The sequence below is a fragment of the Hymenobacter sp. UV11 genome (assembly GCF_004684095.1).
GTDB lineage: Bacteria > Bacteroidota > Bacteroidia > Cytophagales > Hymenobacteraceae > Hymenobacter.
This window is the reverse complement of record NZ_SRII01000006.1, coordinates 224,796-337,976: the sequence shown is the minus strand read 5'-3', so window position 1 is coordinate 337,976 and position 113,181 is coordinate 224,796. Positions and strand designations below refer to the sequence as shown.

102 protein-coding genes, 2 tRNA genes and 1 riboswitch (2 of these 105 running past the window's edge) are annotated in these 113,181 nt (G+C 61.0%); of the genes, 52 read left to right on the top strand and 52 right to left on the bottom strand.

Translation table 11 applies throughout. The annotated features are described in order from the left end of the window. From E4631_RS13440 to E4631_RS13415, 6 genes are all read left to right on the top strand, one after another. Positions 1 to 534, top strand: partial view of a hypothetical protein gene (locus tag E4631_RS13440; protein ID WP_133659219.1) — the final stretch only. The gene continues 1,239 nt to the left of window position 1, outside the view; only the last 534 of its 1,773 coding nucleotides appear in the window; its start codon lies beyond the left edge, outside the window; it ends in the stop codon at positions 532 to 534. A 594-nt stretch (positions 535 to 1,128) separates the two neighbouring features. Continuing rightward, positions 1,129 to 1,563, top strand: coding sequence for a response regulator (locus E4631_RS13435; RefSeq protein WP_133659218.1), 435 nt, complete (start codon positions 1,129 to 1,131; stop codon positions 1,561 to 1,563). Positions 1,564 to 1,614: 51 nt separating this feature from the next. Continuing rightward, positions 1,615 to 3,129: a PAS domain-containing sensor histidine kinase gene (locus E4631_RS13430; RefSeq protein WP_133659217.1), complete on the top strand. Its 1,515-nt coding sequence runs from the start codon at positions 1,615 to 1,617 to the stop codon at positions 3,127 to 3,129. Next, complete coding sequence (locus tag E4631_RS13425; RefSeq protein ID WP_133659216.1) at positions 3,116 to 3,526, top strand: response regulator; 411 nt, start codon at positions 3,116 to 3,118, stop codon at positions 3,524 to 3,526. Before E4631_RS13430 ends, E4631_RS13425 begins: the two co-directional genes overlap by 14 nt. Positions 3,527 to 3,691: 165 nt before the next feature. After that, positions 3,692 to 4,636, top strand: a complete 945-nt coding sequence (locus E4631_RS13420; protein WP_166648214.1) for a Brp/Blh family beta-carotene 15,15'-dioxygenase — start codon at positions 3,692 to 3,694, stop codon at positions 4,634 to 4,636. A gap of 198 nt (positions 4,637 to 4,834) precedes the next feature. Continuing rightward, positions 4,835 to 5,713, top strand: a complete 879-nt coding sequence (locus tag E4631_RS13415; RefSeq protein WP_133659214.1) for a BLUF domain-containing protein — start codon at positions 4,835 to 4,837, stop codon at positions 5,711 to 5,713. A 157-nt stretch (positions 5,714 to 5,870) separates the two neighbouring features. Here the strand turns inward: E4631_RS13415 and E4631_RS25915 are convergent, their stop codons facing one another. The 5 genes from E4631_RS25915 to E4631_RS13395 form a co-directional block, all read right to left on the bottom strand. Continuing rightward, on the bottom strand, positions 5,871 to 6,023 hold the full coding sequence (locus tag E4631_RS25915; protein WP_166648213.1) for a hypothetical protein: 153 nt from the start codon (positions 6,021 to 6,023) through the stop codon (positions 5,871 to 5,873). 166 nt (positions 6,024 to 6,189) lie between these two features. Next, a complete protein-coding gene (locus tag E4631_RS13410) occupies positions 6,190 to 6,726 on the bottom strand; it encodes a carbohydrate binding domain-containing protein (RefSeq protein WP_133659213.1) in 537 nt (178 codons plus the stop codon). 71 nt (positions 6,727 to 6,797) lie between these two features. Next, entirely contained in the window at positions 6,798 to 8,384 is a 1,587-nt protein-coding gene (locus E4631_RS13405) for a glycosyltransferase family 39 protein (RefSeq protein WP_133659212.1), read from the bottom strand. Between the two features lie 65 nt (positions 8,385 to 8,449). Next, positions 8,450 to 9,895: a hypothetical protein gene (locus E4631_RS13400; RefSeq protein WP_135318610.1), complete on the bottom strand. Its 1,446-nt coding sequence runs from the start codon at positions 9,893 to 9,895 to the stop codon at positions 8,450 to 8,452. Positions 9,896 to 9,958: 63 nt separating this feature from the next. After that, positions 9,959 to 10,273, bottom strand: coding sequence for a hypothetical protein (locus tag E4631_RS13395; protein ID WP_135318609.1), 315 nt, complete (start codon positions 10,271 to 10,273; stop codon positions 9,959 to 9,961). 388 nt (positions 10,274 to 10,661) lie between these two features. Here E4631_RS13395 and E4631_RS13390 point away from each other — a divergent pair, with 388 nt between their 5' ends. The 5 genes from E4631_RS13390 (at position 10,662) to E4631_RS13370 (ending at position 17,085) form a co-directional block, all read left to right on the top strand. Beyond that, the gene (locus E4631_RS13390; RefSeq protein ID WP_133659209.1) at positions 10,662 to 11,420 is read left to right on the top strand and encodes a bifunctional 2-polyprenyl-6-hydroxyphenol methylase/3-demethylubiquinol 3-O-methyltransferase UbiG; all 759 of its coding nucleotides are present in this window, start codon (positions 10,662 to 10,664) and stop codon (positions 11,418 to 11,420) included. Further along, the gene (locus E4631_RS13385) at positions 11,395 to 12,411 is read left to right on the top strand and encodes a glycosyltransferase family 2 protein (protein ID WP_240734891.1); all 1,017 of its coding nucleotides are present in this window, start codon (positions 11,395 to 11,397) and stop codon (positions 12,409 to 12,411) included. The genes E4631_RS13390 and E4631_RS13385 overlap by 26 nt, the downstream gene beginning before the upstream one ends. Positions 12,412 to 12,458: 47 nt before the next feature. Continuing rightward, positions 12,459 to 13,844, top strand: coding sequence for a hypothetical protein (locus tag E4631_RS13380; RefSeq protein WP_133659208.1), 1,386 nt, complete (start codon positions 12,459 to 12,461; stop codon positions 13,842 to 13,844). Between the two features lie 70 nt (positions 13,845 to 13,914). Continuing rightward, complete coding sequence (locus tag E4631_RS13375) at positions 13,915 to 15,429, top strand: glycosyltransferase family 39 protein (RefSeq protein ID WP_133659207.1); 1,515 nt, start codon at positions 13,915 to 13,917, stop codon at positions 15,427 to 15,429. A gap of 78 nt (positions 15,430 to 15,507) precedes the next feature. Then, the gene (locus tag E4631_RS13370; protein ID WP_166648212.1) at positions 15,508 to 17,085 is read left to right on the top strand and encodes a DUF2079 domain-containing protein; all 1,578 of its coding nucleotides are present in this window, start codon (positions 15,508 to 15,510) and stop codon (positions 17,083 to 17,085) included. A gap of 11 nt (positions 17,086 to 17,096) precedes the next feature. On the opposite strand, the gene E4631_RS13365 is transcribed toward E4631_RS13370, so the two are convergent. Beyond that, complete coding sequence (locus E4631_RS13365) at positions 17,097 to 17,696, bottom strand: Uma2 family endonuclease (RefSeq protein WP_133659205.1); 600 nt, start codon at positions 17,694 to 17,696, stop codon at positions 17,097 to 17,099. A 111-nt stretch (positions 17,697 to 17,807) separates the two neighbouring features. On the opposite strand from E4631_RS13365, the gene E4631_RS13360 reads away from it, so the two are divergent. The 6 genes from E4631_RS13360 (at position 17,808) to rfbA (ending at position 24,197) form a co-directional block, all read left to right on the top strand. Next, positions 17,808 to 18,437, top strand: a complete 630-nt coding sequence (locus E4631_RS13360; RefSeq protein ID WP_240734889.1) for an acyltransferase — start codon at positions 17,808 to 17,810, stop codon at positions 18,435 to 18,437. Positions 18,438 to 18,469: 32 nt separating this feature from the next. Then, positions 18,470 to 19,771 carry a nucleotide sugar dehydrogenase gene (locus E4631_RS13355; RefSeq protein ID WP_133659203.1) on the top strand — a complete coding sequence of 434 codons (1,302 nt, stop codon included), beginning with the start codon at positions 18,470 to 18,472 and terminating at the stop codon, positions 19,769 to 19,771. An 81-nt stretch (positions 19,772 to 19,852) separates the two neighbouring features. Beyond that, positions 19,853 to 20,875, top strand: coding sequence for a UDP-glucose 4-epimerase GalE (gene galE / locus E4631_RS13350; protein WP_133659202.1), 1,023 nt, complete (start codon positions 19,853 to 19,855; stop codon positions 20,873 to 20,875). Positions 20,876 to 20,967: 92 nt separating this feature from the next. Then, positions 20,968 to 22,023 carry a dTDP-glucose 4,6-dehydratase gene (gene rfbB, locus E4631_RS13345; protein ID WP_133659201.1) on the top strand — a complete coding sequence of 352 codons (1,056 nt, stop codon included), beginning with the start codon at positions 20,968 to 20,970 and terminating at the stop codon, positions 22,021 to 22,023. A gap of 150 nt (positions 22,024 to 22,173) precedes the next feature. Next, positions 22,174 to 23,181: an SDR family oxidoreductase gene (locus E4631_RS13340; protein ID WP_133659200.1), complete on the top strand. Its 1,008-nt coding sequence runs from the start codon at positions 22,174 to 22,176 to the stop codon at positions 23,179 to 23,181. A 131-nt stretch (positions 23,182 to 23,312) separates the two neighbouring features. After that, positions 23,313 to 24,197 carry a glucose-1-phosphate thymidylyltransferase RfbA gene (rfbA, locus tag E4631_RS13335; RefSeq protein ID WP_133659199.1) on the top strand — a complete coding sequence of 295 codons (885 nt, stop codon included), beginning with the start codon at positions 23,313 to 23,315 and terminating at the stop codon, positions 24,195 to 24,197. A 60-nt stretch (positions 24,198 to 24,257) separates the two neighbouring features. Here rfbA and E4631_RS13330 read toward each other — a convergent pair whose 3' ends face one another. Next, positions 24,258 to 25,466, bottom strand: a complete 1,209-nt coding sequence (locus E4631_RS13330; protein WP_133659198.1) for an ATP-binding protein — start codon at positions 25,464 to 25,466, stop codon at positions 24,258 to 24,260. Between the two features lie 175 nt (positions 25,467 to 25,641). Between E4631_RS13330 and hemA the strand changes: the two genes are divergently transcribed. Beyond that, positions 25,642 to 26,922, top strand: a complete 1,281-nt coding sequence (gene hemA, locus E4631_RS13325) for a glutamyl-tRNA reductase (RefSeq protein ID WP_133659197.1) — start codon at positions 25,642 to 25,644, stop codon at positions 26,920 to 26,922. A gap of 216 nt (positions 26,923 to 27,138) precedes the next feature. Here hemA and E4631_RS13320 read toward each other — a convergent pair whose 3' ends face one another. Then, positions 27,139 to 27,462, bottom strand: a complete 324-nt coding sequence (locus tag E4631_RS13320; RefSeq protein ID WP_133659196.1) for a helix-turn-helix transcriptional regulator — start codon at positions 27,460 to 27,462, stop codon at positions 27,139 to 27,141. Positions 27,463 to 28,095: 633 nt separating this feature from the next. On the opposite strand from E4631_RS13320, the gene E4631_RS13315 reads away from it, so the two are divergent. The 3 genes from E4631_RS13315 to E4631_RS13305 are packed head-to-tail and all read left to right on the top strand — an operon-like array spanning position 28,096 to position 31,202. Continuing rightward, a complete protein-coding gene (locus E4631_RS13315) occupies positions 28,096 to 29,208 on the top strand; it encodes a mechanosensitive ion channel family protein (protein ID WP_133659195.1) in 1,113 nt (370 codons plus the stop codon). Between the two features lie 51 nt (positions 29,209 to 29,259). Next, entirely contained in the window at positions 29,260 to 29,742 is a 483-nt protein-coding gene (locus E4631_RS13310; RefSeq protein ID WP_133659194.1) for a GAF domain-containing protein, read from the top strand. Between the two features lie 59 nt (positions 29,743 to 29,801). Next, complete coding sequence (locus tag E4631_RS13305) at positions 29,802 to 31,202, top strand: NAD(P)/FAD-dependent oxidoreductase (RefSeq protein WP_133659193.1); 1,401 nt, start codon at positions 29,802 to 29,804, stop codon at positions 31,200 to 31,202. A gap of 137 nt (positions 31,203 to 31,339) precedes the next feature. Here E4631_RS13305 and E4631_RS13300 read toward each other — a convergent pair whose 3' ends face one another. Continuing rightward, entirely contained in the window at positions 31,340 to 32,206 is an 867-nt protein-coding gene (locus E4631_RS13300) for a hypothetical protein (protein WP_133659192.1), read from the bottom strand. A gap of 205 nt (positions 32,207 to 32,411) precedes the next feature. On the opposite strand from E4631_RS13300, the gene E4631_RS13295 reads away from it, so the two are divergent. The 3 genes from E4631_RS13295 (at position 32,412) to E4631_RS13285 (ending at position 35,391) form a co-directional block, all read left to right on the top strand. Then, positions 32,412 to 33,389: an isopenicillin N synthase family oxygenase gene (locus tag E4631_RS13295; RefSeq protein WP_133659191.1), complete on the top strand. Its 978-nt coding sequence runs from the start codon at positions 32,412 to 32,414 to the stop codon at positions 33,387 to 33,389. Positions 33,390 to 33,603: 214 nt separating this feature from the next. Beyond that, positions 33,604 to 34,854, top strand: coding sequence for a chromate efflux transporter (gene chrA / locus E4631_RS13290; RefSeq protein ID WP_133659343.1), 1,251 nt, complete (start codon positions 33,604 to 33,606; stop codon positions 34,852 to 34,854). Positions 34,855 to 34,932: 78 nt separating this feature from the next. Continuing rightward, positions 34,933 to 35,391, top strand: a complete 459-nt coding sequence (locus E4631_RS13285) for a hypothetical protein (RefSeq protein ID WP_133659190.1) — start codon at positions 34,933 to 34,935, stop codon at positions 35,389 to 35,391. An 8-nt stretch (positions 35,392 to 35,399) separates the two neighbouring features. Here E4631_RS13285 and E4631_RS13280 read toward each other — a convergent pair whose 3' ends face one another. Continuing rightward, entirely contained in the window at positions 35,400 to 36,494 is a 1,095-nt protein-coding gene (locus tag E4631_RS13280) for a lipocalin-like domain-containing protein (protein ID WP_133659189.1), read from the bottom strand. A 49-nt stretch (positions 36,495 to 36,543) separates the two neighbouring features. Beyond that, entirely contained in the window at positions 36,544 to 37,341 is a 798-nt protein-coding gene (locus E4631_RS13275) for a carboxypeptidase-like regulatory domain-containing protein (RefSeq protein ID WP_166648211.1), read from the bottom strand. Positions 37,342 to 37,456: 115 nt separating this feature from the next. Between E4631_RS13275 and E4631_RS13270 the strand changes: the two genes are divergently transcribed. Next, positions 37,457 to 39,226 (top strand): amino acid permease, encoded by a 1,770-nt coding sequence (locus E4631_RS13270; RefSeq protein ID WP_133659187.1) that lies wholly within the window; start codon positions 37,457 to 37,459, stop codon positions 39,224 to 39,226. An 11-nt stretch (positions 39,227 to 39,237) separates the two neighbouring features. Here the strand turns inward: E4631_RS13270 and E4631_RS13265 are convergent, their stop codons facing one another. After that, positions 39,238 to 40,248 carry an endonuclease/exonuclease/phosphatase family protein gene (locus tag E4631_RS13265; RefSeq protein WP_133659186.1) on the bottom strand — a complete coding sequence of 337 codons (1,011 nt, stop codon included), beginning with the start codon at positions 40,246 to 40,248 and terminating at the stop codon, positions 39,238 to 39,240. 280 nt (positions 40,249 to 40,528) lie between these two features. Here E4631_RS13265 and E4631_RS13260 point away from each other — a divergent pair, with 280 nt between their 5' ends. Beyond that, entirely contained in the window at positions 40,529 to 41,083 is a 555-nt protein-coding gene (locus E4631_RS13260) for a transposase (RefSeq protein WP_133659185.1), read from the top strand. An 81-nt stretch (positions 41,084 to 41,164) separates the two neighbouring features. Here E4631_RS13260 and E4631_RS13255 read toward each other — a convergent pair whose 3' ends face one another. After that, a complete protein-coding gene (locus tag E4631_RS13255; RefSeq protein ID WP_133659184.1) occupies positions 41,165 to 42,148 on the bottom strand; it encodes a DMT family transporter in 984 nt (327 codons plus the stop codon). Between the two features lie 103 nt (positions 42,149 to 42,251). Here E4631_RS13255 and rpiA point away from each other — a divergent pair, with 103 nt between their 5' ends. Continuing rightward, entirely contained in the window at positions 42,252 to 43,004 is a 753-nt protein-coding gene (rpiA, locus tag E4631_RS13250) for a ribose-5-phosphate isomerase RpiA (protein WP_133659183.1), read from the top strand. Positions 43,005 to 43,032: 28 nt separating this feature from the next. On the opposite strand, the gene E4631_RS13245 is transcribed toward rpiA, so the two are convergent. The 5 genes from E4631_RS13245 to E4631_RS13225 all read right to left on the bottom strand — a co-directional run bounded on the left by E4631_RS13245 (position 43,033) and on the right by E4631_RS13225 (position 50,574). Further along, a complete protein-coding gene (locus E4631_RS13245) occupies positions 43,033 to 45,618 on the bottom strand; it encodes a DUF5686 and carboxypeptidase-like regulatory domain-containing protein (RefSeq protein ID WP_133659182.1) in 2,586 nt (861 codons plus the stop codon). 220 nt (positions 45,619 to 45,838) lie between these two features. Next, the gene (locus tag E4631_RS13240; RefSeq protein WP_133659181.1) at positions 45,839 to 47,173 is read right to left on the bottom strand and encodes a family 1 glycosylhydrolase; all 1,335 of its coding nucleotides are present in this window, start codon (positions 47,171 to 47,173) and stop codon (positions 45,839 to 45,841) included. A 74-nt stretch (positions 47,174 to 47,247) separates the two neighbouring features. Beyond that, complete coding sequence (locus E4631_RS13235) at positions 47,248 to 48,921, bottom strand: GMC family oxidoreductase (RefSeq protein WP_133659180.1); 1,674 nt, start codon at positions 48,919 to 48,921, stop codon at positions 47,248 to 47,250. A 94-nt stretch (positions 48,922 to 49,015) separates the two neighbouring features. Beyond that, positions 49,016 to 49,585 (bottom strand): gluconate 2-dehydrogenase subunit 3 family protein, encoded by a 570-nt coding sequence (locus E4631_RS13230; RefSeq protein WP_133659179.1) that lies wholly within the window; start codon positions 49,583 to 49,585, stop codon positions 49,016 to 49,018. 83 nt (positions 49,586 to 49,668) lie between these two features. Beyond that, positions 49,669 to 50,574, bottom strand: a complete 906-nt coding sequence (locus E4631_RS13225; RefSeq protein ID WP_133659178.1) for an SDR family oxidoreductase — start codon at positions 50,572 to 50,574, stop codon at positions 49,669 to 49,671. A 421-nt stretch (positions 50,575 to 50,995) separates the two neighbouring features. On the opposite strand from E4631_RS13225, the gene E4631_RS13220 reads away from it, so the two are divergent. Next, positions 50,996 to 52,390: a S9 family peptidase gene (locus tag E4631_RS13220; protein ID WP_166648210.1), complete on the top strand. Its 1,395-nt coding sequence runs from the start codon at positions 50,996 to 50,998 to the stop codon at positions 52,388 to 52,390. 21 nt (positions 52,391 to 52,411) lie between these two features. Here E4631_RS13220 and E4631_RS13215 read toward each other — a convergent pair whose 3' ends face one another. From E4631_RS13215 to E4631_RS13190, 6 genes are all read right to left on the bottom strand, one after another. Further along, positions 52,412 to 53,584 carry a PA14 domain-containing protein gene (locus E4631_RS13215; protein WP_133659176.1) on the bottom strand — a complete coding sequence of 391 codons (1,173 nt, stop codon included), beginning with the start codon at positions 53,582 to 53,584 and terminating at the stop codon, positions 52,412 to 52,414. Positions 53,585 to 53,650: 66 nt separating this feature from the next. Next, positions 53,651 to 54,367 carry an SDR family oxidoreductase gene (locus E4631_RS13210; RefSeq protein WP_133659175.1) on the bottom strand — a complete coding sequence of 239 codons (717 nt, stop codon included), beginning with the start codon at positions 54,365 to 54,367 and terminating at the stop codon, positions 53,651 to 53,653. A gap of 47 nt (positions 54,368 to 54,414) precedes the next feature. After that, positions 54,415 to 54,849: a DUF2007 domain-containing protein gene (locus E4631_RS13205; protein WP_133659174.1), complete on the bottom strand. Its 435-nt coding sequence runs from the start codon at positions 54,847 to 54,849 to the stop codon at positions 54,415 to 54,417. Between the two features lie 109 nt (positions 54,850 to 54,958). Beyond that, positions 54,959 to 55,492 carry a hypothetical protein gene (locus E4631_RS13200; RefSeq protein WP_133659173.1) on the bottom strand — a complete coding sequence of 178 codons (534 nt, stop codon included), beginning with the start codon at positions 55,490 to 55,492 and terminating at the stop codon, positions 54,959 to 54,961. Between the two features lie 137 nt (positions 55,493 to 55,629). Further along, on the bottom strand, positions 55,630 to 56,085 hold the full coding sequence (locus E4631_RS13195) for an energy transducer TonB (RefSeq protein WP_133659172.1): 456 nt from the start codon (positions 56,083 to 56,085) through the stop codon (positions 55,630 to 55,632). 164 nt (positions 56,086 to 56,249) lie between these two features. Next, complete coding sequence (locus tag E4631_RS13190; RefSeq protein ID WP_133659171.1) at positions 56,250 to 56,810, bottom strand: fasciclin domain-containing protein; 561 nt, start codon at positions 56,808 to 56,810, stop codon at positions 56,250 to 56,252. Positions 56,811 to 57,174: 364 nt separating this feature from the next. Here E4631_RS13190 and E4631_RS13185 point away from each other — a divergent pair. From E4631_RS13185 to E4631_RS13175, 3 genes are all read left to right on the top strand, one after another. Further along, positions 57,175 to 57,250 (top strand) — tRNA-Gly (locus E4631_RS13185). Positions 57,251 to 57,291: 41 nt separating this feature from the next. Further along, positions 57,292 to 57,789 (top strand): HNH endonuclease signature motif containing protein, encoded by a 498-nt coding sequence (locus E4631_RS13180; RefSeq protein ID WP_133659170.1) that lies wholly within the window; start codon positions 57,292 to 57,294, stop codon positions 57,787 to 57,789. Next, a tRNA-Leu gene (locus tag E4631_RS13175) sits at positions 57,772 to 57,855 on the top strand. Before E4631_RS13180 ends, E4631_RS13175 begins: the two co-directional genes overlap by 18 nt. A gap of 51 nt (positions 57,856 to 57,906) precedes the next feature. On the opposite strand, the gene E4631_RS13170 is transcribed toward E4631_RS13175, so the two are convergent. The 3 genes from E4631_RS13170 to crtD all read right to left on the bottom strand — a co-directional run bounded on the left by E4631_RS13170 (position 57,907) and on the right by crtD (position 60,858). Then, positions 57,907 to 58,500, bottom strand: coding sequence for an arylesterase (locus tag E4631_RS13170; RefSeq protein ID WP_133659169.1), 594 nt, complete (start codon positions 58,498 to 58,500; stop codon positions 57,907 to 57,909). A gap of 84 nt (positions 58,501 to 58,584) precedes the next feature. Next, positions 58,585 to 59,253 (bottom strand): carotenoid biosynthesis protein, encoded by a 669-nt coding sequence (locus E4631_RS13165; RefSeq protein ID WP_133659168.1) that lies wholly within the window; start codon positions 59,251 to 59,253, stop codon positions 58,585 to 58,587. Positions 59,254 to 59,346: 93 nt separating this feature from the next. Then, the gene (gene crtD, locus E4631_RS13160) at positions 59,347 to 60,858 is read right to left on the bottom strand and encodes a 1-hydroxycarotenoid 3,4-desaturase CrtD (RefSeq protein ID WP_240734887.1); all 1,512 of its coding nucleotides are present in this window, start codon (positions 60,856 to 60,858) and stop codon (positions 59,347 to 59,349) included. An 80-nt stretch (positions 60,859 to 60,938) separates the two neighbouring features. Beyond that, positions 60,939 to 61,150, top strand: a riboswitch (cobalamin riboswitch). A gap of 170 nt (positions 61,151 to 61,320) precedes the next feature. Here crtD and E4631_RS13155 point away from each other — a divergent pair. After that, a complete protein-coding gene (locus E4631_RS13155) occupies positions 61,321 to 61,713 on the top strand; it encodes an acyl-CoA thioesterase (RefSeq protein WP_133659167.1) in 393 nt (130 codons plus the stop codon). Between the two features lie 81 nt (positions 61,714 to 61,794). Here E4631_RS13155 and E4631_RS13150 read toward each other — a convergent pair whose 3' ends face one another. From E4631_RS13150 to E4631_RS13090, 13 genes are all read right to left on the bottom strand, one after another. After that, a complete protein-coding gene (locus E4631_RS13150) occupies positions 61,795 to 62,988 on the bottom strand; it encodes a class I SAM-dependent rRNA methyltransferase (RefSeq protein ID WP_133659166.1) in 1,194 nt (397 codons plus the stop codon). Positions 62,989 to 63,084: 96 nt separating this feature from the next. Then, entirely contained in the window at positions 63,085 to 63,528 is a 444-nt protein-coding gene (locus E4631_RS13145; protein ID WP_133659165.1) for a hypothetical protein, read from the bottom strand. Positions 63,529 to 63,541: 13 nt separating this feature from the next. After that, complete coding sequence (locus E4631_RS13140) at positions 63,542 to 64,222, bottom strand: hypothetical protein (RefSeq protein WP_133659164.1); 681 nt, start codon at positions 64,220 to 64,222, stop codon at positions 63,542 to 63,544. Between the two features lie 89 nt (positions 64,223 to 64,311). Beyond that, the gene (locus E4631_RS13135) at positions 64,312 to 65,805 is read right to left on the bottom strand and encodes a hypothetical protein (RefSeq protein ID WP_133659163.1); all 1,494 of its coding nucleotides are present in this window, start codon (positions 65,803 to 65,805) and stop codon (positions 64,312 to 64,314) included. 174 nt (positions 65,806 to 65,979) lie between these two features. Then, positions 65,980 to 67,332, bottom strand: coding sequence for a hypothetical protein (locus E4631_RS13130; protein ID WP_133659162.1), 1,353 nt, complete (start codon positions 67,330 to 67,332; stop codon positions 65,980 to 65,982). Between the two features lie 2 nt (positions 67,333 to 67,334). Beyond that, positions 67,335 to 70,796: a hypothetical protein gene (locus tag E4631_RS13125; protein WP_133659161.1), complete on the bottom strand. Its 3,462-nt coding sequence runs from the start codon at positions 70,794 to 70,796 to the stop codon at positions 67,335 to 67,337. Positions 70,797 to 71,026: 230 nt separating this feature from the next. Continuing rightward, the gene (locus tag E4631_RS13120; protein ID WP_133659160.1) at positions 71,027 to 72,511 is read right to left on the bottom strand and encodes a hypothetical protein; all 1,485 of its coding nucleotides are present in this window, start codon (positions 72,509 to 72,511) and stop codon (positions 71,027 to 71,029) included. Positions 72,512 to 72,660: 149 nt separating this feature from the next. Then, complete coding sequence (locus E4631_RS13115; protein ID WP_133659159.1) at positions 72,661 to 73,071, bottom strand: hypothetical protein; 411 nt, start codon at positions 73,069 to 73,071, stop codon at positions 72,661 to 72,663. Positions 73,072 to 73,083: 12 nt separating this feature from the next. Continuing rightward, positions 73,084 to 74,400: a hypothetical protein gene (locus E4631_RS13110; RefSeq protein ID WP_133659158.1), complete on the bottom strand. Its 1,317-nt coding sequence runs from the start codon at positions 74,398 to 74,400 to the stop codon at positions 73,084 to 73,086. A gap of 166 nt (positions 74,401 to 74,566) precedes the next feature. Then, positions 74,567 to 77,566: a DEAD/DEAH box helicase gene (locus E4631_RS13105; protein ID WP_133659157.1), complete on the bottom strand. Its 3,000-nt coding sequence runs from the start codon at positions 77,564 to 77,566 to the stop codon at positions 74,567 to 74,569. A 107-nt stretch (positions 77,567 to 77,673) separates the two neighbouring features. Continuing rightward, entirely contained in the window at positions 77,674 to 78,906 is a 1,233-nt protein-coding gene (locus tag E4631_RS13100) for an FtsX-like permease family protein (protein ID WP_133659156.1), read from the bottom strand. 181 nt (positions 78,907 to 79,087) lie between these two features. Further along, positions 79,088 to 79,897: a bifunctional 2-polyprenyl-6-hydroxyphenol methylase/3-demethylubiquinol 3-O-methyltransferase UbiG gene (locus E4631_RS13095; RefSeq protein ID WP_133659155.1), complete on the bottom strand. Its 810-nt coding sequence runs from the start codon at positions 79,895 to 79,897 to the stop codon at positions 79,088 to 79,090. A 266-nt stretch (positions 79,898 to 80,163) separates the two neighbouring features. Then, complete coding sequence (locus tag E4631_RS13090) at positions 80,164 to 80,577, bottom strand: ribosome-binding factor A (RefSeq protein WP_133656749.1); 414 nt, start codon at positions 80,575 to 80,577, stop codon at positions 80,164 to 80,166. 170 nt (positions 80,578 to 80,747) lie between these two features. On the opposite strand from E4631_RS13090, the gene E4631_RS13085 reads away from it, so the two are divergent. Further along, complete coding sequence (locus E4631_RS13085; RefSeq protein WP_133656750.1) at positions 80,748 to 82,178, top strand: hypothetical protein; 1,431 nt, start codon at positions 80,748 to 80,750, stop codon at positions 82,176 to 82,178. A 132-nt stretch (positions 82,179 to 82,310) separates the two neighbouring features. Here E4631_RS13085 and tatC read toward each other — a convergent pair whose 3' ends face one another. The 5 genes from tatC to E4631_RS13060 form a co-directional block, all read right to left on the bottom strand. Continuing rightward, complete coding sequence (gene tatC / locus E4631_RS13080) at positions 82,311 to 83,186, bottom strand: twin-arginine translocase subunit TatC (protein WP_240734885.1); 876 nt, start codon at positions 83,184 to 83,186, stop codon at positions 82,311 to 82,313. Between the two features lie 97 nt (positions 83,187 to 83,283). Then, positions 83,284 to 84,591, bottom strand: coding sequence for a serine hydroxymethyltransferase (gene glyA / locus E4631_RS13075; RefSeq protein WP_133656751.1), 1,308 nt, complete (start codon positions 84,589 to 84,591; stop codon positions 83,284 to 83,286). A gap of 150 nt (positions 84,592 to 84,741) precedes the next feature. Then, the gene (locus E4631_RS13070) at positions 84,742 to 85,446 is read right to left on the bottom strand and encodes a metallophosphoesterase (RefSeq protein ID WP_133656752.1); all 705 of its coding nucleotides are present in this window, start codon (positions 85,444 to 85,446) and stop codon (positions 84,742 to 84,744) included. A gap of 108 nt (positions 85,447 to 85,554) precedes the next feature. Then, on the bottom strand, positions 85,555 to 85,767 hold the full coding sequence (locus E4631_RS13065; RefSeq protein ID WP_133656753.1) for a hypothetical protein: 213 nt from the start codon (positions 85,765 to 85,767) through the stop codon (positions 85,555 to 85,557). A 93-nt stretch (positions 85,768 to 85,860) separates the two neighbouring features. After that, positions 85,861 to 86,376 carry a hypothetical protein gene (locus tag E4631_RS13060; protein WP_133656754.1) on the bottom strand — a complete coding sequence of 172 codons (516 nt, stop codon included), beginning with the start codon at positions 86,374 to 86,376 and terminating at the stop codon, positions 85,861 to 85,863. 370 nt (positions 86,377 to 86,746) lie between these two features. On the opposite strand from E4631_RS13060, the gene E4631_RS13055 reads away from it, so the two are divergent. The 8 genes from E4631_RS13055 (at position 86,747) to E4631_RS13020 (ending at position 92,668) form a co-directional block, all read left to right on the top strand. Continuing rightward, positions 86,747 to 87,022, top strand: coding sequence for a hypothetical protein (locus E4631_RS13055; RefSeq protein ID WP_133656755.1), 276 nt, complete (start codon positions 86,747 to 86,749; stop codon positions 87,020 to 87,022). A gap of 289 nt (positions 87,023 to 87,311) precedes the next feature. Then, positions 87,312 to 87,572, top strand: a complete 261-nt coding sequence (locus E4631_RS13050; protein ID WP_133656756.1) for a 4a-hydroxytetrahydrobiopterin dehydratase — start codon at positions 87,312 to 87,314, stop codon at positions 87,570 to 87,572. Positions 87,573 to 87,592: 20 nt separating this feature from the next. Next, positions 87,593 to 88,366, top strand: a complete 774-nt coding sequence (rsmI, locus tag E4631_RS13045) for a 16S rRNA (cytidine(1402)-2'-O)-methyltransferase (protein ID WP_133656757.1) — start codon at positions 87,593 to 87,595, stop codon at positions 88,364 to 88,366. After that, complete coding sequence (lnt, locus tag E4631_RS13040; RefSeq protein ID WP_133656758.1) at positions 88,350 to 90,026, top strand: apolipoprotein N-acyltransferase; 1,677 nt, start codon at positions 88,350 to 88,352, stop codon at positions 90,024 to 90,026. Before rsmI ends, lnt begins: the two co-directional genes overlap by 17 nt. A gap of 52 nt (positions 90,027 to 90,078) precedes the next feature. Then, a complete protein-coding gene (locus tag E4631_RS13035) occupies positions 90,079 to 90,897 on the top strand; it encodes an inositol monophosphatase family protein (protein ID WP_133656759.1) in 819 nt (272 codons plus the stop codon). A gap of 28 nt (positions 90,898 to 90,925) precedes the next feature. Continuing rightward, positions 90,926 to 91,972, top strand: coding sequence for a TlpA disulfide reductase family protein (locus E4631_RS13030; protein WP_133656760.1), 1,047 nt, complete (start codon positions 90,926 to 90,928; stop codon positions 91,970 to 91,972). Positions 91,973 to 92,027: 55 nt separating this feature from the next. Continuing rightward, entirely contained in the window at positions 92,028 to 92,219 is a 192-nt protein-coding gene (locus E4631_RS13025) for a FeoB-associated Cys-rich membrane protein (RefSeq protein WP_240734872.1), read from the top strand. Between the two features lie 107 nt (positions 92,220 to 92,326). After that, a complete protein-coding gene (locus E4631_RS13020; RefSeq protein WP_133656761.1) occupies positions 92,327 to 92,668 on the top strand; it encodes a hypothetical protein in 342 nt (113 codons plus the stop codon). Between the two features lie 181 nt (positions 92,669 to 92,849). On the opposite strand, the gene E4631_RS13015 is transcribed toward E4631_RS13020, so the two are convergent. The 3 genes from E4631_RS13015 to radA all read right to left on the bottom strand — a co-directional run bounded on the left by E4631_RS13015 (position 92,850) and on the right by radA (position 97,183). Next, complete coding sequence (locus E4631_RS13015; protein ID WP_133656762.1) at positions 92,850 to 93,872, bottom strand: SPASM domain-containing protein; 1,023 nt, start codon at positions 93,870 to 93,872, stop codon at positions 92,850 to 92,852. Between the two features lie 81 nt (positions 93,873 to 93,953). Next, on the bottom strand, positions 93,954 to 95,534 hold the full coding sequence (locus E4631_RS13010) for a redoxin domain-containing protein (protein ID WP_133656763.1): 1,581 nt from the start codon (positions 95,532 to 95,534) through the stop codon (positions 93,954 to 93,956). Between the two features lie 248 nt (positions 95,535 to 95,782). After that, the gene (radA, locus tag E4631_RS13005) at positions 95,783 to 97,183 is read right to left on the bottom strand and encodes a DNA repair protein RadA (protein WP_133656764.1); all 1,401 of its coding nucleotides are present in this window, start codon (positions 97,181 to 97,183) and stop codon (positions 95,783 to 95,785) included. Between the two features lie 477 nt (positions 97,184 to 97,660). On the opposite strand from radA, the gene E4631_RS13000 reads away from it, so the two are divergent. Next, complete coding sequence (locus tag E4631_RS13000; RefSeq protein WP_133656765.1) at positions 97,661 to 99,154, top strand: helix-turn-helix domain-containing protein; 1,494 nt, start codon at positions 97,661 to 97,663, stop codon at positions 99,152 to 99,154. A gap of 70 nt (positions 99,155 to 99,224) precedes the next feature. Here E4631_RS13000 and E4631_RS12995 read toward each other — a convergent pair whose 3' ends face one another. After that, complete coding sequence (locus E4631_RS12995) at positions 99,225 to 101,381, bottom strand: sigma-54-dependent Fis family transcriptional regulator (protein ID WP_133656766.1); 2,157 nt, start codon at positions 101,379 to 101,381, stop codon at positions 99,225 to 99,227. Positions 101,382 to 101,569: 188 nt separating this feature from the next. Here E4631_RS12995 and E4631_RS12990 point away from each other — a divergent pair, with 188 nt between their 5' ends. The 3 genes from E4631_RS12990 (at position 101,570) to E4631_RS12980 (ending at position 104,617) form a co-directional block, all read left to right on the top strand. Then, entirely contained in the window at positions 101,570 to 102,937 is a 1,368-nt protein-coding gene (locus E4631_RS12990; protein WP_166648013.1) for a TolC family protein, read from the top strand. A gap of 90 nt (positions 102,938 to 103,027) precedes the next feature. Next, entirely contained in the window at positions 103,028 to 103,417 is a 390-nt protein-coding gene (locus tag E4631_RS12985; RefSeq protein ID WP_133656768.1) for a universal stress protein, read from the top strand. A gap of 69 nt (positions 103,418 to 103,486) precedes the next feature. Continuing rightward, positions 103,487 to 104,617, top strand: a complete 1,131-nt coding sequence (locus tag E4631_RS12980; RefSeq protein WP_133656769.1) for an HlyD family secretion protein — start codon at positions 103,487 to 103,489, stop codon at positions 104,615 to 104,617. A gap of 38 nt (positions 104,618 to 104,655) precedes the next feature. Here the strand turns inward: E4631_RS12980 and E4631_RS12975 are convergent, their stop codons facing one another. Beyond that, a complete protein-coding gene (locus tag E4631_RS12975; protein WP_133656770.1) occupies positions 104,656 to 105,036 on the bottom strand; it encodes a four helix bundle protein in 381 nt (126 codons plus the stop codon). Positions 105,037 to 105,110: 74 nt separating this feature from the next. Here E4631_RS12975 and E4631_RS12970 point away from each other — a divergent pair, with 74 nt between their 5' ends. Beyond that, on the top strand, positions 105,111 to 106,682 hold the full coding sequence (locus tag E4631_RS12970; RefSeq protein WP_133656771.1) for a DHA2 family efflux MFS transporter permease subunit: 1,572 nt from the start codon (positions 105,111 to 105,113) through the stop codon (positions 106,680 to 106,682). 168 nt (positions 106,683 to 106,850) lie between these two features. On the opposite strand, the gene E4631_RS12965 is transcribed toward E4631_RS12970, so the two are convergent. Together E4631_RS12965 and E4631_RS12960 are read right to left on the bottom strand one after the other, a co-directional pair. Next, complete coding sequence (locus E4631_RS12965) at positions 106,851 to 107,879, bottom strand: hypothetical protein (RefSeq protein ID WP_240734869.1); 1,029 nt, start codon at positions 107,877 to 107,879, stop codon at positions 106,851 to 106,853. Positions 107,880 to 108,069: 190 nt separating this feature from the next. Continuing rightward, a complete protein-coding gene (locus E4631_RS12960; RefSeq protein WP_133656968.1) occupies positions 108,070 to 108,792 on the bottom strand; it encodes a pyridoxine 5'-phosphate synthase in 723 nt (240 codons plus the stop codon). Between the two features lie 139 nt (positions 108,793 to 108,931). Between E4631_RS12960 and E4631_RS12955 the strand changes: the two genes are divergently transcribed. From E4631_RS12955 to E4631_RS12930, 6 genes are all read left to right on the top strand, one after another. Then, entirely contained in the window at positions 108,932 to 109,963 is a 1,032-nt protein-coding gene (locus E4631_RS12955; RefSeq protein WP_133656772.1) for a hypothetical protein, read from the top strand. Between the two features lie 59 nt (positions 109,964 to 110,022). Beyond that, the gene (locus E4631_RS12950) at positions 110,023 to 110,487 is read left to right on the top strand and encodes a GatB/YqeY domain-containing protein (protein WP_133656773.1); all 465 of its coding nucleotides are present in this window, start codon (positions 110,023 to 110,025) and stop codon (positions 110,485 to 110,487) included. Between the two features lie 87 nt (positions 110,488 to 110,574). Continuing rightward, positions 110,575 to 111,096, top strand: a complete 522-nt coding sequence (locus E4631_RS12945; RefSeq protein ID WP_133656774.1) for a CvpA family protein — start codon at positions 110,575 to 110,577, stop codon at positions 111,094 to 111,096. A gap of 10 nt (positions 111,097 to 111,106) precedes the next feature. After that, positions 111,107 to 111,691: an aminodeoxychorismate/anthranilate synthase component II gene (locus tag E4631_RS12940; protein ID WP_133656775.1), complete on the top strand. Its 585-nt coding sequence runs from the start codon at positions 111,107 to 111,109 to the stop codon at positions 111,689 to 111,691. A 107-nt stretch (positions 111,692 to 111,798) separates the two neighbouring features. Next, positions 111,799 to 112,599, top strand: a complete 801-nt coding sequence (locus E4631_RS12935; RefSeq protein ID WP_133656776.1) for an alpha/beta fold hydrolase — start codon at positions 111,799 to 111,801, stop codon at positions 112,597 to 112,599. A gap of 212 nt (positions 112,600 to 112,811) precedes the next feature. Beyond that, positions 112,812 to 113,181, top strand: the 5' portion of a protein-coding gene (locus E4631_RS12930) for a CBS domain-containing protein (RefSeq protein WP_133656777.1). The gene runs 308 nt beyond the window's last position; 370 of the gene's 678 nt are visible here — the first part of the coding sequence; its start codon is at positions 112,812 to 112,814; the stop codon falls past the right edge of the window.

Genomic DNA, 113,181 nt, shown 5'->3' with positions numbered 1-113,181 from the left:
GGCCCGGCCGTGCGGGGCTGGGCCGTGGCGGCCGCGCTGCTGGCGGGCTTGTTTCTGGAGTTTCAGGTCGAGCCCTACCCCCTGGTGCGGGCCGCCGACGTGCCAGCCGCCTACCGCGTGGCGGCTGCCGCGCCGGGCGCCGTGCTCTTCCCCATTCCCTTCGGCGTGCAGGACGGCTACCACCAGCTCGGGCAGATGGACGCGGCTGATATGTTCTACCAAACGCAGCACCACAAGGCCCAGCCCGGTGGCTATCTGTCCAGGGTGCCGGCCGCCACCTTTGCCGCCTTCGCCCACGAGCCGGTGCTGCGCGCGCTGCTGCTGGCCCAGCAGCACCCCGATTCGCTGGCCTTGCTACCCCCCCTGGCGCCCGCGCAGGTGCAAGCTTTTCGGGCACGCTACCGCGGGGCGGTGTTTGTGGTGCACCCACCGTTTCGGGGGCAGCCGGTGCACCAGCTGCTGCGCACGCTGCTGCCCGCTGGCTACCGCGAGCAGGTGGTGCAGGGCTATGTAGTGCTGCAACCAGCAGAGTAGGCGCGCGCGCCCTGGCGTGCTTAGCTGCGATTCCCAGGTCTGGGTACGGGCGCCGGTCCGACGGCGGAGCCGGCCGGCCGGTTAACGGGTGCGCCGCTTGGCCAGCCGTGCAGTCCTCATTCCCCGTCAACCGGTCGGCTGTCTCCGCCATCGGACCGGCGCCCGTACCCGGCCTCCCAAATTTTGCTAGTTGAGTAGTCCCAGTGCGAAGTAGGTCGTAAAGGGCGCGCTTTCCGGCCTTGCGAACCCGTGGGCAAACTGTTTGCGCATGCTATGGAATAAATTTATATTTTAATTATTTGTATAAAGCGTTTGCTAACCATGCAAGGCTATTAAGCAAGTAAAAGCAATCATTCAGAAATTGGGTAGGTTAAAATATAATTTATGCTTATCTTTATTAGTGTTATGGGTGGATAGATGGCATGATTATGGTATCTTTCTAATAAAATTTTATAAATAAAGCTGCTAGTTTATCAGCTAGTTATCTCCAAAAAAGTGCCTTTCTCCAGCGCCACTAGTAATGGTCAGAGTTGGTGACTGCTAACAATTAATACGTTACTCCGTCGAACGCTCCAGGTCGTTATCCCATAAAAAATGTCGCACTTAGCCTACGTAATTGAGAATGACCACATCACTGCCGTCGTCACAGAACTGGTGCTGCGGAAAAACTTGCGGCGAGGTGAAGTGCAGCACTTTGCCAATGGCAAAGTAGCATTTAATCAGTTGCTGCTAAAGGCAAAAGAAAATGCAGGCATCCCCGATTTGATTTTGTTGGACCTGAATATGCCCGTAATGGACGGCTGGGAGTTCCTGGATGCGTTTATGAAACTCCCCATTGCCAAGCAGGTGTGCGTGTTTGTATTGACTTCTTCCATTCATCCCGATGACCGCGAAAAAGCCAAGCGCTACAACATTGTGAAAGGCTTTTTTTCTAAGCCGCTGGATGAAAATAGCGTGGCGTGGATGCAACAGTTCGTGCAGCTGGCGGGGGCCAGTACCAGGGCCAAGCGGCTTTATACAGCCCAGTAATCGTGGCGATTCGTATCCTCCTGTAAATAAAACTGTTACTTATATTTATTCGTGTTAAATCTCCTTGAACAGCATCCCGAGCTAGCCGCGTCAATCACCTGCAATCCAGTGGTGTATGACTTTCTGCAAAACTCGTTGACTGATGGACTCTGGTACTGGAACTTGCTGCAACCCGCCGAAGGCTGGGTGAATGCTGCATTCTGGCAAACGTTGGGCTACGCGCCGGACCAAGTGCCCGCCGACCCCGCCGCCTGGCGTGCTTGCATCGACCCCACCGATTTGGCCGCTGCCTGGCAAAGGGCAGAAGCATGCGCCCAAGACTCCTCCCAGGAGTTCGACCTTGTGCTGCGGTGCACGCACCACGAGGGCTCGTCGGCGTGGCTGCGCTGCCGGGGGGTAGTGCTACGCGGCAACGGTAGCAGTACGCCCTGGCTGATGGGAGCGCTATTCGATGTAACGAAGGAAAAGTATAAGGAAGCGTCTGCCCAGGAAGTGGCCACCCACTACAGCTCCATTCTGAGCAATCAGTCGGTCTACATTGTGAAGACTGACCCGCAGGGCAACTATACCTACGTTAATGACTTCTTCTACGAGCGTTTTGGCTGTGAGCGCGACATAATCGGCACCTCGTCGCTGCTTAGCATTGTGGAGGAAGACCGGCCAAAGTGCCTGGAAGTGGTGATACAGTGCTTTCAGGCGCCCGAGGTGCCGCACCAGGTGATTTTGCGCAAGCCTTACCGCGACGGCTCTGTCAAGTCCAATCACTGGGAGTTTAAAGGGATTCTGGGCGAAGGAGGAAAGCTGACGGAAATCCTGTGCGTTGGCTACGACGTGACCTTGCTGCTGGAAAACCTGCAGCGGGCGCAACACCTGCTCGACGTGACTAGCCAGCAGAATATACGGCTGCAAAACTTCGCCTACATTATCTCGCACAACATTCGCTCCCATTCCGCCAACCTGACGTCGCTCGTGCAGCTGCTGTCCGAAGCCAAGGGCAAAGAGCAGAAAACCATGTTTATGCAGATGCTGGCCACCAGCACCGAGCAGCTGGCTGATACCATCGTGAACCTCAACGATATCGTCACCATCAACAACAACGTCAGCAAGCCCAAAGCGTCACGCGCCCTGAAAGCGGAGATTGACAAAACCCTGGACGCGCTGAGCGTGCTCATTCGCCAGCACCACATTACGGTAGAAGTAGCCGTGCCCCCGGCCCTGACTGTGACCGTGGTTCCGGCGTACTTGGACAGCATTTTGCTCAACCTGATTAGCAACGCGGTTAAGTACCGCGCCCTAGACCGGCCCGCCTTCATTCGCCTGCAGGCGCAGGCCACGCCCGAGGGGGTAGTGCTGACTGTAGCGGATAATGGCCTTGGTATTGACACCGTCAGATACCGTGCAAAGCTTTTTGGCATGTACAAAACGTTTCACGACAACGAAGACGCGCGCGGCGTAGGTCTGTTTATTACGAAAAACCAGGTGGAAGCCATGCAAGGCACTATCTCGGTCGATAGCGAAGTCGGCGTTGGCTCCACCTTTACCATCCAATTCCATGAAAACCCCTAGCCTGGCCTACGTGGTTGAGGACGACCGTATTACGGCCGTTATCACGGAGTTCATCGTCAAGAAGGACCTGCGCTACCGCGCGGTCCAAACGTTTGGTAACGGGCAGCTGGCCTTCAACCAGCTGCAGGAAGTGGTGCGCACGGGGGGTAGCCTTCCAGATTTGATTCTGCTCGACCTGAACATGCCGCAAATGGATGGCTGGGAGTTTTTAGACGCTTGCGGGGCCCTACCCCTTGCTCAGGAAGAGGTGCGCGTGTTTATCCTCACGTCGTCCATTCAGCCCACAGACATAGAAAAATCTACGCAGTACAAAGAGGTAAAGGGCTACTTCTCCAAGCCGTTGGGCAAGGTGAACGTGCAGCGGATGCAGTCCTTGCTCTGGGACGCGGGCGAGTAGTAAGAAGTAGCCTTTCCTTTATAAAGCTCGTCCTTTTGAGCTGTTTTCCTAAGGGAAAGCGCCTGGGCGAGCGTGCTCTGTTTCTTTATCGTTGCCATGCCTGCTTCGTCAGTCGCAAACTCGTTTCCGCCCTATTTTTCTTATGCAGCCGTAGCGAGCGCTAGCGTGTTAGCACTGGTTTGGCCGGGGGGAGCGCCCGCCGTGCTGGGGCCGGTAGTGCTGGTGGGCCTAGTTGTGCTGGGCCTAGCGCACGGCGCTTGCGACCAGCTCGTGCTGCCGGCCACGGGGCAAGTACGCAGTGGCCAGCGGGCCTATTTGGGTAGGTTCGTGCTGGGCTACCTGAGCTTGGCGGCGGCGGCTGGGCTGGGCTGGTGGCACTGGCCAGGGGTAGCGGTGAGCTTGTTTTTTCTGGTAACGGTTTGGCACTGGGGCTCGGCCGATGCACCGGCCCAGCCCGGCCAGCTGGTGCTATGGCTGGCGCACAGCTTGTTGCGCGGCGCACTCTTGTTTGCCATCCCGGCCCGGTGGTGGCCAGCCGAGATTCAGCACAGCGTCAACGGCCTGCTGACGTTGGCCGGGGCCGCGCCGCTCGGCGCGGCTTGGTTTACGGGCCTGGCGCAGGGGCTCTGGCCCGTAGTAGGCGTTGGGCACCTGGTGCTGTGGGCGTGCTACGCCCGGCGCCGGCAATTCAAGCGCGCGTATACCGACGCCAGCGAGGTGCTGTTGCTAACCGTCCTTTTCCTGACAGTGCCACCGCTGCTGGCACTGGGGGTGTATTTCGTCTTCTGGCACAGCTTGCAGCACATGCTACGCCTCAATCGGGTGTTTGGCTACCCCGCTTTGGGCGGCCCCCGCAGGGCCTGGGTAGCGGTGGGCAAGGAGGTAGCTTTTTTTATGCGGCGGGCCCTACCCCTGTTATTGGTGAGCCTGGTCGTGCCCATGGGCTTGTATCTGCTCGTGCCAGCTAAGCTGGCTGCGCTCGACACGCTGTTGGGAATCGCGGTAATCACGGCCGCTATCTTAACCCTGCCGCACGCACTGCTGGTAAGCGTAGTCCTGGATTCGGGCAACTGGCGCGCTGCGAAAAATAAGCCGGGCGTGATTGGCTGAAGAAAGGCAACCTGAGCGCGCAGCCTGTTTAAGAGTTGCAGCTTACTTTTTCCCAGAAATAGTAAATTTTACAAAGCTGGTCTGCCAGCCACTATCTACTTCCACCACCTAGTTAATTAACCCTTTACGTTGGGCCAGGTTCAGGGGTCAGCTAACGCTAGCCTAGCCGAACCCGCGCCTGATAGACCAGACCACGGTATGAGTAAATTCGACTTGCAGCTAATCTACGTGATAGAGGATGACCTCATCACGGCTACCACCACGAAGATGCTGGTAGAAAAAAACCTGCGCGAAGCCCAGGTGCAGCTTTATTCTAATGGCCAGCGGGCGTTGACCCAGCTCACGGCGGCGCTACAAGCGGGGGCCGGCCTGCCGGACCTCATTCTGCTCGACCTGAACATGCCCCTGATGGACGGCTGGGAGTTTTTAGACGAGTTTTCCCGCCTACCCCTCACGCACCCGATATGCGTGCTGCTGCTAACGTCCTCGATTAATTTGGAAGACCGGACAAGGGCTGCCCGCTACCAAGCGGTGGCGGGCTATTTTACGAAGCCATTAGATATGAATGTCATATCCCGGATGCTGCGCTTGCACCGGGAGGTTAGTGGCCCAGGCCACGGGGAGGCTATCCTGCCGGGCGGGCTGCATTACCTGGTTTATCAGAGCTACGCCACGGTGCCATTTGGCGACTTGCAGCTGGCAAAGCTGCTTACCCAATCCCGCGCTTTCAACGCGGCCCACGGCCTGACGGGGGTGCTGCTCTACAGCCACGGTACTATTGTGCAGCTACTGGAAGGAAGCGAAGCCAACGTGCACGCGGTTTTTGCCCGCATCGTGCACGACCCTCGCCACACTAACATTATAAAGCTGGCTGATGGCCCGGCAACCCATCGCTTGTTTACCCAGTGGTCAATGGGATTTCGCGCTATTAACCCGGTTGATTTCCGGCATATGACCGGGTATATCAACCCCGACGAAGCTAACTACCTTGGGGAAAGTACCAGCCTGCCCGACGCTGAGCTGCGTGCGCTACTGACCAGCTTTATTAGCGACAACAACTTTGCTGAGTTGGTTTAGCGGCCGGCTAAGGCGTTTATTAATAATGGGATAAGCCTTTGATTACGTGAGCGGTATAGTTAGTGGCGCATTGCTCTGAAAAAAGCAATGCGCTCTTTCTATGTTCGGCCCTACCCCCTGCTTTTTCACCGGCGCCATCACGGCGGCTTCTGCGTCGTCAAGAAAGCAGGTGGCGCCATACTTTGAGCACGTCGGTGGGGCGGGCATCGAAGTAGGCCTGGTTCCAGCTGCGGTAGGTGGGTGAGGTGCCCTGGTCGTTCCAGCGGCACACGTTGAGCAGGTTGGCGACCGTGGCGTTGGCTGGCAGCACCTAGCCCGCCAATTCCAGGCGGTGGGGTAGGACACCGGGACGCAGTTCGCCCAGCGGGCATAGGTGAAGCTGAATGGCTCCTGGAGTGATGACGGATGTATGACTCTCTAAACTAATGCTGTACATATGGTGCGACGGCCAGTGGCCTCCGCGCCCCAGCTGCCAGCTAGTGTAGGGCCGTTAGCTGTACGTCGTCGAGGTAGCCGGCACCGGCACCGCCCGCGTTCCACAGATACATAACCAACTGCGAAGAGTAGTTGACATTAGGTGGAAAAACGATTTCCTTGCTAATTTTCACCCACTTGTTGGGCTCTCCCACCTGGACATTGTACGCAATTCCATCACCCATCATCAGCTTGCCGCCCGCGGCATCATTGAGGCCTATCCGAAGCTGCACGCTGTTATCTTTATTTGGCTCGTAAGCCCAGGCATCAACCCGTACGCCGCGAATGCGGGTAGGGCTCAACTGCCCCAGCAGGCTGTAGTAGGTCAGGCTATATTGGTGGTCTTTGTCTACTTTGAGGCTGTATCGACCCGAGTGGGCCTGCTCCTGCGTGAGCGTAGCCGGGTCGGCGACCCAGCCGGCTACCGTCTCGAAATCATTGTGCATCAGCAAATCTTTATCCGGCTCGTCCAAGGATTCATTGCTTGAACAGGCACTCAGGGTAGCCGTGCCTGCTAGGGCAAGCAGAAGGTATTTCATTCAAAAAAGTGGGGGAGGGAGCGTGAAAATAGAGAAAGTAAAAATAAAAAAACTCGGTTAGCTGCAACTTACTACCAATGCGGTGCTAGGTACGGGGGCTTGAGCACGACGTACTGCCCGGTAGCAATAAACGAGCTGAACGTAGTCAGTAGGTCGGGGTAGCGGGCGCGCATTTCCTGAAAAACTGCTTGGTTCATAATAAGATAATCGAGGCCTACCTCCGTCATCTTCTGCACCAGCGCACTGGGTGGTAGCTGGTTGCGGTCGGGGTTCCAAACCAAGCCGCGCCGGTCGAAATAAATTAGGCCCAGATTGGGGGCCCCATCGCCTACCAGGAGGATGGTGGCGCTAGTGGGCACCCCCGCTGCGGCCAGCCGCGCGGCCCCGCCCTGCATCCAGCGGTAGTTGTAGTCGGCGCTAAATGGCAGGTAGGAGTCGCTCATGCGAGCGCGGTACTTGCGCAAGCCCGGGATGAGCAGGCCCAGCACTACCCCCCCAAATAAGAAGTGGCGCGCCAGGCGGGGCAGGCGGCCCAGCCGCAGTGCCAGCTGCGTGATGCCTAGGGCTACCAGTAGCACCAGCCCCGGCCAGAAGGGCGCAATCACGTAGTAGTCGTGGTGAAAGAACTGCGCGCCCATCAGCTTAAAAAACAGCAGCCCGCCTACGGTTGCCAGCCCAAGTTGGGCGGCCCAAATCCACTCGGTACGTAGCACCCGGCCCAGGCTCACTACGCACACCAGTAGGCTGGCCACCAGCACCTGGTACTGGAAAGGCATAAAATACTCGTGGCTCCACGACTCCCGAATACGCCGCATTACCATGTCGTACTCCGCCATCGTAGTCAGGGGCCGGGGCTCAGCCAAGAAAAGGTCGGAGTTATATGTTTGGTTAAGATATTGATTGTAAAAGGTATAGCTAACTACTGCTCCCAGGCTAGCCCCTGCTAGCAGCAGTAGTAGTTTTCGCTGGCGTAGGGTGAGAGCCGCAGGCTGGAGGTAGGCCCAAAGTAGGAAAGTCCCCAAGGCTGCTATCAAATAAATACCCGTTGACACCTTGATAAGCGCCGCCAATGTAAAGAGCGCAATTGCCCCGGCTAGGTCGCCAAAGCGGTGCGTGAGTTGGTAGCGCAGCAAGTAGTAGGCCGCTACCACCACGAGCGCGGCTCCCACGGGGTCAGGCAAAAAGTTGCCGGCGTAGTAGGCAAAAACGGGAGAAGCTGCCAGGAAAACGCCCGGTACCAAAGCGGCAGCAACCTGCCGAGTGCGCTCAAATACAAGCCTAAATAAATAGTAGTAAGCCAGCCAGGCCGTAGCCCCAGTAAGCAGCCGGTACAGGGGCACCACCGCCCCCCGGCCCAGCACCTTAGCCCCGAGCGCCGCCAGATATGGCAGCAGCGGAAACTCAACCCCCGCCACCTCATCAATGGAGGACAGCGTTAGGGTATGGGGCCGGAAAAAATTGAGGCCGTGGTCGTAAAAGCCAAAGGCCAGGGCTAGCCGGTCGGCCTGTGCCCACGCGTGGATGCCGCGCGGCAGCCAGCACAGTGAAGGTAAATAATAGACTAGCACCAGTACCAGAAAGAAACTGCCCGCCAACAGGCGGTAGGCCCGGTCAGAACCAGAAGCCGGCAAAATGGGAGCAGGAGAAGAAGCCAACATCAGAGGAAAAGGAAATTTTATTGGCTACTGGCAGTAAAAAGGATAAATAGCACCTGCGCAAAGATTTATTTCTGAAAATACAGCTTTTTGGTAGGCGTTATATGCCAGTAATACAGCATCTGGGCCTGCACCTCCGACTGGGTATAATCACTAATGGGCATCCAGGCCAACACCGGGCAAAAGCCGGCCAGCTCCACTACGGGCTCTCTTGCCCGCGCCAGTTGGTCGAGGCTCCAGCGCTCGCAGTCACTGACAGGGAAAGCATCTGGCTGGCCATCAGCGTGCAAAAAAAATCCTCCGACTAAGCAAATAATCAACAAATAACCTCCGCGCAAGCGTCCGCGCAGCTGCGATAGCAGAAAGTAGCTCGAATAGCCGTAGGCAAAGAGCAGACCCAGTAAAATGGGCAGGGCCGTATCGTTGCGCAATAGATTGGGGCGGTAGGAGCGGTAGCCACCCAGGGGCAGCAGCAGCAAATAAGCCCCGATAAACAACCCGACCCAGCCCAAAGTGGTTAGCACACGCCGCCGAGCCATCGAGTCGGTCACGGCCCAGCACGCCAGCAAAAAGTTACTAGCCAGCACCAGCACCAGTACGGGCAGGCCCAGTTGGTATATGAAATACCGCGCCACTCCCAGCGGCAGCAGCTGGTAGCGCTGCAGCAGTGAGTAGGTGTGGGTATTCTCTACGTTGTTGCGGCCGATGTATATGGAGTAGAGGCACAGCGCCGTGAGGGTGCCTAGCAGCAGTACCGCTTGCCCCGAAAGCCAGCCTCTACCCAGCGTAGGCCAGGCTAGCCCCTGCCGCCAGCGCTGCCCTTGCCCCCAGGCCCAGTGCCCCCCAACGCCCAGCAGCAGCACCGCAATCGTGGCCGTGGCAATGGGGCCATTGAAGGCCACTACCACCATGAGCCCCACGAGTAGCAATGCCCGCCACCAGGGTAGGCGCAGCGGTTGTTGCCGGCAGGCTGCCTGATAAAAAGGCCACAGCAGCACCAACAGCAGTAGCATGGCAAAGGCGTAGAAGAAGGTATAGGTTACCGCCCGGTCGGTTATCCCCATCTGCTCGTAGTAGCCTCCCGCCGTTTGAAAGAGCGGCACAAGCAAGGCCGCTATTAGCCAGAAGTGGGTGCGGCGCGCGCCACTAGCCAGCTGAATGTAGCGGGCCAGCAACAGCAGTAAGCCGGCCTGCGTGAGCGTGGTAAACAGCGCGCTGGCCACATACAAACTGCTGACGGGGTCCAGCACCTGCTGAAGCAAGCGCGGCATGGTCTTCCAGTATAGCCCCATCGCGGCGTGGGCGAAGAAGCGGTTGGTAGCCGAGTACACTTCGTTGCGAGTCAGCACTGCCCAGCCAAACGGGTCGTGCAGCACCTGCGCAAACCACGGCGCCGGCAGCACGGTTGCCGCCAAGTCGCCGTCAAGCGGCAGCCGGTAGTTGCGCCAAAAGGAAAATGCCAGGTCGAGTACTATAAACAAAGCCAACAGGCCAGTCCAATATCGCTTATTCATACAGTCGCGCTCGCCAGCTTCTACCCCCGCCGGTCCTTAGGAAAACGGGCTAGCCAGGAAAAATTAATCAAGGATGCTCAGCTTAACGTCGTCGAGCAGCACCTTATCGCCGGCGTCGGCCCGCCACAAATACAGCCGCAGCTGCTGCGCCGGGGCCACGCTGTCGGGCAGCGTAATGTCTTTGCTTACGAATACCCACTCGCCGTAGGTTTTAACGGCGTCACGCAGCTTGATGTCGTCACTGAATATTTGCTTGCTGTTGTCGGGAGAAAGTACCTGTAATCCTACCACGCCGGTAGCCTGGTCGCTGGGCATGAAAGCCCAGGCTTCAAGATGTAGCTTCTGAAACTTAGCCTCGCGCATTTTGCCCAGTGCCATGGCGTAGGTCAGGCTGAATTCGTGGTCTTTATCAACTTTTAAGGCGTACTGCCCAGAGTGCGCCAAGCCTTTCTCTACAAGGCCTGGGTCGTTACGACTTGGGTCATTGCTCCAGCCGCCACCACTTTCAAAATCATTGAAAGTTACAGTTTTAGCATCTATTTTAGCGTTCGGCGAAAACTCTGTGGTGCACGCGCTCACCAGAGTCAAACCGAGCAGCATAACGAGTCTTTGCATGTATACTAGCAGTTACAAAAATTTTGCTCAACAACAAAAGTAACCGGCTCTTACCCAAGCCAGGCAGGCTAGCAGCCGCTTCCCGTGAATACTCAGTTATCAATCAGTTACTGCAGCAGCGCTTCCGGCCATTCTGCTACCTTTGCCACGTATGGATTTAACGTATGAAGCCAAATACCATCAGCTTGAGGAACAGCACTGGTGGTTTGCCAGCCGCCGCGATGCAGTGTACGACCTCATTCGGCGGTTGAAGCTACCCACCACGGCCGCTATCCTCGAAATTGGCTGCTCGGGTGGGCCACTCATGCAGCGCCTGCGCCAGCAGGGCTATGCCGACGTGACGGGTATCGACGTGAGCGAGCCGGCCATTGAGCTGGCGCAGGCGCGAGGCGTGCCCCACGTGTCGGTGATGGACGGGGCCAATCTGGAATTTGCCGATGCGCGCTTCGACCTGGTTATTGCCTCCGACGTGCTGGAACATATTGAGGATGAAGGCCGGGCCCTGCGCGAGTGGGCACGGGTGCTGCGGCCCGGCGGGCAGCTGCTGGTGTTTGTGCCGGCCCACGCTTACCTCTGGAGCGAGCACGATGTGGTAAACCACCACTTCCGGCGCTACTCGCGGGCGGGGCTGCTGGCCGCCCTGCGCAGGGCAGGTCTGCGCCCGCGCCGCAGCTCGTTCTGGAACGCGGCGCTGTACTTCCCCACGGCCGCCCTGCGCCTGGCGCGGCGCCTGCTGGCCGGGGGCGCCAAGCCGCAGGCCGCGGCGGGCTCTACCGGCGACCTGCACCAGTTTGCCGGGCCGCTCAATAAGCTGCTGCTGAATTGGGTGCGGGCCGAAAATGCCGTGTTGCGCCACGTCGACCTGCCAGTAGGGGTAAGCGTGTTTGCCCTGGCTCAAAAAGCTGCTTAACGTGTTGGCTGGCGTGCATCCCTACCCCCCCCCGGCGCTGTCGGTCGTTGTTCCGATTTACAATGAGGAAGCCAACATTGGGGAGCTGTACCGGCGGCTCACCGCGCTGTTGGCGCCCTTAGCCCTACCCGGAGGCTATGACTTGATTTTTGTGAACGACGGCTCGCGCGACGGCTCGCTTCCCCAACTGCTGCTGCTGGTCGAGAACGACCCAGCGCACGTACGCTACCTCAGCTTTAGCCGCAATTTTGGCCATCAGATTGCCGTAACGGCCGGCCTTGACCGGGCCGAGGGCGCCGCCGTCGTTATCATCGACGCCGACTTGCAGGACCCGCCCGAGCTGATTCCGGCCCTCTACGCCAAGCTGCACGAGGGCTATGAGGTAGTGTATGCCCGCCGCCGCTCGCGCCAAGGCGAAAGCCCGGCTAAAAAACTAACGGCCAAGGTTTTTTATCGAATTCTGCGCGCCCTTACTCACGTCGAGATTCCGGTCGATACCGGCGACTTTCGCATTATCTCACGCAAAGTGGTGCTGGCCCTGCGCCAGATGCCCGAGCAAAACAAGTTTCTGCGCGGCCAGATTTCCTGGATTGGCTACCGGCAAACGTTCCTGGAATATGACCGGGCCGAGCGCGCTGGCGGCGTCACCGGCTATACCTACGGCAAGATGCTGCGCTTTGCCCTCGACGGCATCACGGCCTTCTCCGATGTGCCACTGAAGGTGGCCACGGTGGGCGGCTTTTTGGTGTCGGGTATGGCTTTTTTGGTGATGCTCTACACCTTATATTCGCGCTTCGTCACGCATCAGTACGAGCCCGGCTGGCCTTCTCTCATGGTCAGCATCTTATTTTTGGGCGGGGTGCAGCTGATTGCTATTGGCATTATTGGCGAGTACCTGGCCCGGCTGGGGGCCAACGTGCGGCAGCGGCCACTCTACATCGTATCGGAAAGTAACCTGCCGCCCCCCGGCTTCTTACCGCTGGAGGGGTAGGGGAACCGGGCTTTAGCTGGCGGTGGTTGTGAAAAAAAAGTTGGGGTATGAGTGAGTACAGTTTCGGCACAACTAATATCGGCGCGGGGCCGCGAAGGCCTGGCCGCCGGCTAAGAATCTTCTGGCTACTAGTGGGCTGCGGCCTGCTGGGGTGGCGGCCGGTGGCCGCCCAGCCCCGGCCGGCCGCCGATACGCTGGCGCCCGTGCCGGAGGCGCTGGTGCGGCACTACCTGGCCCGCTCGCTATCGGTGCAGTCGCTGCAACTACCTTCGGCGGCCTTGGTGGGCCAGCGCTACGAGCTGATGCGCTGGGCTTCCGGCGCCGGAATGCGCCTGGCGGGCCGCCTGGGCGGCTGGTGGTCTACCCCCTGGTCCGACGCCGTGGCGCAGGCTATTCTCGATACGCTGCGCCGCAACATCCAAGTGCTGCACGCCGGGCAGCCCGACATCGTGGCCCAGGGCTGCATCTTCGAGATAGTGGAGCCGCCAGTTAATAACCTGACCGTGCCCAACCGCCTGCGGGCCGATTTTGGCGAGGACACTTTGGCCCTACCTATGCGGCATTTTCGTTTCACTGACATGATGTACCCCGGCTATTACTCGGCTGCCGACAGCAATCATTATCGCTGGGACGGCCGTCCCCCCGGCCAGGCGCCCGGCACGCCCGACCTGAGCCGCCCCGAGGCGCAACTCTGGTTTTACTACTGCGCCGTGCGCCAAATAGACGCGGGCTGCGAGGCGCTGCACTTCGGCCAGATTCGCCTGCTGGATAACCGTGACCCCGGCCACCGCGCCATCTGGAGCCTGCTGCAGCGGGTGCGCCGCTATGCCCGCACCCGCAACCGAGGCTTTGTGCTCTGTGATGCCCACACCCACGGCGAATATTATGACCCCCTACCCCCCACCCCGCTACCCGATTCGCTGCGCCAGCTGCTGTTCGACTTTCACTCGTGCCCTTTGCGGCCCAACGAGGTGGATACTGTGCGCGCCGGCACTCATGGCGCCTCCCTCGACCGCGGAGACCCTGGCAACCCGGCCGGGGCAATTTACGGGTTGAGCGCAGGTGGGCGGGCGCCCGGCGGCTGGCTCTGCCGCCACCTGCCCGCCCAGGCTGAGTTTGACAACGGCCCCACCGGCACGCCCGACAGGCCCGGTCAGTGGCCCCTGGTGTGGGGCCGCGACGAGATAGATTGGTTTGCCCACCAGCCCGCGGCCTATCGCAACGAGTGGCTGGTGTATGCCCAGGCCCGGGTACGGCAGCTCGACCCCGATACGTATTTTCAGATGCCGGGGGCGCGGGGTGTTACCCTACCCCACTACCCCGGCGGCGCTTACTGGGCCACTGTGGCCGGCCAAAGCGAAACCATTCAGGCCATCTGGGCCGCCGAGGCTGCCCGCCGGCCGCTGATAGGTCCACCCGCGCCGCCGCGCTAGGGAGAATCCGGCTAGTAAGCAGGTGCTCCCCGGCTAGGCGCTAGCTTGCCGGTTTTACGTTCGATTTCGCTTGAAAACACTTACTAAACTAGCTGTCCAAAGCTGGCAATGGCTACACGTGGGGGCCAATCAGCTGCTGGTGCTGTTGCTGGTCCTGGCGGCGTTTCCGCTGTTCTGGGACCTGGGCCGCAACCCGGTGCAGCTCTGGGATGAGTCACGCCAGGCGGTGAACGCCGCGGAATTGGTGCGCGGCGGTAACTGGCTGGTTACCACTTTTGCTGGGCAGCCCGACCACTGGAATACCAAGCCGTCCCTGCTCATCTGGCTGCAAGCCAGCTTAATAAAGCTGCTGGGCTACGGCCCTTGGGCGCTGCGCCTGCCATCGGCGGTGGCGGCCCTGGGCACGGTCGGGCTGCTGTATGGCTTCGCGGCGCGCACGCTGCGCCGGCCGGTGGCGGGCTTTTTTGGTGGGCTGGTGCTGGTGACTACGGCCGGCTACGTGCGCCTGCATGGCACCCGCACCGGCGACTACGATGCCCTGCTGGCTTTTTGGGAGCTGGTGAGCTGGCTGGCTTTTTTCCAGTACCTGGAAGGTGGCCGGGCGCGCTACCTGTACTGGGTGGCGGCCGGGTTTACGCTGGCCGTACTCACCAAGGGCGTTGCGGGCTTGCTGGGTGGGCCGGCGCTGCTCCTGTACGCCCTGGGGCGCGGCAAGCTAGGCTGGCTGCTGCGGCAGCCGCGGCTCTACGGCCTCGTTGCCCTCAGCTTGGGGGTAGTAGCCACCTACTACCTGGCCCGCGAGGCCGCTGACCCCGGCTACCTGGCGGCCGTGCGCGCCAACGAGCTGGACGGCCGCTACGGGCAGGCGCTGGACGGGCACAGCGCCCCCTGGACCCATTATGTTGATATCCTGTACATCAGGGAGTTTGAAAGCTGGCTATGGTGGCTGCTGCCGGCCGTGCTGGTGTGGTGGCAGCCTGACCGGCGGGTGCGCCGCGCCGGCTCGCTGCTGCTGCTGGTAGTGCTAAGCTGGCTGGTGCTCATCAGTGCGGCGGCGACCAAGCTGGATTGGTACGCGCTTCCCATCTACCCGCCGCTGGCGTTGCTGCTGGGCCTGGGCCTGGATTTTCTGTATCAGGATGTGCTGGCCGCCAACCTGCCGCGCCTACCCCGGTCCATGGCCTGGCCCCTGCGGGTGGGGCTGGTCGTGGGGCTGTTTTATTTTCCCTACCGTGCCGTGGTGCGGCGGCTTCGGGAAGAGCATGATTTTAGCGCAACTGCCGATGACCGCCTGGCGCGCTACCTGGGCCAGGTAGTGGCCGAGCGCCCCCGGCTCGATAGCCTGACGCTGCTGTACGGGGGCGGCTACAACGCGGTGCTGCAATACTACCAGACTGCCCTGCGCCAAACCGACCATAAAATCATTGCCGTGCGGTCGCGTGCCGAGCTGCGCGGCCTGCGGCCGGGAGCTGTCGTACTCGTCTGCGACCCTCAGCTCCGACCGTCGCTCGATTCCATCTTTCAAGTAGCGATGCTACACCAGGCGGCTCCCTGCGAAACCCTGCGTGTGCTGGCTCTTAAATAACCCACGCGGTAGGCTACCTTATTTTATGCGGGCCTACCACCCTTCGATAATCAGCAGCGCCAATTTCCTGGCTCGCCGGTGCTTCCATTAAATATGCTGCGCTACTTTTTTACGTTGAATAACCCCCCACAACCCGTGCCCGCTGCGGAGCCGGGCCGGCGGGCGCGCACGGTGCTGCTGCTCGTCTTTGGCTTGATTTACAGCCTGATTTCGCTGGTCAACCAGTGGAATTTCCGCACCGCCGCTTTCGACCTGGGCATTGAGGCGCAGGCCGTGGCCGACTTTGCTCACCTGCGCACCCCGCGCGTGACGCTGTTACTTGATTCGCCGCCCACCAACTTCCTGGCCAACCATTTCAGCCTGACGCCCGCGCTGGCCGCGCCGCTCTACTACCTGGTGGGCGGGGCCTGGGCGCTGCTGCTGCTGCAAATTGGGGCGGTGCTGCTGGGGCTGCTGGGCGCCTGGCACTACGCCCGTGCCCAGGGGGGTAGCCCCCGCGCGGCCAGCTGGGCCCTGGCGCTGCTGGGCTGCCAGTGGGGCGTGTACTCGGCCTTTAGCTACGATTACCACGACAACGTGGTGGGCGCGATGGCCCTGCCCTGGCTGGCGCTGTGGGTGGCGCAGGGTAGGGGGGGTAGGGCCGCGCTGGCCGCTCTGTTTATTCTGGTAAGCAAGGAGAACCTGGCGCTGTGGCTGGCCTGCGTGCTGCTGGCCCTGGCCTGGCAGCACCGCGCCCACCGGGCGCGGGTGGGGTGGCTGGTGCTGGGGGCGGTAGCGTCACTGGTTTACTACCAGCTCATTACGCGCTACGTGATGCCGGCTCTCGATACCATGCACCGGCCTTTTACCCAAATGGTGCGCTATGCCTGGCTGGGCTCGTCGCTGCCGGCAGTGCTGGCCCATGTGCTCGCGCACCCGGCGCGCCTCTGGGCGGTCATGTTCCAGAATACTCTGCCTGATGCCAGCTACGACTACATCAAGCTGGAAACCTGGGGCGCTATATTAGTCTCGGGCGGCTGGGCCCTGTGGCGCCGGCCCTGGTATGTGCTCATGCTGCTGCCCATTCTGGCCCAGAAGCTGCTGGCCAGTGACTACGGCTTGTGGGGCATTAACGGGCAATATTCCATCGAGTTTGCGCCCGTGCTCACGCTGGCCGTGGTCGATACGCTACGAGGGGGTAGGGCCGCCGGCGCCAGCTTTCAGCGCAAAGCCTGGGCGGCGGCGCTGGCGAGCGCGGCCGTGTTTACGGTGGTTACGCTCTACACGCGCCGCAGCCAGTGGTACGACCGGGACACCGGCAATTTCCTCATCGGCAGCCACTATCGCAGTCCCTACCCCCACCGCGCCGGCCTGTACGCGGCGCTGGCGCGGGTGCCGGCCGGCGTGGCCCTGAGCACGTCGTCCAACCTGGTGCCGCACCTGCTCGACCGGCGCGACCTGTTCTTGTTCCCGGTGTTGCGCACGGCCCGGCTGGTGGCGCTGCTGCGCGAGCCCAACGACCACGACGCCTGGCCGCTCACGCAGGCCCAGGCCCGGCAGGCGCTGGCCGCGCTGCGCGCCCGCCCCGGCTACCGCGTGCTCTACGAAGATGCCCAGCTGGTGCTGCTGGCCCGTCCGGCTACCCCTGCCGACTCGGCCGAGGTGTGGCAGCCGTAAGGGGGTAGGGACTATTTTGCCAAGCCGAGGCCCTGGTAGAGGCGGGCCAGCGGCAGCGTGGCGCCCACGCTGCTGAGGTCGAGCACGGCCGCCGGGTCGCGGGTTTCGCCAAAGAGCCAGGGGTCGTCGTCTTGTCGGGTACACAGCTCGGCGTGCACGGCCTGCGAGTCAAGCGTCAGGTACTGGCGCAGGCTGGGCAGCTGGCGATACAGCATAAACTTTTCGCCCCGGTCGGCCCCAGCCGTCGATTTCGACAGCACTTCCACCATGAGCGTCGGATTAAGCAGGTTCTCAGGCGTTTTGGCGTCGTTAAATTTCGCTTCCCCACACACCACCGACAAGTCGGGGTAGAGATACGAGCTGGCATTGAGCACTTGCACCCGCTGGTCGCTGGTGTAGCCGGCGCAGGGGCTGCCGTCGAGCTGAGGAAACAGCAAGCCTGTCAAATTAAAGCAAAGCCGGTTGTGAGCCGCCCGCGCTCCGGCCATCGCCCGAATTTCTCCGGCATAATATTCGTGCTTGTGCTCGGCCTCGCTCTCCAGGCGCAGGTAGTCTTCGGGCGACACGTAAGCGGACGCGTTGGGCTGAGGTTGGAAAGCAGGCAGTCCCATAAGAAGTAGGGGAGGTAAAATTAAAGAATGCAATTTATTCAAAAGTACGGCCTACCCCCTAACCCCACTTACCCTGTTACCTTTGCGAGCGCAAAGCCCTACCCCTGCCCCGTGGCCGAACCCACCGCCGACTTCTACGCTCACCCTACTGCCGTGCTCGACGCGGGCTGCCGCGTGGGCGCTGGCAGCCGCATCTGGCACTTTTGCCACCTGGCGGCGGGTGCGGTGCTGGGCGAAAACTGCTCCTTGGGCCAAAACGTATTCGTGGCCGATGGCGTGACGCTGGGCCGCAACGTGAAGGTGCAGAACAACGTGAGCCTCTACGGGGGGGTAGTGTGTGAAGACGACGTCTTTCTAGGCCCGTCGGTGGTGTTTACCAACGTCAAGAACCCGCGCAGCGCCGTACCGCGTCGGGGCGAGGGCCACTACCAGCCTACGTATTTGGAGCGCGGCGTCAGCATTGGGGCCAATGCCACGCTGGTGTGTGGCATCCGGCTGGGGCGCTACGCCTTCGTGGGCGCGGGCAGCGTGGTCACGCGCAACGTGCCGGATTTTGCGCTGATATATGGTAATCCTGCCCGGCAGCGAGGCTGGATGAGTGCCCACGGCGAAAAACTGTTTTTTGACCAGAGTGGCTTTGCCCGCTGCCCGGCTACCGGCGAAGCTTACGAGCTGGACCATGATAGTAATACAGTATATTCAGAAAACTATTCGGCTGACGGACATTTTGCCAAAGCTTGATTCTCAATAAGTAGCAACTAATCAACTTAAACGTGTACGACGAATTATTGCGCAAAGAAGCCAAGCTGGCTGTGATTGGCCTCGGCTACGTGGGCCTGCCCATCGCTCTCGAATTTGCCAAGCAACTCTCGGTTATCGGCTTCGATATCAACGCCGAGCGCGTGGAAATGATGCGCAACCACCAGGACCCGAGCGGCGAGCTGGACAGTGCCGCCTTCGAGGGCTGCGATATCACTTTCACCGATTCGCTCGACGTGCTGCGCGAGGCCCGGTTCTTCATCGTGGCCGTGCCTACCCCCATCGACGAGCACGCCCAGCCCGACCTCAAGCCGCTGCTCGGCGCGTCGTCGTCGGTGGGTAAAGTCTTGAAAAAGGGTGACTATGTGGTGTTTGAGAGCACCGTGTATCCCGGCTGCACCGAGGAAGACTGCATTCCGGTGATGGAGAAGTGCTCAGGGCTGAGCTTCGCCAACGGCGATTTCAAAGTGGGCTACTCGCCCGAGCGCATCAACCCCGGCGACAAGGAGCACACCCTGCGCCGCATTGTGAAGGTGGTGAGCGGCTGCGACGCCGAAAGCCTCGACACCGTAGCCAAAGTCTACGAGCTGGTGGTAGATGCCGGCGTGCACCGCGCCAGCAGCATCCGGGTGGCCGAAGCCGCCAAGATTATCGAAAACACCCAGCGTGACGTCAACATCGCGCTCATGAACGAGCTGTCGATGATTTTCGACCGCATGAATATCAACACCTACGAGGTGCTCGAAGCGGCCGGCACCAAGTGGAACTTCCTCAAATTTTCGCCCGGCCTGGTGGGCGGCCACTGCATTGGCGTAGACCCGTACTACCTCACGTACAAGGCCAAGGAGCTGGGCTACGACGCCAAGGTTATCCTGAGCGGCCGCACCACCAACGACAACATGGGCGCCTACATCGCCCGCAAAACGGTGCAGATGATGATTAAGCGCGGCAAGGACGTGGCCAAGAGCCGCGTGCTGGTGATGGGCGCGACCTTCAAGGAAAACGTGGAGGATATTCGCAACTCAAAGGTGGCCGATGTCATTCAGGAGCTGAAAAACTTCTCGGTAAACGTGGACATCGTGGACCCGCACGCCAGCTCCGACGAGCTGCACCATGAGTACGGCTTCCGCCTCACCGACGCCGACAATATTCGCCACGACTACGATGCCGTTATTGTGGCCGTGAGCCACAAACCCTACCTTGACAAAGACGAGGCCTACTTTCAGTCCATCACGGCCGACAACGCCGTGCTGGTCGATATCAAAGGCCTGTACCGCACCCAGCCGATGCAGGACGTGCATTACTGGAGCCTCTAGCGGTAAATAAGTAGCTGAGTAACTGAGTAAAATACTCAATTGGCTCACTTACTTATTTGCTCACTTACCCATTTACAGCTTATGAAAAAGATTCTGGTTACCGGCGGCGCCGGCTACATTGGCTCCCACACGGTGGTTGAGTTGGCGCAGGCCGGCTACGAGCCCATTATTATCGATAATTTCAGCAACTCGCAGGAGTCGGCGCTGGCGGGTATCCAAGCTATTCTGGGCCGCGAGGTGCCGTGCCACCGCATCGACTGCGGCGACGCTGAGGCGCTCCGCCAGGTATTCAAAGCCGAAGGCACCATCGACGGGGTCATTCACTTCGCGGCCTTTAAGGCAGTGGGCGAGTCGGTGCAGAAGCCGCTGGCATATTTTCACAACAACGTGGGCTCGCTCGTTACGCTGTTGCAGGTGATGCAAGAAGTGGGCGCCACCAATCTGGTGTTCTCGTCGTCGTGCACGGTGTACGGTGTGCCCGATGCGCTGCCTGTGACCGAGGCTACCCCCACCAAGCCCGCCAACTCGCCCTACGGCCGCACCAAGCAGATGTGCGAAGACATTGTGCACGATGCCGCTGCCGCGCCCGACAACAAGGTGCACACCATTCTACTGCGCTACTTCAACCCCATCGGGGCGCACGATTCGGCCAAAATCGGTGAGCTGCCGCTGGGCGTGCCCAACAACCTGGTGCCCTTTATCACCCAGACGGCCGCCGGCATTCGCGAGAAGCTGACCATCAATGGCGACGACTACGATACGCCCGACGGCACTAATGTCCGCGACTACATCCATGTAGTAGACTTGGCCAAGGCGCACATCGCGGCCGTGCAACGCCTGCTCGACCGCAAAGCCAGCGAGGTAGTCGAAACCTTCAATGTGGGCACCGGCCACGGCAATACGGTGCTGGAAGTCGTTCAGACGTTTGAAAAAGCCAGCGGCCAGAAGCTGAATTACAGCATCGGCCCGCGCCGCCCCGGCGACGTGCCCGCCATCTACGCCGACGCCACCAAGGCGGCCGAGGTATTGGGTTTCAAAACCACTACCTCGCTCTACGACTCGCTGGCCAGCGCCTGGAAGTGGCAGCAAACGCTGGGTAAGTGAGTAAATGAGTAGATGAGTAAATTATTGACTATTACTCATATTATTCATTTTTATGGCTCACTTACTCACTTACTCATCTACTCATTTACCGCATGAAAATCCTCATTACCGGCGGGGCCGGTTTCATTGGCTCGCACGTAGTGCGCCTGTTCGTCACCAAGTACCCCGAGTACCAGATTCTTAACCTGGATGCCCTCACCTACGCCGGCAACCTGGAAAACCTGCGCGACATCGAAAACGCGCCGAACTACCAGTTTGTGAAGGGCGACATTGCCGATGAGGCATTCGTGGATGGACTGTTTACCAGCGAAAAGCCCGACGCCGTGATTCACCTCGCCGCCGAGAGCCACGTGGACCGCAGCATCACCGACCCGCTGGCGTTTGTGCGCACCAACGTGCTGGGTACCGTGTATTTGCTGAACGCGGCCAAGAACCTGTGGAAAGAGAAAGGCTTCGACGGCCACACGTTCTACCACGTAAGTACCGACGAAGTATACGGCTCGCTTGACTTCGGCCCCGAGATGTTCACCGAGGAAACGGCTTACGACCCGCGCTCGCCCTACTCGGCTTCCAAGGCCAGCTCCGACCACTTCGTACGGGCCTGGTACCACACCTACGGCCTGCCCGTAAAGCTCAGCAACTGCTCGAACAACTACGGCCCTAACCACTTCCCCGAGAAGCTCATTCCGCTGGCTATTCACCGCCTACGCACCGGCCAAAACGTGCCCGTGTACGGCAAGGGCGAAAACGTGCGCGACTGGCTCTTCGTGAAAGACCACGCCACGGCCATCGACGCCGTTTTCCACAAAGGCAAGCTGGGCGATACCTACAATATCGGCGGCGTGAACGAGTGGCAGAACCTCAAGCTCATTGAACTGCTCTGCGACGTGGTGGATGAGAAAACCGGCCAGCCCGCCGGCACCTCGCGCCAGCTCATCACCTTCGTGACCGACCGCGCCGGCCACGACATGCGCTACGCCATCGACAGCAGCAAAATCATGAACGAGCTCGGCTGGAAGCCCAGCGTAACCTTCGAGCAGGGCCTGAACCAGACCGTGGACTGGTACCTGGCCAACCAGGAGTGGCTCGACCACGTGACCAGCGGCGCCTACCAGGACTATAATACCAAGCAATACGCCGACCGGTAAAATCACGAAATCGTTTGTCATTGCGAGCGCAACGAAGTGGAGCGCGGCAATCTTTCCCTCACGTTAGGAAAAGCAGTCAGCCGATTAACAACTATAAAGGAAAGATTGCCGCGCTCCACTTCGTTGCGCTCGCAATGACAAAAGAAAAAAATGTACGAACAATCTTTTACCGACCAGCCGCTTGCTGGCCTCAGCTTTCTGGTTACCGGCGGGGCCGGCTTCATCGGCTCCAATCTGGTTGAATACCTGCTCAAGCAGGGGGTAGGGAAGGTGCGGGTGCTGGACAATTTTTCCAACGGCTTCCGCAAAAACCTGCGGCTATTCGAAGGTAACCCGGCGTTGGAGGTGCAGGAAGGTGATATCCGCGACCGCGAGGCTTGCGCCCGCGCCTGCCAGGGTATGGACATTGTGCTGCACCAGGCGGCGCTGGGCTCGGTGCCGCGCTCCATCAACGACCCCGTGACCACTGACGAGGTAAACGTGGGCGGTTTCGTGAAAATGCTGTTTGCGGCCAAAGAAGCGGGTATCAAGCGCTTTGTGTACGCGGCCAGCAGCTCGACCTATGGCGACCACCCCGGCCTACCCAAGGTGGAGGACCGCATCGGCAAGCCGCTCTCGCCCTACGCCGTGACGAAATACGCCAACGAGCTGTACGCCGACGTATTTGCCCGCACCTACGGCATGGAAATTATCGGCCTGCGCTACTTCAATATCTTCGGCCCGCGCCAAGACCCCGGCGGAGCCTACGCAGCTGTAATTCCGCTGTTTATCGACGCCATTCTGGAAAACGACGCGCCTACCCTCAACGGCGACGGCGGCCAGACCCGCGACTTCACCTTCGTGGCCAACTGCGTGCAGGCTAATATCCGGGCAGCGCTCACCACCAACCCCGAGGCGCTGGGCCAGGTCTACAACATTGCCGTGGGCGACCGTACCTCGCTGGTGCAGATGTACGACATCCTGCGCGAAGAAGCCCACTCGACCCTGGAGCCCAAATTTGGCCCCAATCGTGCAGGGGACATTCGCGATTCCTTGGCCGACATCACCAAGGCCGAAACCCGGCTGGGCTACGCGCCGCAGGTGCGCATCCGCGAGGGCTTGCAGCAAACGCTGAGCTGGTTTAAGGATAATCAGGAGTTTATCAAAGAACGCAACTAATTGAACGTCATGCTGAGCTTGTCGAAGCATCTCGTTCGCGCAAGTAACCTCAAAGCTAAGAGTTAGTTACGCGATAGAGATGCTTCGGCAAGCTCAGCATGACATTCTACTAGCCCCAACTTCAACCAACCATGAAAGGAATTATTCTCGCCGGCGGCTCCGGCACCCGGCTGCACCCGCTCACGCTGGCTGTTTCGAAGCAGCTGATGCCCGTCTACGACAAGCCGATGATTTATTATCCGCTGTCGATATTGATGATGGCGGGCATCCGCGAAATCCTCATCATCACTACCCCCCACGACCAGGAGCAGTTTAAGAAGCTGCTGGGCGACGGCAAGAACCTAGGCTGCAATTTCCAGTACGTGGTGCAGGAATTGCCCAATGGCTTGGCCCAGGCCTTCGTGCTGGGCGCCGACTTCATTGGCCAGGATAAAGTGGCGCTGGTGCTGGGCGACAACATCTTCCACGGCGAAGGCATGGAAGAGCTGCTCAAGGCCAATAGCGACCCCGACGGGGGGGTAGTGTACGCCTACCATGTGCACGACCCCGAGCGCTACGGCGTGGTCGAGTTCGACGAAAACAAGGTGGCCCTCAGCATCGAGGAAAAGCCTGCCAGCCCCAAGAGCAACTACGCCGTGCCGGGTCTCTACTTCTATGATAATGAAGTGGTTGAGATTGCCAAAAACCTGGAGCCCAGCCCGCGCGGCGAGTACGAAATCACGGATGTGAACCGCGAGTACCTGCGCCGCGGCAAGCTGAAAGTGGGCATCCTGGGCCGGGGCACGGCCTGGCTCGACACGGGCACCTTTGAAAGCCTGATGCAGGCCGGCGAGTTTGTACGCGTGCTGGAGCAGCGTCAGGGCCTGAAAGTGGGCTCTATCGAGGAAGCCGCTTTCCGCCAGGGCTTTATCGATGCCGACCAACTGCGCAAAATCGCCGGCCCGCTACGCAAGAGCGGCTACGGCGACTACCTGATGAACCTGCCCGACCAGCTCGTAATGGGCCGTAGCGTGTAGGGTAAGCTTCAGCTTGCCAGGATATACTCACGCCCGGCAAGCTAAAGCTTACCCTACACACTATTGATTGAGCACCAGCCGAAACGTCGTACCCTTGCCCACCTCGCTGCTCTTCACGTAGAGGCGGCCCTGGTGGTAGTTTTCGATGATGCGGCGGGCCAGCGCCAGGCCTAGGCCCCAGCCGCGCTTCTTGGTGGTGTAGCCGGGCAAGAACACGCTTTCGAGCTTGTTTTTGGGAATGCCCTTGCCCGTGTCGGTGATGTCGATGGCCACTTGCGGGTGCGGTGCGCGGCGGCGCCACCACTGCCGGCGCGGCTTCAACCGGTGCAGCCGCAGCGTGATGGACCCGCGCCCGTCCATGGCATCCACGGCGTTTTTGCAGATATTCTCCACTACCCAGTCAAACAGCGGCACGTTAATACAGGCTGGCGTATCGAGCGGCAGCTCGGTTTCGATAGTGAACTTGACCTTGCGCGACACGCGGGCTTCGAGGTAAGCGATGGCGTTGCGGGTAGTGAGATAGAAGTTTTCAGCTTTGAGCACCGGCACCGAGCCAATGTTGCTGAAGCGCTCCGTGATGATTTCCAGACGCTTAATATCCTTACCCAGCTCCTCCACAATGGGCTCGTCGTGGAAGCGCTCACTCTCGCGCAGGTAGCTCTGCCAGCCCACCAGCGAGCTGAGCGGGGTGCCCAGTTGGTGCGCGGTTTCCTTGGCCAGGCCCACCCACACACGGTTTTGCTCGGCCCGCCGCGAGTAGCTGAAGGATATATAGGCCATCACGGCCAGCGAGGCGATAACCCCGAGCTGCACCAGGGGGTAGGTGCGCAGCTGCCGCAGCAGCCGCGAATCCTGGTAAAAGACGTAGTTGCGGGTGCCCCCGGCCAGTTCAATCACGATGGGCGGGTGGCGCTTTTGCATCTCCAGCAGCACGGAGGTCATCTTGCGCACCGAATCGGCCTCCGAAAGGTGTGCGCCCAGGTTCAGGTTGCGGGCGTCGTTGATATTTTCACCATCCGTCAGAATAACCGGAATGGTGGTGTTGGCCTCAATAATCTGCTCTTGCAAAAATTGCAGATTTTTTGTGTCCTCCGTATTGATAAGATAGCGCAGCGTTTTAGCGTACAAATCAATCTGGTGCTGCTCGCGCTCGGAGAGGCGCTGCACCAGTACGTTGGTATACACGACGGTAGCCCCGGCAATGAGTAGCGCCAACAACAGCACTAACAGCTTGATACGGGATTTTTGGTCGTAGAGGGGAGGAAGCATAGGAAAGGTAAAGGTCGGGCCCGGCACCCGGAGAGTAACAACCCCCTTTAAACGAGTAAAGAAGATACCTCATATACTAGCCGGGCCAACCGAACCCAATCCAGCCTTTACCTGTTTTTTAAGGACCATTATTTGTGAAGTAATTTTACTGGCCGACCCTGAGCCGGCCCGTGTTATGTCCCATCCTTTCAAGGCAGTTAGTTTATCCTTCCGCAATGCCCCGCTCGCCATTCGCGAGCTACTGGCCCTGGATGAAACCGCCTGCCGCCGTTTTTTGCAGCAGCTACGTACTGAGCTGCACCTGAGCGATGTACTGGTGCTGAGTACCTGCAACCGCACCGAAATCTACTACGCGCACGACGACGACTATTCGGCCGCCATCATTCGGGCGCTGGGCGAGCTCAAGAGCCGGGCCGATGCGCTGAGCTTCGCGCCCTACTTCGACCTGTTTGCCGAGGCGGAGGCCACTACGCGCCACCTGTTTGAGGTAGCGCTGGGCCTCGACGCGCAGGTAGTGGGCGATATGCAGATTATCAACCAGGTGAAGCACGCGTACCAGTGGGCGGCCGATGCCGATGCGGCCGGGCCGTTTTTGCACCGCCTGCTGCACACCATCTTTTTCGCCAATAAGCGCGTGCAGCAGGAAACCAGCTTCCGCGATGGGGCGGCGTCGATGAGCTACGCGGCCCTGGAGCTGGTAGAGGAGCTCACGGCCGATGTGGCCAGCCCGCGCGTACTGGTAGTGGGCCTGGGCGAAATCGGGAGCGACGTGTGCCGCCACCTGGCCGATAGCCGGTCGTTTGCCAGCGTCACGCTCTGCAACCGCACTCGCGCCCGCGCCGAGGAGCTGGCCGCCGAATTTGCCCCCGGCCGCCTCCGCATTGCTGACTTCGAGAACCTGACCACCGCCCTGCGCGAAGCCGATGTGGTTATCTCCTCCATCAACCTCGAAATCCCGTTTTTCACCCACGACCTGGTGGCGAACCTGGACGTGCTGAGCTACAAGTTTTTCATTGACTTGGCCGTGCCGCGCTCCGTGGCCGCCGATGTGGAGCAGGTGCCCGGCGTGCTAGTCTACAATGTCGATGCCATCCAGAGCAAGGCTTCGGCCGCGCTGGAGCAGCGCCTGGCCGCCGTGCCCCAGGTGCAGGCCATTGTGGCCGAGAGCCTGCGCGACTTCAGCGACTGGAGCCGCGAGATGCTGGTGTCGCCAATCATTCAGCGCATGAAGGCGGGCCTAGAGCAGCTGCGCCAGCAAGAGCTGGAGCGCTTCCAAAAAAAGGCTACCCCCTCCGAAGTGAAGCTGCTGGATGATGCCACGCGCGCCTTTATGCAGAAAGTGCTGAAGCAGCACGTGTTGCACCTCAAAGCCGCCTGCCGCCGCGACGAGGCCGAGCAGCTGCTGCCGCTGCTAACCGATATTTTCGACCTGGAGCACCAGCCCGCCACCGCTTAGTGCGGCTGCCTACCCCCATTAAAAACGCCCCCTGCTGCCCGAAGGCAGGAGGGGGCGTTTTTTTATAATTAGCGGTTTCTATTCCCTACCCCCACTCTTCAGGCTAAAGCTGGTTGAGCGCAAGCAGTGGAACAAGATATATAGTAAGCCAAGCAGGTTTCATAAAGGCAGCTGCTACTAGGCCACTAGATTGGCCAGGAGCTGCCCCGGTTGGTTTTAGATGTGGGTAGAGTAGTCTTCCAGCGTGTCAATGATTTTCATGAGCTGCGGAACCGCGAGCGCATAATAAATCTTGGTACCTACTTTGCTCGACTTCAGCACGCCACGGTCTTTCAACGTGATGAGGTGCTGGGAAGCAATGGCCTGGGGAATATCCAAAGCCTGGTAGATTTCGGTTACCGACATCTGGTGCTCTTTGTTGCCTTTGCTCTTGCCGAGCAAGTCAACGATGGCAAGGCGCTTGGGGTGCGAAAGCACTTTGAGCATGGCGGCGGCACGCTCCAACTGGTCCGCGTCAACGCGGGAATGCAATGGTTTCATGATAACTTTAAATTGAAAAATGGTAGAAGGGGAGATAGAAGAGTGGGGCCGCCTCTCTATTGCTAGAGTATTGGTTTTGCAAAGTAAACTATAGAATACCATTGTACACCGGTTAAGTGACATAAGATAGCAGCGCTGTAGAAGTATTGAAACCCTTGTGGAAGTGGAATTTATTGCATCACAGTGCTGTTTGGCGCTTTTTTTATTTTTTTCAGAACCATACTGATGCAGAAATTTTTTTAAAAAAATATTCTGCAGTAACTAGTTATGAATGAATAATGAAAGTTCGTTGGATATGTAGGACGCTCAAAATGCGTTTAGAAAGCCTTCAAAATCGACTGAGCGCTTCAGTAAGTACCGGGTAGCATTATTAACAGGTAAGAAGCTCTTTGCGTAAGCACAGGAAGGTTGGGTGTAGTGGCGGCTTTGCTTCCTAGTAGTCGAGGTGCCATACTATTCCTTGCGCGTTGGCTTTTAGCTAAAAGTGCAAAGGCCTGGCTTCTTGCTTGCAGGCAGATTTGCTGCCCGCGCTACTACTGGTTTTATGAGTTATCAGGTAGTAAGCGCCTTGCAAGCCATTGGCTACCAATTGCTGACCGATAACCCGCATATTATTGAATGACTACTTAGTAAATGGAATTTCCCCCTTTTTTGCACCGGCAGGCGCTTGGCAATGAGCTGTATGAGTACGTTATAGCTGCCATTGTGCTGCTGCTGGGCTCCTTTCTGAACCGGGTACTGTCGCGGCTGCTGAGCAAGGCCATATTTCGGCTGACTAAGCGCTACACGGCCGGCGTGACCGAGAGCGAGCTGCACGACCTGCTGATTCAGCCGTTGGGGGCGTTGCTGTTTTTGATTTCGTTCTATCTGGCTTTTAGTGTGTTGCGCTATCCGCTGCCACCGCTGGCGGTGAAGGGGGTAGAGCCCTGGCCGAAGGTGCTGCTGCTGGGCCTGTTTCACCTGGGCGTGATTGGTACCATTGTGTGGGTGATATTGCGGCTCGTCGATTTTGCGCTGCTGGTGGTGCAGCGCCGCGCCGAGCTGACGGCGGCCACCGGCGTGCGCCGGCTCGATAGCCAGTTCCTCCCTTTTGCCAAAGACCTGCTAAAGGTTTTCATCGTTGTGATTGGCTTGCTGATAGCTCTGGGGCAGGTATTTGGGGTGAACGTGACGGCCTTGATTGGCGGCCTGGGTATTGGCGGCCTGGCGGTGGCATTTGCCGCCAAGGAGAGCCTGGAAAACCTGCTGGCCTCGTTCACTATCTTCCTCGACCAGCCCTTCGGGGTAGGCGACCTCGTGACGGCGGGTAGCGTGAGCGGCACGGTGGAGAAAATCGGCTTTCGCAGCACACGCCTGCGCACGGCCGAAAAAAGCTACCTCACGGTGCCCAATAAAAGCATGATTGACAAGCCCTTGGACAACCTGAGCCTGCGCACGGCCCGGCGGGTGGGCTTCACGCTGGTGTATGACCACAAAACGACCAGCGACCAGCTCCAGGCCATTATTCAGGAGTCGGTAGAAACCATGCAGGCCCACCCGTTGGTGACCAAAGACGTGCAGATGAAGTTCAACAGCATCACGCCCAACGGTAAGGAAGTGACGGTGCAGTACTTCGTAGAAACCACGAGCTACGACGAATACCTGGACACTAAGGAGGAGCTTAATTACCGGCTGGTGCAGGCTACCGAGCACCAGGGTGGCACCTTTGCCACGGCTACCGTGGCGCAGCCCGCGCCGGTGGGGTAGGGCGGGGCAGCGGCCGGCGGGTACTTTTGCCCCCTTAGCTGTTACGTCTTCATGTCCGAAAACCTGTTTTTGACGCCCGGCCTGGCCCGGGCCGACCACTACGCCGAGCTCTACCCCCAGCTCGAAGCCCTGACCACCACCGAATCCGACCTCACGGCCAACCTAGCCAACACGGCCGCCGCGCTGCGACAGGCATTTGGGTTCTTCTGGGTGGGCTTCTACCTGGTGAAAGCCGACGAACTGGTGCTGGGGCCGTTTCAGGGGCCGATTGCCTGCACCCGCATCCGGCGGGGGCGCGGCGTGTGCGGCACCAGCTGGGCCGAGGCCCGCACGGTGCTGGTGCCCGACGTGGAGGCTTTTCCGGGCCACATTGCCTGTAGCTCCGACTCCAAATCAGAAATAGTGGTGCCAGTGTTTAAAGATGGCGCGGTAGTGGCCGTGCTGGACGTAGACAGCGACCAGCTGGACGACTTCGACGCCGCTGACCAGGCCGGCCTGGAGCGCCTGATGCAGCTGGCCGCCGCGTGGTTTTGAGGCCTTGCCGCAGTAGGCAGGGGGTAGGGCAGTAGTGAACGAAGCGTAACCAAAAGATAATGGAAAGCACTGATTTAGGAATCCCTACCCCCCCGCTGGAGCCGCAGGCCGAGCCGTTGGTAGTAATGGGTGGGGGCCTGGTGGGCTCGCTGCTGACACTATACCTGGCGCGGCGCGGCCACCCGGTGCAGGTGTTCGAGCGCCTGCCCGACCCGCGCCGGCAGGGCCTACTGGGCGGCCGCTCCATCAACCTGGCGCTGAGTGACCGCGGGTGGCGGGGGCTGGCGGGGGTAGGGGTGGTGGAGGACATCCGGCAGGTGGGCATCCCGATGTACCGGCGCGTGATGCACGACGGCCAGGGCCAGCTCACCTTCCAGCCCTACGGCCAGGAAAACCAGGCTATCTACTCCATCAACCGCGGCAGCCTCAACTGCACGCTGCTCGACTTGGTGGAGCAGGAGCCGCGCGTGCAAATCACCTTCGGCCAGAAGCTGACGCAGCTCGACCTGCCGGGCCGCCGCCTGCACTTGCAGGACGTGGCCAGCCGCCGCGAATACGAGGTGGCCTACGAGCGCCTGTTTGGGGCCGATGGCGCCTTCTCGGCGGTGCGCAGCGCCTTGCAGCGCACCGACCGCACTGACTACTCGCAGCAATACTTAGAGTACGGCTACAAGGAATTGACCATCGCGGCGGGCGAGGGGGGTAGCTGGCAGCTGGAGAAGAACGCGCTGCACATCTGGCCGCGTGGCAACTTCCTGATGATTGCCCTGCCCAACCTCGACGGCTCCTTTAATGCCACGCTCTTCTTCCCTTATGAGGGCGATAAGTCGTTCGCGGCGCTGCAAACGCCGGCCGAAGTGGCGGAGTTCTTCCAGGCCACCTTCCCCGACGCGGTGCCGCTGATGCCGCAGCTCACGGACGAGTTTTTTGACCATCCTACGGGCTCGCTCGTTACGATTCGCTGCTTTCCATGGGCTTACCACGATACGGTGTTGCTGCTCGGCGATGCGGCGCACGCCATTCTGCCCTTCTACGGGCAGGGTATGAACGCGGGCTTTGAGGACTGCACGGTGCTCAACCAACTATTGGAGCAATACGGCGAGGCTAACTGGGACAAGGTAATGGATGAGTTTGAGCACCAGCGCAAACCCAACACCGACGCCATGGCCGACCTCGCGCTCTACAACTTCGTAGAGATGCGCGACCGCGTGGCCGACCCGCGCTTCCTGCTGCAAAAGCGCCTCGAAAGCAAAATCGCCACCCAATACCCCGGCCAGTGGGTGCCGCTCTACTCGCGCGTCACGTTCTCGCCCGACACTTCCTACGCCGACGCCTGGGCCGCCGGCCAGCGCCAGGAAGCCATCATGGCGCGCCTTATGCCGCTGGTTGAAACGGAGGCTGACTACGACAAGCCGGAAGCGCAGGAATTGGTGCGGCAGGCAATGGCGGCGACTTCCTAAAACCAAAGAACGTCATGCTGAACAACGTGAAGCATCTCCCTCGAATCGTTGGGTTAGTAATCCCAGCGGCGCGAGTGAGATGCTTCACGTTGTTCAGCATGACGTTCTTTTAAGGCGAGCCTGCGCCTACCCCCTGCTTACGGCGCAACCGTAATCGTGCGGGTTACCGAGTTGTAGGGGCCCGGAATCAGGGTGCCGCTGCTATCTAGCAGCTCCAGCTTGATGGTGGCCTGGCCGGCGGGTAGGCCTTCCATCATATAGGGTATCCACTGGTCGAGCATAAATTCGGTGCCGTTAATAGTGGCGCGCACCTTGTTGCCGTCGGGGGCGAGGGTCGTGTTTACGAGGTAAAAGTCGAGCATGATTTTCTGCGCGTCTTTTCCGGAATATGTATCCTTGGGGCGGCTGTAAAATAACGTCGGGGCTTTCGTATCGAATGCCATTGGGGCGGTGCCGGCGGCCGGCGTGCCCACCGTGATGGTGCGCAGGTCGTAGGCACCCTGGTGCTTGATGCTCTCGTGGTAGGAGCGCGACAGGAACGACAGGATAACGTGCTGGCCATCGGCCACGGGCTCGGCAAACTTGGTGTCGTAGTGCGCCGTGTAGGGCTGGTCGTCCACGATGAGGTGAATGTGCTGGCCCTTCATCGAGTTGGCCATTTGCATGGCGTGGTCGCTGGCCGTCATGTTGGTCAGCTGGAAATTGGTGAGGCTATACGAAAACGTAACCGGGCCGCTGGGCATTGTGGAGCCACTTACGGGGCTGTTGAGCTGCATCTGGGCCGTCGGAAACTTGGGCGAGTCGTCGTAGGGCGTGAGCGTGATGCCGCCCTTCGTCTGCACCTGGCCAGCGGGGGTAGTAACGTTGGTTTGGGCCCCCAGCGAGGAGTTGCGGTCGGCCGGGGCCGTGGTGCTTTCGGCTTGCTGCGAGGTGCTGCAGCTGGCTAGCACAGCCAGGGCGCCGAGTGCCAGGGAGCCAGTAAGCGAAACAATAGGGAGCTTCATGTGAAAGAGGATGAAAGGGCAAGGGTACGTGATGAGTACGAATGTAGGCGGCTTTTGGGTTTTGTATTAACTTCGCAGTAGGTAACTACTGGTTGCTGCTGGCTGGCCAGGTCGGCGCTAGGGCCCCGCGCCACTAGCCGCCGGCCCGGCCCGCTACCAGTGGTTAATCCTCCATAATCAGCAAGTACCCAACCTTACTTATCTTATGGCTGATAACCTGCCTGACCACATTCCCTCGCTCGACCTCGCGGACTTCCGCTCGGGCGACCCTACCCGCAAAGCCAAGTTTGTGCAAGAGCTCGGCGCTGCGTACCAGAGCATTGGCTTCATTGCCCTCAAAAACCACGGCCTCAACGAGGCGCAGACCAAAGAGCTGTACGCCGACGTGCAGGAGTTCTTCCAGCTGCCCGACGAAGCCAAGCAAACCTACGAAAACCCCGCGCTGGCGGGCCAGCGCGGCTACATCAGCAAGGGCAAGGAGCACGCCAAGGGCCGCAATACCGGCGACCTGAAGGAGTTTTACCACGTGGGACAGGAGGTGCTGGACGAAACCGACCCCGTGCGCCACGACTACCCCGCCAATATCTGGCCCGAGGAAGTGCCCCGCTTCGAGCAGAGCACCATGAAGGCCTACCGCACCCTGGAGGCCGCCGGCCAGGACGTGCTGCGCGCAATCGCGCTGTACCTGGAGCTGCCCGAAAACTACTTCGATGACAAGGTAAAGAACGGCAACAGCATCCTGCGGCCCATTCACTACTTCCCCATCGAAGACCCCGACGCAGTGCCGGCCGACGCCGTGCGCGCCGCCGAGCACGGCGATATCAACCTGATTACCTTACTGATGGGCGCCAGCGCCGACGGCCTGCAGGTGAAGCGCCGCGACGGCCAGTGGATTGCCATCACGGCCCTGCCTGACCAGATTGTGGTGAACGTGGGCGACATGCTCCAGCGCCTCACTAACGGCGTGCTCAAGAGCACTATTCACCGCGTGGTGAACCCCGCCCGCGAGAAGATGAACACCTCGCGCTACAGCATCCCGTTCTTCATGCACCCGCGCTCGGAGATGAGCCTAGCTGCCCTACCCCACCTCGTAACGGCCGACAACCCCAAGAAGGAAGTGGACATCACGGCCGGCGAGTTTCTGAATGAGCGGCTCATCGAACTGGGCCTGAAGAAGAAGTAAGGTTGAGCTGAGAGAATAAAGAACGTCATGCTGAGCTTGTCGAAGCATCTTGGCCGCTTCATCCAACGAGGCGGCCAAGATGCTTCGACAAGCTCAGCATGACGTTCTTTTTAACCTGAACCGGCCATCCAGCCGGCTGGCTCGCTTTATCTTCGGCATGCCTACCATCCTTGCTGTGACCGATAACCACTCGTCCTACCCCGACTTTCCGGCCATGCTGGCCCCGCTGCGCCGGGCGGGCCGCCGGATGCGCCGGACGCGCAACTTCGTGTTTCTCAAAGACGTGGCGGCACTGGCCTGCACGGCCTTCGGCGGGCCGCAGGCGCACCTGGCCATGATGTTTCGGCAACTGGTAAACAAGCGCCAGTACCTCACCGCCGCCGAGCTGCTGGAAATACAGGCGCTGTGCGCGCTACTGCCCGGCCCCACCTCCACCCAGATAATGACGGCCATCGGCTTCCGGCTGGGCGGACCCAACCTGGCCTACCTCACGCTGCTGGTGTGGTGCCTACCCTCCGTAGTGCTCATGACGCTGGCGGGGCTGCTGCTCACGCGCTTCGATACGGCATTTACGGCGCACCTGGTGCAGTTTGTGCAGCCGGTGGCGGTAGGCTTCGTGGCGTTTTCGGCTTATCGCATCGCTGAGAAAGTCATTCATACTAAAACCTCGGTGGCGCTGCTGGTGGCGGCCGCCATGGTGGCGTATTTCTTTCAGCTACCGGGCGTGCTACCCCTGCTGCTGCTGGCCGGCGGCGTGGTCACGGCCCTGCGCTACCGCAAGCACGCCATCGTGCCCGATAAGAAGCCCATTCGGGTGGAGTGGGCCAACGGCGCGCTGTGGCTGGGCATTTTCCTGCTGGCGGCGGCGCTGGGTCATTACACGCAGCTGCTGCCGGTGCGCTTGTTTGAGAATTTTTACCGCAACGGCTCGCTCGTTTTCGGCGGCGGGCAGGTGCTGGCACCGCTGCTCTTCGCCGAGTTTGTGGAGTATAAGCACTACCTCACGGGGCCCGAGTTTCTGTCGGGGCTGGGGTTGGTGCAGGCGCTGCCGGGGCCCAATTTCTCGTTTGCTTCCTACATCGGGGCGCTGGCCATGCGGCCGCTGGGCGGTACTGGCCCGCAGCTGCTGGGCGCGGCGGTGGGCGCGGTGGGCATCTTCCTGCCCGGCACTTTCCTGATATTTTTCGTTATTCGCTTCTGGGACAGCCTGCGCCAATACCGCGTGGTGAAGGCCTCGCTCGAAGGCGTGAATGCCGTGAGCGCCGGCCTGGTTTGCGCGGCGGCGCTGCTGCTCTACCACCCGCTGCCCGACCGCCTCCTACCCCTGCCCGGCGCGCTGGCCCACTGGCACCTGCCGCTCAACCCGCTGCTAGTAGGCACTACTTTTTTGCTGCTTCTCTGGGAGCGCGTGCCCAGCGTGGCCATAGTGGTAGTAGCCCTGCTAGCGGGCATGCTGGTGAGGTAACATGCACGTAATCAGCGTTAAGTAGTTCAAGACTAACAGGGTCAACACTGTTATTTAGCCTTCTCAATACCAGTAGTTATGCTTAAAGCCCTGGGCCTTGTGGTGTTGGTAGTAAGCTTAGGCGGCTGTGGTCGGCGTCCGACCGAGCAGCGCGTAGACGTTTCCCTTGCCAGTAAATTAATCGCGAATAACCAGCTGGCCAGTTTCAGCTTTTGCAAGGAAGAGGTGGTTGCCTGGGATAGTATACTGGTTTTGAAGCCTTACTGCCCCTTGGCGGAAGTAGAGCGCTTCGGGATAAACAACTATCTGACTACGAAGCTGCTGGTGACTAACCAAGCGCAAGACGACCTTAACTGCACGCTCGTTTTTCTAGAAAAAGGGTCCTGCGTGGGCTACAGCGTAATCTCCAGGCAAATTGTGGATTTATCGAGGCTTACCAACGAAAAGGACTTCGGCTTTGCCTTGATAACTAAGCACAACTGCGTAAAAAAGCTGTACCGTAATAAGACGTACGGTGGTGTTTCTATGGTTGATTAGCAGCCGAACTACCGGTTTGTAATCTCCACGTAGGCCTTGCCCGTCACGGGCTGGCCGTTGTGCGTGCCCGTGACCTTGCACATACCTTCCCAGTAGTACATGGTGAAGGCGTGGAAGAAGCGCAGGCCCAGCTCCTGGTTGGCTACCAGCGGCTCCACGGTGAGGTCGTAGCCCTGGGCGGGCACCTGCACGCGCCACTTGGCGGGGTATTTTTTCTTCGACTTGGGGCTGGTCCAGTAGGTAAGGGGCGTGAGCTGAAAGTCGGTGCCCGTGAGGTGCACATTCTCATTAATGGCGCTGAAAAAGGAGCCGTTGTTGAGCGTTTGGCCCGTTTCGGCACTGCGCAGCGTGTTGAGCATCAGCTCCGTGCGCTGGGGTACTTCGGCCACGGGGGGCTCATCAAGCTGGATGCTGAGCCAATCCCAGCCCACGCCTTTGCTCACGATGCTGGTGCAGTTCCACTGGCGGTCGTACCAGAGGTCGCCGGTTACCTGGTGGGTTTTGCCGGCCACCGTGAGGGTGCCCGTGGTGGCCAGGCGGGGGTAGGAATAGTAGCCCGCCGTGATGCCCTGGCCGTAGTTTTCGTAGCCGGTGCCGCCGTGCAGCAGCACGGGCTTGGTGGGTTTGGTGCTGAGGTTGAGGGCGTAGCCAGCGTTGTTCTTGCCCGTGAGGGCAGCCTCGAACTGGTAGGTGCCCTCCTGCCCGTCAAACTTCCAGACCTGCCCGGCTTTGTGCTCGCGCAGGCGCACGGGCAGCGAGTCGGTGAGCAGGCGCGGCAGCTTGCCGAGCTTGTAGTCGTAGTTGAATTTCTGCCCCTTGGGGTCGGTAATGGCCACGTTCACCATCTGGTAGTCGTCTTTGCCATCTTTCAGGTTGAAGTGAAAAAAGACGTACTCAATGCCAAATTCCTCGCCGGTGGCCTGGTCGTGCAGGTGGCCGGTGAGGTACCACCATTCCAGCGAGTTTTTGGGGTGCACGGCCTCCTCGTGGGGCAGCTCGGCGCGGGTGGCGGTGGGGTTGAAGCGGGTAGTCGGAACCGGCTTAAAGGTGGAGCAGGCCGAAATGAGCAGCGTGAGCAGCAAGGCCAGGGGTAGTCGCATCATACCCTACCACAAGGATTTTGGGGGGTAAAAAGTTTGCCAGATAGTTGCCCTACTCACGCCGAAAAGGCCGGGCCAGCCAGCGAAAAAAAGACCGGTTGTGACTCGCTGGCTGAGTGGCCGGCGGAACAAGTACGGTGCTAATTACCCCGCCAGTTATATCTGTATGGTGAACAAATGCATAAGCCATTACCTCGACGCCAGCCGCTGCGGGGTCGGCCTCAAGTGCCAGTTCAAGGGTAGGGGCCGCAGCTAGGAGTGGCACCGTTTGCGAGCGGTAGCCTGCCAGGTGCAGGACGAGCGTGTGCGGCGCGCGCCCAAGTGGCAGCCGCAGGCTGAAATGGCCCGTCGAATCGGTGCTGGTCTGCTGGTTTTCGCCCTTCAAAAAAATCGCTACCCCCACCAGTGGTACCTGCGTGGCCGCATCGCGCACCACACCGCGCAATTGCTTAGGAGTGGTAGTAATGGGAGCTTTTTCAGTAGTTTGCTTCTGTGAGTGGTGGGTATAAGATGCGGCAAGCGGCTGCGAGCCAGCTCGCAGGCTACTGCCCTCCCGAAGGCCCCAGGCGGCTACGGCGGCTGCTAGCCAAGTGCGCCAGCGGCTGCTGGCAGCCATCGTAGTAGCGGGCACCAACGGCCGATTTAGCTGGTCGGCTCGCAAGCGTCCGCAGGTTTCGCCCGCGCCCAGCTGCCGGAGGTAGGCTAAAATTTCGGTATCCGTTTTCTCCGTAAAATCAACTACCGTCTTGGTGCACGCGGCGCAGTGGCGGCCGTCGCTGGTAGGCGTCATAGCAGCCCAGGGCTGCGAGCAGGAGGTAGGGATGCGGACGGCAATAGGGCGCTGAGTCATAAAGCAAAAGGTAAGAGTCGCTTTCCCTTCCGATGCTGGGCCGTGCCCGATTGCACACACCTCGTCCGTATCTTGGCCGTTTACTAGTTTGCGCGCCCAATCTCTTCCCGGCCGAATGCCTCCCACTCCTAACTCACTCTTTCGCCGCAAAACCATCGCGGCCATCCTTGCCAACCCGCCCGCCGATGCTGGGGGCCACGGTGGCCCCGGCGGCGGCCTGGCCCGCCACCTCACCGTGCGCGACCTCACCGGCCTTGGCATCGCGGCCATTATCGGGGCCGGTATTTTCTCTACTATCGGCCAGGCCAGTCTTAATGGCGGGCCGGCGGTGTCGCTGCTGTTCGTGTTCACGGCGGTGGCCTGCGCGTTTTCGGCGCTGTGCTACGCGCAGTTTGCGGCCACTATCCCGGTCAGCGGCTCGGCTTATACCTACGCTTACACCTCGTTTGGGGAGCTCGCGGCCTGGATTATCGGCTGGGCGCTCATCATGGAATACGCGGTGGGCAATATCGTAGTGGCCATTTCGTGGAGCGATTACTTCACCGGCCTGCTCGACAGTGTGGGGCTGCACATTCCGCGCTGGCTCACGATGGGCACTCAGAGCGCCCACGCCGGCTACGAAGCCGTGATGGCCCTCATGCAGGGCGGCCAGCCCTTGAGCGCCGCCAGCCCCTCGCAGCTCGAAGCCTACTACGCCTGGGCCAATGCCCCGGAGCTGTTCGACGGCCTGCGGCTGGTCGTCGATTTACCGGCCTTTGGCATCACGGTGGCCATCACGGCGCTGGTGTACGTGGGTATCAAGGAAAGTAAAAATGTCTCCAACCTACTGGTGGTGTTGAAGTTAATTATTGTGGCTGTGGTCATTGCGGTGGGCGTGTTCTACGTAAAACCGGCCAACTGGTCTCCCTTCGCGCCCAACGGCATCGGTGGGGTGCTCAAGGGCGTGTCGGCCGTATTCTTCGCCTACATCGGCTTCGACGCCATCTCCACCACGGCCGAAGAGTGCAAAAACCCGCAGCGCGACCTGCCCAAGGCTATGATGTATGCGCTCATCATCTGCACGGTACTCTATGTTATTGTCACGCTGGTACTCACTGGCATGGTATCGTATAAAGAGCTGGGAGTAGGCGACCCGCTCTCGTTCGTGTTTGCCAAAGTAGGGCTGCCCCGGCTCTCGGCGCTGGTGGCGGTGAGCGCGGTGTTTGCGATGGCTTCGGTGCTGCTGGTGTTTCAGCTGGGCCAGCCGCGCATCTGGCTCACCATGAGCCGCGACGGCCTCCTACCCCCCATTTTTGCGCGGGTGCACCCCAAGTTACACACGCCCTCATTCAGCACCATCGTCACGGGCGTTTTTGTAGGCGTGCCGGCCCTGTTTCTGAACATGGATTTGGTGGTCGATTTGACTAGCATCGGCACGCTGTTCGCCTTCGCGCTGGTGTGCGGCGGCATCCTCATTATCGACCCCTACGGCAAGTCGGATGCCCGCTTCACGGTGCCCTACATCAGCGGCCGCTGGCTGATACCGCTGCTACTGGTAGGTGCCGGCTACCTGCTTTGGCGCTACGACCACGGCACCATCGTCAAGCTGATTGAAGATACCGACGGCACCACGGCCAGCCGCACCGGCGAAGGCTACTACAGCGTTTTCCGCCACCAGATTCCGTACCTGGTGTTTATCATGGCCTCGCTGGCCATCATGGTCGTCACGTTCCAAAAGAAGCTCTCGCTGCTGCCGGTGCTGGGCCTGCTCACCAACCTCTACTTGATGACGCAGCTGGGCATCAACAACTGGACGATGTTCCTGATTTGGCTGCTCATCGGGCTGGCGATTTACTTCACTTATGGCTACAAGAATTCGAAGCTGAATAGGGGGGTAGTAGGCTAAGTGCAAAGGCGCTAATTTCTGCTCAGCACCAGCTCGGTCAGCAGCGGAAAGTGGTCGGAGCCCACGGCGGGCGGCCGCGTCAGCGACACTACCCGAAACTGGGGCGTCACAAAAAAATGGTCGAGGGGCCAGCGCATGAGCACCGGAACGTGGGCGTCGAAAGTGGGGTAAATGCCGCGCCCCACGCTGATGTCGTGCACTGGCCCCTCGACTATGAGCTGGTGAATACTGCTCGACCACGACACGTCGTTGAAGTCGCCGGCCACCAGGGCGGGGCCCGGCGTTTGGCGCAGCAGCCGGGCCACTTTGTGCAGCACCTGGTTGCGCAGGCCCACGCCATCGGGGTAATTATCAGGAATTGGGGGGGTAGGGTGAATGCCGAAAAACGTGAATGTGCGGCCATCGGCCAGGCGCATCCCCGTGATGATGGAGGGCACACCCGGCTGCTCCAGGTTTTGGGTATGCGGGTTCAGCAGGGATAGGCGCGAGTACAGTACCATGCCGTAGGCGTCGGGGCGCGGTAGTTCGAGGCGATACGGATAGTCGGGCTGCAAGGGGCTTAGCGCCCGCGCCCACCAGTCGTTGGTTTCCATCGCCAGCAGCACGTCGGGGTGCGCATTCCGCACCATCTGGAGCAGGCGCGCGTCCTGCCGGTTGGTCATCAACACATTGATAACCAACACCCGCACGCGGCTGGTAGAGTCACGAGCCTGGGCGGGAGTAGCCGCCGCCACTGTTTGGGAAGACACCGGCAGGTAAGGCCATAAGAAGCTGGCCTGCACCACGCTGCCCGCGCCGCAGGCCAGCACCAGCGCCACCCACAGCAAGCGGTGCCGGGGCCACCCCAGCAGCAGCAGCCCTACCCCTGCTATCACCAGCACCGCCAGCGCTTGCAGCCGTGGAAAGCCTGTCACCTGCACCCACCACACCGGGGTAGGTAGCACCGAAACCAGCGTAAGTAGGAGCGCCAGTACCGCTAAGGTGGCCAGTAGGTAGCGAAAAATGCGCAGCGTTTGCTTCATACAGACGAGCTAACGGCCTCCTGCCACCGCACGTTGCCGAGGCTAGGCCACCGGGGCTGCCCCCGGCTGCAAGGCGGCCAGCAGCTTGCTGCCCACCGGGCTACCCCAGCCAGTTTTAGAAGTAGGGCTTGAAGTAGAACAAGGTATAAAGGAAGAAATACTGCTGGCTTCGTGCGTAAATTAACGCGCCGGGACAACGCCCCAGGTCTGGCGCCCGGCCGCCTAAGGAGCTGCTTGCCTCCCTGTGCGAAGAGTGTACCCGCACTTCCACTTCTCCTGCATGTCCCTCGGCGAAACCGTTTTGCTCACGCTACGCCTACCCGGCACCCTCCCGGCCGCCGCTACCCGCACGCTGCAAGCCGACTTGCGGGCGGCCCAGGCGGCCGGCCTCGACCATCGCCGCGCCCAGAAAGCCTTTTTTGCCAAATTCGACGCGGCCCTCGACCAAGCCAGCACCGGCCCACGCCACTTCGAAAACGAGAAAATGGCAGAAGTGCTGGCCGGTGAAATCATGATGCTCGAAGAAACCGGTTTCGTAGTGCAGGGCTTCGCCATCTTGCCCAACCACGCGCACCTCGTGCTGCACCTGCCCGCCCGCAGCGGCCTGGCCCTCGCCAAAGCTCTCGACCTGCTGCACCAGCGCACGGCCGCCGCCTGCCGCCGCCTCGTGCGCCCCAAGCTGCCACCCGAAGCCCCGTTCTGGCAGCCCGGCTGGCACGACTACCCCGTGGCCGATGCCGCCGAGCTGGCCCGTATTCTGGCCTACGTGGGCGGCCAGCCCCGGCAGGCAGGCCTTTCCCAGCGCTACCAAGAGTGGCCTTATGTAGATGGGTAAGTGAGTAAATGAGGAAAGAATTTTTAAAAACCTACTCAATTACCAATCGCCCATTTATCCCTTGCTCATCTACCCACTTACCTATCGTGCCCGGTGAATGATGAACACGCCGGCCAGAATAATGGCCATGCCTGCCGCGTGCCACAGGTTGAAAGCCTCGCCGTCGAGCGCACCCCAGGCCAACGCCACAATGGGAATGAGGTAGGTGCTCGACGAGGCAAAGAGCGTGGTGGAGCGCTGCAGCAGCATATTAAACAGCAGCGTAGCCACGGCCGTGCTCAGCGTGGCCAGCAGCGCGATGTAGCCAAACGCCGCCCACGCGCCCGGCACCGTAGCCAGCTTGTGCGCGAAACCCGTGCCCAGCAGTAAGTACGCCAGCGCCGGCCCCCCGATGATGAGCAGCAGCAGCGACGTCACGGCCACCGGCGTGAGCGCGTGCAGGCGGTGCTTTATCACGTTCACACTGAGGCCGTAGCCCACGGTGGCCACCACAATGTAGCCGCCGTACCAAGCGTTGCCCACGCCGCCGGCCGGGGCATTGGTGCTGGCGCTGCCACCCAGCAGCATCAGCACCACCGTGCCCAACAGGCCCAGCCCGATGCCCAGCACCCGCGCCCCGGTGAGGCGCTGCCCAAAAAACAGCGCGCCCACGAGTAGCGCAAACACTGCCGTGAGGGCATTGAGCACGCCCGCCAGCCCCGAGGCCAGCCGCGTTTCGGCGTAGGCAAATAAAAATGCCGGAATGAGTGTGCCTACCGTGCCGCTGAGCGCCAGCCATTTGAGCCGACTCCGCTCGACGCGCCCCATTTCGCGCAGCGCAAACGGCAGCAGCAGTAGCGCCGCCACGCTCACCCGCGTAGCCCCTAGCTCCAGCGCCGAAAACACTACTAGCCCCTTCTTCATCAGAATAAACGACGTGCCCCAGATGAGCGACAGCACCAGCAGCAGCGCCCAGGCCGCCACCGAGGGCGCCGGGCTGGCCGGCGCCACCGCGGGCGCTGCGGCCGGGGGCGTCAGCTCGGCAGGCGTGGTGGGGGCGAGGGGGGGTAGGGCGGGGGCGGGCATGCGGCAAAATTACGCCCGGCGGCCGCGCCCGGTTGGCCCGCCGCTGGCGGCGCTGCCGTAACATTGCCCCAGGTTTTATATCCGCTACTTAGCCCTACCCCCCATGACTGCGCCCAACGCCCCCGCCCTCTCGCCCCAGGAACAGGAAAAAGCCCAGGCCGCCGCCGCTGCCGTGGGCTGGGTACGCGATGGCATGGTACTGGGCCTGGGCACCGGCACCACGTCGGCCCACTTCATTACCCAGCTTGGCGAGCGGGTGCGCCAGGGCCTGAAAGTGCAGGGCCTCGCTACCTCGGTGGCCAGCGAGGCGCTGGCGCGGCAGGTGGGCATTCCGCTGCTGGAACCCCGGCGCGGCCTCACCTTCGACCTAGCCGTGGATGGCGCCGATGAGCTCGACCCCGAGCTGCGCCTCATCAAGGGTGGCGGCGGGGCGCTGCTGCGCGAAAAAGTACTCGAAACCGCCTCGCGCTACCTGCTCGTCATTGCCGATTCGAGCAAGCTGGTGCCGCGCCTAGGCCGGTTTCCGCTGCCCCTGGAGGTGGTGCCCTTCGCGCTGCCCTGGGTGCTCGATGCCGTGGAAAAGCTCGGCGGCGCGCCCGCCCTGCGCATGGCTAAAGACGACCCTAGCGCACCCGTTTACTCCGACCAGAAAAACCTGCTGGTAGATTGCCACTTCGGGCAAATTGCCGACGCCGAGCGCCTGGCCGCGCAGCTCAAAACCATCCCCGGTATTGTGGAGCACGGCCTGTTTCTGGGCCTGGCGCAGGCGGCCGTTATCATCCAGGATGGGCAGGCACAGGTGCTGCGCCCGGGCCAGAGCGCCCGGCCCGCCACCGAGTTTGCCGAGCTGCCGTAGGGGGGGTAGGGCCGCGCCCTACCCTGCCTCAGAGCCGGAACTGCGCGCCCACTTTGATGCCAAAGTTGCGCGGGTTCATGGAGTTAGGGTCGAGGTCGTGGTCTTCGCGGTAGGTGAGGCGGTGGATGAAGTCGACTCGAACAAACTTGAAGATATTTTCTATACCGTAGCCTACCTCCACGTAAGGCACCTTGTTCAGGCTTGGGTAAGGATATAACGTGCGGCCGCCGGGTAGCATCCGCATTTGCCGCTGGTTTTTATCCAGCAGGCCACCGTAGAGGGCATTGGCCGTGGCCACCAGGCGCCAGTTGAGGCTGCGGATGCCGGGAATAGCATTCAGGATAACGCCTTCGAAATGGTGGTCGAGCCGCACCGATACGGAGCGGTCGGTCACAAATTCAAAGTAGTTCATCAGGTTAAACGCATTGGCGTTGTAGAACGGGGTTTGATTGCCCAGCGGAATCTTTAGGAACGCGGCGGGCAGGCGGTCATTGGTGTAGTTGCCCTCCACTCGGTAGCTAAGGCGGCCAAAATAGCCCGCCGATACGGTTTGCGTCACCGCCAGGTTGAATTTCTGATAAGCCGCCCGCGACTCCGTAAAGAAATCGCGGCCGCCGATAATATAACGCAAGCTGAAAACCGGCCAGCGCTTAAGGCCAATGGCCCGGCGCCGGTTTTCGGCCTGCACCAGGTTCTCATCAGGGGCGTAGCGTGACTCCATCACCAACTCGGTCAACGTTACGTTGGTTAGGGCACCCTGGCCAAAATCGAGCGGCGTGAAATAGTCATTGAGATACTTCACGTTTTGTTCGCGCAGCGTTACCGACTGCGTGAAGCCGTGAAATAAATCGCGTTGCACGCCCAGCGTCATCAGGTCGCGCAGAACCGGCCGGCCCTCCGTGAAGCGCCCCCAGCGCGAAGCGGCTACGAAGAGATTGTTGTCGGGTAGGAAGTCGTTATCAAGCAAAGCAGCCTGCTCCACATCGTGGCGAAACTCGCCCGTTATTACTGTCCAGTGCCTGCGCTCGGCAATGTAATTGGCTTTTACGCCGTATTTCATGCGCCCATCATGGGTGCCGTAAGCCACGTAGGGCTGCAGCACCCAGTTGCGGCTGAACGCTGGCGTGGTGCGGAATCCGAAGCGAAAGCGGGCGCCTTCGTAGTTGTTGAAAGCGAAGGTGTTGATGATGGGCCCCAGCTCAATCTTGCTGTTTTCGCCCCCCACCCGCTTGTAGCCGTTGATAAAGACGTCAATCCAGTCGAGGGTATTGCGCACCGAGGGCAGCTCGCGGGCCGAGTCAAGCACGGCAAAGGTCTGGCGCTCGCTCAGGCTCAGGGTATCGGGCCGGTTTTTATCGAAGTAGCCCTCCGTTTCGCCTTTCTGCCGCAGGCCGCTCACCAGGCCGCTGGTTTCGTTGTCGGTGCCCGGCTCCATCACCGTCGACACGATGGGCTGGTTATAGAACGACCCGTCGTGCTCCACGTTGCGCCGAAAATCGGAGTTCACCGTGGTGAAGCGCACGCGCATGGCCGCCTGCTTATCACCCGGCTGGATGGCTACCACCAGGCGGGTGCGGGCGGCCAGGCCCGGCCCTTGGGCCGGCGGCGTCAGCTCCTGAAAAATGCGCAGGTCAGTCACGAAGTTGAGGTTGGCGTGCTCGCTGGCTATCACGTCGAGGCGGCGCAGGGCGTAGCCTTCCTTCGTAATCCAGATGGTGCCCGCGAAGGCCAAATCGTGCGAGCGCCGGGGCGTCACCCGGATTTTGTAACATACGTCCTGGCCCACCAGCAGCGAGTCCTGCAAGTCGTAGTCGTAGGTGAGGCGCCCGCCCGCCGAAATGGGCGAGATAAAGTCTTTACCCAGAATATTTTGCCAGTTAGGATAAAAGTCGAAGTTCTGGAAGTTCGAGCCCAGCATCTGGCTCAGCACCGAGCCCTCGCGAGGGCCGGCGCCGCGCATCTGCTTATGCTTGATGTCCTCGCGGCGGTGCAGGGGCGGGCCATACTTCACGTACACCTGCGAGCCTACCTCCGAGGCAAAGAGGGGTAGGGGCGCGTCGGGGTCGGCAGCGGCGGCGGCACCCTGGCGCACGGCCAGCGCCCGAATGTCCTTCACCACCTTGCGGTTGGCCATCGATTTGGGCAGGTCGGCCAGGCTCACCTCAATGCGGTTGTAGGAGCCAAACTCGGCCGAGCGCAGGGCAGTGCGCTCATTCTCGGGCTTGTGCTTCTGCACCTCGCGCAAGATGCGGAAGGCGGGATTTTCGGGCTGCCGCGAGCTTACTACTACTTCGGCCAGCGCTACCCCCCCGCCTTTCTTGAGGCGAAACAAAATGGTTTGCTGCGGGGCATCCGTCAGCTTGCGCCGCAGCGTCAGAAACCCCAGCGACGAAGCTGCCAGCGAGTCGGGCGCGTTTGCCACGGTAAGCTTGAATCTGCCCTCCACATCGGCCGTAATGCCCGTGCTGGTGCGGGGTACAAAGATGGACGCGAATGGCACGGGCTCGCCCGAGGTAGCCTCCACTACCTGCCCACTAAGGGTGATGCGTTGGGCCACTGCCAACTGCCCCGTCAATAGCAGGCCCAGCAGCAGTAGCGAAACGGTAAATTTCATATAATTAGAGCAATAGGCGCGGGATGGGCAAATAGAAGGTTGCGTCCGCAATTTACGCAAAGCACCGCTGCATAGCAACAAGTTCCGCCACCAATGGGCCGAATAAAAGTGTAAAGCCCATGCCCGCTCACTCAACCGCCCTACCCCCCTGCGCCAAGCCAACCGGGCGCAGGGGGGTAGGGCAGTAACAGGCCCTCCTAAAAAGCCAAATCGGGCCCTCTCAGACTTCTACTTTGAGGGTGGCCGGGCGGTCGGTTACCTCAAACAATTCGCCGTGGGGCACGATGGTAATCTGCCCGTATTCCTGCAAAAGCATCTTGTAGGCATCGGCTACGGGGCGGGGCTTGCGGTCGAGGTCGTAGAGGCCGCAGGCATTCACGGTGCCTTTTTTCTCGGCCAGGCCGTTTTCCCAGTCAATCTGGTCGATGAGCGAATACCACGTAAAGCCCAGCACCGGCACGCCTTCCTTGCGAATACGCAGGATGTTGACCCACTGCTTCCAGAGCCACAGCGGAGCTTCCTTAGCATCAAACACGTTGGTTTCGGTGTGCATCACCGGCTTCTTGTAGCGCTGGTAGTAGTCGTGGGTAATGGTATACCAGCCCAGCACGTCCATGCTGGTTTGAATGCTGCCGTCGGGCAGCATTATCTTCTCGTTGCGGCCGTAGTAGTCGTTGCCCATCACCTGGTAGCCGGGCGGCTCGCCGGCCATAAACCAGTCGTACTCGCGCCGAGTCATGCCGTTGTCGTAGAGGTAGTTGAGTACCTCGCCGTCGGGCTGATGGGCGTAGAGCAAGTCCAGCGAAGCAAAGCGCAGCTTGTTTTCCAGCTGCACGGCATCGGTGCGCTCGGCCCGCAGCTCGTGGGTAAACTCCGCCGATTCGCTCTGCACGATTACGCAGTCGGGCCGGTGCTTGGCAATGCGCTGAGTACCCATAATGCTGGCCGCTACCGTGTGCTTGAGCGCCGTCACAAACCCCTGGTCCGACTTCAGCTGCTCGTTCCAGACGCCATCCTTGGCGCTCGACCGGGCCGTGACGTAAATCTCGTTTACCGGCGTGTAGTAGCGCACCCAGGGGTAGCGCTTGGCCACTTCCTCGCAGTAGGCGGCGAAGTGCACCGGCAGCTCGGGGTTCTGAAAATTACCCAGCCAGTCGGGCACGCCAAAGTGCATCAAATCCAGAATGGGCGTGATGCCCAGGCGCTGCATTTCCGCCATGGCCAGGTCCGCGAATTCCCAGTCGTATTTATCGGGGCTCTGCTGAATGCTGTAGTAGGGCAATCCATAACGCAACACCTTCAGGCCCATTTCCTTCACCAGGCCCAGGTCTTCTTTGTAGCGATTGTAGTGGTCGCACTCGGCCAGCTGGTCGCGCCGGGTTTTGCCCTGGTCGATGGTTGGGTAGCTGCACTCAATGCCGGTGGCAAACATGAAGTTGTTAGGCAAACCCGTGGGTAGGCCGCTGCCATTGTGCCCACGCGCGCCCCCAAACTGGTCGCCCTCGTAGTCGCCGCTGCCAAAGTGGCTCTTGATTTCAGTTAGGAAGGATTTCATGAAGTGTAGGGTAAGCTTTAGCTTGCCTTTAATGAGTTAGCAGTCAATGATATAAAAGCAAACTAAAGCTCGCCCTACACGTTGTTCGCCAAAAACCGGTCGGCCGTGCGCAGGCTGAGCGCCATAATTGTCAGCGCCGGGTTTACGCTCAACGCGCTCGGAAACACCGAGTTATCGCAGATGTAGAGGTTGGGCACATCGAAGGCGCGGCCGTCGCGGTCCACCACGGCATCGTCGCCGCTCAGGCCCATGCGGGCCGTGCCGATGACGTGCGCATAGCGCTGAAACGACCAGATGTCGGTGGCGCCGGCGGCAGCCCAGATGTCGCGCATCACCTTCTCGGCGTGGGCGTTCATGCGGTGCTCGTTTTCCTGGGCCGTGAAGTGCAGGCGCGGCTTGGGCAGCTGGCGGGCGTCCTGCTCGTCGCTCAGCTCCAGGTAGTTGCTGGTGTGGGGCAGGCAGTCGCCCAAGATGTTGATGCCCGCGATGTGGTTGAACTGCCGCATGTAGTCGCGCAGCGGCTGGCCCCACAGCTTGCGCCCCCGCGCCACCTGGCCTGAAAACGTAACCGGCATCACGCCAATACTTTGCAGCAGGTAGCCGCCCACAAAGTCGGCATCTTTGGGCCGGTGCGTATCCTGCGAGATGAGGCCGCCCGGAATGCCTTTGTTCGGCCGCACCTCGTCGGGGAAAGTACCCCACACTTGCAGGCCGGGGTGGGCCATCAGGTTGCGGCCCACCTGCCCGCTGGTGAGGGCCAGCTCGTTGAGCAGCAGCAGGCGCGGCGTCTCAACCGAACCACCGCAGAGAAACAGGTTTTTGCAGGCCAAACGGTGGTTTTGGCCATTCTGCACGTACACCACTGCCGATACGTGGCCCCGCTCATTGCGCTCAATCTCCGTTACGAAGCTATTGGGCCGAATGTCGGCCCCATGCTTCACCGCCAGCGGAATAAACGTCACGTCCATGCTCGACTTCGCCCCGTTGGAGCAGCCAGCCTGGCAAAAGCCGCGGTTGGTGCAGGCCTCGCGCCAGCCTACCCCTTCCTGAAAGTAGCGAGCCGACAGCGCCGCGTTGGGCGCCGGTGAGGTCTGAATCCCAATCTTCTCAGCCCCGCGCACCATCAGCTGGGCGGCGCTATTGAGGGGCAGCGGAGCCATGGGGTAGCCCGTGGGCCGGGCTGGCCCCCAGGGGTAGGGGGTAGGGCCCGATACGCCGATAAAGCGCTCAACCTCGGCGTAGTATGGCGCCAGGTCGTCATAAGTCAGGGGCCAGTCTTCGCCCACGCCAAAGTCGCGCTTAATGTGCAGGTCGTCGGGCAGCGGGCGGGGCGTGTAGGCCGTGTAGTGCAGCGTTGAGCCGCCCACGCCGGTGCCCGAGTTGTTCTTGCCCATCGCCAGCGGGTCGCCGCCGGCAGCCAGCCGCTCATCGTTCCAAAATAGAAAATCCTGGGCGCGCTCGTCGGTGGCAAAGTCTTTTTCGGGGTTGTGCCAAGGGCCGGCTTCCAGGGCCACCACCTTCAGCCCGGCTTGGGCCAGGCGGGCCAGCAGCGGCGCGCCGCCCGCCCCCAGGCCAATCACGATGCAGTCCACTTCCTCCGTGGCGGGGGGTAGGGGTTGGGCTTTTTCTAGGGTACTATCGGCCGGGGCTATCTGGTTTTCGGCCAGCAACTCGCGCAGCAGTGGGTCCTGAATAGCCGGCTCGGTAGGCGTCAGCAGGCTTTCTTCAGCAATTTCTTCGTCGGGCATAAGACAGTGTAGGGTAAGCTTTAGCTTGCCGCCAAAATATAGAAGAATAAGAAATATATTATAAGAGAGAGTTTGCGGCAAGCTAGAGCTTACCCTACGCCTCGCGCGGCTCTTTTTCGTTGAGGCCGATTTTAGTCCAGGCGGGTAGGTCGGCGTAGCCGGTGTAACCAATTTCATCCTGCGCCCAAGGGTGGGCGTAGTAAGCCTCGGTCAGCTCGGCCAGCATCTCTTCGAAAAAGCGACCGGCCGGCAGCATCTGCCACACGGCGCCGGGCGGGTTTCCACTAGCCAGGGCTTCGATAACCTCGTCTTGCTTGGTTGCGTCAAGGGCTTCAAAATCAGTCTGAAACAAGCTTTGCGCAATTTCCTGAATACCGCCCAGGCCCAGGCGATACGCCTCGCGGTCGGGGGGTAGGGCGTCGTAGCGCCAGCCGTCGGCGCGGCCTTCAGTCAGGCGCTGGTCTACGGACGGCGCCAGCGGGATGGGTACCGACCGCTCGGGCTGCGGAAAAAGCCGGGCCGCCACCGCTTCGAGCAGCCGAAACGTTTCGGGGGCCAAAAACTGGGGCTCGTAAGCAGCTCCGGTTTCGGCCAGGCGCTGGCTGAGGGCCGCGTGGGTCGCCGCCGACACGTGCGACGAGGGTAGCAAATCCTGAGAGGTCATAAAAAAGAACAGGTTGAAGCCAATCTGCTAGCACTTGGTCCAACGGATTGCCTCCAACCTGAACGGTTAAATCGGTCAGATGTTTACTCGTCGCTGCTTAGTTTGCCGCCCGTCACGTGCACCAGCGCACCCGTCATGAACGAGCCATCTTGTGAAGCCAGCAGCACGTAGGCCGGGGCCAGCTCCTCGGGTTGGCCGGGCCGCTTGAGCGCCACCTCGTGGCCAAACTTGGCAATTTCGTCCAGCGGCATGGTGCCGGGGATGTTGGGCGTCCACACCGGGCCAGGCACCACGCAGTTCACCCGAATGTTGCGCTCGCCCAGGTACAGGGCCAATGACTTGGTAAGGGCATGAATACCCGCCTTGGTGCACGCATAGTCCACGAGCAGCGGAATACCCACGATACCCACAATGCTACCCGTGTTGATGATGCAGTCGCCACTTTTGAGGTGCGGAATTACGGCCTGCGCCATCCACATGTAACCCATAATATTGGTGTCGAACGTGCGCCGAATCTGGGCTTCCGAGATGTCCTCAAACTTCTCCTGCGCCATTTGAAAGGCCGCGTTGTTGACCAGAATATTCAGCCCACCCAACTCGTCCCGCACCCGCTGCACAGCCTGAAACGCCTGCTCGCGGTCGCGCACATCGAGTTGCAAAAGCTGGCACTTACGGTTTTCCTGCTCCACGAGGCGCTGGGTTTCTTGCGCATCCTCCTGGTTTTCATTGAATAAGATGGCCACGTTGGCCCCCTCTTTGGCAAAGGCAATGGCCACGGCGCGCCCAATACCCGAGTCGCCCCCAGTGATGAGGGCCACCTTGCCTTCGAGCTTGCCGGCGGCGCGGTAAGCGGCCAGGCTGCTCTGGGGTTGGAGCTCCATATCGGCCTGCTTGGCGGGGTAGGGCAGCTTTTGGGCGTGCCCTTTCATGTCTTTGGCGGTGGGGCGCGTGGGAGGCGCCGTAAAGTTGGTGGGTTTGGATGTAGGCATGGTGGAAAAGGCTAGCGAAGACCTAACTCTACGTATAAACCTGCCCGCGCGGCCAGCTTGCGCACTGCTAAGTCAGCACTTTTTCGCTCTCCCCAATGGCGAAACTACACTTGGGCACCCCTTCTCAATTCAACTGCTTTAGTAGGAGCAAAATAGGACTGTGGCAGGCTGGGGTTTTGCTCGCCAAGCAGGCGCATAAGTAAAGGTTCCTAAGTATAAATACCCCTAAGCAACCCAAAACGGCATGAATTTGGTATTTTGCAGGGATTATTGCGCTTCTACTCCCCACCTCCCGCCAGAGTTAAAATTTATGCAGAAATTATTACTTTTTTTACTTTGCTTAACCTGGGCCGGAATTGTCGGTGCCACGCCACGTGAGCCCGTTGAGCCACCTCGCTTGAGCGGGCAATGGCAGGGTCCGTTGAAAGTTCCTGGCGGCGCACTCACCCTGGTTATCACCATTGTGCCGCTCAGCAACGGCACGTACTACGCGGCGCTCGATGTGCCGCAGCAGCACATCAGCCGAATGCCCGTGGAAGTGGAGCTGAAAGATGACAACCTGACGCTGCGCATGGAGCAGGCGGGTAGCCGCTTCGAGGGTAAGGTGCTGGCGGGGGGTAGCCAGCTAAGCGGCACCTGGCAGCAGCCCGGCCTCAAAACGGAGCTGACGCTGAGCCGCGGCACGGCCCCCGCCGCCGCCCAGGCTACCAAAAAACTGCGCCTCACGCCGCCCTACCGCGAGTCGGAGGTGACTTTTTATAATCCGGACGATAAAATCAAGCTGCGCGGCACACTTACTCTGCCTAATGGCGAAGGACCCTTTGCCGCCGTGGCCCTCCTCTCCGACTCGGGCCCGCAAGACCGCGACTCGGAGCTTCAGGGCTACCGGCTATTCGGTATTCTGGCCGATTACCTCACCCGCCACGGCATGGCCGTGCTGCGCTTCGACGACCGGGGGGTAGGCAAGTCGGGTGGCGACTATGCCCGCTCCACCACCGCTGACCTAGTCGGCGATGCCCAGGCCGCGATGGAGTTCTTACGCAGCCGCCCTAATGTGGCCGCCTCGCAAGTGGGCCTGCTGGGCCACGGCGAAGGGGCCAACGTGGCCCTGCTGGCCGCCGCGGCTCCCGCTCCCGAAGAAGTGCCGGCCTTTGTGGTGTCCTTGGCGGGCTATGGGCAGCCGGGGCGCGATGTGCTGCGCCGCCAGCAGGGCGAGATTATGCGCCTGATTGGGGCCGACGGCGGCCAGATAAAAGCCGCTCAGGGCCTCTACGACCAGCTGATAGAAGCCGTGCGTCAAACGCCCAACCAGGCGGCGGCCCGCGCCAAGATTATCGCCCTGCTGCGCGGCAGCAACACGGGCGTGGATGAGGCAATGGCCCGCGCCCGCGCCACGCAGCTCACCTCGCCCTGGGCCCGCTTCTTTCTCGACTTTGACCCCGCCACCCGCCTGCCGCTGGTGCGCTGCCCAACCCTGCTACTCAACGGCACGGCCGATTTGCAGGTGGCGGCGGGCCGCAACCTGTCGGTGCTGCAACACGGCTTGCACCAGACCCATCAGCTTGTGCAAGCGCACCGCCTGGCGGGCGTCAACCACCTGTTTCAGCCCGACCGGGCGCAGTGGCCCATTGTGGCCGGCGAGCAGCAGCCGGCCTTTTCCCAAGAGGCCTTCAACTACTTGCGCGACTGGCTGCTACCCTATGTCAATCAGGCTAAAGCACCGGTGCCCGTAACGGTGCGCCGCGCCGCCCCGCGCCCCAAACCCCTTACGCCGCTACGCAGCCAGAGTCGCCGGGGCGTGGCCGCCGCCCGGTAGGTGCGCGTACTGCGTGTGCAGCTAGGGTAGGGCCCGCAGCACCACCCGGCGGTTGCGCGGGCGCTGGTCGGGCAGGCGGTTGTCGGCCACCGGGCGGGCGCCCCCGTAGCCCACGGCCCGCAGCCGCGCGGGCGCCACACCCTGCGTAGCCAGGTACTGGCACACGGCTTCGGCCCGCTGCCGCAAGAGCCGCTGGTTGATGGCCGGGTCGCCCTGGTTGTCGGTGTGGCCCTGCACTTCGAGGCGCAGGGTAGGGCGCTCGGCCAGGGCCATTGCTAGCGTGTCGAGGCTGGCCCGCACGGCCGGCAGCAAGTCGGCCTGGCCTTGCTCAAAATACAACGCCCTTAGCGTCACGGCTTGTCCGGCGGCCAGGCGAGCGGCCAAGATGCTGGTCCGGCCCGAGTCGGCTGGCGCGATAGCAGGCGGTGGTTGAATAACGGCCGGCGCGGGCGTAGCGGCCAGGGCCAGGTAGCTGCGGGGCCGCACTTTTGCAGTGGCCACCGGCGGCTTTGACAGCAGGGCCGCTTTGGTAGGGGCATCCTGGCGCGGGGAGATTATTTTAACTGGCTGGGGCTGAATAGCTGGTGGGATGGGCCGGGCGGGCGGCGCTGGCGGCTGGGCTGCCACCGTAGCCGGCAGCTGGCCATACAGGTAGCGCGCCGCAATAACAACGGGCCCGGCTTGCTCCTCGGCCCTGCCCCAGAGGTTGCGCCAGTTGCCGGGGGTAGGCCCCGCGGCGGGCGGCTCCCAGGCCAGCCGCATCCGTGTGGAGAAGGCATACTGGCAGTAGTCTATCCGCAGTGAATAGGGCTCCCCGGCCCGAAGGTCCACGGCCAGCTGGTAGTAGCTCAACGGCTGCCCCCGCCACTCATTGAGCAGCTCACGGCCATTCAGCCACAGCCGGATGCCATCATCTACGCTGATGTGCAGCACGTAGCGGCCCGTGGTGGGCGGCACCAGCCAGCCCGTCCAGCGCACCGAAAATTCCTCAGCCGCCAAGCCTGCTACCGGGCTTTGCTCGTGCCAGTCGAAGTTGATGACCGGGTCGCGCCGGGTCAGCACCTTGTGCTCAAAGTTGCGCCCGTCGTAGTAAGTCCCCACCAGGCCATCGCCGGCCTTGCGCGCCTGCGCCCCCGCGCCAAGGGGCAGCAACCCCAGCAGCCACCAGCAAAAATGCCACCCGTACCGCATCATACGGTACAGATGACATTTCTCTATAAATAGTTGCGAGCGGCTCAGCAAATGCTCTCCAGTAAGCACTTACCAGGGTAGGCGCTCGGCATCGTGGAAGTAGCCGCCAGTGGGGCCGTCGGCGGGCAGCAGGGCCAGGCGCACGGCAGTTTTGGCACCCTCGGCCACTTCGAGCGGGGCGTCGTCGCCACCCAAGGCCGTTTTGACCCAGCCAGGATGCGCGGCATTCACCTTGATGTCCGTGCCGGCCAAGTGCTGGGCCAGCACCACCGTGAGCATATTCAGCGCGGCCTTCGACGAGGTGTAGCCCGGCGTGGCCCAGCTACCCCCCTGCCCCTGGCTGATGGCCGTAAGCGACCCTAAAATACTGCTCTGGTTCACAATACGACCCGCCGGCGCCTGCCGCAGCAGCGGCAGCAAAGCCTGCGTAATGGCATAAGGCCCAATGACATTGGCCTCGTAGGTTTGGCGCAACGTATCAGGACTCACGTCGGGGCCATCGTCGAGCTGCACTCCGGCATTGTTCACCAGAATATCGAGCCGGCCGAAGGTTTGGTCAAAGTAGGGGGGTAGGGCCGCAATGTCGGCGGCGCTGGTCACGTCCAGCTCCACGGCGTGGGCATCGATACCCTCGGCGCGCAGCGCGGCGGCGGGCGCATCGGCCTTGCCCTGGCGGGCGCCCAGCACCACCACCATGCCTTGCTGGCCGAGCTGGCGGGCTATTTCCAGGCCCAGGCCCTTATTGGCCCCCGTGATGAGGGCAACTTTTGAAGCGTGCTTTTCCATGCCCCCTAAAGCCGGTCGGCCCATAAAAAGTTGTTGCTGCTACGGCTTCAAAAATTAAGGCCGCAGTGAAAGCAGTGGTGCGCCCGCCCTTGCAGGGGGTAGCGCCGCAACCGCGAAAGCAGCGCCACAAACCAATGCGCCGCGCCCGGCGCAGCTGCCGCATCGTAGCTCACCTCGTGCGAGCCGCAGCGCGGACACACTTGGCCATCAGTACTTTCCTCGGCAGGCTCGGCCAGGCCGCCGCGCGAGGCCTGCATCACGGTGGGCTCGCGCAGGGCCTCGGCAGCGCGGGCCGCGTCGCGCTCGTACACATGTAGCCGCACGCCGCCCGCCACCGGGCTATACATGCGGTTGAGCGACACCAGGTTTTCGTTGGTCAGAAAGCACGGAATACCCGCCGCCTCCAGCCGGGTGCGGGCCAGGTGGGCCGCCAGCGGCTCGTAGTACGAGTCGAGCACGATGATATTTTCTGAAGCGGGCACGGGAAAACTGCTTGCTGAGGGTCAATTATGGAGGGCTGCTTGCTGCATGCCACGCCGACGGAAGTCACCGCGACAACAACCCCAGCAAGCAACAAGTAACAACCGACAATCATTTTTTGGTCGCCGCTTTCAGGTCCTTGGCCGTGCGCTGAGCGCGCAGGGTGGTAAACTCAGCCTGCCACGCCCGAATGCGCACCTCGTCGCGGGCCGGCAGGTCGAGCCGAATGCGGGCCAGCTGCGCATTGAGGCGGCGGTAAGTATCCTGGGCATAGTCCCAGTCGCGGGCCTCCCAGCCGGTGCGGCGCACGCGGGTAGAGCGCAGCAGCTCGCCATACGCCCCCGAAATAGTGGTTACGGTGAGGGTCGGAATGCGGTCGGCGTAGCTGCCCAGCAGCTGCTGGTCCATTATTTTTTGTTTCTTAGCGTCGAGCGGCACGGCCCGGCGCGCCCGGTTGGCGGCGTCGAAGGTGGCTGTTTGGCGGCCCAATCGGCTCAGGGTGTGGCCCGCGTTGCGAGCGGCCGTGTCCAGCTTGGCCGCCTCCTGGCGCACTATTTCCTGGCGTTCGCGCGGGGTCGAGTCACAGCTCGTTAACCCAAATATTCCGAGCAGGCCAGTGGCCAGCCCCCAGTAGGCAGCTTTCATATCGCCAAGCTACGGTCGGGGCGGGGCTTAGGGTTGCGCCAGCCGAAAATTGAGGGGTAGCTCGTATTCCACGGCCACTGCTCGGGCACGGTGCGGGCCACGTGCAGGGCCTCCTCGTCGCAGCCTGCCCCAATGCGCTACACCAGGTGGTGGTTGCTCACGCGCCCCAGCGTATCAATCACGAAGGCCACCACTACTTTGCCTTGCACGTTGCGGCTTATCGCCGCCGCCGGGTATACCAGCTTGGTGGTGTGTTCGGCTAGGGCCATATCGCTGCCAATGAACAGCGCTGGTTGGTCGGGGCTCACGTAGCTCCACTTGCCGGGGCTCACCTCGGCGTGGCACCTGCTATCGGCACCCGGCCGGAAATAGAGCAGCCTGCCGTGGTCATAGTCGTAGCGCTGCACCACTACTTTCTCGCCCGAAAGTGTGTGGCCATAATATTCCCAGATGCCAATTTTCTTGCCTTTCTCTAAAAAGCCCTTCTCAAACTTTGTGTCCCGCTGGCGTTGGGCTTGCGTAGGCTGAGCGCCTAGCAGGCAGCTCATTAGTGCCAAAAATGTACCTACTACATAACGAGTAGAAAGAATCATAGATTGGGTGGGAAAAGTAGAAAAGCACAAACTCAAAACACCGAATATACACCCTCGCTTCGGGCCCAACAAAGGGGGGTAGGGCAGGCCCAAAAAAAAGCACCGACCACCCGTGAGGGTAGTCGGTGCCAGAAATAGCGCAGCCGCACGGGCTGCCAGCGCACTTAGGGCATCAGCACTTTGTCGATTACGTGAATCACACCGTTGCTCTGCATTACGTCGGCGATGGTCACCATCGAGGTGCCGCCTTTTTCATCCTTCAACTCAATTTTCTTGCCTTTCATCATGGCCGTCAGGTTTTCGCCCTGCACGGTCTTGAGGGTAGCCGTGCCACCGCCAGCCTTGATGGCTTTCATGAGGTCAGCGGCCGTCATGCGGCCAGCTACTACGTGGTAGGTCAGGATTTTGGTGAGCGTTTCCTTGTTTTCGGGCTTCACCAGGGTATCTACCGTGCCAGCGGGCAGGGCGTTGAAAGCCTCGTTGGTAGGCGCAAATACGGTAAAGGGACCGGGGCCCGACAGCGTCTCTACGAGGCCAGCAGCTTTCACGGCGGCTACCAGCGTGGTGTGGTCTTTCGAGTTAACAGCGTTTTCGATGATGTTCTTCGTGGGGTACATCGCGGCACCGCCTACCATCACCGTTTTGGCTTTCTGGGCCGAGGCAGTCTGAACGCCGGCCGTGCCGAGCAGTGCCACAATAGCGAGGGTTGCAAAAGAGAATTTCATGGGTAAAAAAAGGAATAAAAGAAAAAATAGTTAAGGTTGCAGCCTGCCCCACCTACGGCCCAGGCGTGAGAAATGGATTTTAGCCGTGCCAAAAAATATCTGCAGCAGTCTCAGAAGCCATTCGAACGATACCGGGCCTCGCGCCCAGACCGGGGGGGTAGGCCGGCGCACTCCCAAACACAGCGTACTACTCCGGCTGCTGGTAGCCATACAACCGGCTTCAAGCGGCTGTTTAGAATTTTTTCCGCTTGAAAATGAAGCTACAAGCTCTCGCAAAGCAAAAAAATACCACCCTACCCTTGCCTGTAATCAGCTTTTGCATACCTTTGCACCACCAACCGCCACCAAGGCGGACAAACCTCAAGCGAGAGTAGCTCAGTTGGTAGAGCGCGACCTTGCCAAGGTCGAGGTCGCGAGTTCGAACCTCGTCTCCCGCTCCAGAAAAACGCCACCTTCGGGTGGCGTTTTTGTTTTGTAAGCTATGGCTGCCCCACGCAAAAGCACGAGCACGGATGAGGAGTTTCGGCAGGTAGTAGCCGAAAGCTTATCGGTGCGGCAGGTAGTGGAGCGAATTGGGCTGATACCTGCCGGGGGCAACTACAAAACGGTGCACAATCGCATCAAGCGGCTAGCGCTGGATATCAGTCATTTCACGGGCAAGGGTTGGAACGCCGGGCCGCGCTACCGAATGCTCGGTAAGCCTTTTTCTTGGGAAGGAATTCTAATAGAAAACTCGCTTTACACATCCACTTTCAGATTGCGTAATCGGCTGATTGAATTCGGATTGAAAGAGGCCCGGTGTGAAAGTTGCAGCTTAACTGAGTGGCAAGGCAAACGCATTCCATTGGAGCTGCACCACGTCAATGGCGTGAATAATGACCACCGACTTGCTAACTTGCAGTTGCTTTGCCCCAACTGCCATGCGTTAACTGATAATTACCGGGGCAAGAATCAGAAAAAAGCCGGAGTGGTGGAATAGGTAGACACGCGGCACTTAAAATGCCGTTTCCGTAAGGAAGTACGGGTTCGATTCCCGTCTCTGGTACTAAAAAAGGCCCGTTTTTCAGCTTGCTGAAAGACGGGCCTTTTGCGTTGCTCAACTTGGCACTACGGCTGCCCGCAAGGTCGGCTCCAGCACGGCCCACACGTTGGCAGCCAGTAGCTGCTGGCCGGCGGCGTTGGGATGCACGCGGTCGGGCAGGTTGAGCGCGGGGCGGCCCGCCACGCCCGCCAGCAGCGACGGCACCAGCCCTACCCCTTCCTGCTGCGCCAACGTGGTGAAGAGGCCGCTAAACTCCTGCGCATAGCGGCTGAGGCCGGGCACGCCCAGCGGCCCCAGGTCGAAGGGCACCTCCAGGCCGGCCAGCACCAGCAGCGCGGCCGGAAACTGCTGCCGCACCTCGTGCAGAATATGGCGTAGGTTGGCCGCAGTTTCGCGCACCGGAATGCCGCGCAGGCCGTCATTGGCGCCCAGTGCCAGCACGAAGGCGGCGGGCGAGTGGCGGGCCAGCACGGTGGGTAGGCGCTGGCGGCCGCCTGCCGAGGTTTCGCCGCTCACGCCGTAGTTCAGCGATTGGTAGGGTAGGCCGGCGGCGTCGAGCTTGGCCTGGATGAGCGCCGGGAAGCTGGCGGCGGCCGCCAGGCCGTAGCCCGCCGTGAGGCTGTCGCCGAAGAAAATCAAGTTGTTCATAGTCAAAAAGCAGCCCCGCGGCGGTCCCTTCTGGGGGCTGCCACGGGGCATATCAATAACTTTTTCTGGGCGCCAAAAGTGCCCTTACGGTGTGAGCAGGCTCAGGCCGAAAAAGAAGAGAAGCTGCACCAGGTACACCAGTGGCGCCAGGGCGTTGCGCTTGGGGAAGGGCGTGCGCACAAATAGCAGCTGCATGAGTAGGGCCAGCAAAAACCAGTCGCGGAAATTGCGTAGCGGCACCAGGTCGCCGGTCCAGTGCCAGAAGTCGTAGCGCCCGGCTACCGGCTCCAGGCACAGGTCGAAGCCCACCATCAGGGCCGCGCCCACTAGCACCCGCACCCACGCAGGCACCGGGAGGTAAGCCGCCAGCACACCCGCCAAGTAGGTCACTACCACCCAGTTGAGGCCGATGAGCCAGGGCGCGCCCATGTACTGCGGCCCCAGCGTGGCGCCGTAGGTATAGTGCCCAAACAGCAAGCCCGTGTTGGTGCCCACCACCTCGGCCACCATGCCGAGCAGGAAGGCCTGCATCACAAACAGCCAAAACAACAGGCCGCGCCCCGGCTGAAACGCCGCCAGCAACCCCGCCGTCAGCAGCAGCGTCAGGGGCGTGTATTTCAGGTAAAAAGCCTTGTCTTGGCTAAATGCCAGCCCTACGAAGCCAGTGATGTGAAACAGCAATACCAAGCCTTGCGCCAGACGCAGCCGCGCAGTGGAGGCGGCCGGTGGCGCAGATAAATTCGAAAACTCCATTTGAAGGAATTACAAATTATGAATTACAAATTATGAAGTGGGGCTGAGCGTCAATAGCTGCCATTCATAATCTGTAATTCATAAGTCATAATTTTAAGAAATTAGCTCGGCCACGATTTTGGCCGAAAGTAAACACAGTGGAATGCCGCCGCCCGGATGAACCGAGCCGCCGCAAAAGTACAGCCCCGCCAGCCGGCCCGAAAAGTTGGGGTGCCGCAAAAAAGCCGCCAGCGCGTTGTTGCTGGAGCTGCCGTACAGCGCGCCCCCAAACGATGACGTATCGGCCGCGATGCCGGGCGGCGTCCATACCTTTTCGGCTTGGATAAGCGGCTCTAAATCAACATTCAGCGCGCGGCTGAGCTTGGCCAGCACCACGCGGCGCGTTTTAGCGGTGAGAGCCGCCCAGTCCTGGCCCTGGTCGTGAGGCACGTTCACCATCACAAACCAGTTTTCGTGGCCGGCCGGGGCCTCGGTGGGCGTTTTTTTGGAGGTGATATTAACGTAGACCGTCACGTCGTCGGCCACGGTTTTTTCTTGGAAAATCGCGTCGAACTCCGCTTTGTAATCGGCCGAGAAGAAGATATTGTGCAGGTCCAGCTCGGGGAATTCGCGCCCTACCCCCCAATAAAAAATCAATGCCGACGACGAGCGCGGCTGGCCCAGCGTGCGCTCGGGCGCGGGCTGCTGGGGTAGGAGGTGGCGGTAGGTGGGCACCACATCCATGTTGCTGACTACCTGCGTAAAGTCGTACACATCCTGGTCGGTGCGCAAGCCCGTGACGAGGTCGCCGGCCGTCAGAATCTCGCGCACCGGCTCCTTGAACCGAAACTTCACCCCAAACTCCTCGGCCAGCCGGTGCAGGCTGCTGGCAATGGCGTAGATGCCGCCCTCGGGGTAAAATGCGCCGATGCCATGCTCCAGGTGCGGAATAAGCGAGAGTGTGGCCGGCGCCTGGTAGGGGTCGGAGCCGTTATAAGTAGCGTAGCGGTCAAAGAGTTGCACCAGGCGCGCATCCTGCCCAAATGCTTTTTCATGGCGGGCGTGCATGGTGCCCGTGAGGCCGAGGGAGGGCAGGGCGGCCACCGCTTTCAGCGTTTCGGAGTTGAAATAGGTGCTGGCTTTGTGCAGCGACTTGTGCAGGAAGGTGCCCGCCGTGGCGTCGTAGGCCCGGCCGCTACGCGCCAGAAACTGCGCCACGGCGGCGGCCGGCACGCCTAGCTTCTGCTCCACTTCGGCCGCGAATTTGGGCGCGTCGGCCCAGGCCGTGAGGCGGGTGCCATCGGCGAAAAAATAGTTGGTAATCGGGTCGAGGCGCTCGTAGCGGAAGTAGTCAGCGGGCTCGCGGTGGGCCAGCCGAAAAATGTCATCCACCAGCTGCGGCAGCGTGAACAGCGACGGCCCGGCATCGAAGCGGTAGCCGCCGGGCAGGTCAAACTGGTGCATTTTGCCCCCGAAGGAGCTGCTGGCCTCAAACACCGTGACCGGGTGCCCGGCCACCGCCAGCCGCGCGGCGGCGGCCAGCCCGGCCACGCCCGCCCCAATAACGGCTACGGGCTGGCGCGGGGACGAAGTTTTCTTTTTCGTAAACACTAAGCCTTTAACCACCACGGCCGGGGGATAAGTTTGGCCCTGCCCGCCGAAAATACGCGCTACCTTCGCGGCGGTTTACTGCTGCCACGATTTTTCAAAATCAACCAGCGGCCGGTTTGCGGTTTCTCCCCACGAGAAGCCGCAATGAAAAGGGAAGCGGGTGAAACTCCCGCACAGACGCGCTACTGTAAGTGCCTTCGTGGCCGCAGCTCCTCGTGTTCCATTGGCGGGCCCCCGGGCTGGCTGAGAAGGACGGGCTGCCGGCTGGCACAAAGTCAGGAGACCTGCCGGCCACCATTTGATGCTTCCTCCGCGCTTTGGGGCTCCGCATCAGGTTTGGCACGCCGGCGGCCGGCTGCTGTGCGTGCGCGGCGGCCGGGGCAGGCGTAGCTGGGTCTGAGTGAGGGCTTTACTAACAAAAGAGGGGGTAGGAAAACGTAGCGCCGCGAGCCGTGTTTTTCCTTATCCCTACCCCCCATGCCAGCCCTCGCCGACCAGATTGCCCGCGCCGAAACGCGCATCTTCAAAGCCGTTTTCCCGAACACCGTCAACCACTACGACACGCTCTTCGGCGGCGCCACCCTGCACATGATGGACGAGGTGGCCTTCATCACGGCTACCCGCTTCTCGCGCCTCAAAATGGTAACGGTGTCCTCTGATAAAGTGGATTTTACGCACCCCATTCCCGGCGGCACGCTCGTCGAGCTCATCGGCAACGTGGTGCGCGTGGGCACCACCAGCCTGCAAGTGCGGGTCGAATTATTCGTGGAGCAGATGTATTCCGAGGACCGCCTGCTGGCCGTGACAGGCTCCTTCACCTTCGTGGCCGTGGATGATAACCGCCGCCCTACCCCCCTGCGGCCGGCGTAACAACCCTGTAAAACTGAGTGGCACTCCGTTTCCGCGTGAACGTCTTGTTCTAACGGAAACGGAGTACCACTCCGTTTTACATTACTCCACCGCCAGCACGAGGCCTTTCAAATATGCGCCCTCGGGGTGGAAAAGGCTCACCGGGTGGTCGGCGGGCTGGGTGAGGCGGTGCAGGATGCGCGCCGGCCGGCCAGCCTCAATGGCGGCGGCTAGCACCGCGCCCTCAAATAGCTCGGGGCTAACGACTTGCGAACACGAGAACGTGAAGAGTAATCCGCCCGGTGCCAGGTGCGCAATGCCGGCCGCATTAAGGCGCTTATAGCCCATGAGGGCGGCGTGGCGGGCGCTGAGGTGCTTGGCGAAAGCGGGCGGGTCGAGCACCAGCAAGTCGTACTCGGCCGAGTGGCTTTTGAGGAACGTGAGCACGTCGTCGGGGTAGGCGGCGTGGCGGTCGGCGTGGTGCGACAGCTCGGCATTGCGCTCCGTTAACGCAATGGCTTTCTTGCTGCTATCTACGGAGTGCACCAGCTCGGCGCCGGCCTCCAGGGCATACACCGAGAAGCCGCCGGTGTAGCAAAACGTGTTGAGCACGCGGCGGCCGGGCGAATAGCGGGCCAGCAGGGCGCGGTTGTCGCGCTGGTCGATGAAGAAGCCGGTTTTCTGGCCCGTCTCCCAATCCACGGCGAACTGGTGGCCGTTTTCGTGCACCAGATGCTCGTGGCCCGTGCTTTCGCCGAAGAGGTAGCCGTTCTTGTTGTCGCCCACGGCGTGCCCGGGCGTAGTTTCGGCGCTTTTATCGTAGATGGCGCGCAGCTTATCGCCAAACACAACTTGCAGCGCATCAGCTATTTCGGGTCGGGCGCGGTACATGCCCACGCTGTGCGCCTGCACCACGGCCACATCGCCATACACGTCGATGATGAGGCCCGGCAGGCCGTCGCCCTCAGCGTGCACGAGCCGGAAAACGTTGGTGTCGGCCGTGCCCGTGAGGGCCAGGCGCTGGCGCAGGGCGTAGGCATTGGCCAGGCGATTCACCCAAAAGTCGGGGGTAGGGAGCTCGGCTGCCGGTCCAAAATCCAGCATCCGCACCGCAATGGAGCCGCTGCCCGAGTAGTGCCCTACCCCCAGCAATTCGCCCGCTTGCGTTTCGACGCGCACCGCCTCGCCCTCCTGCGGCTCGCCCAGCGCGCGGGCAATGGCCCCCGAAAATACCCAGGGGTGGCGGCGGCGCAGGGAGTGGTCTTTTCCGTTTTTGAGGACAATGGTGGCGGGCATGGCAGGGGCGCAGTAGCGCGATTTTTGTAAATCGCGTTTTCAGGTGAAGCTTTCCGATGTAGGAAACGCGAACTACAAAGTTCGCGCTACTTGGCGCTACTTGAACCACCGCCGGTACACCGGCCCACGCAGCTTGAACTGCGCCCACATGGCCGGCCGAATGAGCCAGTCGAGCCAGCGGCGGCCGGTACTGAAATGAATATCTTCCACAATGATGCTGCCCCTACCCCCCGGCCCGGGCTCAATGAGGTGGCGGTGCCGCCACTGCCGCAGCGGCGCGGGCAGCACCTGGCCCTCATCCACAAAGTAGTGCGTGCCGTCGGGTAGCGCGCCGTTGTCCGTGATGAGGGAGGTCCAGCGCCAGCGCTTGGGGCCGACTTGCAGCTCGATAATGACCGTATCGCCGGTATTATTGCCGTCGTAGCGAATGAGGTGGAACTTCGGAAACGGCGGGGCCAGGGCCACGAATAGCTCGCGGGTGAAGCCCGCCAGAACCACGGCCGGCGGCTGGGCCACCGGAAAGCGCAGGAGGAGATGCATGCCGGCTATACGGCTAGCGAGGGGGTAGGGGCTGGGCGTCGAGCGAACCGATTTTGGGCTGAATCTGGATAATGAAGCGCTTGTTGAGTTGCTCCTTGGCGTAGCCGCTGTAGCGCCCCGCGCCCCGGTAGCCGCTGCCGGCCGGAATAACCTCAATATTCTTTGGAAACTGAATGCCAGCCTGTTGCCACAAGTACACCACGGCCAGCGCCCGGTTGTAGCTCAGCTCCCGCACGGTTTGCTGGTCGGCATTCTGTGGGGCATCGAGCGGAAAGTTGGGATTCATCGCCGCCCTACCCTCGATAATAACGAGGTACTGAATGCCATCGTTGCGCAGGCTCTGCACCTGGCGCAGCAAGAATTGCCCGGCCTCAATGAGCGGCTGCCGCGCCGCCGTCGGCAGGTCGTAGCGGCCGGGCTGAAACAGTACTTCGAAGTTTAGCTCGTAGCGCTTATAGGTCTTGTTATACGTGAAATAGCGCGAGTTATCGAGCCGCTTGAGGGCTTCTTTTATCTCGTCCAGCTTTTTCTTTTCCTTGAGCTGCACTTCCAGCTTGGCATTGGCCGCGATGAGGCCCTGCTGCTTGTCGTTGAAGAGCTTGTAGCTCAGCACAAACAGCACCAGCATGGTTAAAAACAGCGCCGTCATCAGGTCGACGTAGCTGGGCCAGAAGAAGTCTTTGCTTTGCTTCATTGGAAGGAAAATGTAAAACGGAGTGGTACTCCGTTTCGCGGCTGGCTAGGCTGAACAACGATAAACGGAGTGCCACTCCGTTTCACAGCCTAACCCACCATCCGTTGGAGCCAGTTGCGCTGGGTGAGCTTTTCGAGCACCGCGTTGGTGCGTTCGGTCTGGCGCAGCAGCTGCTCCTGAATCTGGCGGTTTTGCTCCAGCGGCTGCTGCAAGGCTTGTAGGGCCTCGGCGCTACGGCGCGCCTGAGTTTCCTGAAGCAGATTAAGCCGCTGCTGCTGCTCGGGTAGCTGCTTGAATGGCGAGAGATACTCCACAATTTTCTGGTACACGTTGTCTTGGTTGAGCTGCCGGAAGTGGGCGCTCCACTGCGCGTGGGCGGCCTGGGCCTCAGCCTCAAACTCGTCGCGGCGGCGGGCCAGCACGCGGTTCATCTGGGCGGCGTCTTCGCTCAGCGCCTGCCCCACGCCCTGGCTGATTTTGGCCAAAATGGCCTGGTGCTCCCCAAAAAACTGCGCCTGCTCCCGGATGCGGGCGTCGTGCTGCGCCAGGTAGCCGGGCACCTGGTCAAGGGCTTTTTCGAGGCTGCCGAGGCGGTCGAGCAGCGCCGTGACGGTGCGCGCCGTGCTGGCGCCCTCGCTCACAGCCACATTCAGCGCCTTTTGATAGCCCAGAAATTTCTCGAAGGAAGCCGCGCTCTCATCTACCCTATCAAAAACTTTGATGGTGGCATTGGCCAGTTCGGTGTAGCCAATCTGCTGCAGCTTTTCGAGGAAGTTTTTCTGCACGCTAACATTCTCGGTAATGCTGCTGATGAGCGGCGTAAACTCTGCGATTTTAGAGAAAAAGTCCTGCTGAATCTTCGAGAAGAAGTCGTTATTAAACGTGTCCAGCACCGCCTTCAGATTGCTCATGCTGGCCTGCATATCCGAGTTGAGGCGGGGTAGGAGGGCCTTTTGCAGGAAGTTATAGTAGCCGTTTTTGAGGCGGTCGCGGGTGGCGCGGGCCGATTTCAGCAGCTGGTTGCTGGCCAGCGTGAGGAGCAGGCCCGTGAAGCTGCCACTCATCGCAATGAGAATGCCGCCCAGAAAGTGCGTCACGTCGGCGTTGTTGAACGACGAGCCGCCCACCGCCGTGGGCGCGTCGCCAAACGGATTGACCAAGGCAATCAACCCCAGAATAGCACCCAAAAAAGTGCCCAGCAGGCCCAAATACAGCGGGGTCGAAATCTGTGCGTCAATCTCCTGGTCGAGCAAGTCAGCCTCGCGCTCCGAAATGTCGCGCAGGGTGTTGAAGTCGGCCGCCGCGCCTTTATTGGCCCACAAGTAATCGTTGGTGTCCTTGATGAGGCCGCTGAATTCGGGGCTGGCGCTGCCCACCGTGAGGGCATCGTAGGTGTGGGCGCCCGCGCCATTGGCGGCCGGCTGGCCAGTTGCGGCGTCCACGGCCTGCACGCCCAGCTGGCTCATTTCGGGGTACATGACCCGCACCCGCCCGATGAGCCGCCGATTGGTAGTAAAAACGAAAATCTGCCAGAAAATCAGCCCCAGAATCAGGACGATTTCTACCACTTGAATAGCTGCCATAGCACGCAAGCTAAGATGAAATTCCTGGGAGCAAGTAGAGGGAACCAGGATTTACATGAAATCGCCTGTCATTGCGAGCAACGCGAAGCAATCGCACCAGAACGTAGTGGGGTGGGTGTCGTCCTGGTGCGATTGCTTCGCGTTGCTCGCAATGACAGGTAATTCAAATTGCGCTCAACTAATAGCCAGCTTGGCGCGCTCTACCACCTGCCAGCCACTCGCCTGGCGCTGCAGCCGGCCCGGCCGCACAGCCGCCACCGCCGTAATGCGGCCGCCCAGCGGCGGGTCGTAGTCGAAGAATTTTTGTAGCCGCGTGAGGCCATCGCCGATAAGGCGGGCCTGGTCCACCTGCGGGTTGAGGGTGAAGGTGGCTTGGTCGGGGTTGCGTGGGTCCACCGTCAGCATCAACGCGAGTTGGGGTAGGGGCGAATCCACGATTTTGCGCTCTTCCACGAAGGGCGTTTCCTGCACCGGGCCATAGCGCGTGGCGGCCGGTGCCGAGGCAGCGGTAGCGGGGGCTTCGGCCGGTGCGCCTACCAGCTCTTCCACCGAAAGCTCCTCAGCTGGGGTAGGGGTAGGGCCCGGTGCGGCCACGGCGGCGGGCGGCGGGGTCTTGGCTGGCGGGGCCGCTTTAGCCGAAGCGGACGGCTTGCCCGTAAGCTCAACTTTCAACTCATCCAGCTGCTGCTGAAGACGGTGCAGCTGGGTATTGAGGTTCTGATTCTGCTTTTGCAGCTTGCGGTATTCCTGAGAATTCATGATGGTCGTGGAATCAGGTTCGGCAGGGGTAGGGGTGGCGTGCGCGTGGTGGTGACGCCGGCGGCGGGGGCGCAGTTGCGCCAGGGCGGCTCCTGCCAGCGCTCCTACTACCAGCAGCACCATGCCCGCCTGCAAGGGCGTAAGCCCGAAGTAGCTCGGCGCGGCCGGCGTGGTAGTGAAGGTGGAAACCGGGTCCAGCGGCTTACCTGTGTGGTTGGTAATGGAGTCGGGGTTGGCGGGCAAGACTGTTATGCCCCCGGCCCCCGACATTGCCGCTACGGTGGTCGTGCCGGTAGTGGGGCTGGGCGCGGCGGGTGCGGGCGCGGCCCCACCACTGGCCCTGGCCTGCATCAGCGGCGCGAGGTCTGCACCTAGCAGCGGCACTTTAATGCGTGTTAAACGGCCTTTCCCGCTCTGCTGGCGCTGGGTAACCTGACCCACGATGGCTTTGGCCACCTCGATGGGGGTAGCCCTGGTGCCCGCGCCGAAGCTGTTGACCACGTCGGCGCGCAGCAGTCCCAGCTCCGACTTGTCAGTTGGGTTGGCGGCCAGCCACTTCTCAAACGCCTGCACCGTAGGCCAGGGCGCGGGCTGCTTCTGCTTCGGCTTAGTATCAGCCCAGATGCGCTCGGCCGTGGCCGTCCACAGCCGGCCCTTGATGCTGTCGTCGGGGGTAGGGGCGGTTTGCGCCGCGCCTAGGTGGCTCAGGCCCAATAGCCCCGCGCTTATTACCCACCGTACTGTTCGATAGCTGACTTGCATCGTCATACCTAATTAGCCGAGCTATGTAGCACCTGCGACAGCATATACAGCGCGTGCTTGAGGGGTAGGAAAAACAGCGTTTCCGGAATCGGCTCGCCGGCAGGCAGCGTGTTGGCGTAGCGCTGGCGGCCTAGGTTAAACGAGTCGGCCAAGGCGGCGGTTAGTTCGCGCAGCACCAAGCCGGGCGGGTTCTTGATACCCAGGTTGAGCATGGCGGCCGTGAGGTCGGAGTCGGTGAGCAAGAGCGTGAGGCACTTCTCCACGTTGGCGATAACGGCGTTTTTTACGTCCTCCGTAATGTCGCCGGGGTAGAGCGGGCGGTTTTCAGCTTCCGCCTCGGTGCCGGTGCCTACGGGCTGCACAATAGGCGGCACCTCGGCGGTGCTTTCGGCGTCGAGGCCGGTGGCCAGCACGCCGCCGTTGGCGGTGGTTTGCTTGGGGTCGTCGGCCAGCACAATCTTGAAGTTGGCTGGTGCGGGCGTGCCCATCACTTTGCTTAGGATGAGGCTGGCCACCTGCTCCAACGGTCGCAAGTTGCTGGGGCACAATAGCCGCAGGTACAGGCTGCCGCGCCCCGTGAAGCACAGGTAGCGCGGCGCGGCCAGCCCGCGCAGGGCCGTCACCTGCCCCAGGTGGTACACGATGGCCCCGAAGTGCAGGTAAAACAGCACCCGCAGGTGCTGCGCCATCAGCAGCCGCTCGCCAAATTGGAACTCGCGCTCGTAGTTAAAGAGCAGGCTGGCAACCTCTTCCGAGCCAAATGTGGGGTTGGCTTCCACTACGGCCAGGCACTTCACGGCCAGCTCGGCGGCTTTGGTGTGGGGTAGGGGGTGCGCCCGAATGCTGTCGAGGCCGAAGCGCACCAGCCCGTTGTCTTTGGTGCCGCGCACGTCGGCCGCGCCGTCGCCCCACAGCTCATTGCCTGCAAACCGGAACGAGGTGCTGAACGCCGGATGGTGCTTGCGCGGGCCGGTCGGGTTAGCCGTTTGGTCCGAATAAAACAGCACGTCCGACGTGCCGCCGCCGATGTCGATGAAGGCCGCGTTTTCGCCGGGGCCGGGCGTCACGAGGCCGCGCCGGGTCAGGAAAAAGTACGGCGCCGACGACTCGGGCAAATACGTGGTGCCGCGGGTGGTGTGGAAAATCTCCTTAAACAGCGTGTCCCACTCGCGCTGGTACAGGTCGCGGCTGAACGCCGAGAAGCTCAGCGGCGCAAACCACACTACCTGCGTGGCGCCCACGTTGCCCCCGTGCAAGGCGGCTTTGTACTTGAACAGCAGTAACATCTCGCGGAAAAACATCCGCACCCGGTGGCGGGCCGCCTCGCTGGTTTCGCCCCATTTCAGGTTGGTGTGGTACGAGTCGTTGGTTTCCTCCTCGGTGTTGATGCCGAAGCCCACGTTCACATTCGCCAGCAGGCGCGGCGGCTCGATGGAGAAGCTCGGCGCCTCGCTGCTCGCCGTACGAATCGGAAACTGGTACGGCGAGCCGCCCGCGCCCACAAACGACGGCACGAACTCGCGCTGCTGGTACCGCTGCCAGCGCCGCAGCTGAATGCCGTGCGCCGGGTCTTCTTCAATGCCCCGGTACAGCTGCTCGTAGGCTTGGTAGTCAGTCTCTTCAGTTGATTTCTTGAGCAGCGCCACCGCTGAGTCGTCCGGCCCGAAGCTGAACGGCTGGGGCGGCTGGCTGGGCCCGTCGTGGTAAGCCACGTGGGTATTGGTAGTGCCAAAGTCGATGGCGAAGCGGAACTCCTTGGTGCCCTGGCGCACCTCGCGCCACTTGGGCACCACCAGCGCCTGCCCGGCGGCCGGCGTGGGGCTCGTCACCACCACGTAGTCGAAGGGCGTGCCCTTCACCTCGTAGTAGGTGCTGCCCTCGTCGGTGCTGCTCTTGGGCGTGCGGCGGTAGGCCGTGGCGCTCTGCTCGGTGCCAGTGGCCGACAGCAGCCGGCCTTGCACCCCAAACTGCAGCTCCACCGGCTTGTGTACTAGGCTGGGGTTGATGTTGTTAGCATCCACCAGCATCACCTTATAAAAGTCGTTGAGCAGTGGTGCGTCGGCGATTTTTACGAAGGGAAAAATCGACAGGCCCACGTTGGTCACCAGCAAGCGGCCCAGCCCCTCAGTGCGCGGGTTGGGGTAGTAAGCGCGCTCGAAATCAACCGTAAAGCCGCCCGCCACTGGCACCCGCAGGCGCACCCGCACGCAGGCCGGGTCCAGCTCCATCGTGAGCTGGGTGGCCAGTTCGGCCGCTGTGAAGTAGTCAAAATACAGCGGCTTCACCGGCAGCAGTGGCCAGCACGTGGGCCGGTAGCCGGGCGCGGTTTTAAGCTGCCCCGTCACGAAGCGGCTGCCATCGACCTCGTAGGGTACGGTAAGCAGCGTTTCTTCCAGTAAGTCGTTGAGAGTAAGGTAGGGATAAGCCAAATCCGGCCCCGGTAGCGTGCGGTCGGCAAGGGCGCGGGGGTCGCTGGCGGGCACCTTAGTGCCGCTATCGCCGAGCAGCGAGTTGTTGTAGTAAAACTTGCCCGGCGCTTGCAGGCCGGGGCGTAGCACCAGCGGCAGGGGGGTAGGGAGCGGCCAGCCCGGCCCCGGCACCCGGTCGGGCCGGATGGTGAAATCAGAGTTGCGCACCACGCCCTCATCAGCCCGGATGCGCACCGGCACGCCGGCTATCGCCACCGGGTTGCCGGCCTGGTCGGTCAGCAGGGGGTAGTCGGCCAGCTGGGCGTTGCCATCCAGCCCCCACTTATTCAAGATATTGGGGTCGAGCGCGTTGCGCACCGCCGGGGCTAGCCGCGCCAGCGCCGGGTCGGCCACAAATTGCTGGTAAACAAAGTCCTGAAACGCCTGCTCGCGTTGGTTCAGGGCCACGTAGCGGCCGTCGAAGTAGTGGCCGCCGCCCTCGGGCCGCTGCACCGGCAGCGCCCGCACCGCTGGCGCCGGGAAGAACACCGTGAGCGGCGAGGTGCCGCCCAGCAGCTGCGGCGCATCCTGCGGGGTAGCCCCGGGAAAGTACAGCAGATTGAGGTCGGTGATGGGGGCGAAGCGCTTGTCATTCAGGTACAAAGCCAAGGCTTGGGCCAGTGGCTTGGTCTGCGGATTAGCCTCCAGGCGCGCCAGCTCGTTCAGCTTGTTCCAGGTGCGCACGCTCAGCCGCTGGCCCGATTGCCGCCGCTGGTAGTAGTTGAACACCAGCTCCCACAGGTCCCAAAACTGCCCCACCAACCGGTGGTGCACCGAGTCGGCCGCGCCGGGGTTGCTGCCCACGTAGGCCAGCGCGGCTTCTACCAGGTGCAGGCGCGCAAAGGGCGACGGAATCGCCACCGCCACCCGCTCGGCCCTACCCCCCTCGGGGTCGAGGATACCGCTGGGGCCGTCAATTTCATTCTTGCCGATTTTGCCGGTGCGGCCCCAGCCCTCGTGGGTAGTGGAGCCCGTGCGATGCAGGCGGAGGATTTTGGCCATGTTATTCGGTGAGCCGTTAGCGGTTGGCTAGCAGCTGTTAGCTTTTTGTGAAAATGGGGGGGTAGGGCTCGTTCTGGCGGGCGCCTCACCCCTAGCCCCTCTCCGAAAAGGAGAGGGGAACTAGTCTCTAGTTTTAGAATTGACGCTAACTTAGAACTAGATTTAGAGCTAGTCCCCCTCTCCTTTTCGGAGAGGGGCTAGGGGTGAGGCGCCCCGCCAGAACGAGCTCCCTACGCGTATTGCAGCTTGCTTTCAACCACCTTATCCGTGGCCTTATTAAACGCCTCGACCAGCCAGCGCAACGCCCGCGCCGCGTCCGGATTATCCAGGTTGGTCTTGCCTACCGCATCGTTCAGCTCGGCGCGCAACACGTCATCAGTCAGCCCTTTATTGAAGAAGCTGGTGGGGATAACCTTGTCGGCCACCATTTTATTGAAGTCGGTTTCGTCGGGGTGCAGGGCGGCGAAGCGGCGCTCATTCACGCCCAGTTCGTGCAGCCAGCTGTCGTATTCGGTAAAGAAATCGGTGAGGTCGGCCAGGGGGCCGGTGCTGGCGGGTAGATGCTGGCCCAGTTTGCCGCCCTTATAGAGCGGGGCGCTCTTCTCCTCCAGCAAGTGCTGCCGGAAGTACCGGGCGAAGTAGTGAAACTGAATCATCGGCCGGGCTACCTCGCGCCGCGACGCCGGCGACAACTGCCCAAAATCGAAGGTGGGCGCGTCATTCTTCAGGCCAAACTCGTGGTAGGCGGGGTTGCCGCGGTCGAGCTGGCTGGCCGGCTGGCCCAGGAAGTGTTGGATAGCCAGCGCGCCCAGCACCTCCACCAGGTGCGCCTGGTTGCGCTGCTCGGCGCGGCCGGGGTGGTTGGGTAGCGGCTGGCCGGCCTGGTCGCCGAGGTAGTACATGGCCTCTACCCCATCGAGGTGCTCGGCGTAGTAGCTGAGCGCCGTCTTAGTCTTGGTAATGAAGGTGTTGGAGTCGATGAAATCCTGGCCGTTCTGCTTCTCCTCGGCCGACGGCTGCTGGAGCTTGAAATAGGGCAGCAGCACCAGCGCGCCGGCGGGCACCGAGGCCCGCACCGACGGCTGCGGCAGGTCCACGCCGGGGTCGCGCAGGTTTTTCACCAGCAGCGGGAAGCCCGCCGCGCCCGTGCCCCCAAAGATGCTGCTAATGAAAAACACCCGGTCGTCAGGGTTCAGGCTCTGGGCCAGGTAACGCATTTCCTTGGCCTGCACCAGCGAGTTGAGCACCACTGAGCCCACGTTGGGCGAACCCCGGAAGCCCAGGTCGAGGCTGGCGTTGAGGCTGTCGGGGGTGAAGAGCAAATCGAGCAAGCCCCGCGTTTCCACGCTGGCCTCGTTGTAGTGCATGAAGTCCTTGAACGACTGATTGATACCGCCAAAGTCGTACACGAACGAGTCGCGCAATCCTTCTACCCCCGACGTGTTGAGCTGGGCCAACGTAGTCAGGTCCTGGCCAAAAAAGCCCTCGTTTTTAGGATGCTGGCCATCCTGATACAGCGCGTCGTGAATACGCTTGTAGCGTTTGAGCAGGTCCACGGTGCGTGTTACGTCGCCGTTTTGCGTGTCGGGGTCCACGAGCACGGGAATGACCTGGTCGCAGTCGGGTAGGCGCATACCCGCGGCCAGCAGCATGGTGAGCGAGCGCAGCACCCGCGCGCCGGTGCCGCCCACGGCAAAGATGAAAAGACGAGCCATTAAGTAACTAGGAAAACGGAAGTAAAAAATCGCCTGTCATGCTGAGCTTGTCGAATCATCTCTACCTCATTAGTAATCAATGACGTTAGCAACGAAGCGGTAGAGATGCTTCGACAAGCTCAGCATGACAGGATAAATAATAACATCACTTAAAACGGTGTGCGCCGAGCGTGATTAGAGCCCCATTTCAGCACCACCGAAAACAGGATGAACCACAGCGACGCCACCAACGTGTTGGTAATGATGAAGTAGCGCATATACGGGTCGCGTACCGCGCCCGCGCCTATGCTCACGCGGTAGGCCAGCAGCGCCCCCAGGCCGGCCACCAGTAGCAGCACCAGCAGCCAGTGCGTGGGCCGGTATAGCCCCTGGTGCGTGAGGGCCGGAATGGCGTGGTTGAACACGTAGTAGAACACCACCACCAGCGCCAGCGCCGTGAGCAGGGTATAGAAGCCGGCAGTATTGAAAATCTCGGCCTTGTAAAGCCCGTACATTGGCGACTTGCGGTCGTAGAACAGGCTAATACCACTAGTGTAGAAGCTGTTAAAGAATTGCTGCATGAGAAAGGTGGGTTAGTCTTGGGCGAGCGTGAAGGTGGCGGTGAACACGGGGGGTAGGGCCTGCGGAAACGCCTCGCGCACGCCATTCATTATTTCTGAGAGGCGGTAGGTGTGCGGCACCGGGCCGGGCTGGTTATCGTTTTCGGTGCTGCGCTGGGCCACCCAGGCCGGAATACCCGGCGCGGGCAACGTCAGCCGTAGCTGGCCACCGCCCTTGGGGAAGTCGCTGAGGTGCAGGCGCAACGTGTGGGTGTAAGCTTGCAATTGCGGAATATTGGAGACGGGTTTAACAGAGCCAGGCAACAGCTTCACGCTGCCGTTAGGCACCTGGGCTTGCAAGTGTTGCACTAAAAAGGTGGGCTCGCGCCAGGCAGCGGGCAGCTGACGCAAATCGAGCGCCACCGTAAAGTCTACCCCGTCTTTAACGTTGTCTACCTCCAGATTCGTACTTACGCCTGCCCCGCCATATGAAATGGACCCATTGCCACTGGGTGCGAGCGGGCTATCAGCGGCCACCTGCGTGAGTACCGCCGCGTAGGGCACCTTCGGGAAAGTGAGCCCAAAATAGGCCTGCTGCGTAGCGGCCGAGGTGGCGGGCAGCACCTCATTCACGTAGTGCCCCACGGCCGCCGCCGGCCCAATTACCCAGATGTAATAGGGTAGCGTTTCGCCCTTCAAAGTGACCTGCTTGCGCGGCGTTTTCACGGCCGGGTGGAAGGTGCCGTAGAAGCGCGACGTTTCGCCCAGCACGGCCACGGCCAGCCCTTTTTTGGTGGCGGTCGCTAGCGCGTCGGTGATATTGACGTTCATCAGGGCGCTGGTAGCCTGGTTTTTAGGTCCGTAGATAAAGTCCGATACGACCACGTTTACCTTGTTGGTCGCGCCGGGCAGGGCCAGAATATTCTCCAGCATCGCGGGCAGCTCGGTGCCCAGCGCCGCCTCGTGCGTGTCGCCCTGCACAATCTCCCGGAAGTGTGCGTAGGTGCTTTTCTGCGGCGCTTTGTTCAGCGATAGCCAGAACTCGGCCTCGGCCACGGCCGGGCTACTGTGGGTGCGCGAGGCCAGCAAGCCGATGCGCTGCTGAAACGCCGTGGGCTCAGTGGCCGTGGTATTGGCCGGCATAAAGCCCCGCATCCCGCCCGACAGTTCCAGAAAAACGTTGGCCTGCAAGGGTGCGGCCGCATCGAGAGCCGTAGCGGCCGGTGCGGGCTTTCCCGCAGTAGTAGGGGGGGTAGTAGTTTCTTTCGAGTCATCGACTTCACCGCAGCTGCTGAGCAGGGGGCCGCCGAGGGTAAAAGCCAGAAAAGCCGCCGTGAGGTGGTTGCGCATACGCCAGAAGATTGAGCCGGCCACGGGTGTGGCACTTCGGAGCGCAAGTAACGGCTTTTGGCGGAAAGGGGATATGCGGAGCGGTTTGTATGCGGTAAACTAGAAAGCGCATTTCCTGCAACTCTTGCGGAGAATATGTGGCTTAATCTCCGCATGCTCTGCCGCCCTACCCCAACAGTTCCTCGATATCCTCACGCGTCAGTGACTTTATCACGGCCTCGTCAGTCGTTATTAAGTCGCTCACCAGCTTGAGCTTGCGCTTTTGCAGGGCCAGGATTTTTTCCTCCACCGTGCCTTGGCTGATGAATTTGTACACGAATACCGGCCGCTGCTGGCCGATGCGGTGAGCGCGGTCTATTGCCTGGGCCTCCACGGCCGGGTTCCACCACGGGTCGAGGATAAACACGTAGTCGGCGGCCGTGAGGTTGAGCCCTACCCCCCCCGCCTTAAGGCTAATGAGGAAGATTTGCAAATCGGGGTTTTCCTGGAAGCGCGCCACCTCACCTTGGCGGTCGCGGGTGTGGCCGTCGAGGTAGGCGTAGGCGAGCTGGCGCTCATCGAGGCCAGCTCGTATCAGGCTCAGGTGCTGCACAAACTGACTGAACACCAATACCTTGTGGCCTTCGGAAACGACGCTGCGAATCATGCGCAGAATCTCGCGCATCTTGCCCGACTCGCCCGCGTAGTCCGCATCGGCGAGGCGCGGGTGGTTGGCAATCTGGCGCAGGCGCGTGAGGCCTTGTAGCAGCATGAGTTGGGTGCCGCCGGCGGGGGTAGGAGCGTGCCCATCCAGCGTTTCCAGAATTTTGTTGCGGTAAAAGCTCTTGGTTTCTTCGTAAAACTGCTGCTGCTCATCGGTGAGCGGGCAGTAGCTGAGGTGCTCGGTTTTGGCAGGTAGCTCGCTGGCTACCTGCGCTTTGTGCCGGCGCAGCACGAAGGGCTTAATGAGTGCGTGCAGCTTACGCGTGCGGCTCTCGTCCTGGTGCTTCTCGATGGGCTTCACGAATTCCTTGCGGAAAAACGCCTGCGTGCCCAGCAAGCCAGGGTTGATAAACGTCATCTGCGACCACAAGTCCATGGTCGAGTTCTCAACCGGCGTGCCGGTGAGGATGAGCCGGTGCCGCGCCCGTAGCTGCCGCACGGCCTGCGCCGTGGTTGAGCTGGGGTTTTTGATGGCCTGCGACTCGTCCAGAATCACGTAATCAAACTGATACGAGGCCAGTAAGTCGGTGTCGAGGCGCACGATGCCGTAGCTGGTCAGCACGATGTCGTAGTCGGCAAACTGGGCCACGTTTTTGTCGCGGTAGGTGCCGGTGTAGGCCAGCAGCCGCAGGCTAGGCGTAAACTTGCGCGCCTCGTTTATCCAGTTGTGAACCAGCGAGGTAGGCAGCACCAGTAGCGAGGCCGCGCCCTTGGTAGCGCCGCTTTCCTGGCGCTCCATCAGCATTACCAGAGTTTGCACGCTCTTGCCCAGGCCCATGTCGTCGGCCAGGCAGCCGCCGAGGTGGTAGTCCTGCACGAAGCGCAGCCAGTTGTAGCCCGCCTGCTGGTAGGGCCGCAGCGTGCCCTGAAAACCACGGGGTAGGGGCCGGTCCTCCACGGCGGCGAAGTCGCGTAGCTTTTCGAGGCGGTGCGTGAGCGTGACGGTCGCCAGGTTATCGGCCTCTAAATCAGTGACCAGTGATAAGTGATGGCGGCGCAGTGATAGCGGCTGACCCTCGTTTTCTTCGGCGAAGGCGAACAGTTCCAGGTAGTCCGTAAACCATTCTTCGGGGATGAAGGCGACCTGGCCGTTGGGTAGGCGGTACTCGCGGCGGCGCTGCAAAATGTAGGGCCGCAACCGGATAAACGGTACCGCAAACTCGCCAAACCACACCGTGCCGCGCACGTCGAACCAGTCGCCGCGCTCCTCAATGCCTACGTCGATGCGCACCTGGCCAATGAAGTAATCCTGGCTGGCCGAGGCCGCGCCCTGCACCTGAAAGCCGTGCTCGGCCAGGGCCGGCGCGTGGTCGTGCAGCCAGCGGAAAGCCTCCGCTTTGGGCAAGATGGCGTGGCCGTCGGCGTCGAGGGGTAGGCCGTGCTCGCGTAGCTCGTCGGCGCGCTCGTTCTCCTCCTTGGCCGAGCGCAGCAGGCGGCGAAAGATGTAGGAATCAGCATCTTCCTCCAGCTGCACGCTCATGGGGCGCGGCGGCGTCAGGGGTAGGTCGTAGGCACCGTAGCGGAAGCTGAGCGAGAAAAACAGCGGCGCCTCATCAGTGCCCACGCCCGGAATGACGGCCGGCTTGGGCATCGGAATACGGCCACGCCGGGGCGGGCCGGGCGGGCGCACGGGCACCACCGGCGTACCGGCGGGCGGGCCGGGCGGCACGTCCGAAAACGTGAGCTGCGGCCGGGCCAGGTAGCGCTCGGTGCGAATGTCGAAGCCGCGCGCGTGCACGTCAAACGACTCCATGAGCGGGGCCACGAACTTCTGGAAATAGCTCTTCTCGACGGCGCGCGGCACCACGATAAACTTCTTATTCAGAAAGGGTTGCAGCTTGCGGCCATCCACGTCGTGCCGGAAGCAGTAGAGCACGTCGTCAATCAGCAGCCAGGCTGGCTGCTGGCATACCAGCACGGCATTCTTGAACTGGAAATCAAGCTTTTGGCTCTGGTACTGAATGGTGGGAAAGTAGTGCGTGCTTTCCTCGTTACGCCGGAAGTGAAATAGCACCGATGCTGGCACCGGCGCTAACTTGAGCTCGCGCCAGGTCGGCTCGCCGTCGCGCCCCATGATGAAGACGTGCTTGCCCTGCAAGCCCGCTAGCAGCCGGCCCAGCCGCTGCTGCACGTAGCGCGCAATGGCCTCCTGCATGGGCTTATCGCCCTTTTCGGGGTTATAAATCTTGAGAAAAAACTCGGCCGGCGTGATTTTGCGGGGCCAGAATTCCTTGATTACCGCATCCTGCTGCAACTGGTCGCAGAGGGCAATAAGCTCGTAGTCGTCGCGTTCTAAGCCGTCGGCAAACTCCGGGGCGTTCTTGGCCGACACGGTTTGGTGCTGAAGCGTGAGCTGCCCGCGCGGGCTGAGCTGCACCACGTGCGCCGTGAAAAGGTGGCCGAGGTACTCGTGGGCAAACAACGAGTACACAAGTTGAAATGGTAGCGCAGTAGAAACATTCATAGCCGAGCACGAGAGCGTGCAAGTTAGTCCCGAATGCTGCGATTCGCCATCTGTTCAGGCTAAATGAAAACCGACTCGTTCGATTAACTGCCTGGGATAGCGCCGTTTTATAAATTTTCGCGGATGAGCATTCGGCCAGCGTTTAGCGCCGGTCGAATGGATACGGCCAAAGTAATAGAAATGATGGCTAGCGAGATAAAAAAGATATCGCTGGCTTGCATTTTAACCGGATAGAAGTCGACTACGCTCGTGGCCATGCCCATGCTCACCACGTGGAAGGTTTGCTGAATCCAGCAAATCCCTACCCCCAGTATTAGCCCCGCCACGGCCCCTACGAGCGCCACAATGGCCCCCACCAGCAAAAACGTGCGCCGCACCATCTGCTCGGTAGCCCCGATGGCCTGCAGCACGGCAATGTCCTTGCGCTTGTCGATAACCAGCATCGAGAGCGAGAAAAAGATATTGAGCGAGGCAATGAGCAGGATAAACGCGAACGTGATGAACACGAACAGCTTCTCAATCTTGATGGCTTTGAGCAGGCTCACGTGCTGCTCGTCGGAGTCGAGCACCGTGAAGGCGTTGCCCAGGCGCTCGCGCAGGTTTTCCTTCACTTTGTCGGGCTTGAAGCTGTCGCCTACCCGCACGTAGAGGGCTGTGCGGCGCGCGCCGTAGCCCAGCAGGTGTTGGGCAAAGCTGAGGGGCACAAACAGGTAGCTGTCGTCGAGGTGCTGCTCAATCTGGAAGACGCCGCCGGCCAGAATGGTTTCCTCGTTAAACGCCTTCTCGGGGTTGATGTTGAGGGTTTTGCGCCCTGGCTCCTGCCGGGGGTAGAGCAGGTGCAGGGGCGCCAGGCGGTTGTCGAGGGTGATACCTAGCTCGTTCTGCACGCCTTCGCCGATGAGCGCGTATTCGAGCTGGCCGCGGCGCAGGCGGTGGTCGCCGGCCACGAGGTTGGAGTCGATAGGAATCTGGCCGAAGTAGTTTTCGGAGAGGCCGCGCATCTTCACCACCATCTGGCGGTCGTGGTATTGCAGCAGGGCATTATCCTCAATTACCTCCGTGAGCAAAGCCACGCCGGGCGTGTTCTGCACCTTGGTCAGGAGCAAGGTGTCAATCGAAAATGACTTGCCCTCGCGGGCCGCAATGACCAAGGTGGGGTCCGATTTGCCGTAGAGCGAGCGCACCAAATCTTCCAGGCCGTTGAACACCGACAGCACAATGATGAGCGCCGCCGTGCCCACCGCCACGCCCACCATCGAGATGTTGGAAATGATGGTAATAATGTTGCGCTTTTTCTTGGAAAGGAAATAGCGCCGGGCAATAAGTAGAGGTACGTTCACAAGACCACTGATTAGCGCGGATTTAAACGGATTTCACGGATTTTGTGGACGTGAAGCGGGAAGAGTTAGTGGGAAAGGTAGCCTACTAGCGTAGCTATTTTTCTTAAGACTGAAACGGCTTACGGATGAGGTAGTCCACAAAATCCGTGAAATCCGTTTAAATCCGCGCTAATCAGTGATCTTATTTCCACGCCTTCACTATCAGGCCGGTGCCCGAGTCGTGGGTGGTGCGGGCGTCGAGCCAGTTGAGGAGCAGGCAAAACGGAAAGGTGAGGGCGTAGTAGAGGGGTAGGAGCACAAAAAAGAGGCGCGACTTGCCCAGCATCAGAATCGGGTATTTCATGCTGAAGCGCCACGAAATCTGGCCTGGCTCGCCGTAGCTGTACTTGGCCTCGATGCGCTCGAAGCCGGCGGTGCGCAGCTTCTGCTGAATCTCGTGGATGTTGTAGCCGTCGCGCACGTGCTCCTCGATGAAGCTCGTCTCAGAGTCGGCGTGCACGTCGGAGCCGCCCTGGTCGGAGGGGGTAGAGATGAGCAGCATGCCGCCATCCTTGAGCGAGGCGTGGATGTTGCGAAACACCTCCACGTCTTCCAGAATGTGCTCCATCACGTCCACAGCCAGCGCCAGGTCAAACGAGTTGGGCTCCTGGTATAGCACTAGGTCCTGCACTGCAAACTGCACCTGCGGCCGGCCAATGGCCCGAAAAAAGTTGTTGGAATCGGCGACTTGCTCCTCCTTCACATCCACGGCCAGAATGCGCCAGAGGTTGCTGATGCCGCTGAGCCAGTAGCTGTACTGGCCGTAGCCAGCGCCGGCGTCCAGGATGTCGAGCGGCTGGCGGGTGCGGCCCTTGGCCCACTGGCGCAGCTCGCGGTGCACGTGCCAGGTGCGCAGCAGCAAGAGGTCGAGCAGGTTATAAAACAAGCGCCGCAGCCACGGCGAACGGTTGAAGACGTTGCCCAGGCTGCGCTTAATCGGGTCGTAATACAAGTGTGGTAAATGAGTAGATGAGTAAATGAGTAAGCGAGGAGCCGCGTAAAGGAGTAGGGTCGAAACCATTTACTCATTTACTCAGCTACTCATTAGACTTGTTCCCGAATAAGAAATGGCTGAAATTTTTCGCCACTTTGGGTCACTGGGTAGTCTTTTTTGCTTGGCCAAGCCCGTATCCTTGGGTTCTATAGGCAACTTTCATTTTCGACTCCAAATACGGCTTGGAAAATGCGCGATTTCTTATTGAGGAACAAGTCTATTTACTAATTGAACAGGCGTGGGCGCGGGGCTTCGGGCGCCTCGTCGTCGGCTTCGGGCTCGGCGGCCGGAATGTCGAGCTTGCTCAGCACCTGGTCCATGTGGGCGGCGTAGGCGGCGCTGTCGTCGTGAAAGAACGTGAGCTCGGGCACCACGCGGGCCTGGCTGCGAATGCGCTTGCCCAGGGCAAAGCGAATCTCCTTGGTGTGCTCCTTAATGGCTTCGAGGCGCTCGGGCGCGTCGTTGCCGATGAGCAGGCTCAAGTAGATGCGGGCCACGCCCAGGTCGGGCGTCACCTTCACGGTGCTGATGCTGGGCACCAGCCCGCCGCCAAACAGGTGCGGCAGGTCGCGCTGGAGCACCTGGGCCAGCTCCTGCTGCAGCAGGCTGGCCATTTTTTGCTGTCGTTTGCTTTCCATAACTTCTTGCTAAACCACAAAGGTACACCGCCCGGCAACGCGGTGGCATACCGCGCGCGCTGGCTCGCGGCGGGCCGCAGATTCCTACCCCCCGCCGCGCTGCTGAAGCCTGGGTAGTGAGCCAGCCGGTTTTCGCCCGCACCTTTGCAGCACTAATCTACTGTTTTTCTGTGCTGCGTTTTTTCAAAAGCTCCTTGCCGGCCCAGGTGCTGGTGCTGCTGGCGTTGGTGCTGGCCCTGCGGCTGCCGCTGCTGTGGTGGGGCCTGCCCACTACGGCCGCCGAGCTGCGCCTGCTGCTGCTGGGCGAGGGGGTAGCGGCCGGCGCCTGGCCCTACCGCGACCTCTACGACGGCACCGCGCCGCTGGCCGCCGCCGCCGCCGGCCTGCTCGAGCTGGCCTGGAGCCGCCCGCTGCTGCTGTACCGCGCCACCGCGCTGAGCCTGCTGGTAGTGCAGGCGTTGCGCTTCAATACGGTGCTCAACCAGGCCGACGTGCACCCCGAGCGTGGCTTCCTGGCGGCGCTCACCTACCTAGTGGTGGGCAGCGTGAGCACCGACCTCGATACGCTGTCGCCGCTGCTCATTGGGCACACGTTCATTGTGTTTGCCCTGAGCACGTTGCTGCCCACTTCGCGCGAGGGCTACGACAACCGCCGGCTGTTTCGGGCCGGTTTCCTGGTGGGGCTGGCGGCGCTGTGCTACCTGCCGCTGGCGCTGTTTGTGGTGCTGGGGCTGTTTGCGGTGCTCATTTTTGCGGCAAACTCGTTTCGCAGCTCGCTGCTGCTGGTCTGCGGGTTTTTATCGCCCTACGCGCTGATAGCTACGGTGTTTTTGTACGTGGGGGCCTTGCCCAATTTCAGTTGGATGCACCTGGAGCGGGGCCTCATTCCGGCCGTGGCCGCCACCGATGGCCTGCCGCCCGCCGTGGCCTGGCCGCTGCTGGGGGGGGTAGGGCTGCTGCTGGTGCTGGCGCTGCTGCGCGCGGCGGGCACGGCGCTGGGCCTTGTTTTTCAAACCAAGTTCCGGCAATTGATGCTGGTGTGGCTGCTGGTGGCGCTGGCCGTGCTGGCCGTTGGGCGGGGGCTAGCGCCGGGCTCGCTGCTGCTGCTGCTGCCGCCGCTGGCCTATTTCAGCCTGTACTTGTGGCAACGGGTGCCGGGCCAGCTGGGCTGGGCGCCCGAGCTGTTGTTTGTGGCGGTACTGGGCCTCACGGTGGGGCTGCGCTACCGCGACTGGGTGCCCGGCCTGCCCACCCTGCTGCGCCTACCCCCCGAAAGCGCCTTCGCCCCGCAGCCCAACCCCGCCTACCGCCGCCTCGCGGCCGGCCGCCCGGTGCTGGTGCTCGGGCCTAGTCGGCGCATCTACCTCGACCACCCGGCCGCCCGGCCCTACCTCGACTGGCCCCTCGCGCAAGCCGACTTTGGCCACCTTACCGAGTATGAGGCCGTGGTGCGCGTGGCCCGCAGCCTCGGCCCGCAGCCGCCGGCCTATTTGCTCGACCAAGCCGACTTTTTGCCCCGCTTACGCTACTTATTGCCCGATGTATTTGGCCGCTACGAGCCGGTGCCCGGCGTGCCGCAGGCGTATCAGTATGTGCGGTAAGCTTTAGCTTGCCGGAAGCAGTGTAAGGTAAGCTTTAGCTTGCCGTATGAACGCAAAAAAAACCGCCTCCTGGGGGTAGGAAACGGCTTTTTCAAGCTAAAATACGGCAAGCTAAAGCTTGCCCTACACGTGCTATTCCGCGCCTGGTATTAGCAGTTCGGCATTGAGCTTGGCGGCGCTGTTGCGGCGCACCACGCGGGCAATGTGGATGCTGAGCTCGTAAAGCAGCAGCACCGGAATGGTGACGATAATCTGGGCCGAAATGTCAGGCGGTGTAATGATGGCCGCGATAATGAGAATAACCACGATGGCGTGCTTGCGGTAAAGCACCATCAACTCGGGCGTGACGAGGCCGGCTTTGGCCAGGAAAAACACTATCATGGGCAGCTCAAACACAAAGGCGCACGAGAGCGTCATGGTGGTGAGCGTGCTCAGGTAGCTCTGCAAGTCCATCTGGTTCTGGATGGTAGGGTCTACTGTATAGTTTGCCAAAAACTGGATACTCAGCGGTGCAGCGACGTAGTAGCCAAACAGCAAGCCCAGAACAAAGAGTATCGACACGAAAAACACCGCGCCCTTCGAGTTGGCCCGCTCGTGGGGGTAGAGGCCCGGCTTCACGAAGCGCCAAATCTCCCAGAATAAATACGGAAACGCCAGGCAGATGCCCACAATAAACGAGGTGCTGATGTGCATGGTCAACTGCCCGCTCATCTCCCGGTTTTGAATAATAAAATTAATCTGGCTCTCGCACGGCTCATTAGAACCGAAGAAGTGCCCGATTTTGCAGAACACCTGGTACGTCCAGAAATCAGCGCGCGACGGCCCCAAAATCAGGTCGTGAAACAGAAACTGCTTATTGAAAAACGCGATGAGCGAAAAGACCACCACCGCAATCGCGGCCCGGATGATGTGCCAACGCAATGCCTCCAGGTGGTCAATAAAGGACATCTCCACTTCGCCTTCGGCGGCGGCGCGGTTCTGTTGAAATTTCTGAGTGGGGGAAGCCAACGGTAAATGCGTAAATGAGTAAGTGAGTAAGTGTTTGATGGGTAGAGGAATAGGTGTCAGGCTGTCGCCTTGTTTACTCAGCTACTCATTTACTCACTTACCCTTGAAAGAGGGGGTAGGCCTGCATCCACTCGTTTACCTGGTGGCGCACGCCGGCGATGCGGCTGGCGTCGGCGTGGTGCGTCAGCGCCTCATCAATGAGCTCGATGATACGTACCATGTCGGCCTCAACCAGGCCGCGGGTAGTTACGGCGGCTGAGCCAATCCGGATGCCGCTGGTCACGAAAGGCGACTTATCATCGAAGGGCACCATGTTCTTGTTGATGGTGATATCGGCCTGTACCAGGGTGTTTTCGGCCAGCTTACCGGTGAGGCCTTTCGAGCGCAGGTCAATGAGCATCAGGTGGTTGTCGGTGCCGCCCGAGATGATGTCGTAGCCGCGGTTGGTCAACTCCTTAGCCAAAGCCTGGGCATTCTTCTGCACCTGGTGCACGTAGTTGGTGTAGCCTTGACCCAGCGCCTCGCCAAAGGCCACGGCCTTGGCGGCAATGACGTGCTCCAGCGGCCCGCCCTGCGTGCCGGGAAACACGCCCGAGTCGAGCAGCGCCGACATGGGCCGGATGTCGCCCTTCGGCGTCTTCAGGCCAAACGGGTTATCGAAGTCCTGACCCAGCATGATGAGGCCGCCGCGCGGGCCGCGCAGCGTCTTGTGCGTGGTGGTGGTTACGATGTGGCAATGCTCAAACGGGTTATTGAGCAAGCCCTTGGCAATGAGGCCACTGGGGTGCGAGATATCAGCCAGCAAGAGCGCGCCTACCTCGTCGGCAGCGCGGCGCAGGGCGGCGTAGTTCCAGTCGCGCGAGTAGGCCGAGGCGCCGCAGATAATCATCTTGGGGCGCTCACGGCGGGCGGTGTCAATTACCTTGTCCCAGTCGATGAGGCCGGTTTCCTTCTCTACCCCATAAAAAGAAGGCTGGTAGAGCTTACCCGAAAAATTGACCGGCGAGCCGTGCGTGAGGTGACCGCCGTGGCTGAGGTCGAAGCCCAGAATCTTGTCGCCGGGGTTGAGGCAGGCCAGCATGACGGCCGCGTTGGCCTGCGCGCCCGAGTGGGGCTGCACGTTGGCCCAGGCCACGCCAAACAGCTCCTTCACGCGGTCGATGGCCAGTTGCTCGACCTGGTCTACTATTTCGCAGCCGCCGTAGTAGCGCTTGCCGGGCAAGCCCTCGGCGTACTTATTGGTGAGCACCGAGCCTTGCGCCGCCATCACCTGGTCAGACACATAATTCTCGGAGGCAATCAGCTCCAGGCCGTGGGTCTGGCGCTGGCGCTCCTGCGCAATGAGGTCGAAAACGGCCGTATCGTACACGGCAACGGGGGCGGCAGTAGGGGCAGTGGCTTGCATGGGTTCAAAAGTACGACGGAGTGTAGGGTAAGCTTTAGCTTGCCGGGTAAGGATGTGCGGTAAGCTTCAGCTTGCCGTTTTTGAAAACACGCACTTTTACCGGTAGCGGCGAGCTAAAGCTTACCCTACACTACCCCGGCAGGCCAGAGCTCACCGCACCGCGATGGGGTAGGGCGCCTCGCAGTTCTCCACCAAGTGCAGCTCCCAGCTATCCAGGTTGAGCGCGGCCAGGTGGCGCAGCTCGGGGTTGAGCCGAAACGCGCCGCCGGTATCGAGGCCGATGGCCCCGGCCCTGGCGGCCACGGCGGCTTTGACTTCGGCCACGGGGGTAGGCACGTGGCCGTGCAGCAGGCGCTTGCCCGCCAGCCGCGAGGGGTCATAAGTAAATTCCCGGCTATAAAGCAGGCTGTGCACGTCTTCGCGCATTTCGGCGGGGGGTAGGGCAAAGTTGAAGCCGGCGTGTACGAGCACAAAATCAGGTAGCTCCAACTGCAGGGGTAGGGCACTCATCCAGGCCACGTACCGGCCCGCAATATCAGTGGCCCGCGCCACGCCGAAGCTGGCCAACGTCAGCTGCTTCTCGTCTTCCAGCTTCCACATGCCGTTGGCATTGGGCTCGCCGTGTATGGTGGCCAGTAGCTCGTGCTCGTGGTTGCCGCGCAGGCAGCTTACCTGGTAGCCAGCGCCTTGTAGCTGCATGAGGTAGTCGAGCACGCCAGCGCTATCGGGGCCTTTGTTCACGTAGTCGCCCAGCAGGTACAGGTGGTCGGCGGGGTGCAGGCGCAGCTCTTCTTCTACTAGGCGGCGGAAGGTGCGCAGGCAGCCGTGCAGGTCGGTGGCGGCAAAGCGACGCATGTTGAGGTGATTAAGTTAGCTAAAGCATTTGCTAGCGGTAGTTTATAGAAACACAAAGCCCCGACCAATGGCCGAGGCTTCACGCTATATGAGTTAGCAGGCTTGCGCTTAAGCGTAGCTGCCTTTGCCGTTATCGGGCTTGTTGTGGCCGCGGTTGGGATGCTGCATCCCAGCATCCTGGGCCTCGTCTTCGAGGCGGGTTTCGGTGGCCTCGTCGAGGTCGCCGGCGGGCAGCGCGTCGGCCTTGGTGTTCTCGGGCATGCCGGGTTCGTTTTTATCGGTCTGCGACTGCTTATTCTGCTCTGTGTGGTGGGTAGCCATGGGAAAAGGAATTAGTAGTAGGAAAGAATAAGGTATAATGAACGACAAGCAGATAAGTAATTACCAGTAACTTGTTACTCACTACCTCTTCTATTAAAAGCCTTGGTCGATAGCCGAGTCTTTGGCACCGGGGTCGGTGAGCTCGGCATTGGTATCGGTGCCCGTGATGGGCTGAATGGGCTTGGGCGCCATCTGGCCCATACCCACGTGCGAGTCGGCATCTTCCATCTCGTCGGGGCCTTTGCGCATATCGTCGGCATCCAGTTCGTCTACGGGGCCACGCTGGGGGCGGCGGCCGTTTTCGTCGCGCTCAGCGTCGGGGCTGGGCAGGTCTTGGTCGGGGCGTTGGTTGGCACCCTCTTCGGCGGTGCGCATGTTGTCGCCGGGCTGGTGCGGGCTGCTAGAGTTCGAGTTCATTGCCAGCGCGGTTTCTCCCTCGCCATTGGCCGTACCGAAGCCTTCCTTGCCATCGCGGTTGCCGAAGCCGCCACGGGCTTTCTCGTTCTTGGGTGGGTCGGCGTTAGGAATACGCAGGCCGGCGGCAAATTCTTCCTCGGTCGTATCGTCGTTGATGACGCGGATGGGGCGGTTATTAGGGTCAACTGGCATAGATAGGGGAGGCGGCTAGTGAAAATGCAGAACGCCTTATAAGTTGTACTGTGGTTTGGGGCTTTGGGTTTAGCTGGCACAGTACCGCCCGGCCCGGCGGCTGGGCGGCCACTAGGCAGGCTGTCGCTACCCGGCGGCCGCCCAACGAGGCGCTTTTTGCTGCTGCTGGTGCCAGGGCAGCACCGGCCTTCATCGGTACACTTGCCCGTTTGGTCGAGGGGTAGGGAAGCAATTTTCGAATTAATATACTGAAAATGAAAGGATTATTTCGAAGTCGAAAATTTTATCGTTTGGGGCCTGGCATAGGGCTTGCCTTGGAGAGGGCAGACGCGTCCTTCTTTTCTCCTTCACTTTTCTACTGTTTTGAATCATGAAAACCTCCCTGCTTTCACTCGTTGCCATCCTCGGCCTGTTCGTCACTACTGCCGTTTCTGCCGCTCCCCTGGCCGGCCCCCACTACCCCTCGCCCCGCGAACGGGCTCGCTACGAAGCCGCCCAGCGCGAACAAGCCCGCCACATAGCTATGGAGCGCGCCCGCCTGGCCGACCAGCGCCGTGCTGAGCAGCGCCGCGACGCCGAGCGTGCCCGCTTCGAAGCCCTGCACCGCCACGACCAAGGCCGAAGCTACGGCTACAACCACCGTTAGCCCCCGCCTTTACCCGTTGGCGTGCCGGTGCGCCTCATCTCCGCTTCGCATCCAAGAAGGGGGTAGGCCGCAAGTTTCGCCGCCCCACCCTGGCCCCTCACGCCGCCCCGAATTTCATTAGAAGTTCGGGGCGGCGTTCTTTGTACTCAACGGTGCGCTTGCCCCCCCTGCTCCCGAAATAAAATGCCGGAGCCTAACCACTTTGGTGCTAGCTCCGCTATCGGCCCGGCATACGGACCCTGACCTGGAAATTGCGCGAATTCACTTAAACTCACAACCCCTCCTGCTTATGTGGACCGAGCACGACCACGCCCTCACCTGCACTTTCCGCTTCAAAGACTTCAAAATAGCCTTCTGCTTCATGACCGATGTGGCCGAGGAAGCTGAGCACCAGAACCATCACCCCTGGTGGGGCAACGAGTACGCTACGGTGAGCTTTCGGCTGTGTACCCACTCGGCCGGCCGCGTCGTGACGCAGAAGGACCACCAACTGGCCGCGGCCATCGACCAGCTGGCGGCCGCCTACAAAGGCGAGGAAGTGAGGGGGTAGGAGGCCCTACCTTTGCACCTATGCCCGAAGCCGCTGCCCTTACCCTCGTGCCTACCCCCATTGGCAACCTCGAAGACATTACCCTGCGGGCCATTCGGGTGCTGGGTGAGGTCGATGTAGTGCTCTGCGAAGACACCCGCACCAGCGGCCGGCTGATGCAGCATTTGCAGCTCAAGAAGCCGCTGCTGGCCTACCACCTGCATAATGAGCACAAGCAGGTGCCCCACCTGCTAGAGCGCCTGGCCAAGGGCGAGCGCATGGCCCTGGTGAGCGATGCTGGCACGCCCGGCATCTCCGACCCCGGCTTTTTGCTAGTGCGCGAGTGCCTGGCCGCCGGCCTGCTAGTTGAGTGCCTGCCCGGCCCCACAGCCCTGGTACCGGCCCTGCTCAAGTCGGGCTTCGGGGCCGAGCGGTTTGCCTTCGAAGGCTTTTTGCCGGTGAAAAAAGGCCGCCAGACCCGCCTGCAAGAGCTGGCCCGCGAAACGCGGACGCTCATTTTCTATGAGTCGCCGCACCGCATTGTCAAAACGCTGACGCAGCTGGCCGAGGTGTTTGGACCCGAGCGGCTCGCCAGCGTCAGCCGCGAGCTAACCAAGCTGTTTGAAGAAACCCTCACCGCCCCGCTCGGCGAGCTGGCCGCCACCCTGGCCGCCCGCCCCGCCATCAAGGGCGAAATTGTACTGGTAGTAAAAGGTGCTGAATATGAGCGAATTGAGCGCAGTAAATACGCCGCCCGCGATGACGAAGACGACGACACCGACGATGGCGATGCCGACGATGACCCCGCTGCCTAGCGGCCCGCTGGGCCGCCTGGGGCAGTCGCCACTGCTGCTGGCCCTGCTGGGCGGGGCGCTGATGTGGACCGGCTGGCCGGTGCATCCCGCGCCGCTCACGCTGCTGCTGTTCATCGGCTGGGTGCCCTACCTGCGCCTCGAACAGCTACTGACGCAGCAGGGCGCCAAGCGCGGCCGGGTGTTTGCCAGCACCTACCTGTTCCTGTTTTTCTGGAACGCCTTCACTACCTGGTGGGTAAGCTTCAGCACGCTGGGCGGCGGCATCGCGGCCGTAGTGCTCAATGCCGCGCTCATGTGCCTGCCGCTGATGGCATTTCGACGCACTAAGGAGCGCTTTGGCAATAAGCTAGGCTACCTCTCGCTGCCGGTGTACTGGATTGCCTTCGAGCAATTACACCTGCACTGGGATTTGTCGTGGCCCTGGCTCACGCTGGGCAACGGCTTTGCCAGCGCGCCCGAGTGGGTGCAGTGGTACGAGTACACGGGCTTCCTAGGTGGCTCGGTGTGGCTGCTGGCGGTCAATATCTTAATGTTCTGGGCGTGGTTTGGAAAAGAGGGGGTAGCACCGTGGGCCTTCAACGGGCCGCGCCGCTGGCGCTGGGCCGTGCCGATGATGGCCATTGGGCTACCGCTGGCAATTTCCTTCACCATCAACCGCAACTTTCAGGAAAAAGGCTCACCGCTCGAAGTGGTCGTCGTGCAGCCCAACATCGACCCGTACAACGAGAAATTCCCCGAAAACCCACGCTTTATTCCCTACAACGAGCAGTTGACGCGGCTGCTGCAACGCACCGAGGCCAGCATCACGCCCCAAACGCGGCTGGTGCTCTGGCCCGAAACTTCCCTCGAAGAAGCGCTCTTTGAAACCACTTTTGCCCAAAGCCCGCAGGCGCTACGCATCCGGCAGGAGCTGCTGGCCCGTCACCCGGGCTTGAGCCTGCTGGTCGGCATCACTAGCTTAGGTACGTACCCTGACGCGGCCAGCGCCTCGCCCACCGCGCACCACCGCGACGACGTGGGCTACTACGACGTGTTCAACGCGGCCGCTTTCTTTGCCGATGCTACCACCCCGCCGCAGTTCTACCACAAGTCGAAGCTGGTGCCGGGGGTGGAGAAAATTCCGCCCATCCTCGGCAAGCTCCTGAGCAACATTGACCTCGGCGGTATTGTCGGCTCCTACGGCTCGCAGGATGAGCGCACCGTGTTTCCGGCCCCGCCCGCCGCGCCCGCGCTGCGGCTGGCCCCGCTTATCTGCTACGAAAGCATCTATGGCGACTTCGTGGCCCAGTACGTGCACAACGGCGCCACGCTGCTCGGCCTCATCACCAACGACGGCTGGTGGAGCGACTCGCCCGGCTTCCGGCAGCACCTGCGCTACGGCGCGCTGCGCTGCATCGAAACCCGCCGCGACCTCGCCCGCTCGGCCAATACCGGCGTTTCAGCCTTCATCGACCAGCGCGGCACCATCTCGCACGCCACCGGCTGGTGGGTAGGCGCCGCCAGCCGCGCCACCGTGCACCTCAATACCGAGCAAACCTTCTACGTTCGCCACGGCGAGCTGATTGGGCGCGGCTGCCAGATTTTGGCGGTGCTGGGGCTGCTGGCCGTAGTAGTAGCGCGGGCTCTGCGAGTCCGCGCGTTGAACGAAACCCGCGCCTAACCATCACCCAACGTTCTTACACGCGGACTCGCAAAGTCCGCGCTACCCTCCTATGACTCCCGACCTCCTCCAACTCTCCTATTCCGTCGCCGACCTCTGCCGCCAGGCGGGCGCTTTCATCCGCGAGCAAGTCACGAGCTTCGACCCTAGCAAAATCGAAAGCAAAGGCCTGCACGACATGGTTTCTTACGTCGATAAGGAATCGGAAAAAATGCTGGTGGCCGGCTTGCAAAAGCTGCTTCCCGAAGCCGGCTTCGTGACGGAAGAAGGCACCGTGGCCAACTCCGACCCCAGCGTGGAATATCGCTGGATAATAGACCCGCTCGACGGCACCACCAACTTTATCCACGGCCTACCCTGCTTCGCAGTGAGTGTGGCCCTGGCGCGCGGCAACGAGCCGGTGCTGGGCGTGGTGTACGAGGTGAGCCGCGACGAGTGCTTTCGCGGCGCCCAGGGCCACGGCGCGTTCCTGAACGACCAGCCCATCCGGGTAAGCTCGGCCGCCCGCATGGACGATACGCTCATTGCCACCGGCTTGCCCTTCTACAAGTTTACGCACCTCGACGCCTACCTCGGCATCCTCACCGAGTATATGCAGCACTCGCGCGGGCTGCGCCGCTGGGGCTCGGCGGCCACCGACCTGGCCTACGTAGCCTGCGGCCGCTTTGATAGCTACTTCGAGTTCAACATCAATTCTTACGATGTGGCCGCTGGCATCCTGCTGGTACGCGAAGCAGGGGGTAGGGTCACGCAGTGGCTCGAAGCCGGCGACCCGGTGTTCAACCGCGAGGTACTAGCCACCAACGGCCACGTGCACAACGAAATGCAGGCCGTGATGCGGCAGCACTGGCAACCGGGTTTTCAGTGGTAGCTTGGGGTACACCTTGTCCCACCTCCCTATGAAACTGCTGCTACCCCTAGGGCTGGCCGTGCTGCTGGCCAGCCCCGCCCTTGCCCAAACCCAGCTCACCGGCGATATCGTCGGCATGGGCACTCGCACGGCCGAGTATCACTACACCCGACAAGGTCAAGACTACACCGATACGCTTCGGGTGGCGAATGGCCATTTTGCACATTCCATCCCAGCGACCGACGATGGTATGGGCACTATTATAGTTCGTGAGTCGGCGGGGAGCTTTGAAAGTCAGCAGTTCTGGGTCGAGCCGGGGACGGTGCATTTTCAAGGCACGGTGCAGCAGCTTGGCAAGCTCGATGCCACTGGCACGCCCGAGAACAACGTGCTGAGCGATTTCAACCATACCGTGCAGTGGAAGGACTACGGCAAACCTCTTAAGTCGGAAGCCGATTACCAGGCTCTGCAGGCGCAGGATACCCGCCAGTTTATCAAGGCGCATCCGGCGGCCCGCACCAGCGCCTTTCAACTCTATTGGCAAACGATAATGCAGCCCACCTACCCGGTGGCCGAGTACGAGAAGCTGCTGCAGGGCCTTAAGCCTACCGTGCGCCAAAGCTGGTACGGGCAGCAGGCTGCCAAGCGCCTCGTCATTCTCCACAACCAACCCGCCGTGGGCAAGCCAGTGGCCGATTTCACCCTGGCCGACACGGCTGGTACGCAGCACTCGCTAGCCACCTACCGCGGCAAATATGTGCTGCTCGATTTCTGGGGCCACTGGTGCAGCCCTTGCGTGCGGGCCATGCCGCAGGTAAACGCCCTGCACCAGCAGTATGCCGACAAGCTAACCATTATTGGCGTGGCGATGGAAAGCGCCAGCAGCGCGCCGCTGTGGAAAAAAGCCATTCGCCAGCACCACGTGCCGGGCCTGCAACTCTCAGACCTGCAAGAAGCCAAGGGTCCCGTTATTACCGGCTACAATATCAATGCCTTTCCCACATACATGCTGCTCGACCCGCAGGGTAAGCTGGTAGCACGCACTAACGACGTAGAAGAAATCACCAAAAAACTGGCAGCTCTAGGTAGCTTCTAGCTACTCGCCCACTCTAGGCAAACTTTTCGCTGGCCCACGCCGTTTTGCTTTCGTCATGGACACTCAACTGCTTATCATTTTTGCTCTTTTCGCCGCCGCACTCTTCTACTTGGGCCGGCGCGTGTGGCAAACCTTCGCCGCCAAGGGCCAGGCTGGCTGCGCCAAAGGCTGCGGCGGCGCCTGTGGCGCGGCCTTCGATGTAGAGGCCATGCAGCGCACAATAGAGGCGCGCGCGGCTGCCCGCTAACAGCAGCGCTTAAAAACTGTAGTTTTGGTTAACCCCCGACCGCCCCGGCTCCGTATAGCCGGGGCGGCCTGCTTTGGGCCCTACCCCACCACTTAGCACCTATTGCCATGCAGGACAAAGAAGAAATGACTTCGCTCGTCACCGTCGAGAAAAAGCTTAACAGCGAAGGCTACACCCACGACTTTACCGTGAAAGATGGCCGCCTGACCACGATGGATAACGATAGCGCCCGCACCTACCTGCCCGAGGATGTTACGGTTGTCGATTACTTCCGCTTTGAAGGCGAGAGCGACCCAGATGACGCTTCTATCCTCTACGCACTCGAAACGGCCGATGGCGCCAAGGGCACCATCTCGTCGGCCTACGGTGTGTATGCCAATGAGGACGTGGACCAGTTCATTCTCAAAGTAGAATCGCTGGGTAAGAACCTGATGAAGGGCAAAAAATAGACCACTGATTAGCACGGATTTAAGCGGATTGCACGGATTTTGTGGACGGCGCTAGAATTTGTATTCGGCACTTTTATTACAAGCCAAACCAGAAAAGGCCACCCAAGCGGGTGGCCTTTTCTCATTTGGCGAATCGTCCACAAAATCCGTGAAATCCGCTTAAATCCGTGTTAATCAGTGGTCAGCCCCACACCTTGGTGCCCTCGGTGCAATTGCGGCACATCTCAATCTGGTCGCGGCCTTTGAGCAGGGCTTGGCGGAAGCCGTGGTACTTAGGGCCGTGCCAGAGGGCGCGAAAGCTTTCGTGCTGGCGGTCGCCGAGGCGATACTCGGCGTCCTTGTCGAAGCAGCAGGGCACTACTTTGCCATCCCAAGTGATGACGCAGGAGTGCCACATCTTCCAGCAGCCGTTTACGAGCTTGTTTTTTAGGCTGAAGGTGCCATTGCCATTGTTGGCGTAGCGCGAGTAATAGTCGATGGTCGGGATGAGCGGCGAGCCCTGCTGGTAGTCATAAATCTGGGCGGTTTTAAACCACACATCGTCTACCCCCATTGCCTGGGCCAACGCTTTAGCATCTGCAATCTGGTGCTCATTGGGCCGCACCACCAGAAATTGAAAGATGATGCGCGGCGTGCTGCTGTTGAGCGCTTTGCGCCACTTCACCACGTTGCGGGTGCCTGCCAATACTTTCTCCAGCTTGCCGCCGATGCGGTACTGCTGATATACCTCCTGCGTAGTGCCGTCGAGCGAGATGATGAGCCGGTCGAGGCCGCTCTCCACCGTGCGGCGGGCATTCTCATCGGTGAGAAAGTGGGCATTGGTGCTGGTAGCCGTGTAGAGACCCTTCTGGCTGGCATATTCTACCAAATCTAGAAACTGCGGGTGCAGGTAGGGTTCGCCCTGAAAGTAGAATATGAGATACCACAGTCGGCTGGCTACCTCATCAATAGTCTTCTTGAACAGGTCAGCAGGCAGCATGCCAGTGGGCCGCGTAAAGGAGCGCAGGCCGCTCGGGCACTCGGGGCAACGCAGGTTGCAGCTGGTAGTGGGCTCAAATGCCAGCGCCACGGGCAGGCCCCAGGTGCGGGCCCGGCCCGTGGCGCGGCTGATAATATAAGAGCTAACTACTTGGAAGGCATTAAAAAGGCGGCCGGGCGTGGCTTTGCGAAATAAAGAAAGACCGTCGCGGAGGGTTGAGCGCATAGCATGAAGGTAGGCAGCGGCCCACAGACCAACAGACACGCGACTACCCTCGGAGGTTTTCGCGCATCCTGCTACTAGAGCCTACTTGGCCGCGCTGGCGGGGGTAGGGAGCTGCGCCACGGCCGCGCTATACACACCGGCTTTGCCAAACGATTGGTTTATCTCGTCCACGGCGGCGCGGCTGCTCAGGCGCTTGGGCTTGGGATTTAGGATAGTGCCGTCTTCGCCCAGCAGAATATAAGTGGGTACCTCGCTCAGGTTATAGGCTTTGGCCACTTCCGAACGCATCCCGCCAATGGCCCGCACGTGCACGCCCGGTAGCTTCTTGATGGTTACGAGCTGGCGCCAGGGTATCTCCATCTCATCGAGCGCTACGTTGACGAACACAATATTCTTGCCTTCAAACCGCTTGGCCAGGTCCTGCGCATAAGATAAGTCGCGTAGGCACAGGCCATTGGTGGTTTTCCAAAAGTTGAGGTACACCAGCTTGCCCTGAAAGCTGCTGAGCTTCACCGAATCGCCCGCAGCCGAAACCAGCCGGAAGTCGGGCGCCAGCGAGCCGATTGCCAGGGCTTTGTGCTTGCCAAAGTCGGTTTCCAGGGCGGTCAAGTAGTGCTTGTGAGTGTCCAGGGCCCGGAAATCGCTGAGCATGGCGGCCGACTGGCGCACGTGGCCAAAGCGAAACGACTCCTGCAGGATGCGGCCCAGCGTGAGCAGGCGCATGGTGCTGTTGAGGCGCTTGCTGGCGAGGGCGTAGCAGAAGGGATAGAAATCGGGGTCGGTGCGCAGGTGCTTCTGCTGCGCGGCCATGTAGTGCACGTAATTGAGCAAAAATTCCTGAAACTGCTCGTTGGCAACTGCCGTCTGGTCGTTGAGCAGGTTCGGGTCACGCAGAAATTCGAAGTAGCCGGGCGTCATCGTCATGCGGCCTTCGCTGCTCACTACCTGCTCGCGCAGGTCGGGAAAAGTCAGGCGGTCATTGGCGTTAGAGTACGTAATCTCGGCCTTGGCATAATTATAAAAATCAATGGTAAAAGACTGCCTCGCGGCGCGGTCTTCTAAAAAGTTGCGCTCGTGCTTAATTCGGTAGTCCAGAAACGATACAAAGGGTGCTTCGTAGAGCTGAATATTATCCGGAAGTACCTGAAAACCATCGTTTGACACAAACTGCTCATCAAACTCCGCCAGGTAAGAATTGGCGTTGGCCATCTGCTGGCGGTGGCGCTGCTCATCGGTCAGGTTGCCATTATTACGAATCCGGGTTGCGAAGCCAGTCGGAACATCGTTAGCCTTGAATTTAACCGTGCCGGGTAGGTCTTCCCCTTTGAAGCGCACATCGAGGTCCGTACCAGGGTCCAGAAATAGGTCGGCTACCGCGTCGCCGTACACCAAATCGGCTCTGGTAGAGCCAGAAACCTGCACTATCATCCGGAATTCGCCCTTTTCATTGAGCTTGGCGTAGCTGATGCGCTCGCTGCTGTCGAATGGACTGTCGTGAATTGAAACGGCGATAGTATCAGTGGTTGGGCTTGAAACCCGACCCGTAAGTATCGCTTTACCAGCTGTTTCGGCTGGACGGGCGCCAGTTGCTTGCGCTTGTGCACCCAGCGCCCAGGCAGCGCTCAGCCAGCAAGTGAGTAAACAAGTAAATGTTAATTTCATAGATGGTAGGACAATAGACAGCGAAGCACAACCAATGCGGATGAACCCTAAAACCTAATTCGTGTACGTATTTATTTTATCGGTAAAAGTCAATTATGGCACCGAAGATAAGGCACATTACGCACTCGTTTTGCACGATGACTTAGCAAAAATAAATAGTCCTGAAAAATATGGTTTTTGCCAAATTTTAACGCAAAATATGGCAGCTTCTAACGCGGCTTTACGTACCCTATCCCCTCATCCATTACTCATCCGAACAAGCCCTGCAAAACCTCATCGAGGCGGCTCACGGCCTGCACGCGCAGCCCAGACCGGCCCTGGTCGGCCAGGTTTTTGCCGTTGAACTGCGACACGTACATTTCGCGGAAGCCCAGCTTCTCGGCTTCGGCCAGGCGCTGGTCGAGGCGGGGCACGGCGCGCATCTCGCCGCTGAGGCCTACTTCGGCGGCCAGGCACACATCGCCGGGAATGGGCAGGTCATTCAGCGACGACACCACGGCGGCGCACACGGCGGCGTCGAGGGCGGGGTCGTCGAGGCGTAGGCCGCCCGCGATGTTCAGAAACACGTCGTGCTGGCCCAGGCGCAGGCCGGCGCGCTTTTCGAGCACGGCCAGCAGCATTTGCAGGCGCTTGGCGTCGAAACCGGTGCTGCTACGCTGCGGCGTGCCGTAGGTGGCGGGCGTCACGAGGGCCTGTACCTCCACCAGCAGTGGGCGGTTGCCCTCTAGCGTGGCCCCGATGGCCATGCCGCTCAGGCTTTCGGCACGCTGCGAAAGCAAAATCTCCGACGGGTTGCTCACCTGGCGTAGGCCGCTGCCCTGCATCTCGTAAATACCCAGCTCGGAAGTGCTGCCGAAGCGATTTTTGGTGGTGCGCAGAATGCGGTAGCTCAGGTGGCGGTCGCCCTCGAACTGCAAAACTGTGTCCACCATGTGCTCCAGTATTTTGGGGCCCGCAATGCTGCCATCTTTGGTGATGTGGCCGATGAGCAGCACCGGCGTGCCGGTTTCCTTGGCGAATTTCAAGAACTCGGCGGTGCACTCGCGCACCTGGCTCACCGAGCCCGCGCCGCTCTCCACCAGCGTCGAGTGCATGGTCTGGATGGAGTCGATAACGAGCAGGTTGGGCTCGACCTGGTCTACTTGCCGAAAAATATTCTGGGTATTCGTCTCCGTCAAGATGTAGCAGCCGGGGTGCTGGCCGTCGGCCAGGCGCTCGGCGCGCATCTTTATCTGGGCCTCACTCTCCTCACCGCTCACGTACAGAATGCGCAATTTCTTCATCATCAAAGCAATCTGAAGCATAAGAGTGCTCTTGCCGATGCCCGGCTCGCCGCCGATGAGCACGATGGAGCCCGGCACCAGGCCGCCGCCCAGCACGCGGTTCAACTCGCCGTCGGGGGTGACGATGCGCGGCTCTTCTTCGTGGCGAATGTCAGCCAGCGGGCGCGACTTGGCGGCTTTGCTCACGTTGCCGCCGGGCACGGTGCTGGCTGGCTTCCACTGGCCGGTGGTGGTGGCGGCGGTTTCCTTCTGCACCACTTCCTCCACGTAGGTATTCCACTCGCCGCACGAAGGGCAGCGCCCAATCCACTTTGCCGACTGCGCGCCGCAGTTCTGACAGAAAAAAACTGTTCTTGCCTTGGCCATTTTTGCTAAAATAATTCGCAAGAATAAGGCTTGGAAAACTAAAAAGGTTGCAGCTCGGGCCACAAACTACCCTGGCGATTGCGCACAAAAAAGCCTCGGCCGAAACGACCGAGGCTTTCCAAAGGGACTTAATGGAACTTGCGCTGGGTGGGAACAGAATTGATGCCAGAAATTGGGAAGCGAGGCGAGACTACGCGCGCCGCTTTTAAATGTGTGTGCATGTTACCCCGGTTTGCCATGGCAAACGGGGGGTAGGAAATCGGCCGCGTGGCTGCATGCGCGGCGGCTCCTACTACTTGAATGCAAACTTACATCAGCGAAATCATAAATTGTAGCGAATTTTCGCTAATGACCGCCGATTTGCTGATTTCCAGTAGTTTTGTAGGGCTTAAAATTTCGTTCGTAGCGAATGCGGTAGCTTTTGGCCTGTGGTGGTAAAGGCCGCGCGGTTTTCTTTCTATTCATTTACTACCCCCCATGCTTAGTCATAGCCAAGTCGTTCGCCTCATTTTTGGCCTGAAGCTGCGCGAGCTGCGGCAGGAGCGGGGCCTGAGCCCGGCCGAGCTGGCGCGCAGCTGCGAAGTGAGCGTGAGCTATCTCAACGAGATTGAAAAGGGTAAGAAATATCCCAAAGCCGATAAGATACTGAGCTTCAGCAAGTGCCTGGATGTGCGCTACGACCAGCTAACTTCTACTGAGCTGCCGCGCCGGCTGGAGCCAATTTCGGATTTGTTGAATTCGAACGTGCTGCAGGAGTTTCCGCTGGCTATGTATGGCATCGAGCCCATGCAGCTGTTTGAGCTCATTGCCAATGCGCCGGCCAAGATGAATGCGTTTATCAGCACCGTTTTCGAGATTGCCCGCAACTACGAGATGCGGCAGGAGCACTTTTTTCTGGCCGCGCGGCGCTCGTACCAGGAAATGCACGACAACTATTTTGAGGACCTGGAAGAGGCGGCGCGCGCCTTCGTAGCCAGCCACCAGCTAAGCCCTACCCCCCCCTTCGACCTAGAGTTGCTCGAAGCCCTGCTGACGCAACAATACGGCTACACCATCGACCGCACCACGCTGGCCGGGCACCCGATAGCGGTGGCAGGGCAGCTACGCTCGGTGTTTCGGCCCAAAACCAAAACGCTGCTGCTGCTGCCCACCCTCAGCCGTGGGCAGCAAGCGTTTGTGCTGGGAAGGGAGCTGGGGTTCAATTATTTGAAGCTGAAAGAGCGTCACTACGCCAGTCCCAACTCGTTGCCCGTGCGCTCGTTTGAGGAGGTGCTGAATAACTTCCGGGCTTCGTACTTCGCCAGCGCCTTGCTGATGGAGGAAGACAGTATGGTGCGCGACCTGCGCAAGGTATTTGGGGCCAAAAAGTGGCAGCCCGACGCGCTGCTGGCCCTGCTGGAGCGCTACGACGTGAGCTCAGAGATGCTGATGCAGCGCCTAGCAACGCTCCTACCCAAGCATTTTGGCCTGACCAGCCTGTTCTTCCTGCGGTTTGACCAGGCGCAGGCCGGCGCCGACTATGAGCTTACCAGAGAGCTGCACCTTTCGCGCTTGCACAACCCGCACGGCAACGACCTGCACGAGCACTACTGCCGCCGCTGGGTGAGCCTACGCCTGATTGCCGAAGCCCGCGCCGCCGCCCCGCCCGCCGGCCTCATCACCCTGCCCGACGCGCAGCGCTCGCGGTACCTGGGCACCGACGATGAGTACCTGTGCCTAACCCTGGCCCGCGCCGGCGCGCCCGATGCACCGGCCATGAGCGTAACCGTAGGCCTGCGCTGCGATGACAACCTGCGCCAGCAGTTCAAGTTTCTGGCCGACCCCGCGCTGCCGCTGCGCATTGTGAACGAAACCTGCGAGCGCTGCCCACTGGCCGACTGCCAGGAGCGCGCCGCCCCGCCAGTGCAGGTGCAGCGTGCCGCCGAGCAAGCCACCTACGAAGCCGCCGTAGCAGAGTTGGTAGGAGGATAATTGCAGTGAGCAATGAGTTTTTTTGCTCACTGCTCACTGCTCACTGCTCACTGCTCACTGCTCACTGCTATTACCCCGCTACTACCGTGCGGCGGATGCCTAGCTTTTTCATGCGGGCTTCGAGGGTTTTGGGGTTGATGTCGAGAAGGGAGGCCGCGCCCTGGGCGCCGCTCACGCGGCCGCCGGTGCGGTGCAGGGCCGTTAGAATATGGTCGCGCTCCTGCTCGCGGAGCGTCTTGAGGGGGGCTTCGTCGGTGTCGGGGGGGGTAGGGGGCGCTAGCTCGGTGGGCAGCGTGGGGCCGGGCGGCAGCGCCCGCGGCGTGGGCCCGGCCGCGAAGCCTCCAAACTCCAGCCAGGCTCCCTGGCTCACGATGATGGCCTGCTCCAGCACGTGCTCCAGCTCGCGGATGTTGCCGGGCCACGAGTAGGCCAGCAGCGCGGCCATGTCGGCGGGCCGAATGGCGCGGGGCGGCCGCGCCAGGCGCTTGCTCAGCGTGCCCAGGTAGTGCTGCACCAGGGGCACAATATCCTGGGGCCGCTCGCGCAGCGGAGCCAGCTGAATCGGAAATACGTTGAGCCGGTAGTAGAGGTCGGCCCGGAAGCGGCCGGCGCGTACTTCCTCTTCGAGCACGCGGTTGGTGGCAGCCAGCACGCGGGCGTCGGTTTGCAGCACGCGGTTGCCGCCCAGGCGCTCAAACTCCTTTTCCTGCAGCACGCGCAGCAGCTTGGCTTGCAGGTCGAGGGGTAGCTCGCCCACTTCGTCCAGAAAAATAGTACCGCCGTTAGCCAGCTCAAACTTGCCGATGCGCCGCTCCACGGCCCCGGTAAATGCGCCTTTCTCGTGGCCAAATAACTCGCTTTCAATCAGCTGGGCAGGTAAGGCCGCGCAGTTGATTTTCACCAGCGCCCGGCCGTGGCGGGGCGAGGCCTGGTGCAGCGCCCGCGCCACCACTTCCTTGCCGGTACCGGTTTCGCCGGTGATGAGCACCGTGGCGTCGGTATCGGCTACCTGTGCAATGCGCTGGCGCACCTGCTGCAAGGCCGGGCTCACCCCAATGAGGCCATCGGCGGGCCGGTCGGTGTTGATTTCGTCAATCAAATACGTGCGCTCCTGCTCCACCTGCGCCTTCAGTTCCTCAATCTGCTCGAAGGCAAACAGGTTGTCCAGCACCAGCGCAATCTGGGGCACCAGGGCCTGCACGGTGGCCTGGTTATCGGCCGTAAAGGCCTCTGGGTCGGCGGCCGAAAGGGTCAGCACCACCTGGCTATCGGGCCGCTGCCATATGGGCGCAACCAGCATGGCGCGGGTGCCGTAGTGCTCATACACGTAGCGCAGGCGGGGGTAGCGCACGGCTAGCGCGTAAAAATCGGCCCCGGTGTACACGCCGGGCCGCTGCAGCAAGTCGCTGAGCTGCTGATAGAGGCCGGCGGCGTCGGAGCCGCCCTCATCCTGCGGGCGGTCGGGGTCGAGGGCCACAAAATCGTCGTTGCCAACCCGCGAAAACTCCGCAAACGCCTCAAAGGACTTGGTGGGCCCCATGCGCTGAATGCGGATGCCAAAATATTCGAAGGGCATGACCCGGCCCAGCTCCTCGGCCACGGCCCGAAACAGCGGCTCGCGCTGCTTGATGCTGAGTAGCGCGTTGTTGATGGCCAGCTGCATAGTGCGCTCGCGCTCGCGTTGGGCCAGGCTCTCGAAAGCCAGCGTATTACCCACCGCCACGGCTACCAGCGAGCCAATTTTTTCGAGCAGCCGGTCATCGGCAGCGGTGGGGGTAGGGCGCCGGGCCGCCGCCAGAATCAGGAAGCCCGTGAGGCGCCCGCCGAGCCGCAGCGGCACGGTAGTCATATACTCGATGCCCTGCCGCCGCAGCTTATTAAACGGCTCGTAGTCGGGGTAGGAAGAGGCGTATTCCTGCAGGGTAATGTGCTGAATGCGCGGGTCGGCTACGAGCTGCTCAACGGGCGAGTCCGCGATGGGCGTGAAAACGGTGGCCGAGGCGTCGATGGGCAGGCTGGTCGCCGTGCTACCCACGTAGCTGCGCAAAAACAAGCGTTTATTGAGCAGCTCTTTATCGAAGACGTTGATGCCAATCAGGTCAAACGGAAAGATGAGCCGCAGCTTATTGGTGATGGCCTGAAACAGCGTTTCCTTGTCGCGAATGGTGGCGATAGCTTCGTTGAGATGAAGCAAAAGCGTCTCGTCTTGGTTAGCGGTAGGCGACATAGCGGCTTTGAGAAATTCCTGATATGTAAGGAAACCCTAAATAAAAGTTTATGTTTGAAACCGTTCAGCTTATAGTCAATAATTTTTTATCTATCAGATAATAAGTAAGTTCTGAATAGTAAACCCAGCCATAACCAATTGGCACGTCATTCGGTAAGTAGATGGCACACTACTACGCCACTTGGCTTATGTTTTCTAGATATCAACTTGCCGGCTTCGCGGGACTGACGCTATTAGGTAGCCTGGCATCCCGGCCGGTATTGGCTCAAAACCAACCCGGCTTGCCAGCTGCTAACCAAGCAATCGGGCTGGTTGGCGACTCCCTTACCCTCGGCGGCACAGTACAGGCGGTACTCGACGCCAACCCCGGCATCGCCAACCTCACGGAGCTGGCCAACGCGGCCGGTAGCCGCCTGAGCCAGACGCAAGCTGGCTATTTGCCTCAGATTACGGGCAGCGCTGTCTATACTCACCTGGACCCGGTATCGAAGTTTTCGCTTAATGGGGAGAATTTTCAATTCGCACCTGCTAATAACTTCGATGCCCACCTCACGGCGCAGTACGAGCTGTATGACTTTGGGAAGCGCGGGGCTTCGACCAACCTAGCCCGCTCGCAGGTGCAAACGGCGCAGGATAACATCTTGGTAGCCCGGCGCGACCTGGCTTTCAGCGCGGCGCAGACGTACTACAATATCTTGTTTATGCGTGAAAGCATTCGGGTGCAAGACCAGCAGATTGCCTCGCTGGTAGCGCACCGCAACGATATGCAGAAGCGCGTGGACGCCGGCGTGAGCACCAAGTTTGACGTGACCACTACCGACGTGCGCATTACGCAGGCTCAAAACACCAAGCTCGACCTGCAAAACCAGCTGCGCAACCAGCAGGTGCAGCTCGCTCGCCTGCTGCACAAGCCCCAGCAAACCGATGTTCCGGTAAGGGGGCGGCTGGAATACAACCCGCAGCCCGTGAACTTGGAAGCTGAGCTAACTAAGGCCGCCGAAAATCGCCCTGAAGTAAAGCTCGCCAAGGATGCTGAGCAGACCGCCGACCTACAAGCGAAGCTCATCGACCGCAGTAATTTGCCTAGCCTGGGCGTAGGTGTGCAAGCCGGTGGTAAAAATGGCTACATCCTGCCTAATGTGGCCATCACCGACATCCGCTTCAACACGGTGGGGGTAGCCCAGTTGTCGGTACCCATCTACGATGGTGGCAAAAACCGCAAGCAGCGGGTGGAAGCCGCGGCCAGCTACCGCAGCGCCCTGGCGCGCACCCAGGACACGCAGGACCAGATTCGGGCCGATGTGCGCCAGGCTGCTAATAATATGGAATTCAGCCAGGCGCGCTTCGATAACGCGGTGCAGCAAGTGGCCCAGGCCACCGACGCCCTCAACCGGGCCCGTGGCCGCTACCAGTACGGGGTAGGGCAGAACCTCGACGTGCTCGACGCCGAAACCCAGCTTGCCCAGGCCCGCCTGGCCCGCGCGCAGGCCATGTACAACTACACCCTCGGCCAATACCAGCTGCGCCGCGCCACCGGCGAGCAGATTTGGCAATAGCGGTAAGTGAGTAAATGAGTAGGTGAGTAAGTTTTCCCGCTGACTCATCTGCCAAAAATTACTCACTTACTCATCTACTCACTTACCCAAATGACTCTCAGTACCATTCTCTGTCCGCTTGACTTTTCGGCTGCTTCGGTGGCGCTGGTGGCCTATGCCGCCGCGCTGGCCGTGGGCACCGGCGCCGAGCTGCACCTGCTTTATGTGCAGGAGCCCGCCGTGCCGGCCCCGGCCGGGATAGAGGCCGAGCTGCACGCCCACCGCGCCGCCGCCGTGGCAGCCGGTGCCAACCGGGTGAGTGCCACCACGGTGCACGGCGAGGCGGCCGAATCTATTCTGGCCGAAGCCGAGCGCCAGCACGCCGACCTCATTATCATCGGGGCGCACGGCCAAACCTGCCTCAGCCGCTTCCTGATGGGCAACACGGCCGAAATGGTAGTGCGCACCGCGTCCTGCCCCACGCTGCTCGTCAGAGAATAAACCACTAGCTGCTTGTTAGACAAGCAATCAACTCCCCACAATCAGCAATTAACTTCCCAACACTACCCCATGGCTACCCAAACCGAACTCCAAGACGTCCCTCCGACCGCCGTGGCCGAGCCGCTGGAACCCGAAAAGAAGCGTAATCCGCTTGTACTCATTATCGTGGCCTTGGTCCTGCTGGCCGGTGGCTACTATGCCTGGACGCGCTACCAGTTTGCCAAAGTGCACGAAAGCACCGACGACGCGCAGGTAGAAGGCGACGTGTACCCGATTATCCCCCGCGTGTCGGGCCCGGTGCTGAAGGTATTTGTTAATGACAACCAAGTGGTAAAAAAGGGTGATACCCTCGTAACCATCGACAAGTCGGACTACCAGCAGCGCGTGAATGCTATGCAGGCAGCTCTCGTAGCAGCCCAGTCTCAGGTAGTAGCCGCCCGTGCCGGCGTGGGTACCGCCCAGGCCGGTGTGGGCACCGCACAGGCCAACGTGCGCACTGCGCAAACCACTATCGGCGTGAGCGCGGCTACCCGCACCCGCTTGCAGCAGGACCTGGCCCGTAGCACCAAGCTGCGCAACCAGGACATTATTCCGCAGAGCGACTACGATGCCGTGGCCGCCAACCTAAAAATGACCACCGCCCAGCAAAGCACCGCCCAGGACCAGGTAAGCGTGGCCCGCAACCAGGTGACGGCCGCTCAGCAGCAGGTAGCCCAAGCCCAGCAGCAAATCGCCGTGGCCCAGGCCGTAGTGAAGCAGCGCCAGTCGGACCTCGACAACGCCAAGCTTCAGCTCAGCTACACGTCTCTGCTGGCGCCCGCCGATGGGGTAGTAAGCAAGAAGAGCGTGCAGCCCGGCCAGGTAGTAACGCCCGGCCAGCAGCTCATCGGCTTGGTAAGCAGCGGCAAAACCTGGGTGATTGCCAACTTCAAGGAAACGCAGCTCGAAAACATGAAAGTGGGCCAGCAGGCTAAGCTGGAGGTAGATGCCTACCCCAACGAAGATTTCCAAGGCCACATCGAGTCGCTGTCGGCCGCCACGGGCGCCCGCTTTGCCCTCCTACCCCCCGACAATGCCTCGGGCAACTTCGTGAAAGTGACCCAGCGCGTGCCCGTCAAAATCGTGCTCGACCGCGAAGACCCCCAGCACCCGCTGCGCGCCGGCATGAGCGTGAACGCCGTGGTAGCGGTCGGTAAATGAGTAGGTGAGTAGATGAGTAACTGCTGCGGTTGTGGCAGTTACTCATCTACTCGCTGGCTATCCTTATAGGTTTTGCGAGCAGTAGTTAATACCGCGACAATAGCCGCGTATTCTTGTTGCAAGCTGGCCAGTTTTGCTTTAGGTAGAATTTCGGCGTCGCCTAGTAACTCCAGCCAGAGTTGGGTTTCGTCGGCTTCTTCCACGCAGATACTCATTTTGGCAAACCATTCGGCTCCCGATCGGCCCCGGCAGGCCGCCCGGTAGTTGGCAGCCACCGAAGTTGCTGAGCGCAAAAGTTGCTTGCCAAGCACAGCTGCTTCGCCAGTGTGAGGCAACTGCTGAAACAAGCGGATTACCCGTAGCGCTGCCGCTTTTGTGTGCTCCCGAAATGCCTCGTTAAAGGCTGCTTTAGTATCCATTATCAGTTTATCAACGAGGGAGGTAAGGTAACTGCAAAATTACCCTACTCATTTACTCATCTACTTACTTACCGATGGAAACCGGATTTAGAAAATGGATTATCGTGGTCACGGTAGTCTTTTGCTGCCTGCTAGAGCTAATTGACACCAGCATCGTGAACGTGGCCCTGACCCAGATGATGGGTAACCTCTCGGCCACGCAGCAGGAGGTGAGCTGGGTAATCGCGTCCTATGCCATCGCCAACGTGATTGTGATTCCGATGACCGGCTTTCTGGCCGAGCAGTTCGGGCGCCGCAACTACTACCTGGCCTCGGTAATACTTTTCACCCTGGCCTCCATGGCCTGCGGCCAAAGCACCAACCTGTGGGAGCTGGTGGCGTTCCGCTTCATCCAGGGCATCGGTGGCGGCGCGCTTATGGCAACTTCGCAGGCTATTTTGGTGGACACCTTCCCGCCCAAGCAGCTGCCGCTGGGCCAGGCCCTGTTTGGCATGGGCGTCATTATCGGCCCTACTATCGGCCCTACCCTCGGCGGCTACATCGTAGAGAACTACGACTGGCCCTGGATTTTCTACGTGAACGTGCCGGTGGGTATTCTGGCTGCCATCTTCACGGTGTTGTTCATCCGCGACCCTGAGCGCATTAAGAACGCCATTCCGCGGCCCCTGCGCGATATCGACTGGGCCGGCATTGGCTTCCTGATTCTGGGCGTAGGCTCGCTGCAATTCGTGCTGGAGCAGGGCGAAACCAACGACTGGTTCGATGACAAAATCATCGTGCTCTTTACGATACTGGCGGTCGTGGGCGTTGTTGGCTTCCTGTGGCGCGAGCTCACGGCCAAGGCGCCCATCGTGGACCTGCGGGTGCTCACCAAGAGCCGCAACCTGGCGGTGGGCGCGTTCCTATCGTTTGTGCTCGGCTTCGGCTTGTTCGCCTCGGTGTTCGTGTTCCCCATCTTCACGCAGCGCATTCTGGGCTTCACGGCCGAGCAAACGGGCTATATCCTGCTGCCTGGCGCCCTGGCCTCGGGCTTCATGATGCCCATCGTGGGCCGCATGCTGATGGCCGGCGTGCCTCAAAAAGCCATGCTGCCGGTCGGCTTCCTCATCTTTTTCGCCTTTACCTTCTGGATGGCGGCCAAGATTTCGCCCACCGCTGGCGAGAGCGACTTCTTCTGGCCGCTCATTGCGCGGGGGGTAGGGCTCGGCTTGATTTTTATGCCCATCACCACCATGAGCCTGGCAGGCTTGCAGGGACGCGACGCGGGCCAGGCGGCCGGACTCACCGGGATGATTCGGCAGCTCGGCGGCTCGTTTGGCGTGGCCATCGTGGGCACGTACCTGGAGCGCACGATGCAGAATAATCGCATTGCCCTGCTGCCCAATATCTCGCTCTACAGTGCCGAAACGACCCAGCGCATTCAGGCCTTCACGCAGGGCTTTCTGGCCAAGGGCTACCCCCTGGCCCAGGCTCAGCAGCAGGCCTACGCCGCCCTCGAAGGCGTGCTGATGAAGCAGGTGGCTCTCATCACCTACTCGCAGATATTCACCTCGCTGGGCCTGTTTTTCCTGGCCTGCGTGCCGCTCATCTTCCTAGTGAAGCGCACCAAGTCGGGCGAGAAAATAGACCTCAACGCGGCCCACTAAGGGCGTTGGCCCGCGTTTTGCAACTACTTCAAGCGTAGATTATATAGGTGAAATTACAGATAATGTGATGATTGTTAGGCGCTAAATTATATTATGCTACACAAAGAAGGGGTTTCCGGCATTAAGCCGGAAACCCCTCTTGTTTTCTGCCAGATTTTTTTTGGCCGGCTACTGATACTGAATGTAGAGCGGCACTGGGTTAAGCTCGGTCAGCACTTCCTTGGGCGTCATCAGGTGCGAGTTCTTGGGCTTGATATCGTACTCGTAGAACAGCTTGAAACCAGTGTATTGCACGGGCTGCTTCTCCACGTAAGCCTTGTACGAATCCTTTTTGAGGGTCGGGTCGCCCCAGCCGTCCATGTCCATCACCACCTGCACGCGCGGGTCGAGCTTGATGTTTTTGTAGTTGGTGAGCATGCCTTGGGTGAAGCGGTGCACCATCAAAATCTTGGGGGGTAGGTGGTTTTCACTCACGATACGGGCCAGGAAGTTGATGGCGTAGTTCACGTCCTTCGCATCGTAGGTGCCGATTTTTTTGCCGGGGCGCGCGTTCTTGGTTTCCATCGCAAACTCGGGGTCAATGCCCAGGTGAATGGTCGGGTCCTTCAGGTATTCCTCCAGCTTAGGCAGCTCGTGCGGCAGGTTGCTGAGGCCCACCTGCACGTCCATAAACAGGAGCGCATTCTTCTCCTTGGCCCAGGCGCGGGTTTCCTCAATGGTGCTCTTCGAGTTCATGAGGCGGTATTTGCCATCGGAACCCGCCGCGCCCTGCGCCGTGATGGTGACGCTGTGAATGGCCGGCATCACCGGGATGCTGGGGTCGGCAGCCTGCCACTCGGCCAGCACTTTGTCAAACTTGCGCATCATCTGGGCCTTGGGCTCGCGGCCCAGAATACCCATGCCCTTCGAGCGGATATTGCCATAGAACGCCACAATGCGGTGGCCCGGCAAGATGGCCCCCGGCAGCTGCCCCATTTTGCGGGCAATGCTATCGGCCTTAAGCGAGTCGCGCTGCAAAACCATGCGCTTAAGCTTCACCGTATCGACGGGCGCCGGTTTGTTTTCGGCAGTCAGGGTGTCAGCGTTGCCGGCGGTGGCTTCGCCCTGGCCCGAACGGTTGCAGGCAGTGAGGGTTAGGCCAGCCAGCAGGCCCAGGCCCAGCGCGCCGCGCCAAGCCGAATAAATACGTGAACGCACTACGGTTGAAATAGGTAGATGAAGGCGCAAGTTACGGCCGAGGTAGAGGCTGGCAAGACGCGTAAGGTCAACTTGTTTGCCAACGGTTAGCAAATCTGAGCCGCCTTCCTACATAAAACCTTCATGCTATTTCTTCCCTACCCCCCCTAGCTGGTAGTGGTTTCTGGCCTGCGGCTGCGTGCTGGCCCCTTTAACCAAGTTGCAGCTGCCGCTTATAGAGCTGCACGGTATTTTCCAGGCCCAGGTACAAGGCGTCGGCCACCAGCGCGTGGCCGATGCTTACTTCCTGCAAGCCAGGCAGCTCCTGGGCCAGGTAGGCCAGGTTTTCTAAATCCAAATCGTGGCCGGCGTTGAGGCCCAGGCCGGCGGCCACGGCAGCGTGGGCCGTGTCGCGGTAGGGCAGCACGGCCGCGGCGCGGTCGGTGGGGTAGTAGCGGGCGTAGGCCTCGGTGTAGAGCTCGATGCGGTCGGTGCCGGTGTGGGCGGCGGCATCAATAAGGGCCGGGTCGGGGTCGAGAAAAATGCTGACGCGGGCGCCGTAACTCTTCAGCTCGGCCACCACATCGCGCAGAAAGCCCTGGTGCTTTACCACGTTCCAGCCCGCGTTGGAGGTGATGGCGTCGGGCGCGTCGGGTACCAGCGTTACTTGCTCGGGGCGCACTTCGCGGCACAGGGCCAGAAAATCGGGGGTAGGGTTGCCCTCCACGTTCAGCTCGGTGGTGACGACGCTCTTCAGGTTGCGCACGTCGTCGTAGCGAATGTGACGCTCGTCGGGGCGCGGGTGCACTGTAATGCCCTCGGCCCCAAAGCGCCCAATGTCGCGGGCGGCTTGCAGCAAATCGGGCCGGGCGTGCAGGCCGCGGGCATTGCGCAGGGTGGCAATTTTATTGATGTTGACGCTCAGCTTAATCACGGATGACACGGATTTTAGACGGATTTCACGGATTTTGTAGTCGGCACGGGCGGCTCGCCGCCTTGCTATGGCGCGCAAGGTACCTTTGCCGTGGAGCAGCCTGGGTAGCGGCGCCCCTTTTCCATTAACCGACTCCCGCATGACTAGTTCGCACCGCTTGCCTGTTCGGCCTGGGCCACTGCTGTTGTTTGGACTGCTGGCGGCCGGCATCGTGGCCACCGAGTATGCCGTGGTGCACCGGGCCGACTTTAGCCAGCACCCGGCCCTACCCCCCGCCGTGGCCTTCGACCTGCTGGTGGTGCTGCCGGCGGTGTTCTACCTGTGCCTGGTGCGGCAGTACCGGTTGCCGCTGACTACTTTGGTGGCAGCGCTTAGTGGGGGCTTAGCGCTGAGCTACTGGCTGTTGCCGGCGGGCGGCGTGCCGCTGTTGGAGTGGGCGGGCCGGCTGGTGGGGGTAGGGGAGGTGGCCGTAGCAGGCTACACCGCCGTGCGGCTGCGGCGCGTGGTGCGCGGCTACCAGCTGGCCCGCACGAAATCCGCCGATTTTATTGAAAACCTGTTTGCCGCCGGCCAGCCGGTGTTGGGCCGCCTCACCGAAGCGGTTATGACGGAGGTAGCCGTGGCCCGCTACGCCCTGCTCGGCGCCTGGGTACCGCTCGAAGCCGGCTCCGGCGAGCAGCCGTTCAGTACGCATCGCACGTCGGGCTTCGGGGCGCTGTTGGCGGCTTTTGCGGGGCTAAGCGTGGTAGAGCTGGCGGCCGGGCACCTGGTAATCGGGCACTGGTTCCCGCGCGCGGCCTGGGTCGCCACGGCTCTAAGTGTCTATTCGCTGCTGTGGCTGCTGGCCCACGGGCAGGCAGTGCGGCGGCGGCCGGTGCTGCTCACGGCTACTACCCTGGTGGTGCGGGCCGGCTTCGTGTGGCGGGTGGCCGTGCCGCGCGCCCAGCTTCTCTCTGTTAAGAAACTAACGGATGTGCCTACCCCCGCGCCGGGCTTGCTCAACGCCGCCCGGCTGCTGCTCACGCCGCCCAATCTACTGCTCACTTTCAGTGAGCCACAGCCTGTGCGCGGCCTCTACGGCCTGCACCGCACCGTGCGCCGCCTGGCCATTTACGTAGACGAGCCGGCCGAGCTGCTGCAACAGCTAGCCGACAACCACCCGACTCACTAATTTTTTGGGTGCTCCGGCACTCCTGGCTTTTTACTCTTCTTTCCTAACCCATCCTGAAAATGGCTCTTAAAGACACCATCGACGCCGGCATCAAACAAGCCATGCTGGCCAAAGACAAAGTACGCCTCACCGCGCTACGCAGCATCAAATCGCAGATTTTGCTGGCCGAAACTGCCGAAGGCGCCAGCGCCACCGGCCTCAGCGCCGACCAGGAGCAGAAGCTGCTCATCAGGGCCGCCAAGCAGCGCCGCGACTCGGCCGCTACCTATAAGGAGCAGTTCCGCTCCGACCTCGAAGAAACTGAGCTGGCCGAGCTGGCTATTATCGAAGAATTTCTGCCCCAGCAGCTCTCCGAAGCCGACCTCGTGGAGAAGCTCGTGGGCATCATTCAGCGCGTGGGTGCCACCGGCCCTTCCGACCTGGGCAAAGTAATGGGGGTAGCCGCCCGCGAACTGGCCGGCCAGGCCGACGGCAAAATGATTTCGCAAACCGTTGGCAGCCTGCTGAATAACACCAACTTTTAGCGTGTAGGGTAAGCTTTAGCTTTCCGTTTTTTGCCGATAGTCTGGAAAACGGCAAGCTAAAGCTTACCCTACGCTTTCTTTTTTCCCATGACCGCGCTCGACTTGCTCCTGCTTCTGCCGCTGGCCGTGGGCACCGTGAAGGGCTACCGGCGCGGGCTGGTGCTGGAGGTAGTGTCGCTGCTGGCCTTTGTGCTGGGGGTAGTGGGCGGGCTGAGCTTGCTGAGCGCGGCCGTGCCGGTGGTGCGCTCGTACCTGGGCGAGCTATTTGGAATGCTGCCGCTGGTGGCCTTTTTGCTGGTGCTGGTGGGTATAATGTGGGGCGTGCACCTGCTGGGTGGCCTCGTCAAAACGGCCGTGCATCTTACTCCCCTCGGCGTGCTCGACCACCTGCTGGGCGCTGCTGCCGGCGCCCTCAAGTGGCTGCTGGGCCTCAGCCTGCTGCTGCACGGCACCGCCCTGGCGGGCCTGCCGCTGCTAGCGCCCGGCCTTACCAAGGGCTCGGTGGTACTACCCTGGGTAGTGAAAGCGACGCCCCTGGCCTTGCAGCTTACCGCATACGTGCTGCCCTTCGCCAAAGGCTTGCTGGCCAAGGTAAAAGCGGCCATGTGATACCTGTCAAATGAAAATCTTGCTGCTCGATAGCTTCGACTCCTTCACCCATATGCTGGCCGACTACCTGCGGCAGTTGGGCGCCGAGGTGCTGGTGCGCCGCAACGACACGCCCCTGGCCGAGCTGGCTGCGCTGCAAGTGGGGGGGGTAGTGCTGTCGCCGGGGCCGGGCACGCCCGCCACGGCCGGCAACCTGCTGGCCGTGATTGCGGCCTACCACCAGCGCCTGCCCATGCTGGGCGTGTGCCTGGGCCAGCAGGCGCTGGGCGAATTTTTTGGGGCCACTCTGCGCCGCGCCGCGCGCCCCATGCACGGCAAGGTCACCGATATTGAGCTGCTGGGCGATGACCCCTGGCTGGCCGGCCTACCCCCCCGCCAACCCGTGACGCGCTACCACTCGCTGGTATTGGAGGCCAGCACGTTGCCGGCCTGCCTGCGCCCGCTGGCCGTGACCGCCGACGCCGACCGCGAGCTAATGGCCCTGCGCCACGCCACGCTGCCGCTCTACGGTGTGCAGTTTCACCCCGAGGCGCTGCTCACCACGCATGGCTTGCAATGGCTGGCCAATTGGGTGCGCTGTTGTAACATTGCGTAGGTCGGTTTTCTTTTGAGTTCTTGGTACCTGGCCTCGGGTTAGTCGATAATCTGAGGGCAACGGCCAAAGACGAGAAGCGAAAAACAAATAACCAGAAACGAAAAACTATGGAGCTCCGCCGCCAGCAACAGCACGGGTTTGACTACGTCGACGAGGGCCAGGGGCCGGTGTTGCTGCTGCTGCACGGGCTGTTTGGGGCGCTCAGCAATTGGGAAGATGTGGTGGCCGAGTTTGCGCCCACCCACCGCGTCATTATTCCGGTACTGCCCGTCTACGACATGCCGCTGCTGCAAGCCACGGTGCCGGGGCTGGTCGAGTACGTGGCCACGTTTGTAGAAAAGCTGCGCCTACCCCCTTCTTTTATTGTGCTTGGCAATTCGCTGGGCGGCCACATTGCCCTGGTATATACGCTGCGCAACCCCGGCCGCGTGAGCCGGCTGGTGCTCACGGGCAGCAGCGGTTTGTTTGAGGATGGCATGGGCGGCTCGTTCCCTAAGCGCGGCAACTACGACTTTGTGCGCGAGCGGGTGGGCTATACCTTCTACGACCCGCAGGTGGCTACCAAGGAGCTGGTCGATGAGGTATTTGCCGTGACTAATTCCAACGCCAAGTGCCTGCGCATGATTAGCATTGCCCGCTCGGCCCAGCACCACAACCTGGCTAGCGACCTGCACCGCATTACCGTGCCCGTGCTGCTGGTGTGGGGCCTGAATGATACCATTACGCCGCCGCCGGTGGCCCACGACTTCGAGCGCCTGCTACCCCACGCCGAATTGCGCTTTCTCGACCACTGCGGCCACGCGCCCATGATGGAGCGCCCGGCGGGCTTTAATGGTTATCTGGGGCAGTTCTTGCGGCGCCCGGCGCCCGCGCTTTCGCCGAGCGCCGCGGTATCCTCGGCGCACTAGCCCCGATGCCGGGCGATGCGCGGCTTGGTTTTTGCCAAGTAACAGCAACCTTTAGTACCCGTTTGTAGTCCTACTCTTGCTTGGCCTGCCACGGGGAGTTAGCCGCAGCTTTCAGCAGAAAATTATCAGCTAACTCTACGTTTAGCTGGTGCCGCCTGTTGGAGCTCATCGGTAGTTACCCATTCGTCGCCTGCTACTTAGCTTGTGCCCTTATGCCTGCTCTACTCGCCGAAGACCTAATTAACCAGATGATTCCGCCCCTGAAGGGCACTGACACCACGGCTAAGGCCGCGCGGTGGCTGGAGGAATTTCACGTGGGCCAGCTGCCTGTGCTGGCCGGGCGGCGCTACCGGGGCCTCATCACGGAGCACGACCTGGCCGATTACGAAAACCCCGATACCCAGCTAGCCGACCTCGCGCTGGGCTACGCCGACGCGCACGTGCAGCACGACCAGCACTTTTACCGCGTGATGGAGCTGGCCATTGAGAATAAGATTCAGCTCGTGCCCGTGCTCGATGACCAGCAGGAATACGCAGGGGTAGTAACGGTGAGCGACGCGCTGGCCGCCTTCGGGCCGGTGC

Bases quoted from the DNA above. Each gene is read 5' to 3' on its own strand.
- E4631_RS13435 (WP_133659218.1), top strand. From the start codon at position 1,129: ATGTCGCACTTAGCCTACGTAATTGAGAATGACCACATCACTGCCGTC.
- E4631_RS13425 (WP_133659216.1), top strand. From the start codon at position 3,116: ATGAAAACCCCTAGCCTGGCCTACGTGGTTGAGGACGACCGTATTACG.
- E4631_RS13415 (WP_133659214.1), top strand. From the start codon at position 4,835: ATGAGTAAATTCGACTTGCAGCTAATCTACGTGATAGAGGATGACCTC.
- E4631_RS13410 (WP_133659213.1), bottom strand. From the start codon at position 6,726: ATGAAATACCTTCTGCTTGCCCTAGCAGGCACGGCTACCCTGAGTGCC.
- E4631_RS13405 (WP_133659212.1), bottom strand. From the start codon at position 8,384: ATGTTGGCTTCTTCTCCTGCTCCCATTTTGCCGGCTTCTGGTTCTGAC.
- E4631_RS13400 (WP_135318610.1), bottom strand. From the start codon at position 9,895: ATGAATAAGCGATATTGGACTGGCCTGTTGGCTTTGTTTATAGTACTC.
- E4631_RS13395 (WP_135318609.1), bottom strand. From the start codon at position 10,273: ATGGCACTGGGCAAAATGCGCGAGGCTAAGTTTCAGAAGCTACATCTT.
- E4631_RS13390 (WP_133659209.1), top strand. From the start codon at position 10,662: ATGGATTTAACGTATGAAGCCAAATACCATCAGCTTGAGGAACAGCAC.
- E4631_RS13380 (WP_133659208.1), top strand. From the start codon at position 12,459: ATGAGTGAGTACAGTTTCGGCACAACTAATATCGGCGCGGGGCCGCGA.
- E4631_RS13365 (WP_133659205.1), bottom strand. From the start codon at position 17,696: ATGGGACTGCCTGCTTTCCAACCTCAGCCCAACGCGTCCGCTTACGTG.
- galE (WP_133659202.1), top strand. From the start codon at position 19,853: ATGAAAAAGATTCTGGTTACCGGCGGCGCCGGCTACATTGGCTCCCAC.
- rfbB (WP_133659201.1), top strand. From the start codon at position 20,968: ATGAAAATCCTCATTACCGGCGGGGCCGGTTTCATTGGCTCGCACGTA.
- E4631_RS13340 (WP_133659200.1), top strand. From the start codon at position 22,174: ATGTACGAACAATCTTTTACCGACCAGCCGCTTGCTGGCCTCAGCTTT.
- rfbA (WP_133659199.1), top strand. From the start codon at position 23,313: ATGAAAGGAATTATTCTCGCCGGCGGCTCCGGCACCCGGCTGCACCCG.
- E4631_RS13330 (WP_133659198.1), bottom strand. From the start codon at position 25,466: ATGCTTCCTCCCCTCTACGACCAAAAATCCCGTATCAAGCTGTTAGTG.
- hemA (WP_133659197.1), top strand. From the start codon at position 25,642: ATGTCCCATCCTTTCAAGGCAGTTAGTTTATCCTTCCGCAATGCCCCG.
- E4631_RS13320 (WP_133659196.1), bottom strand. From the start codon at position 27,462: ATGAAACCATTGCATTCCCGCGTTGACGCGGACCAGTTGGAGCGTGCC.
- E4631_RS13315 (WP_133659195.1), top strand. From the start codon at position 28,096: ATGGAATTTCCCCCTTTTTTGCACCGGCAGGCGCTTGGCAATGAGCTG.
- E4631_RS13310 (WP_133659194.1), top strand. From the start codon at position 29,260: ATGTCCGAAAACCTGTTTTTGACGCCCGGCCTGGCCCGGGCCGACCAC.
- E4631_RS13305 (WP_133659193.1), top strand. From the start codon at position 29,802: ATGGAAAGCACTGATTTAGGAATCCCTACCCCCCCGCTGGAGCCGCAG.
- E4631_RS13300 (WP_133659192.1), bottom strand. From the start codon at position 32,206: ATGAAGCTCCCTATTGTTTCGCTTACTGGCTCCCTGGCACTCGGCGCC.
- E4631_RS13295 (WP_133659191.1), top strand. From the start codon at position 32,412: ATGGCTGATAACCTGCCTGACCACATTCCCTCGCTCGACCTCGCGGAC.
- chrA (WP_133659343.1), top strand. From the start codon at position 33,604: ATGCTGGCCCCGCTGCGCCGGGCGGGCCGCCGGATGCGCCGGACGCGC.
- E4631_RS13285 (WP_133659190.1), top strand. From the start codon at position 34,933: ATGCTTAAAGCCCTGGGCCTTGTGGTGTTGGTAGTAAGCTTAGGCGGC.
- E4631_RS13280 (WP_133659189.1), bottom strand. From the start codon at position 36,494: ATGATGCGACTACCCCTGGCCTTGCTGCTCACGCTGCTCATTTCGGCC.
- E4631_RS13275 (WP_166648211.1), bottom strand. From the start codon at position 37,341: ATGACTCAGCGCCCTATTGCCGTCCGCATCCCTACCTCCTGCTCGCAG.
- E4631_RS13270 (WP_133659187.1), top strand. From the start codon at position 37,457: ATGCCTCCCACTCCTAACTCACTCTTTCGCCGCAAAACCATCGCGGCC.
- E4631_RS13265 (WP_133659186.1), bottom strand. From the start codon at position 40,248: ATGAAGCAAACGCTGCGCATTTTTCGCTACCTACTGGCCACCTTAGCG.
- E4631_RS13260 (WP_133659185.1), top strand. From the start codon at position 40,529: ATGTCCCTCGGCGAAACCGTTTTGCTCACGCTACGCCTACCCGGCACC.
- E4631_RS13255 (WP_133659184.1), bottom strand. From the start codon at position 42,148: ATGCCCGCCCCCGCCCTACCCCCCCTCGCCCCCACCACGCCTGCCGAG.
- rpiA (WP_133659183.1), top strand. From the start codon at position 42,252: ATGACTGCGCCCAACGCCCCCGCCCTCTCGCCCCAGGAACAGGAAAAA.
- E4631_RS13245 (WP_133659182.1), bottom strand. From the start codon at position 45,618: ATGAAATTTACCGTTTCGCTACTGCTGCTGGGCCTGCTATTGACGGGG.
- E4631_RS13240 (WP_133659181.1), bottom strand. From the start codon at position 47,173: ATGAAATCCTTCCTAACTGAAATCAAGAGCCACTTTGGCAGCGGCGAC.
- E4631_RS13235 (WP_133659180.1), bottom strand. From the start codon at position 48,921: ATGCCCGACGAAGAAATTGCTGAAGAAAGCCTGCTGACGCCTACCGAG.
- E4631_RS13230 (WP_133659179.1), bottom strand. From the start codon at position 49,585: ATGACCTCTCAGGATTTGCTACCCTCGTCGCACGTGTCGGCGGCGACC.
- E4631_RS13225 (WP_133659178.1), bottom strand. From the start codon at position 50,574: ATGCCTACATCCAAACCCACCAACTTTACGGCGCCTCCCACGCGCCCC.
- E4631_RS13215 (WP_133659176.1), bottom strand. From the start codon at position 53,584: ATGATGCGGTACGGGTGGCATTTTTGCTGGTGGCTGCTGGGGTTGCTG.
- E4631_RS13210 (WP_133659175.1), bottom strand. From the start codon at position 54,367: ATGGAAAAGCACGCTTCAAAAGTTGCCCTCATCACGGGGGCCAATAAG.
- E4631_RS13200 (WP_133659173.1), bottom strand. From the start codon at position 55,492: ATGAAAGCTGCCTACTGGGGGCTGGCCACTGGCCTGCTCGGAATATTT.
- E4631_RS13195 (WP_133659172.1), bottom strand. From the start codon at position 56,085: ATGATTCTTTCTACTCGTTATGTAGTAGGTACATTTTTGGCACTAATG.
- E4631_RS13190 (WP_133659171.1), bottom strand. From the start codon at position 56,810: ATGAAATTCTCTTTTGCAACCCTCGCTATTGTGGCACTGCTCGGCACG.
- E4631_RS13180 (WP_133659170.1), top strand. From the start codon at position 57,292: ATGGCTGCCCCACGCAAAAGCACGAGCACGGATGAGGAGTTTCGGCAG.
- E4631_RS13170 (WP_133659169.1), bottom strand. From the start codon at position 58,500: ATGAACAACTTGATTTTCTTCGGCGACAGCCTCACGGCGGGCTACGGC.
- E4631_RS13165 (WP_133659168.1), bottom strand. From the start codon at position 59,253: ATGGAGTTTTCGAATTTATCTGCGCCACCGGCCGCCTCCACTGCGCGG.
- E4631_RS13155 (WP_133659167.1), top strand. From the start codon at position 61,321: ATGCCAGCCCTCGCCGACCAGATTGCCCGCGCCGAAACGCGCATCTTC.
- E4631_RS13150 (WP_133659166.1), bottom strand. From the start codon at position 62,988: ATGCCCGCCACCATTGTCCTCAAAAACGGAAAAGACCACTCCCTGCGC.
- E4631_RS13145 (WP_133659165.1), bottom strand. From the start codon at position 63,528: ATGCATCTCCTCCTGCGCTTTCCGGTGGCCCAGCCGCCGGCCGTGGTT.
- E4631_RS13140 (WP_133659164.1), bottom strand. From the start codon at position 64,222: ATGAAGCAAAGCAAAGACTTCTTCTGGCCCAGCTACGTCGACCTGATG.
- E4631_RS13135 (WP_133659163.1), bottom strand. From the start codon at position 65,805: ATGGCAGCTATTCAAGTGGTAGAAATCGTCCTGATTCTGGGGCTGATT.
- E4631_RS13130 (WP_133659162.1), bottom strand. From the start codon at position 67,332: ATGACGATGCAAGTCAGCTATCGAACAGTACGGTGGGTAATAAGCGCG.
- E4631_RS13125 (WP_133659161.1), bottom strand. From the start codon at position 70,796: ATGGCCAAAATCCTCCGCCTGCATCGCACGGGCTCCACTACCCACGAG.
- E4631_RS13120 (WP_133659160.1), bottom strand. From the start codon at position 72,511: ATGGCTCGTCTTTTCATCTTTGCCGTGGGCGGCACCGGCGCGCGGGTG.
- E4631_RS13115 (WP_133659159.1), bottom strand. From the start codon at position 73,071: ATGCAGCAATTCTTTAACAGCTTCTACACTAGTGGTATTAGCCTGTTC.
- E4631_RS13110 (WP_133659158.1), bottom strand. From the start codon at position 74,400: ATGCGCAACCACCTCACGGCGGCTTTTCTGGCTTTTACCCTCGGCGGC.
- E4631_RS13105 (WP_133659157.1), bottom strand. From the start codon at position 77,566: ATGAATGTTTCTACTGCGCTACCATTTCAACTTGTGTACTCGTTGTTT.
- E4631_RS13090 (WP_133656749.1), bottom strand. From the start codon at position 80,577: ATGGAAAGCAAACGACAGCAAAAAATGGCCAGCCTGCTGCAGCAGGAG.
- glyA (WP_133656751.1), bottom strand. From the start codon at position 84,591: ATGCAAGCCACTGCCCCTACTGCCGCCCCCGTTGCCGTGTACGATACG.
- E4631_RS13070 (WP_133656752.1), bottom strand. From the start codon at position 85,446: ATGCGTCGCTTTGCCGCCACCGACCTGCACGGCTGCCTGCGCACCTTC.
- E4631_RS13065 (WP_133656753.1), bottom strand. From the start codon at position 85,767: ATGGCTACCCACCACACAGAGCAGAATAAGCAGTCGCAGACCGATAAA.
- E4631_RS13060 (WP_133656754.1), bottom strand. From the start codon at position 86,376: ATGCCAGTTGACCCTAATAACCGCCCCATCCGCGTCATCAACGACGAT.
- E4631_RS13055 (WP_133656755.1), top strand. From the start codon at position 86,747: ATGAAAACCTCCCTGCTTTCACTCGTTGCCATCCTCGGCCTGTTCGTC.
- E4631_RS13050 (WP_133656756.1), top strand. From the start codon at position 87,312: ATGTGGACCGAGCACGACCACGCCCTCACCTGCACTTTCCGCTTCAAA.
- rsmI (WP_133656757.1), top strand. From the start codon at position 87,593: ATGCCCGAAGCCGCTGCCCTTACCCTCGTGCCTACCCCCATTGGCAAC.
- lnt (WP_133656758.1), top strand. From the start codon at position 88,350: ATGACCCCGCTGCCTAGCGGCCCGCTGGGCCGCCTGGGGCAGTCGCCA.
- E4631_RS13035 (WP_133656759.1), top strand. From the start codon at position 90,079: ATGACTCCCGACCTCCTCCAACTCTCCTATTCCGTCGCCGACCTCTGC.
- E4631_RS13030 (WP_133656760.1), top strand. From the start codon at position 90,926: ATGAAACTGCTGCTACCCCTAGGGCTGGCCGTGCTGCTGGCCAGCCCC.
- E4631_RS13025 (WP_240734872.1), top strand. From the start codon at position 92,028: ATGGACACTCAACTGCTTATCATTTTTGCTCTTTTCGCCGCCGCACTC.
- E4631_RS13020 (WP_133656761.1), top strand. From the start codon at position 92,327: ATGCAGGACAAAGAAGAAATGACTTCGCTCGTCACCGTCGAGAAAAAG.
- E4631_RS13015 (WP_133656762.1), bottom strand. From the start codon at position 93,872: ATGCGCTCAACCCTCCGCGACGGTCTTTCTTTATTTCGCAAAGCCACG.
- E4631_RS13010 (WP_133656763.1), bottom strand. From the start codon at position 95,534: ATGAAATTAACATTTACTTGTTTACTCACTTGCTGGCTGAGCGCTGCC.
- radA (WP_133656764.1), bottom strand. From the start codon at position 97,183: ATGGCCAAGGCAAGAACAGTTTTTTTCTGTCAGAACTGCGGCGCGCAG.
- E4631_RS13000 (WP_133656765.1), top strand. From the start codon at position 97,661: ATGCTTAGTCATAGCCAAGTCGTTCGCCTCATTTTTGGCCTGAAGCTG.
- E4631_RS12995 (WP_133656766.1), bottom strand. From the start codon at position 101,381: ATGTCGCCTACCGCTAACCAAGACGAGACGCTTTTGCTTCATCTCAAC.
- E4631_RS12990 (WP_166648013.1), top strand. From the start codon at position 101,570: ATGTTTTCTAGATATCAACTTGCCGGCTTCGCGGGACTGACGCTATTA.
- E4631_RS12985 (WP_133656768.1), top strand. From the start codon at position 103,028: ATGACTCTCAGTACCATTCTCTGTCCGCTTGACTTTTCGGCTGCTTCG.
- E4631_RS12980 (WP_133656769.1), top strand. From the start codon at position 103,487: ATGGCTACCCAAACCGAACTCCAAGACGTCCCTCCGACCGCCGTGGCC.
- E4631_RS12975 (WP_133656770.1), bottom strand. From the start codon at position 105,036: ATGGATACTAAAGCAGCCTTTAACGAGGCATTTCGGGAGCACACAAAA.
- E4631_RS12970 (WP_133656771.1), top strand. From the start codon at position 105,111: ATGGAAACCGGATTTAGAAAATGGATTATCGTGGTCACGGTAGTCTTT.
- E4631_RS12955 (WP_133656772.1), top strand. From the start codon at position 108,932: ATGACTAGTTCGCACCGCTTGCCTGTTCGGCCTGGGCCACTGCTGTTG.
- E4631_RS12950 (WP_133656773.1), top strand. From the start codon at position 110,023: ATGGCTCTTAAAGACACCATCGACGCCGGCATCAAACAAGCCATGCTG.
- E4631_RS12945 (WP_133656774.1), top strand. From the start codon at position 110,575: ATGACCGCGCTCGACTTGCTCCTGCTTCTGCCGCTGGCCGTGGGCACC.
- E4631_RS12940 (WP_133656775.1), top strand. From the start codon at position 111,107: ATGAAAATCTTGCTGCTCGATAGCTTCGACTCCTTCACCCATATGCTG.
- E4631_RS12935 (WP_133656776.1), top strand. From the start codon at position 111,799: ATGGAGCTCCGCCGCCAGCAACAGCACGGGTTTGACTACGTCGACGAG.